Raw genomic sequence first — 104,729 nt, forward strand, 5'->3', positions numbered from 1 at the left:
TTGATAGAGAAGTCAGCCTGTGAGGGCTGGTGGAGTGAATAGAAGTGAGAATGCCGGTATGAGTATGCGAAAAGACAAGTGAGAATCTTGTCCGCCGAAAATCTAAGGGTTCCTGGGGAAGGCTCGTCCGCCCAGGGTAAGTCGGGACCTAAGCCGAGGCCGAAAGGCGTAGGTGATGGACAACTGGTTGAAATTCCAGTACCACCGAGAAGCGTTATCAGCAATGGGGAGACACAGAAGGATAGGTTAAGCGTGCCGTTGGTTGAGCACGCCCAAGCGAGTAGGAGGTAGGGCAGGTAAATCCGCCCTGCGATAACTCTGAGACGTGACGGGGAGCGAAAATTAGTAGCGAAGTAACCGACTCCAGGCTGTCAAGAAAAGCCTCTAGCGAGCTGGCTTGGTGCCCGTACCGCAAACCGACACAGGTAGATGGGGTGAGAAACCTAAGGCGCGCGAGAAAACCCTCGTTAAGGAACTCGGCAAAATGGCCCCGTAACTTCGGGAGAAGGGGCGCTCATTGCAAGATGAGCCGCAGAGAAAAGGTCCAGGCGACTGTTTAACAAAAACACAGGTCCCTGCTAATCCGCAAGGAGATGTATAGGGGCTGACACCTGCCCGGTGCTGGAAGGTTAAGAGGAGAGGTTAGCCGTAAGGCGAAGCTTTGAATTGAAGCCCCAGTAAACGGCGGCCGTAACTATAACGGTCCTAAGGTAGCGAAATTCCTTGTCAGGTAAGTTCTGACCCGCACGAAAGGTGTAACGATCTGGACACTGTCTCAACGAGGGACTCGGCGAAATTGTAATACCCGTGAAGATGCGGGTTACCTGCGACAGGACAGAAAGACCCCATGGAGCTTTACTGCAGCTTGACATTGGATTTTGGTATAAAATGTACAGGATAGGTGGGAGACAGAGAAGCTAGGGCGCCAGCCTTGGTGGAGTCGACGGTGGGATACCACTCTTTTTGTACTGAAGTTCTAACTAGGTCCCCTGAATCGGGGATTAGGACAGTATCAGGCGGGCAGTTTGACTGGGGCGGTCGCCTCCTAAAGAGTAACGGAGGCGCCCAAAGGTTCCCTCAGCGCGGTTGGAAATCGCGCGCAGAGTGTAAAGGCAAAAGGGAGCTTGACTGCGAGACCCACAAGTCGAGCAGGGACGAAAGTCGGGCTTAGTGATCCGGTGGTACCGAGTGGAAGGGCCATCGCTCAACGGATAAAAGCTACCCTGGGGATAACAGGCTTATCTCCCCCAAGAGTCCATATCGACGGGGAGGTTTGGCACCTCGATGTCGGCTCATCGCATCCTGGGGCTGTAGTAGGTCCCAAGGGTTGGGCTGTTCGCCCATTAAAGCGGTACGTGAGCTGGGTTCAGAACGTCGTGAGACAGTTCGGTCCCTATCCGTCGCAGGCGCAGGAAATTTGAGAGGATCTGTCCCTAGTACGAGAGGACCGGGATGGACGAATCACTGGTGTACCAGTTGTCTCGCCAGAGGCACAGCTGGGTGGCTATATTCGGATCGGATAAGCGCTGAAAGCATCTAAGCGCGAAACCGGCCTCAAGATGAGATTTCCCACGAGTGAAAGCTCGGTAAGACCCCTGAAGGAAGATCAGGTTGATAGGCCGGATGTGGAAGCACCGTGAGGTGTGGAGCTGACCGGTACTAATCGGTCGAGGGCTTGACCTAATATGATACGTTAGCAAAGGGAATGTGGCTCAAATGTTTCCGAGGAGACGAAGCTAGAAAGAGACTCTATGTAGTTTTGAGAGAACAGAGTTCGAAAAGGACAACTGAATCTCAAAGATCTGGTGATCATGCCGGAGGGGTTCCACCCGTTCCCATCTCGAACACGGAAGTTAAGACCTCCAGGGCCGATAATACTTGGGGCGCAGGCCCCTGGGAAAGTAGGTCATCGCCAGGTGAACAAGCGATAGACTGCCAATTTGGCAGTCTATCTATGTTTCATGAAAGAAATGAAATAAATGAAAGATAGCTACCGGGTCTCCACCCGTTCGGGTCCACATTGCAGGAGAATGTGTCACAAGTCGCAATGTGGCGAAAACCTCGTCCGGTTTTCGTCACGCTGCAGGAGAATGCGTATGGGGACGCAGCGTGGCGAAAAGCTCGTCCGCTTTTCGTATACACGAACACGGAAGTTAAGGATCCACACTGCAGGAGTATGCGTATGGGGACGCAGTGTGGCGAAAGGCTCATCCGCCTTTCGTTCCAGGGCCGATAATACTTGGGGCGCAGGCCCCTGGGAAAGTAGGTCATCGCCAGGTAAAACAAGCAACAGACTGCCATAAAGGTAGTCTGTTGCTTGTTTTATGAAAGAAGCTAAAAAATTGAGTCCCACACTGCAGGAGAAGGCGTCACTGGACGCAGCGTGGCGAAAAGCTCGTACTTCGCCACGAAGTGAATCTCTGGGGTTGGTGGCTCGGCGAAACCCTCCACCGGAGGCTTTCGTGCTTATCGTGTTCGGATCCACATTACAGGAGAATGCAATGGAGTATCTTTAACATGAGGAATATTCAACGATGCTTAAAATTAATTAGTTATGTTACAAAATTCGATCGCATCTTGATTGAATTCTAGGCCCGATGAAAACCTTCCCGCTTAATACTCCTCTAACGGTATTACTGAAGGTATACACCCAAAGAAGGATTAAGAGGATGGTTAGGAATTCAGAATAGCCAACCGTAAGAGGGGATATAAATATCCTTGCAACTTTTTGACTTGCGATTGTATAAGAAGCTAAGGGAAAGATGAAGGCCCACCATCCCATAGTAAAGGGAATTCCTCCATGTCTAATTTGATAAATACTAATCATCACAATGATACCAACAATCCAGATTCCGAATCCCCAGACAGCGACAGAGATCAGATTTGAAAAATCTGTTGATGCTAATAATCCTAATGAATGTGCATTTTTCGTAATATCGATAATTGCACTTACGGCTAGTCCGATTGCACTGATGAAAATACCGAAGGATGGGATTTTATCTGCTGGGGGGAGTGGATGATGAGCTAGTCGGACAAAAACTATGGCGCTAATAAATATGAAAAGGAAAAAGCCAATACCAAATAGGGCTGTATTAATGATCAGGAAGGATAGACTCCATGTCGGCTGAATTTTAATTGTCAGTTCGAGAACCGGGTTCCCGATCAATAAAACAGCCATATTAGCAATAGGTGCCATAATCCAAGAAAAGTTAATGACGTCCGGACTTGGAGTTTCTTTAAGTCGTATAATCAAAAACGTCGAATAAAAGGTAAAAAAACTTACGCCAATCATCGAAATAATCCACAGGCCGAGAATAAGATGATAAACTATAGATTGATTAAGATAATGGCTCCAGATAAGATAAATATTAGTTCCCAGAATGGTTGTCGCCACAGGCATGGTCACGAAGAAATTGCCGGTGTGAAGGTGATTTAGGTCGCGGTAAGCATAATCAAAAAAACATAGCCAACGAATAACCCACGGGACTAAAACTACGAAATAGAGAAGGTCTGCAACAATAGCAAAGAGTATACCTAGAAGGTTTCCCACAGGAAAAGCGTTTTGCCATTGAAAGAGAATGTTAGCTAATCCACCGGTACCCATAATTACGGCAAACCAGGATGGGGCTAGATGCTTGATGGGATGATGTTCTTGCACATTAAAAACTCCTTATTTTAGATTTAACCTCAGGATCTTTATTATTTAGTTATAAAATGCATTGGCCCATTCGTAAAATACCCATTTGGCATAGAGTGTATCGAATTTTAGAATAAATGTTAGGTGTAACGATGGAAATAAGACATTTAGAATATTTTCTTGAGGTTTCCAGGCATAAGAGTTTCAGTAAAGCCGCTGAAGTAACTCATATTTCTCAGCCCACAATCAGTAAGGCAATAAAGGATTTAGAAACTGAGCTGGGAAAAACGTTGTTTTATCGAAGTACGAAATATGTTGAACTGACCGATGCTGGGAAGGCGATTCTTGATCAAGCGCAACAAATTGTGGCCTCATTTAGAAATATACATGTTCAGCTTGAAGGCCTTGAAAAACAGGACATAGGAAAAGTTCACATTGGTTTGCCTCATATCACTGCTGTGACAACGTTTTCTCACGTTTTGGGTGCATTTAAACATCATTACCCTAGAATTGAAATCCAACTTTATGAATATGGACCCAAAAAGATTGAAGCATCGCTGCAAGAAGGTTTACTGGACTTCGGTATTTTCACACCTGAAGACAGTGATCTCTTTGAATGGATTTGGTTTGAGCGAGATCCTCACAGTGTGGTTATGAACCCGACTCATTGGTTAGCGTGTCATAATATGATTGACTATGAAAATCTCCAAGGGGAGCAACTCATTATTTACAATAGCGACTATAAGCTTCATGATATCATTCTGGACAGGTGTAAACTGTCCGGTTTTATACCTCAAGTAGCTTTTGAAACTTCGCAGCGTGAACTCATGATCCAAATGGTGACTGCTGGGCTGGGTGTCGCCTTGTTACCCAGTAAAATATGTCAAGATCTTGATCCAGAGATTGTTATATCCCGGCCGCTAACAGATTCACAACTGTATCTTGAATTGGCTTTAACATGGAAAAAAGGACGGTATTTATCCCATGCTGCTTCGAGGTTTCTGAATTTCTTTAGGATGAATCTTACTGAAAATAATAATCTACTCTAATAGAATTTTATTCACTCAATCGTAAGACTCCCACTTGTAGAGGTGGTAGTGGTTCTCATACCTTGCTTTGGTAGGGCGAGAGTCCATCCTTCAGCGCGATAGAATTTGTTATGGGCTAGGCACTTTCGGCGAAAGTGTCCACAGGAATGGCTATGCTAAAATTGATATAAGTTCAGCCCTCCTCATTCACACAATCAATGAGGAGGGCTGCCGTTTTGAAAGAGTCGATATTAGAAAATAACTATGGAGGTAAACCGCTGTACGCCAAAAGCTGCTAAAGGCAGCGCACAAGTAGGTAAATCGGTTTGAAAAATTATTATAACTATTAATCAGGGCCGAATTATCAACATTCTAATTATCTAAACCTTTAGATAACCTACATTTGTATTATTTATGCCCGAATCTTCCATACTAAAAGAGAACCTGTTAACGATTGATTAATTTGATGTTTCTGCAGTGAGTTGAGGTTTTCGAAAGTAAGGGGGTAAAACAATCAGTGTTTTCTAATAAACTATCTTTATCTGAATCAGAAGAAGAAGACATTAAGCTTGAGGAGCCAACAAACTCTATTAAAGAGTTAGGACAGGTTGAAATTCCTGAGGTTTCCGAAAGAATATTTTGTTTGACAATTATTGGTCAAATTGAAGGTCATCAAATATTGCCAGCACAATCTAAGACGACAAAATATGAACATATTATTCCTCAGCTTCTGGCAGTTGAGCAAAACCCTAAAATCGAAGGTATATTAGTTATTCTCAATACGGCCGGCGGTGATGTGGAGGCTGGGCTGGCAATTGCCGAAATGCTCACTAGTTTAAGTAAGCCGTCTGTTTCTTTAGTCCTTGGCGGTGGTCACAGTATTGGTATTCCTATCGCTGTAAGTTGTACCAAAAGCCTTATCGCACCGACAGGCACAATGACCGTTCATCCTATTCGCTATACAGGTTTAGTAATAAATGGTCACCAGCAGTTTGACTATTTGAAAAAAATGCAAGAGAGAATAGATCAGTTCATATATTCACATTCAAATATTAGTAAAGAAAAATTGGAGCGGCTTATGTTTCAAACAGGAGAGTTAGCACAGGATATCGGAACAATATTAATTGGTGAAGAAGCTGTCAAAGCGGGGTTGATTCAAGCGGTCGGAGGGGTTCGGGAGGCTTTCAAAGAACTGAATGACTTGATAGGTTCCTCAGACTAGCCGCTATAGTATCAAAGCTGCACTAAACTTTAGTAATTTAGATTTAGACTGGGCCAGTGATACTCATCGAATTAACGTGATGATGAGAATGTTACTGGCTTTTGCTTTGGTGTGGGTAGAGTCCATACTTCAGCGCGATAGAACTTGTTATCGGTTTGGCGCTTTCGTCACCGAGGCTCTGATAGAGAGTAAGTCGAGTAAGCTTGAAAATTGTCAATTGATTCAAAAAAGGAAAACGCCTTAAGTATGTGGAATTTAATGTGGATTAAAAAGATTAGATTAAAATGTTTGGGGGATTGGTGTGTGGCGAAAAAAAGAGGACGCCGCAAATTAAATAAAAAGGTCGATATGAGGGCTGCTACGATAGCTGAGACGATTCGCAGAGAAGTCATTGGAGTTATTGTGGTTGGCATGGCTTGTTTAGGGCTTGTAGCTCTCTATTCGAGGAGAAGCGGTGTTGTTGGCGGTGAAATTAGTTATTTTTTGACTATGTTAGCTGGAGGAGGACGAATCGGCATTCCGGTCATGCTAGGAATTTGGGGTATTTCTTACATGAACAAACAAACGCCGCGGTTAGGCACAAAAATCGAAGGAATGATTATTCTCTGGCTTGTCTTTATCGGGATTCTTCACCTTCAGCTGCCGGGAATTGAAGCTTTTTCCCGATCTGATATTTTTCATGAGGGCCAGCTTGGACATGGCGGAGGACTTATTGGTGCGGTAATAGCCTTTATATTAAAGGAGACAGTCGGAATTCCCGGAAGTTACGTTGTTTTAATTATGTTTGCAATTATTGGAGCTTTGCTGATTACAAATCGCTCTCTTATAAAAGGAGTGCAAGAAATAGGTCAGATGGGGAAAGAATCCGGAGTATGGATGAAACAACACATGGAGGATTTTAAGGAAGTATTGAAAAATCCTGACGTTGACAAAGAGGCTGAAACAAGTGAAGAAAAGAATCCCGGTGTTCATAAGGCACCTAAAAATCTCAAGAAATCTTCATCTTCACGGCCGCCTGTCCTTGACCCGGATATTGTTGAACGGCCATTGGTTATCAAAACTCTTGATGATCCTAATGAAAATACGAGTCAAAATCTCCGAGAAGGGATAACTGAGAGTTCTTCCGGATCTCTTCCCAAAGGGCAATTAGGTTTTGAGAAAACACTAAGCGGAGTAACTTCCGAACCGCCAGCGCCGGGCAAAGTGACCAGTACGCCTATCTCTCGGCAGACTCATGAAGACGGAAATTTTCAACTTCCGCAAGTTTCCTTGCTGCATAAATCCTTGAAAGTTAAAAACCCTAGGTTAAATAAAGATTTAACGGATAATGTTCGAATACTTGAGGAAACTCTTGCTAATTTTGGGGTAAAGGTCAAAGTGACCCAAGTGACTCAAGGCCCTGCTATTACGCGTTATGAAGCTCAGCCTGCTCCAGGGGTGAAAGTCAGCAAAATAACAAACTTGGCGGATGATATTGCTTTAAGTTTGGCTTCGGCTGACGTTCGTATTGAGGCTCCTATCCCCGGCAAATCAGTGGTAGGAATAGAAGTGCCCAATAAAGAAATTGCCATGGTACATTTTCGTGAAGTTTTAGAAACTCCTGAATTTCAGGGGTCAAGCAATAAGCTGATCTTATGCTTGGGTAAAGATATTACTGGAGCACCGGTAATAGCAGATTTAACTAAGATGCCGCATCTCTTGATTGCCGGAGCAACGGGATCCGGTAAGTCCGTGTGTATCAATACTTTGATTCACAGCATTCTTTTTAAAGCTCGTCCGGATGAAGTGAAGTTTTTACTCGTTGATCCCAAAATGGTCGAACTAGCCAACTATAACGGCATTCCTCATTTAATTGCCCCCGTTGTCACAGATTCTCGCAAAGCTGCAGGAGCATTGAAATGGATTGTGACCGAAATGGAAACTCGCTATGAATTGTTTGCTGCGTCGGGTGTGAGAGACATTGTTCGGTATAATTTTTTGCGAGCACAGGAAAAAAATGATGAGCATCCGCCTTTACCTTATGTCGTCGTCATTATTGACGAACTGGCAGATTTAATGATGGTTGCACCGGGAGATGTCGAGGACGCTATTTGCCGTCTGGCTCAAATGGCTCGTGCGGCTGGAATTCATTTGGTTGTGGCAACTCAGAGACCTTCTGTTGATGTTATTACGGGACTCATCAAAGCAAATATCCCTTCGCGAATTGCCTTTTCGGTTTCTTCTCAAACAGATTCGAGAACAATCTTGGATTTGAATGGGGCGGAGAAACTTATGGGGCGCGGTGATATGTTATACTATCCAATGGGTGCGAGTAAACCCATACGTGTCCAGGGCTGTTATTTAGGTGACAAAGATGTGGAAAATGTTGTGGAGTTTCTGCAAAATCAAGCAAAACCAGAATATCAGGAGATCCCTAATGTGGATATTGGGAGCACAGCAAAGGATGAGATGGAAGACGAGTTATTTTATCAGGCAGCTCAACTTTTTATCGAAAGCGGAACTGCTTCAGTTTCCCTATTGCAGCGACGTTTACGAATTGGCTATACTCGTGCGGCACGCCTTATGGATCTCTTGGAGGAAAAAGGGGTTGTTGGAGGCTATGAGGGTTCTAAACCCCGCGAAGTATTGATGACCAGAGGACAATTTGAGTTAAAATACGGTTCATTGAACAATGAAATTGTGTAAGAAGCGAAACTGTATATTAGTTGCATAAAATTTTATTAAGCTTTATGATAAGATGTAAAATGATATTTGATAAGATAGTAAAGGAATACTTATGCTAAAAGAGATACATGTTAGTGAATTGAAATCTTTAAATCACCCTGTTTTAATTGATGTACGCTCGGAAGGTGAATTTGAAGAAGCAACGATCCCGGGTTCTGTAAATCTCCCACTTTTTAATAATCAGGAACGTGCTGAAATTGGGACAATTTATACTCAGTCATCACCAGCTATAGCTCGTGAGCTTGGTTTAAATATCGCTAGTCCGAAGTTGCCGGAACTTGTCAAAAAAGTTGAGGAACTGTCTAAGTCAGGTCCCGTGGTGCTTTTTTGCTGGCGTGGAGGCATGCGAAGTAAGGCGGTTGCTACCGTTTCTGAATTAATGGGTATTCCGATTTACCGATTGCAAGGGGGTTTTAAAGCTTACCGTAATCTAGTGGTTGAATACTTTAATAATCCGCTTCCTGTTAAGGTTGTTGTGCTCCGTGGTAATACGGGCGTTGGTAAAACAGAGCTTCTGGGAAAGTTGCGTTCGGAAGGATATCCAGCGATTGACCTCGAGAAATTAGCGAATAACCGAGGTTCTGTTTTTGGTGCCTTGGGTTTAGGAAAGTCGCCCTCTCAGAAAAAATTTGAAGGGCTGCTTTACGAAGAATTAAATTTATTGAGGAGTTTCCCTTATGTCATTGTAGAATGTGAAAGTAAACGTATTGGGAGGGTAACTATACCGACCACGTTTTTTTCGGCAATGCAGCAGGGGACTCAATTATTGCAGTGTGACAGTTTGCCAAATCGTGTTCAACGATTAATACGGGAGTACACATCAGTGCCGAATGCCCTTGAAGAGATCGGTGCCGCTTTAGAGAGATTGGTAAAAACTCTTGGGCATGTTAAAGTGCGGGAATTGCGTTCCCTTTTAGAAGCAAACCATTTAGAAATCTTCACTGAACGTCTTTTGGTTGAGTATTATGACAAACTTTATGCGTATCCCAATCAACCAAACGCAGAGTATAATTATTTTATAGATTATAGTGAGCCTGCTAAAGCGTTAAGGGAGTTGGAACGGTATCTTGATGAAAAGGTGGCCGACACAGATCGAGAGTCTACTTTATCTGGAATACGACATTCAGCAAAATAAGCCGGGTTTATTAGGAGCTGTGACCACCTTGATTGGTATGCTGGATCTTAATATTCTGGCGGTCACAAGCATTGGTCAAACCCGACGAGGACTTCTTTTGGAAGCTCATTCGGATACTAAAATAAGGACTTTGCAGGAAGCCTTGCTGCAAGTTGCAGCTATCAAAGTGACAGCATTTCGAAAACCTACCTTATTGGACCGGATAGCTTTACGCCATGGCAAGAGGTTAGACATGGCTGAAATTAATCCTCCGACATATCGGTTTGTTCGTGAAGAATTAGGAGTGCTGGTTGACTTTTTAGGAGATACTTTACTTGAGGGCGGAAATCGAATCATTGGTATTCGGGGAATGCCGAGGGTAGGGAAAACTGAAGCAGCCATAGCTGCCTGTGTTTATGCCAACAAACGATGGATTTTATTATCCTCAACAATCATTCGGCAAACCATACGCACAGAGTTATTACTTGGAGAGTCAACAAACAGCATATTTCTCATAGATGGGATTACGAGCACCACTCGAGGAAACGATGCTCATTGGTCCTTACTTAAAAATGTTTTGGAAATGCCGACAGTGAAAATTATCGAACACCCGGATGTTCTGCTGAGAGATGGCCGTTTGAAGATCGATTTTGATTTTATCATTGAAATACGTCATCATGAGGATGACGACATTCGATGCGAGGATATAGCAATGAGCTTTTCTGCCTTCGATTTAAGCTAACATAATAAGGGGGGGTCTCAATGGCAGGAGAAGGACAAATGCTCCGAGCCGCACGTGAGGAGAAACAATGGAGTCTAAGATTTACCGAAGACACCACTAAAATTCGAGTTCGTTATATCCAGGCGCTTGAAGAAGAAAATTATGGGATACTTCCAGGAACGACTTATGTTAAAGGATATTTACGTACTTATGCAAAGCACTTAGGTTTAAACCCGGATGAGATTATACAACTCTATAATAATAGTCCTGAGGTAAAAGAAACGGTAAAGATTCTTGAAACTCCCGATCATATCCCTCTAAAGAAAAGTCCTAACTGGGTCAGGCCTTTAGCAGCAGGGATTATGGCTGTTCTAGCTATCGGCATCGTAGTCGGAGTTGCTGAATGGAGTCATAATACACCTGAAAAGCCTTCGAATTCTGCTTATTCTCCGTCGGTGCTTCCAAGCGCACCTTCCCAGGCTGAGGCAGCATCGCCTAAACAGAATAACAATCAAAGTAATAGTAAAAATAATACCCCAAATAATACCCAAAATGACCAGAATAATTCTCAGGCCTCAAGTACTTCCCCTTCTGTTTTAGCAGCAACCCAGGATGGCTTAACCGCGCAATTGGAGTTTAAACAGTCTTGTTGGGTCGTTGTGCAAGCTGATGGTCAACCTGTGTTTCAGGGAACTTTTCCTGCAGGGACTACGAAGGTTGTCAAAGGTAGTAATAAAATCGAACTTGTTACAGTCGGAAATGCCGGAGGATTAAATGTGACCTTAAATGGAAAAGCGTTGCCGAGTTTAGGGAGTTCCGGTCAAGTTATTCGTAATGTGATCTTTACTCCAGAAACTTTGAAAACGCTTTAAAGGATTGAGAGGAGACGTCAGGTTGGCTAAAGATTCTTCATTCGATATTGTTTCAAAGGTGAATTTACCCGAAGTGTCCAATGCTGTTCAACAAGCTCAGAGGGAACTTTCTCAAAGGTTTGACTTTAAGAACAGTAAATCATCCATAACGCTGGAAGACGAAAAAATCATTTTAGTGTCCGATGATGATTTCAAATTAAAAAATGTTGTGGACATTTTGGAAAGTAAGCTTGTTAAACGGGGAATTTCATTAAAAGCTTTAGATTACGGAAAACCTCAACCAGCTGCTGGGAATACCCTTCGGCAAGAAGTTAAAATGGTACAGGGGATTGCTCAGGATAAGGCTAAGCTGATCAATAAAGTTCTTAAAGATAGTAAGATTAAGGTGGTAAGTTCTATTCAAGGTGATGAAATCAGAATATCGGGAAAAAATAAAGACGATTTGCAAGCAGCCATTGCTCTTCTTAAAAAGGAGGACTTTGGCATCGAGCTGCAATTTGTCAATTACAGATAGATAGAGGGGGTGGCCCGGTGGCCCCTCTTTTCTTTTTTCAAGAAAGGTGAGAATATGCGTTTGAGAAATTTTTTGCCCATAAATCGATCAGATATGGAAGCTCGTGGTTGGACCGAACTTGATTTCCTATTTATTACCGGAGATGCCTATGTGGATCATCCGAGTTTTGGAATTGCCGTTATTGCTCGTGTTTTGGAAAATCATGGTTTCCATATAGGGATCTTGGCCCAGCCCGATTGGAAAGATCTTCAAGCCTTTCGGGTTATGGGGAAACCCCGTTTAGCTTGTCTGGTTACAGGCGGAAACCTTGATTCTATGGTTAACCACTATACAGCCGCTAAGAAGAAACGGCATAAGGATGTCTATTCTCCTGGGGGGGAGGAGGGGCTGCGGCCGGATCACGCCACGATTGTATATTCGAATAGAGTGCGGGAAGCGCTTCCGGGTGTCCCGGTGATCATTGGGGGAATCGAAGCTTCACTGAGGCGTTTTGCTCATTACGATTATTGGAGCAATGAAGTTCGACGTTCGATTCTTATTGATAGTCAAGCTGATCTATTGGTCTTCGGAATGGGAGAGAAACCTATAGTTGAGGTTGCTGAACGACTTAAGGGTGGAGAGCTGATCACGCAAATCACAGATGTCAGGGGCACCATGGTGCCTTACAGTCTTGAGAATACCAGCAACGATGTTTTGGTGCTTCCAAGCTATGAAGAGGTACTTGCTGACAAGAAAAAATATGCAGAGGCATTTTGGGTTCAGTATAATCAACATGATCCTTTTCGAGGCAAACCGATGCTGCAAGTTCATAATCGTAAAGCTGTGCTGCAAAATCAGCCCTCACTGCCTTTAAGCCAAGCTGAAATGGATGCTGTTTATGCTCTGCCTTTTATGGGAACCTTTCATCCGTCTTATGAAGACAAAGGCGGAGTTCCGGCCATTGAAGAAGTAGAATTTAGCCTGACCAGTGTACGCGGATGTTACGGGGCCTGTTCCTTTTGCGCTTTGACTTTCCATCAAGGACGAATCATTCAAAGCAGAAGTCCTGAATCTATTCTGCGCGAGGCCGAGCAGATGACTTGGAGCAGCCGCTTTAAAGGATATATTCATGATGTGGGCGGGCCAACGGCTAATTTTCGGCGTCCATCCTGTCAAAAGCAACTGACTAAGGGTACATGTTCTCATAAACAATGTCTATTTCCTTCGCCTTGTAAGAATCTCGAAATAGATCATGCAGAATATTTAGGCCTATTGCGGCGTTTACGAAATCTCCCCAGAGTTAAAAAAGTGTTTGTTCGATCAGGCATTCGTTATGATGCGGTCTTAGCGGATAAAAATACCGAATTTATACGCGAGCTTTGTGAACATCATGTTTCCGGTCAATTGAAGGTTGCCCCCGAGCATGTTAGTGACGAAGTTCTGCGTTATATGGGAAAACCGGGTAAAAAGGTTTTTGAGAAATTCGTTCAGCGATTTAAAGAAGAAAACAAACTTCTAGGAAAAAAGCAATACCTTGTTCCTTACTTAATGTCTTCTCATCCGGGCAGTACTTTGAAAGAGGCTATAGAATTAGCGGAATATGTAAGAGATATGGGCGTCAATCCTGAACAAGTCCAGGACTTTATTCCGACGCCTGGAACACTTTCAACGTGTATGTATTATACGGGAATAGATCCTCGTACGATGGAAATGGTGTATGTACCTCGCAGTATGCATGAGAAAGCGATGCAAAGGGCTTTAATTCAGTATAGGAATCCGAAAAATTATGACTTAGTAGAAGAGGCTCTACGGCGAGCTCACCGTGAAGATCTCATTGGATACGGTCCGCAATGCCTAATTAAGCCCCATAAGGAATCGCGTACGGGCTCTGGGAAATCGGAAAGGTCTGGCAGGAAACCAACAAGGCGATCCGGTATGAAGCCCAAGCAAAGTAAAGAGCTTAGTCATAAAAGTCTGACGAAGTCAAAAGCAGGTAAGAGTTCGCTAAAGGAGAAAGGTCAAAGAAAGTGATTTGAGGATTAATTGAAAATTCCAGGAAGACCTCTAAAAAGCGGTGTGAGCAAGTTGCTCACACCGCTTTTTAGGTTAATTCTCCAAATTCATCCTGAAGAGTATCCTCCACTTCGTCAAAAGTGATACTGCCCAGTTCTTTTAAATATCCCTCTTCAGACCAGGCCGAAAATGCTTCATAAGTGAGGTTCGGTTGTTCATCATAATAAAATTTCAAAAAGTCAAACCATATACCTTCGGAAGATGGTTTGGCGTCGTAGCGTAAAAGGAAATATTCAGAGTCTTCGAGCGTGCTTTGAAAAAATACGGCCTGGCCAGGTACGACAAAAGCAACTCGAGCGTCTGTATACTCCCGCCCTATAAATTGCAGGGTAAATGACTCCACTTGGGTTTGCTGATAGGCTTTTTGAAGAGGTGGAGCGCTTTCTTCTTGAGTGGTTCTCCATGTATAAACCACTTGAGTGGAATGGTCTGCTTCCATTTGTTCGGCAATATCTTCGAGACGTCTGGAAACTTCAGGGGGGAGGGCAAACTCAGAACAAGAGTTGGAACGACAATGATAGACAGGAACATTTTCTATGTATCCGACACCATGGGCTAAGTCAATCGGGATTTTTCGGGTGGTTAAATATCCCGTATCCCCACAACCGCAAGTGTCGATTGGATTAATGGTTTGCTCAAACACACTGTACACCTCTTCTTGGATTAAATGGAGTTAATCATTATCATATATTACCATATTATTGGCAAAAGGTTAACAAGAACCTATAACCTCATCGTGTTAACCCTGATTTTTCCTTATCTCGGTTTAGATGCTGGGTAGACCAAAACTGGATAAACATTACCAAGGGTTTGCGTGAATGATATTCCATTAAAAAGTTAACATTAACTTAACGTTCTATTCGTTTTAACATTACAATCGTTTGTTATAATCAAACCAGTTCGGAGGGATAAATCAAGTTTTTGGATATATTAAGCTATATTCAAAGAATTAAAAGGAGGAAAAGTTAGTGATTCGTAAGACAGGTAGAATTCTAACCGCAGTTTTGACAGGAGTTCTGGCAATTTCTTTAGTGGGGTGCGGCAGCCAAAATCAAACGCAATCCTCATCAGGAACCCAACAAACATCTGACGCAGCAGTTACATTAACAGGTGCCGGAAGTACTTTCGTACAGCCACTTTTAATGCAACAAGTCGCTGAATATCAAAAAAACCATTCTAATGTGACCATCAACTATCAAGGCGGTGGAAGCGGCTTCGGAATCCAACATCTGTCGGATCAAACAATTGACTTTGGAGCAACAGATGCCTTCATGACAGACGATCAACTGAGTAAAGCTCAAGGTGGTAAAGTTCTTCAATTACCCGTCGCTTTAGGTGCTGTTACACTTTCCTATAATGTTCCGGGGATACCTGAACATATTAAAATTAGTCCTGAAAATTTAGCCAATATCTATTTTGGTAAAATTAAAAACTGGAATGATCCTGCCCTTGCTAAGGACAACCCGGATGTGAAATTCCCCGACTTAGCCATCATACCGATCCACCGTTCTGAAGGCAGCGGAACAACTTCAATTTTTACACATTATTTAAGTGCTATCAGCCCGGATTGGAATAGTCAAGTTGGCAGCGGGACATCCGTTAACTGGCCAAATCCAACAGGGAAAGCTCTTGGCGCCAAAGGAAATCCCGGTGTTGCCGGAGCAGTAAAAAGCACTTCGGGTGCTATTGGGTACATTGAATTAGCCTATGCGCTGCAAAACAAAATTCCCTACGCTTATATGTTTAACAAGGACGGGAAATGGGTATTGCCTTCGCTAGAAGGTGCCTCTGCAGATGCTGCTTCTTTCCAAGTTCCGGATGATATGCGCGTGAATATTGTCAATGGACCTGGCGCTGCAGCTTATCCGATCTCCGGATTCTCATGGGCCCTTATTTATCAAAATCAAACGGATAAAGCAAAAGGAACCGCCATGGTTAATTTCCTTAACTGGGCGTTGCACGATGGCCAAAAACTTGCACCCAGCCTTTCTTATGTACCATTGCCGGACAACTTGACAGCACGTGAAACTGCAATGCTGAAGACAGTTACTTCTGGCGGACAACCGCTCTTGAAATAATTTCAAGTAGAGATGAAAGCAATGAGAACTTTAAAGAAATCATTAAAAACAGGATACCAAACCACTATATAGTAAGAGGGAAAGCTCAGCAAGACGCTGGGCTATTTCCTCTGTTAGATAAAATGATGGAAGGATGCGGGCAGTGAGTACAGATAATAATCGCTTATATGAATCGATGGGAGACAAAGTCCTACGTTATGTCACCTTGCTGATGGCTATCCTGGTCGTGATTTTGATGATATGGATAGGATGGCAAATGTTTTCCTCTTCGCAAGAAAGCATTCAGCATTTCGGTTGGGCCTTTATTACAAGCAGAGTATGGGACCCTGTTCATCATATTTTCGGCGCCTTGCCTTTTATCTATGGAACTATCGTAACTTCGGTTGTTGCTTTAATTATCGCCGCCCCTATTGGTATCAGCGTGGCGATTTTCTTAAATGAAATGGCTCCTTCAACTATTCGCAAAGTCGTTGCTTTTTTGGTTGAACTCTTGGCGGCAATTCCAAGCGTTGTCTATGGGTTATGGGGTATCTTTGTACTTGCGCCGGTGCTGAGACAATCCGTGGAACCCTGGTTGACGAAATGGTTTGGCTTTATACCGTGGTTTAAAGGCGCTCCGGTAGGCTTTGACATGTTTGGTGGAGGAATAATTCTGGCAATCATGATTTTGCCAACAATTACTTCCATTTCACGAGAAGTTATGGCGGCGGTGCCTACCGCCCATAGAGAAGCCGCCCTGGCCTTAGGTGCTACGAAATGGGAAATGATTCGCCTATCGGTGCTGTCCTATTCTAAGTCGGGAATTTTGGGAAGCATAATGTTAGGGTTGGGACGTGCCCTTGGGGAGACCATGGCTGTAACTATGGTTATAGGAAATATGCCTAAAATATCGTCATCATTGTTCTCTTCGGCCTATTCCATGGCTGCCGTAATTGCTAATGAATTTACGGAAGCTACTTATAGCTTATATTTAAGCTCTTGCATCGAGATTGGACTTATTCTCTTCGGTATAACACTGCTCCTTAATATTTTTGCTCGTCTCTTAGTATGGTCAGTTGCCCGTGGACCGAAGGGAGGACATTTAGTATGATCAATACCAGACGGAATTTTGTTAATAAATTGATGTTAGGGCTCTTTTCGGTTGCAACGTTTGTGGCACTCGTCCCCTTATTTGCCTTGCTCGGCTATGTCATTAAAAATGGAATTACTTCCTTAAATCTTGATTTCTTTACCAAACTGCCTGCGGTCATGGGGATGAGTGGCGGAGGAATGGCCAATGCCATAGCAGGGACCTTAATTTTAATTGCTATAGCAAGTATTATTGGGATTCCGATAGGAATTTTAGTTGCCATATATTTGACCGAATATGATCGCTATAGTTGGCTGAGCACGACAGTGCGTTTTACCACCGATGTTTTAACCGGTATACCTTCAATTATTATAGGGATTGTTGTCAGTATGGCAATAGTCGCTAAAACAAAGCATTTTTCGGCTTTTGCGGGGGGAGTCTCCTTAGCAGTTATTATGATTCCCTTGGTCATCCGATCAACGGAAGAAATGCTGAAATTAGTGCCGCATGCTATACGTGAAGCTGGTTATGCCTTGGGTATTTCTCAGCGGCGGATTATCCTGAATATTGTTTTACCGACAGCGGCTAAGGGCATCATAACAGGTGCCATGCTGGCAGTTGCTCGTGTTTCTGGAGAGACAGCACCGCTGCTTTTTACAGCTCTAGGCAATCAATATTGGACTCATTCTCTCTTTAAGGATCCTATTGCTTCATTACCTGTTCAAATTTATACCTATGCCACATCACCTTATGATGAATGGCACAGACAAGCTTGGGCTGGGTCTCTGGTTTTAATTGCCATTATACTTTGTCTAAATTTGATTGCGCGTTTTGCCTTTCGATCGAGGAGTAACTAGGAGGGGTTAGAAATGGGTCAGAGTTTAAGTATTCGTCAGCTTGAAGCATGGTATGGGACTAATCAGACTCTTAAAGGAATTAACATGGAAATTGCAGCTAATCAGGTTACCGCAATTATCGGGCCATCCGGCTGCGGTAAATCAACCTTTGTTCGATGTATTAACCGCATGCATGAGACGCTGCCCGGTTCAAAAGTTAAAGGGGAAATCATTCTCAACGGAGAAAGCATCTATGGTCAAGATCCTGTTTCCTTGCGGAAAACGGTAGGGATGGTTTTTCAAAAGCCAAACCCTTTTCCTTCTATGACTATCTTTGAAAATGTTGTAGCAGGTGTAAAACTGAATGGAATGAGAAATAGGCAGAATTTGCAAACCATCGCCGAGAAAAGTTTGCGTATGGCTGCTTTATGGGATGAAGTAAAAGATCGTCTTAATTATTCAGGCATGAGTTTGTCCGGCGGTCAACAGCAGCGTCTTTGTATTGCACGGGCTTTAGCTGTCGAGCCATCAGTATTGCTTATGGACGAACCTGCTTCTGCCCTTGATCCTATTGCCACCATGCGTATCGAAGAATTAGTTGGTCAGCTCAAATCAGAGTATACCATCGTCATAGTAACGCATAATATGCAACAGGCCGCACGGATTGCAGATACAACAGCCTTCTTTCTAAACGGAGAACTCGTAGAGCATGGACCAACTTCAGAAATATTCACCAATCCGCGTGACAAAAGGACAGAAGATTATATTACTGGGCGTTTCGGATGATGAGGGAGGAAAACTAATGCGTCAGACACTTAACGAAGGTCAGCAGGTTCTGACCACCTTACTTAAAGAAATGGGTGCGGAAGTTACAAGAATCTTGCAAGGAAGTATGAAGGCCCTATATTCTCTTGATCGAACACAGGCGGAATATTGGATCTCAGAGGACCAAAAAGTCAATGACTATGAGCGTCAGGTGGATGACGAGTGCGTACTCTTGATTGCTACGCAGCAGCCTGTGGCCAAGGATTTACGGAAAATCATTTCAGCGATGAAAATATCGACGGATCTAGAACGAATGGCCGACTTAGCTATTGATATTGCTAAAATCGTACGCAGAATCGAAGGACCTTTATGTAAACCTCTTATTGACATACCCTGTATGGCTGAAGAAGCACTGAAAATGATGAACCAAGGTTTAGAGGCTTATAGTCGTGAAGATATGGTATTAGCTCAAAATCTTGCTGAACTTGATGATGCAGTTGATCATCTCTATAACCAAGTAGTCCGGGATTTATTAATTATCATGACTCAGGAACCCAATAACCTGGATCAGGGAATGCACTTAACGTTTGTCGCTCGATATTTGGAGAGAATCGCCGATCATGCTACAAACATTGGAGAAAATGTCATTTATATAGCGACTGCTGAACGCAAAGATTTAAATAGCTAAATGATTCCATATTAAATAATTAAATATACTAAAGGGGCATTAGTTTAGATTTGACTAGGCCCTTTTTTTCTTAGGAAATTGGTAGAAGTTATTATGGATAATAATTTTTGACCTTGTCGAGGTGTTGGTTTATACTAAGAAAGGTAAAACAGTGATATGAGGTGTAACCTTGACAAAGAAAGTTGCAGTTGTTACTTTGGGCTGTCCGAAAAATCAAGTTGACAGTGAAATCATGACAGGCTTTTTAGCCCAAAATTATACACTGACAGATGATCCCCAAACAGCGGATATCATAGTCGTTAATACATGTACATTTATCGAATCGGCGAAAGAAGAATCGATTGAAACAATATTTGAAATGGCAAATTATAAGGATACCGCTCAATGTCATACCTTAATAGCAGCCGGTTGCTTGGCTCAACGATACGGTTCCGAATTAATGCAGGAAATTCCAGAACTTGATGGCGTATTGGGAACTGGAAATGTTGATGAAATCGCGGCGATAGTACAGGCGGCTGAAGAAAAGCGAATCAATCTCGTAAAACAAGGGACGCCTGACTTCTTGTATAATGACTTAATGCCAAGAAAACGCTCCACTCCCGATTATTTAGCCTATGTTAAAGTTGCCGAAGGCTGTGATAATTACTGTACGTATTGTGTTATTCCTCATGTACGCGGCCGCTTTCGCAGCCGATCAGAGGAATCGATAATTCGTGAAGTTCGCGAGATGGCTGCTCAAGGTGTTAAGGAAATAATGGTCATGGCTCAGGATACAACTCGTTTTGGACAGGACTTAGAGGGGAAATTAACCCTTCCGCGACTGCTTCGCCAACTCGCTCAAATTGAGGGCATAGAATGGATTCGGCTCATGTATTGTTACCCGGAACGCTTTACTGATGAACTCATTGAAACCATGTGTCAGGAGGCGAAAGTATGTAAATACATTGATTTGCCCTTGCAGCATGCCAATAATAAAATTCTAAAAGAAATGAATCGGCAAGGTACCATTGAACAGGCCGAAGCCCTAATTAAGAAACTACGGTCGGCTATGCCGGATCTTACGCTTCGGACAACGATGATTACTGGATTCCCGGGAGAAACTGAAGAAGAATTTACAGCTCTGGCAGAATTTATTCAACGTGTACAGTTTGATCGATTAGGTGTATTTGCTTATTCTCAGGAAGAAAATACGCCTGCCGGCCAAAGAGAGGATCAAATTCCTCCTGAAGTCCGCGAGCAGCGCCGTGATCATCTGATGCAGATTCAGCAAAGGATATCCTGGCAGAGGCAACAGCGATGGGTTAACAAGATTGTGACTGTATTGCTGGAGCAGAAACTTGCTGATGGGCGTTGGCTGGGCAGAACTGAAGGCGATGCTCCGGAAATTGACGGCCAGGTCTATATTAACAGAACGACTAAAGGAACTTCACTTCAGGTAGGGGACATGATTAAAGTTCGCATTCTTGAGGCAGATAGTTACGATTTAATAGGAGAGGTTGCTTCATGAATTTACCCAATCGATTAACATTAGCACGCATTATTTTAATACCGGTGTTCATGGCCTTTCTGCTTCTTCAAGTACCTAAAGGTCAGACTCTTTTTCCTCATCAAGAAGTGGTGGCAGCGATTATTTTTATTTTAGCTTCTGCCACGGATGGTTTAGATGGCTATATTGCGCGTAAACGTCACCAAGTTACGAATCTGGGGAAATTTATGGACCCGCTGGCTGATAAACTCCTCGTATCTGCTGCTTTGGTGTCTTTGGTGGAACTTGGTCAAGTTAATGCTTGGGTGGCTTGGATTGTTTTAGCCAGGGAATTTGCTGTAACAGGTCTGCGTGCTATCGCCGCAGTGGATCGAGTAGTTATCAGTGCCAGTAAACTTGGTAAAATTAAAACAATCACTCAAGTTGTTGCTATTTCTGCTATTTTGCTCCATGATTGGCCCTTTTCAATAATAGGTTTTCACATCGGTCAGCCTTTGCTCTATATCGCCGTGTTTTTTACGGTGATTTCGGGCCTCGATTATTTATTAAAATCTCGTAAGTTGTTACATAAATAATTATATCTGGTTTTAAGATTTAATTAAAAATTGCTAAGGGAGAGCTTTCGGTATAAGAAAGCTCTCCCTTAGCAATTGGGAATTTTAACACAAATTACCTTGACAGGATAAATCTTTAATTTCTATATGATATACTGCATGCTATAATGATGATATAGCAAATAGTATTGCATATGGAGGACGATGCGTGTATGACAAAACAGCGAGTATTAGTTATTAGCCTTGTTGGAATTATAATATTCGGCTTGCTCTTAGGTGGGAAGGTTCTTTACCAAAAGCAGTGGGTAGATTCATCGGTCTTAGCTCAAAGTCAAAAAATATCCGGAATTACGTCAGTTAAAACTGTCCAGGTCAATGGCCAAGCGGAGTTAGACGTTGAGACTAAACATATATCAAATTTGCGTCAAGTGAGCTTGTCTTTAGAAAATATTGTCGGTAAAGAACCTATTCGTTTTATAGATCATAGAAATGCTTCCTTGACAACGTTATTTGAGCAAATGCAATTTGCAATTCAAGAAGGAATTACCCGTGGAAATTTTACCGAGATGGAACAAAGGATTCAAACATTGGCTCAAAAAGCGGGCGTTCAAGTCCAATTGCAAATGGACAGTGATGCGATTTATATTGTGTTAGATCAAGGAAATGCCCAACTGATTCAAGTGATTGAACGAAATGGTCAAGGGCAGTTTCTGCCAAGCAAGGAGTTAAGCTAACTGTATTAATGGCCTTAGATGTCAATTAGTGAATTGTTAAAGCAAGCATTATCTTCATGAGGAGGGGACTATGTGAAACGAGATATCCTTATTGGTTTAGGAGTGGGCATTTTTGCCTTTTTACTGGTTATGGGTTATAACGTCTTGCCTATTGCCATGTTATGTCTGGCGGCGTATTTTTTATGGACTTTTGTAATTTCGCGTCAAGTTTTGAAAACCGGCAATGGGGAGACTATTACTTCCACTACGGTTAACTTTGAGGATATTGGCGGACAAGCAATTGCTAAAAAGGAACTTCAGGAGGCGCTGGATTTTCTTCGTTACTCCGACCGGATGAAAGCTTTGGGAATTCGTCCTTTGAAAGGAATCTTATTATCAGGGCCGACGGGGACAGGAAAAACCTTATTAGCGAAAGCCGCAGCTAAATATACAGATTCTTCATTTCTATCGGTTTCCGGCAGCGAGTTTGTGGAAATGTACGCAGGTGTCGGTGCGGAAAGGGTACGAAGTCTATTTCGACGGGCGAGAGAAATGGTAAAGCGTGAGAAAAAGTCCAGCGCTATTATTTTCATCGATGAAATGGATATTTTAGGTGCCAAGCGGGGAAGTAATGTTTCTCATCATGAATATGATCAAACGTTAAATCAGCTGCTTATTGAAATGGATGGTTTAAAGACCGATCAAGGGCCAAATATTTTGGTGATGGCGGCAACGAATCGCCCGGAAGCATTGGATCCGGCAATACTTCGTCCAGGACGGTTTGATCGTCAAGTAAAAGTCGATCTTCCGGACAAAGAAGGAAGAGTGGCAATCTTGGAAATTCACACCAAAAACAAACCCCTGGCCCTTGATGTCGATTTGGAAGCGATTGCCCATGAAACCTTTGGCTTTTCGGGGGCACATTTGGAGAGCGTAACCAATGAAGCTGCAATTTTTGCTTTGCGGGATCAGGCGAAGGAAATTACAGTTCGACATTTTCATGAGGCTGTTGAAAAGGTCATGCTCGGTGAGAAGCTGGACCGGAAACCAACGGCTGAGGAACTGCACCGCATTGCAATTCATGAAAGCGGTCATGCCATGCTGGCTGAAACAGTTCGGCCAAACTCAGTTTCTCAAGTATCAATACGTTCAAGAGGAAACGCTTTGGGGTATGTTCGTCATTATCCTAAGGATGATCTCTATCTCTATACACAGGCTATGCTGGAAGAACAGATTATGGTCGCTTTGGCAGGTGCTTTGGCTGAAGAGGAATGTCTGGGGAATCGGAGTACGGGAGCTGCCGGGGATTATGAACAAGCTTTGAATCTTGTGGAAAAAATGCTCCAAGCCGGTATGTCTCCATTAGGAGTAACGGATGTTTCTTTATTAAGCGCTGAACAACGACAACCTGTAACCAAAGATATTCTTGCTGAACTAGAAAATCGTACCAAACAAATCATTCTCCAAAAAAAGGATATTTTAATCCAGCTTTCTGATATTTTGCAGGAAGAAGAAAGTCTAACCGGGGATACTTTGAGAACGTATTTGCAAAACGCTGCCTAGTTAATTGAACCTCATTTGAGGTTCTTTTTTTTTGCTTGAGGAAGGATAAGCAAATGCAAGGTGAGAAATAACTAAGCAAGCATGAGATAGCGCTTATATTTGCGTTGATAATAGGAGAGTGATAGAATAGTATGAAAGCTGAAATTGTAGCTACTGGGACGGAGTTGTTACTTGGAGAGACTCTTAATACAAGTGCTCACTACTTAACAGGAAAACTTTCCTCGTTAGGCATCGAGGTAGACTATCATACGACGGTTGGAGATAATTCAGAACGATTAGAGCAAGTTTTGCGTCAGGCAATTAACCGTACAGACCTTCTTGTTACCACCGGCGGTCTAGGACCGACAGCGGATGATTTGACGAAGGAGCTTGTTGCTAAGGTCTTGAATTTAGAAATGGAGTTCGACCAAAATAGTTTAAACAACATTAAGGAGTTCTTTGGCCGACGAAAAGCTCCAATGCCTTCTAGTAATGAGAAACAAGCCTATTTCCCCAAAGGCTCAAAGATATTGCCCAATCCTATCGGAACAGCACCTGGAGCAATCATTGAAAAAGACGGAAAGACGGTTATTATATTACCTGGACCTCCTTTTGAAATGCAGCCAATGTTCGAACATTATGCTTTACCTGAATTACAGCGAATTATCGGGCCAGATTCTGAACGGATGAATGAACGTGTTTTAAAAGTTTTTGGTATTGGAGAATCTGCCATAGAGGAAGTGTTGAGTGATCTCATGCATCTTCCAAAACTGTCGATGGCTTTACTGGCTAAGCGAGCGGAGATGCATATCCGTTTAGTTGCCAGAGGTACGGAAGCAACATCACAGGAGGCGCTGGACTCTTTAAATCAAGCCGAGGATGAAATTAAAAAGCGTCTTGGTGACAAGGTATTTGGCTGCGATCAGGAAACCATGATAGGGATTGTAGGGCAAACTTTAAAAAAGAATCATTTGACCATTTCTACTGCCGAGTCTTGCACCGGCGGCTTAATTGGTGCGGCCTTAACTCAAGAATCAGGTAGTTCTGAGTTCTACCTGGGAGGGGCTGTAAGCTATTCGAATTCCTTAAAACAACAATTACTGGGAGTCAATGAAATGACTCTTCAGGAATTCGGAGCAGTAAGCGATGAAGCTGCTAGAGAAATGGCCGAAGGAATTCGGCAAAAATCGGGATCAGACCTCGCCATCTCAGCCACCGGTATTGCCGGCCCGGATGGCGGCAGTGACCTGAAACCCGTGGGGTTGGTTTATATTGGATTTGCTTCAGCGGAGAAAGTTTATGCTAAAAAGTTTCAGTTTTATGGAGAACGGGAGTCTGTACGCCAATTGACTGTTCAGGCAGCCCTAAATGAGATAAGGCAACAGATGTTGAATAAGGAAAGGGGATTACACATAGGTGATGGTTGAACGTTTACAATCGTTTGGGGATATTCAGTTAAGCAAGCAAATATTACAAGGTTTGTCTGAAATGGGATTTGAGGAGCCTTCGCCAATCCAACAACAGGCTATTCCTGTAGCTTTAGAAGATGCCGATATTATTGGGCAGGCTCAGACAGGAACAGGTAAAACCGCTGCCTTCGGGATTCCGATTACTGAAAAAGTCAATGCTAAATTTCAAGCCGTACAAGCCCTAATCGTAACTCCGACTCGTGAACTCGCTATTCAGGTGGCTCAGGAAATGGCGAAAATCGGCAAATATAAACATGTTAAACCTTTGCCAATCTATGGTGGTCAGCCAATTGACCGTCAAATTCGCGCTTTGCGTATGGGATACCAAGTAGTTGTCGGAACCCCAGGAAGGTTGTTGGACCATTTAAACCGAGGTACTTTGCGGTTACAGTATGTTAAGATGGTCGTTTTAGATGAAGCGGATGAAATGCTCGACATGGGGTTCGTTGAGGATATCGAGGGACTTTTAAAAGCTGTGCCCGAAGAAGGCCGCCAGGTTATGCTTTTTTCCGCGACGATGCCTCAGGCGATTCGCAAGTTAGCACAGACGTATATGAGGAATCCTCGCTCAGTGACGGTTAGCAGAGATGAATTAACAGTTCCCCTCATTGAACAGGTTTTTTATGAGACGAGAGAAAGTAAAAAAGTCGATGCTTTATGTCGGATTATCGATATGGAGGATATAGGACAAGGGATTACCTTTTGCCGAACAAAACGAGGAGTTGATGAACTTGTCGTAGCTCTTGAAGCAAGGGGATATTTTGCGGATGCTCTCCATGGGGATCTAAGCCAGCAGCAACGGGATCGGGTCATGAAGCGTTTTCGCGACGGCAAAACGGAAATGTTAGTTGCTACTGATGTTGCGGCCAGAGGCATTGATATTAGCAATTTGACCCATGTTATAAACTTCGATATTCCTCAAGATCCTGTGTCCTATGTGCACAGAATTGGGCGTACAGGACGTGTCGGTCGACGCGGACAGGCTATAACCTTGATCTCCCCCAAGGAATATCGTCAGCTGCGCCTTATTGAAAATTTAATTAAAACCAGAATACGTCGCCGGGAACTTCCTTCCTTAGCCGATATTAGCGAACGACAAGCGGAAAATCTGAAGAATCAATTGGTTAAATTGATTCAAAGCGATCGCTTAGGAAATTATCGAGCCATTGTCGGAGATCTGCTTGAGGAATATGATTCTACGGACGTTGCCGCAGCAGCTTTAAAGTTTGCCGTCGAGGGAGCTAATTCTGAAGACCGCATAGACGATAATGATCCAGACGTTAATCACTTTGGAAACACTGGAGCGGCGTCGGGTATGGTGCGTTTCTTTATGAATATAGGCAGAGTCCAGCAAATTCGTCCTCAGGACATCATACGCTGGATTGCTGAAGAAAGCGGAATCCCGGGAAATATTATTGGAATGATTAATATTTACGACAAATTCACCTTCGTTGAAGTTCCTGAAGAATATGCCTCAAGAGTTTTGAGCTGCATGCATCAGGCCATGATTAAAGGACGGAGAGTTAGTGTTGAACCGGCTAAGGCACGTGAAAACACCTGATTTTAGTTGAGCATCAATACTATAAGGAAAACCCGGCTTCGCCGAGCCATATCGTAAGGGAAGCCGTTGGCAGCACTTACGCTGGAAAGTATGCAATTGAAGGTTATTCTTTCAGACAGTATGAAAAAAGCTAGTCTTTAGGGGCTCAGCTTTTTTATATTATTATCATCGCTTTTGTTATATAATGGTGTCGATAGTTGTCCTGCTGCATTGAAGCATAAACATTGACAGTTACGATGTCCGCCCCTATAATGATAAGCGAACAGGTGTTTTATTAATACGAAAATTTGTTTTTAACCACGTTGAGGAGGATGGAAGATGGCCGAAACAAATAAGCTAAAGGCTCTGGATGTTGCCTTAGCCCAAATTGAAAAGCAGTTTGGTAAGGGTTCCATTATGAAGCTGGGAGAATCTGCGACAATGTCGGTTGACGTTATCCCTACAGGTTCATTGGCCTTAGATTTGGCTCTGGGTGTTGGTGGAGTACCGCGTGGGCGGATCATTGAAATATATGGGCCTGAGTCTTCCGGCAAAACTACTGTGGCCCTGCATATCATAGCCGAGGCGCAAAAACTCGGAGGAGTAGCGGCATTTATTGATGCTGAGCATGCCTTAGATCCGGTATATGCCAAGGCTTTAGGTGTTAATCTTGAAGATTTGCTGGTTTCTCAGCCAGATACGGGGGAACAAGGTTTAGAAATATGTGAAGCCTTAGTGCGCAGTGCTGCAGTTGATGTTATTGTGCTTGATTCAGTGGCCGCTTTAGTACCTCGAGCGGAGATTGAGGGAGAAATGGGTGACAATCATGTCGGGCTGCATGCCCGCTTAATGTCTCAAGCCTTGCGTAAATTAACGGGTTCAATCAGTAAAAGCAACACATGTGTTGTTTTTATCAATCAAATTCGTGAAAAGATTGGTGTTATGTTTGGCAGCCCGGAAACGACAACTGGAGGGCGGGCTTTGAAATTTTATGCCACCATCCGTATCGATATTCGCCGTCAAGAAGCTCTTAAGCAAGGCCAAGAGATTATTGGCAACAAAACCCGCGTGAAAGTCGTTAAGAATAAAGTGGCTCCTCCTTTTAAATCTGCTGATTTTGATATTATGTACGGAGAAGGAATTTCTAAAGAAGGAAGTATTGTCGATATAGGAACGGATATGGAAATAATATCAAAATCAGGTGCCTGGTACTCTTACAATGGAGAACGATTGGGGCAAGGACGAGAGAATGTCAAGGAATACTTGAAACAGCACCCGGACATGGCCCAGAAACTTGAACAGCTGATTCGTTCAAATATGAGCTCAGCGCCTTCTACGCCAATGGAAGATGATTCCTTTGAAGAAGAATAATTCCCCTAAAAGTGCATGGGAAGCTGCTTTAGACTGCTTATCCCGAAGAGCCCTGACGAAGCGTGAACTGGAAACTCGTCTTAACAATAAAGGGTATGAGAACAGTGAAATTCAGAGTGCTGTCGACAAATTGCTGGGTTATGGCTATCTTAATGATCATGAACTCGCTTTAACCTATGCAAAGAGTCGCCTTCAACGATATTCACGCCGAAGAGTCACCATGGATATGCGAAATCGCGGAATTGCTTCCGATTTAATTGAGCAGGTCTTGGAGGAAGTTTATTCGTGGGATGAAGAAGCAAAACTCTGCTTAGCCTTGGCGCAAAAGTGGCGGGTTCAAGAAGAACAACGCTGGGAAGAAAAGGCTCTAAAGGATTCAGACAAAAAGACAGTGCCTCAAGAATTATGGGTACAGCAAAGGGTTGTCCGCAAACTTATCCAACGAGGATACCCATCAGATATAGTGCAAAATGTTCTGGCAAAAATGCGAATAGAATAGCCTCATTTAGGACAAGCTTGACAATAATTACAAATGATATTAGAATCTTAACAGAGACCTGTCTCTGTTAAGATCTAACCTTTATGGTTTTCTTATAGATTTCGAGGTAGTCATTTTTAATATTGTTTTTGACTAACGAGAGTTGTAGGAAGGGGAGAAGGCTGGAAGAACTCCCGTATTAAAGGTTGCTTAAGAGACTGGTTTTGAACCAGTTTTTTTATTTATTTGTTAAATTTTGAATTTTTACAAACAAGGAGGTGTAAATGTGATTGGAATATTTTTGACCGGTTTAATTGCCATCTTAGTTGGATTAGCTCTAGGAGCCTTGGTAGGTTGGCATATTCGTAGAAATACTGCCGAAAAAGTTATGGGTACTGCCGAAGAAGAGGCAAAACGGATTGTTGAAAATGCACTTTCTGCTGCAGAAAGCAAAAAACGTGAAGCAATTGTTGCTGCAAAAGAAGAGGCCATGCATATTCACAATGAGGTTGAAAAAGAAACACGCGAACGTCGAAATGAACTCCAACGCTTAGAACGGAGATTGTTACAAAAGGAAGAGAGCTTAGACCGTAAAATTGAGTCAATTGAACGGAAAGAGGAAAATTTGCATCGTAAGGAAGGCGAGGTAGATTCCCTCAAAGAAGAATTGAATCAGCTTGTAGATAAAGAACAAGCCGAATTAGAACGTTTATCCGGTATGACCTCGGAAGAAGCAAAACAGCTCCTTCTGAAAAGAGTTGAAGAAGAGGTTCGCTATGAGTCAGCGATAATGATTAAAGAAATTGAGACTCGCGCCAAAGAAGAAGCCGAAAAGCGGGCGAAAAACGTTATTTCACTAGCCATTCAACGTTGTGCTGCGGATCACGTGGCTGAAACTACCGTATCTGTTGTGGCACTGCCGAGTGATGAAATGAAAGGGCGAATCATAGGCCGCGAGGGACGCAATATTCGAACATTGGAAACGTTAACTGGAATCGATCTTATTATTGATGATACACCTGAAGCAGTAATTTTATCTGGTTTTGACCCTATACGCCGAGAGGTAGCGCGTATTGCTTTAGAGAAACTGATTGCTGATGGCCGTATTCATCCTGCTCGCATTGAAGAGATGGTTGAAAAGGCTCAAAAAGAAGTGGATCAAAAGATTCGCGAAGAGGGAGAGCAAGCTACTTTCGAGACAGGAGTTCATGGATTGCATCCGGAATTGGTTCGGCTGCTTGGCCGACTAAAATTCCGAACCAGCTATGGTCAAAATGTGTTAAAACATTCCACAGAGGTTTCTCATCTTGCGGGATTAATGGCTGCCGAATTAGGAGTGGATGTTCAATTAGCAAAACGAGCCGGACTTTTGCATGATATTGGCAAAGCGGTGGATCATGATCTAGAAGGAACTCATGTTCAAATTGGTGTAGATCTGGCCAGAAAATACAAAGAGTCCGTTGATGTTATACATGCTATTGAAGCTCACCACAATGATGTAGAACCTAAAAGCCTTGTTGCCGTACTAGTAGCGGCAGCTGACGCGGTTTCGGCTGCTCGCCCGGGTGCACGACGTGAGACTTTGGAAACTTATATTAAGCGGCTGCAAAAACTTGAGGAAATCGCAGAGAGCTTTGAGGGAGTTGAAAAATGCTTTGCTATTCAAGCGGGGCGTGAGGTACGCATTATTGTTAAGCCGGACAAGATCGATGATGTACTCGCACCACGAGTAGCGCGTGAGATTAGTAAGCGCATTGAAGAAGAACTTGAATATCCTGGGCAGATTAAAGTTGTTGTTATCCGTGAAACGAGAGCAGTTGACTTTGCAAAATAAACAAGTTATTTATGATCAGGCGACGTTGAGTCGCCTGATTTTTTATCCTCTGAGAAAGTATAACAACTTTCCGCGAAATCCTTTCCTTCAGCATAAGTGTAAATTAAGAATAATGCAGGAGATTAGATTCTTATGACGAATAATTTCTATGATAGCTCAAAGCAATAGAGAGGATTGACAAAGGTGTTAAGCAAAATACATAAGGATTTAAAGGAAGATTCAGAGGGAGCGGATCTATTAACTTCTATTTTAACAAGATATCCTGAATTAGGAGCGGTTCATTATTGGTGTGAGGAACATGCCCTTAAGTTTACATTTATGCTCAGGCAGTCTTTAGAGCTTGAAACAGTACAGAACGTGCTTCGACCTGCTTTGGAGCTCTATCATCATCTTGAACGTCAATCGATACGTGTTTTTCAAATAAGTTGTCACAGTGAGGAAGATGTTTCTGTTTTAAAAGTAGTCCGAGATTTAGAAAGCATTAGTCAAGAGGAAGTAGGATTATTAGTTGAATTATTGAAGGGTGCGTTTGCCAAACAGCTGGTTTATGATGAGACAAGCCTTCCTGAAGAAGAGTTGGAAATTCATGAAGAAGTCATTAATCAAATACTTTCTTCAATTAAACATATGGATATTTCTAAAAATGTTATAGCTTTGAGAGATGAGGGACGTGTTTTGGTTTTTAATAACTAGACGCTATATTGTCTAGTGCCCTGCAAGGAATAATTTTTGTGTTAGTTTTATTGTGAAGAAAAAGGGTAAGAATATGTGAAAAGTCCCATGGATTGTAGCGGGAGGTGTAATGTTGCGTATACTTTTTGTCGGAGATATTGTAGGTAAGCCTGGGCGGGAAGCCATTAAGAGATTTTTAAAGCCGCTTCAGCAGGAATATACTATTGATGTTACAATAGCAAATGCAGAGAATGCTGCAGCAGGAAAAGGATTAACAAAGGAAATTGCCGCAGAACTTTTTGATTACGGAATACAATTTTTTACGATGGGGAATCATGTATGGGACAATCGAGATATTATGAATTTTATAGATCAAGAGACTAGAATGATCCGACCTGCTAATTATCCCGTTGGAGCACCTGGCCGGGGATCGGGGCTTATACGAGTTAATGGCTGTAAAATTGGCGTGTTAAACTTATCAGGGCGGGTGTATATGACACCTTTAGACGATCCTTTTAGTGGAGCCATCCGTTGGATTAACCAGCTTAAGCAGGAGACTCCTATTGTTCTCGTTGATTTTCATGCTGAGGCAACTTCGGAAAAGGTTGCCTTAGGATGGTTTCTTGATGGAAAAGTCAGTGCGGTTGTTGGAACTCATACCCATATTCAAACCACGGATTTCAGAGTCCTTCCTCATGGTACCGCTTATATTACGGATGTTGGAATGACGGGTCCAAGAGATTCGGTATTAGGTATTAAAAAGGAGATTATTATTAATCGATTTTTAACTCAGCTTCCGGCCAAGTTTGAATTAGCAACAGGGCCAATCCAAATTAATGCGGTAGTGATTGATATCGATGAGAAATCTGGAAAGGCTGTAAAAATCGAAGCTATTCAACGAGACTTTGAACATTAAGGAATTTAATATAAAAATCTGAAAACTTAGTTAAAAAAAGAGGATTTCCTTCGATCCTTCTCGAATAGATATTCAAAGTAGTGGTAATACCTGTAAAAAGAATTCGAGCAGGAGGATGAATTATGGATGTATTAAAAGTTTCAGCAAAATCAAGTCCCAATGCTGTAGCTGGAGCACTTGCTGGGGTTTTGCGCGAAAGTGGCGGAGCTGAGCTGCAAGCCATTGGGGCAGGGGCTTTGAATCAAGCGGTAAAGGCTGTGGCCATTGCACGTGGTTTTGTAGCGCCTGGTGGAGTCGATCTTGTTTGTATTCCAGCTTTTACAGATGTTGTTATCGATGGAGAAGAAAGAACAGCCATTAAATTGATTGTTCAGCCACGCTAGGTTAATAAAAAGCACCTGTTTGTGAGTACAAGCAAACAGGTGTTTATTTGTGTAAATTTTTAATCTGAGAGGGTGTGTTGTGATTGGATAAATGTTTTATTGTTGACGGGCATTGTGACAGTATTGGCCACTTGAGTAACCAAGGGAGGTCGGTGTCTGTTCCTAATGAGGGCGGCCACTGGGATATTCCAAGAGCAAAAAGCGCTGACATCTCTCTTCAGTTCATGGCAGCCTTTATTGAAACTAAGTTTAAACCATTAATGGCAACGATACGGGGATTTGAACTTATTGAAACCATTCGCGATTTTGTGGAGGATAATTCTGATCAGCTGTTTTTAGTTGAAAAAAAATCGGACTTAAGCCGAATTCCTGATCCGACAAAGATAGGAGTTTTGTTAAGTGTTGAAGGCGGGGAAATAGTTGGTGAAAATTTATTTTTGTTAGATATAATTTATCGTCTTGGGGTCAGGTCACTTGGTCTAACCTGGAACCATCGCAACGCTCTTGGGGACGGAGTCTGGGAACATGAGACTAAAAGCAGGCTGACGAAGCTGGGGCAGGAAGCTGTTCAGCGAATGAATCAATTAGGAATGCTGATTGATGTTTCTCATTTGAATGAGAACGGGTTTTGGCATGTTTTAGAACTATCAAAATACCCTATAGCGGCAACGCATTCTTGTGCCTATTCCCTTTGTCCCAATCCACGCAATTTAACAGATGATCAGTTACGAGCTTTGGCAAAGAATAAAGGCATTGTGGGAGTTAATTTTTATCCTGGATTTCTAAAAGAGAGCGGCCCTGTCACTCGCAAAGATGTTGTTCGACATATATCCTATATTGCCGATATTGCCGGTGTTGAAACAGTAGGGTTTGGATCAGATTTCGATGGCATTGATGAAACTCCAGACGGACTGGAGAATGTAAGTGACTTTTCTTATCTCTTGGATGATTTAACAAAAGCCGGTTTCACGTCAAAAGAAATCAAACAGATTTCAGGCCGAAACTTTATGCGAGTATTATCAGACGTGCTAAAATAATTAAAGACATTTAGGGAAAGGGGTAGTAGAAGTATTGGACCTAGCAAGGGGACTCTGCGAAGTTGATTTACATTGCCATACAACGGCGTCGGATGGGCTGTTAACACCTACTGAGCTTGTTCGTTCTGCCGCAATTCTAGGATTAAAAGGGATTGGTCTCACCGACCATGATACCATTCAGGGCTGGAGAGAGGCAGAACAAGCAGCAAACGTCCATCAAATTCAACTTTTAAAAGGAATTGAATTGAATACCGATTGGAATGGGAAGGAAGTGCATATTTTAGGATATGAGCTTGATGGTTCATCGAATGATTTAAAGCATCAGTTGAAAAAATTGAGAGATGCACGTAAACTAAGAATGTTTGAAATTCTGGATCGATTGCAATATTTGGGGATTTCGATCGAAGCTAGGCAAATTCAAAAGTTCGCTAGAGGTGAATCAATTGGTCGGCCTCATATTGCCGAAGCACTTATGGAACAAGGTTATGTCAACACTATCAAGGAAGCATTTGAACGTTACATCGGAAAAGGTGCTCCAGCTTATGTCCCGCTTCATAAGATAACCCCTGAGGAGGGCATTGAACTAATCAGGAAATCTCATGGAGTTGCCGTTCTTGCTCATCCAGGGATCAATCGTCTTGAAGAAGGAATTCGGCCTTGGATTGAGGCTGGCCTTCAAGGAATTGAAGTATCTCATTCGGAACATAATCAAGAAGACGAACTTCGATATCGTTCGTTAGCCAAAAAATATCACTTAGTTATGACGGGTGGATCAGATTTTCATGGTGAGGAGCGGAAGCCTGGAGTAAAGCTCGGGCATTGGGGAGCGTCAGAGGAGGTAATTCAACAAATACTTGTCTTAGCGAAAGGTAATTAACGTCTCAAGTAAATATCAGGGTTAAAATTCTGCTCTCCGGCATAGAATAGTTAGAGAACAAGTCGGGGGGGGTGCCAGTGGATTCTACGGACGAAATACAATTATTGCGGGCTCGCGTGGGAGAGTTGGAACAGCGGGTTGAACATTTAAGAGTCAGCCGGCGTGTTCTAATGAACTTATTAGAGAAGGTTGAGCGCGAAAAGGTTGCACTTGTACATAATCTTGAGAAGGAGAATGTTCGTTTGCAAAGGGATAATAAGCGATTTGCCAAATGGATATTTTCCAAAAACAAAGAGATTGTTGAGCTTAAGGAAAAAGTTGAAACCTCAGTGCAAAAAGCATGAGTAAACTTACAATTACTCGTGCTTTTTAGTGTTCATTGTCGGTCTTGTATAATAACTGCCCAAGCTTGGTGGTTGGGGTATGGTGTTCATGAATCAGATTGCATATTATGGAATTTAGGCCAATGGTTTGAGCTAAGCTGCTCCCCCAGTGAGCGTGATGTTCAGCCATGTTCAAAGGAGCAGCGATTAAGGAAGGTCCTTTCTGCAGAAATGTCCAGATAGATCCGGGCATTTGCTGCATTAAAACAATGAATACTCGCTGCCATAAACGGACCTTGACGAGAGATTTACCACAATCATGAAGAAGTGCCGCAGTTATTAGATCCTGATACTCAGAAGAAGAAAGAGCAGTTTGATAAGGCAAAAGATTTTGGGCTACTGTGAGAGCGTGTCGTTGTTCGGCCTTTGATTGTTTTAGAAAAAGTGAGTTTGCCCGGGGAGGTAATATCTGCCTTGCCCAAAGCAGCTCGTCAGGATATATCAGAGGGAAAAATGCTTGAACAAATTGACGAATACGATAAAACATGCCTGTTTTCCTCCTTTCTTCATAATAAGGATCTGGAGTCGGTCTGACAAGTATTCAAGAGTATTTTCTAATAATTAGGGAAACCTATGCAGTAATTATGACATTGACAATTGACATCAAATAATTGTTACACTATTTTATCCCAGGAATATCTGATATACTAGTTAGAAAACTATTGGAGAAAGGAAGCTAAGCTAAGTATGCAGTCCAATCGTATTATTCAAGAAGCCCTAACTTTTGATGATGTCCTTGTTGTTCCTGCAAAATCCGACGTCCTTCCGCGGGATGTTGATGTTAGTACTTATCTTACAAAAAAGATCAAACTCAATATACCCTTAATGAGTGCAGGAATGGATACGGTGACCGATTCGCGGATGGCGATTTCTATAGCTCGAGAAGGTGGTATTGGGATTATTCATAAAAACATGAGCATCGAGCAGCAGGCCTTGGAAGTTGATAAAGTTAAACGCTCGGAGCATGGGGTTATTACAGATCCTATCCATTTGAAACCAAATGATAAAATAGCGGAAGCTCTTAAACTTATGGAACGCTATCGGATCTCAGGTGTTCCGGTTACCGTTGAGGGGAAATTAGTTGGGATACTGACAAATCGGGATCTGCGCTTTGAGAAAAATTATGATCGCCTTATAGGTGACGTTATGACAAAGATGAATTTGGTGACGGCGCCTGTTGGAACAACTCTGGAGCATGCGAAAGAAATTTTAGCTCAGCATAAGATAGAAAAGCTGCCGCTTGTGGACGCGGGAGGAACTCTTAAAGGACTAATAACTATTAAAGATATCGAAAAAGCGAGACAATATCCAAACTCGACGAAAGATGAAAGAGGCCGTTTGCGTGTAGGAGCTGCGGTAGGAGTTACCGCAGATACTATAGAACGAGCTGATGCTCTAGTTAAGGCAGGAGCGGATGTTCTTGTTCTCGATACAGCTCATGGACACTCCAAAGGGGTTATTGAAACAGTTCAACGTTTGAAAAGTCATTTCCCGGAAACTCAGTTGATCGCTGGAAACGTTGCTACTGCGGAGGCTATCCGAGAGTTAATTAAGGCTGGCGCCGATGCGGTTAAAGTTGGAATCGGACCAGGATCAATTTGTACAACTCGAGTCGTGGCAGGTATTGGTGTCCCCCAGATTACGGCTGTTATGAATTGCGCAGAAGAAGCAGATAAGTATGGGATTCCAATTATCGCCGATGGCGGAATCAAGTTCTCAGGCGATATCGTGAAAGCTTTAGCGGCCGGGGCTCGAATTGTGATGATTGGAAGTCTTTTCGCTGGGACCGAAGAAAGCCCGGGAGATATGGAAATCTATCAAGGCAGGAGCTTTAAAGTATATCGAGGGATGGGCTCTATTGGAGCCATGAAAGAGGGAAGCCGCGATCGGTATTTCCAAGAAAAAGATCAGAAACTGGTTCCGGAAGGGATTGAAGGTCGAGTTCCTTATAAAGGTCCTGTTTCCGAAACAATTTATCAAATGATCGGGGGGTTGCGTGCAGGGATGGGGTATTGCGGAACTGCTACAATTGAAGCCCTTAGGACACAGACTCAATTTGTTCGAATAACCGCCGCAGGTTTACGGGAAAGTCATCCTCACGATGTTACGATTACAAAAGAAGCACCAAATTATAGTTAGAAATGGGGGGAGGGGGAAAGTCCTTTCCTGTTGCAGCGGAGGTATATATGAATAATGCTTTCTGGAGATACATGCTCCTATTAGGCTTGCTCTACCTTTTTTGGAGCGAGTTTTTTGTTTCAGGAGGTATCCTTACTCAATTAGCCCTTAATTTTGCTATCTATTATCCCCTTGGTTTTTTGGTAGGGTATCGTCCGCGGCAAGAAAGCCTTGCTGCGGCATATATTGCCGCCTTTATTTTTAATTCCTTATCCTATGTAGTTGCTTATAGTTATGGAATTCCTTTGGGAAATTGGCCTGTGGTTATTCTAGACTTTGTCAGTCTTATCATGATTATTAAAGTTGGAGTGATTATTGGAAAACGCGCACAATCATAACTATAAGGAGTGAGAATAATGAGAATTGTTATTGCCCCGGATTCATTTAAAGGATGTTTGAATGCTATAAAGGTAGCCCTTGCAATGCAGAAAGGAGCCCGAAGGGTTTTTCCGGAAGCACAAATAGATCTGATTCCCATGGCGGATGGGGGAGAAGGAACAGTCGAAGCGGTTTTAAGTGCCGTTAAGGGCAGAAAAATAGAGGTTAAGGCTAAAGATCCCATAGGACGTCAAATATCAGCATCTTATGGTCTTATTGAAAATGATAAGACAGCAATTATCGAAATGGCCGCGGCTTCTGGATTGCCTCTATTGCGTGCAGAAGAAAGGAATCCCCGTATTACCTCAACTCGAGGAACAGGGGAATTAATTAGGGATGCTTTGGATCGAGGTGTTAAAAAAATATTGCTGGGAATTGGCGGCAGCGCCACAAATGACGGAGGCGCAGGGTTAGCTGCTGCTTTGGGTGTTAAATTGTTGAACAGTCAAGGCGAAGAACTGCCCCCAGGAGGAGCTGCCTTGGCAAACCTTCAGGACATAGACGTCTCAGAACTTGATTCGCGTCTGGCAGAGGTCCAATGTGAGGTCGCCTGTGATGTGCAAAATCCCCTTTGCGGACCAGAAGGAGCAAGCGCGGTTTATGGACCTCAAAAAGGAGCAATACCTGAAGATATTAGGATTTTGGATGCTGCATTATTGAATTTTGGTGAGAAGCTGAGCAAGCTCTCCGGTACAAACCTTTTGGAATTGCCGGGAGGCGGAGCTGCTGGAGGATTAGGTGCTGGGCTTGTTGGCTTTTTGGACGCCAAATTACGCCCAGGTTCACAAATGATTCTAGATGTGGCGAAGGCTGAGGAAAAAATTAAACATGCCGATCTGGTTTTAACAGGTGAAGGAATGACTGATTTCCAGACGGCTTATGGAAAAGTACCTGTAGGAGTTGCAGCTTTAGCCGCTAAATATCGGGTTCCTGTCTTGGTTATTTCAGGCTCGGTAGAAGGTCAGCCCGATCTTCTTGGGGACTATGGAGTAAATTGTTGCTTCAGCGTCTCAGAAGGCCCGGGGACTTTAGAAGAAGCATTTTCCAAGGGAGAAGTTCAAATAGAGAGAGCAGTTTGGAGGATCTTAACAGTTTGGAAGCTTGGAGCAGAATCAGCTTCCGGAAAAGAAAATTATTAATATTTCTCCGATACCCCACCTTTCACGAGAAGGAAAAATTTGGAATATGGCGAATAGATAAACGATCAGCTACTGTTCGCATCTGAATATAAGGGGGAAAGGGGGAATAATCGTGGCCGATTTATCTCGCAGAGAACGTAAGAAAAAGGAAACGCGAGAAAAAATTTATGCCAATGCCATGAAACTTTTTCGATCACAAGGCTTTGGAGCAACCTCTATTGAACAGATTACTCAACAGGCGGATGTTGGAAAAGGAACGTTTTACAACTATTTTCCAACTAAAGAAGCAGTTGTCCTGGAATTTTCCAGACGTACTTGTCAAAATCTGATCGATATTGGTCGTTACAATCCTGGCCTGAATATACGTCAACGCTTAGAGAGCCTTCTTCATGATTGGACTGATTTTATGGTGAGAGATCGTGAGATTGCTTGGGTTACGATTCGTAATCGTGACGGAGCAGAATATGACATGAGCTTGCATTATGCCTTACTGGCAATTCTTAATGTGGGGCAAATGAATGGAGAGATAAACCGCGATTTTGATCCGGCCTTCTTGGCAGAAAGTCTTGAAGGAATGGTAGTTCAGCATTTCATGCGCTGGTTCGTTTCAGGTTCGGGTAATTTACACGCCGAAGTCAATGCTGCTCTAAGTGTTTTTTTGGATGGACTCATAGAAAAAGAGCAAAAAGAAGCTTGAGATTCTTCATATCCCTCCGTTGTTTCACATAGTGTAACAGCGGAGGGATTTTTATGTGCAAACGATTTAGTCCCAGAAGTCTTGGCCTCTGGCTAGGGCAAATGCCGGTAGGGACATTTAATGACATTACCGACGTTCCGGGAGTAAAAGTAGGTAACGTTTCTCTTGTCAAAGGAGAAGGCCCGCTGCTTCCATCAGGCAAGGGTCCGGTAAGAACCGGTGTTACGGCGATTATTCCTCGTTCGGATAATCTATATCTTCATCCCTGTTGGGCTGGAATTGAAGTGATCAATGGGTATGGAAAATCAATGGGAGTTCCCTTTATTCAAGAGATGGGCTATCTAAATTGCCCTCTTATGCTGACAAACACCTTGAGTGTAAGTGATGTGGCTCATGGGGTAATCACATATATGCTGCAGCAAAATCCAGAGATCGGAAATGATGCCAGAACTTCAAATGTGGTTGTTATGGAGTGTGACGATTCGTTTTTGAATGACATACGCGGAAGACATGTTAGACCCTGGGACGGGCTATTAGCGCTTCAGCGTGCAGAAGGAGGGCCGATAGGTCAGGGGAATGTTGGAGCCGGTGTAGGGATGTCTTGCTTTCAACTTAAGGGAGGAATAGGGAGTTCTTCCCGTGTGGTCAAAAGCAGAGGCAGAATTTATACTCTTGGGATGTTGGCTTTGGCGAATTTTGGGCAATTAGAAGATTTGATTATTTCAGGTGTTCCAATAGGAGAACTGTTGACGATTCAAGCCAAGGGATATATACCCGGATCTTTAATTCTTATAGGTTTAACCAATGCCCCCTTAACGAGATGGCAATTGAGGCAGCTTGCACGTCGGGCGAGTCTGGGAATGGCCCGGACAGGGTCTATTTCTATGACGGGGAGCGGCGATTTCAGTCTTATGGTTTCCACTGCTCCCTTTGAAGATAGCGATTTCATATCGGATTGGGATCTCGATGAATTTTTTCGGGCTGTTGTTGAAGCAACGGCAGAAAGTATTTGGAATGCTTTATTTCTGGCGGAAACTATGGAAGGCAGAGATGGACATGTGCGACAAGCTCTTCCAATTGAGGAAACGATTGAACTTATCAAAGCTTGGAGAGGTGGTTACTATAACCGGAATCCTTTCCCCAAGAGTTAAGTATTGCCTTAAATTTGTCATGAATTTTGATTTTTGTGCGTAAATATGCTAAAGGAGAAAATCTAAGGGAGGTTCATTGTGAAAATCACCTGGGATACGATTTGGGAAGTTCATCCGGAAGTGTTTATTGCACAAAATTGGGTGGAATGTACAGAAGACAAAAAGAAAGCAAATCGTCTTCCAGCCCAATATTCCTATTTTATGGGCGGGGAGACGACGCTTAGAGTTGGAATTGTTGCCTGTTCTTCAATTTCACGTGAAGAAGAGTTTCTGCTTGCAGGTGTGTTATGGGGTAATAGATTGAGTAATGGGGCGAAGACGATTATATATTTTGTTGCTCCTGATTTTTCTATGGCCTTTTTAAAGAGTATTACTAAAATCGGCGGTAGTATTACTGCCCGGGCAGTTTATTGGCGTGAAAAACTCACTCCGAGTTTGTACTTAATTCCCGAGGAACGGCAGAATATCCGGTTACGGTACACAATTGGTGAAGAACGTCCGGATTGGAAACGATGGGCACAGGGATTAAATCCCGTTGCTCGACAACAATTAATGATTGTCAATAAGTTTTTTATAGATCTAAGCAGTCAAAGAATCCGTACAGAATTTAAGCAACAACATATTGCTTTCCTCTGGGGGAATTTTGAAATAGCCGAAGTTCGAAGAATCGGTAAAAAATTCGAACTAAGCAGTCGGGTTAAATGGCTAAAGGATCAAGATCTATGTTTAAAATGGCAAAAACAAGGCTGGGTGGACGCCTCCGGTTCTCTTAACAGTGAATTTAGCAGCTCGATTTATAGTATTCTAAATTACTTGGAAAATCTTGAAGCCGAGAGAAAACTACGATCACAGGATCTTCTTGCGCTCTGGCTTCACCAAGGTGACGGAGTTTTAAAATCTCTTTGGGGAAGTCCTTGGCCTTGGCCCTGGCTGCCGAAAGAACGCAGTGAGAATTCAGTCTCAGAATTAGAGCAGTGGTATTTCTTCCAAGGCAATGGTCAACTAAGTGTTGTTTGTCCAATCTTTGAAAAGCCGCTTATGAAAGCTTCGAAAAGTATTATTTTGTCCAGTGTACTTGATAACAGCAGTTTGCTCGAAAATGCTAAGGATGAACAGGGCAATTTGTTGGTATGGGATGGTCGTATACATTGGTTAACCACGCCTGGGATGGAAGATGAACTAAGACGCTGGTATTGCTGGATAAAAAATATTGATGACTTCCCCATCTGGACGCTGCCAGATAATTGGAAAGAAAAGGGGATCTATGAGCTGAATAACCGTGCGCCTCTGTTTAATGAATAAGTTAAGCTGTTAGAAAATTTGTACAGTTTTTCAAGAGAGGCAAATCAATCATTACTTCTGTTCCAGACTGTTGAGTAGAATCCTTAAAGTGGAGCTTACCGTGATGGGCAAGGACTATTCTCTGAGCAATTGTCAGGCCAAGGCCTGTTCCGCCTATTTGAGTTGTGAAAAAGGGATCAAGTACGCGCTGACGTAGATTTTCTGGAATACCATGGCCATAATCGATAAAACTTATCCGAACGTATTGATCATTAATAGTTAGCCGAACGATCACCTTTCCATCTTGGGGTGAAGCTTCAATGGCATTGTTCAACAACGAGAGGAAGGCTTCCGAGAGTTGTTCTTGGTCTCCTAACACATAGACAGGGTCTACATCGGAATCCAAAATGATTGAAATTCCTCTATTTTTACCGCAAGGTTCAATGGACTTTAATATGGCTCTGAGTGTTTCGCTAAGATTAAGTTGTTTCATGTGTGGAGCCGATGGGCATGTAACCAAAATAAATTTATTTAGAATCCGATCAATGGACTGGATTTCTTCAAGGAATAGCTCTCGATAAGGGCGGAAGGATTCAGGCCATTCTTCGGGTTTAATTAATTGCATAAATCCTTTGATCGTTGTCAGTGGATTGCGGATTTCGTGAGCTAATCCGGCGGATACCTGTGTGATTACGGAAAGCTTGGCGAATTGAACATATGCTTCCGAGCGTTTTTTTTCTTCGCTGATGTCGTAAAGTGTTAGAAGTACTCCGTAGGGCTTTTTATGATTATCGAGCAATGGTTGTGTTTGATAGCGTAAATGTTTAATACCCTCTTGTGAGGCCTTCCAGGTAAGTTCTCCGTAGTCAGAAGAATTTATTGACTTAATACTTAATGGAATTGCCAATATTTCGGAAACTTGACGGCCAACTAGTGATGATTCCGGCAGCATTAAAAGATGACAGGAAAGGTTATTCGATTCGAGAATTGTTCCTGAATTATCAAGAATCATAATCGCTTCTCGCGTATAGTCAATGGTTGGGATGATGGAGGTTTTTTGGTGAAGTAAAACACGAATTGCTTTAATATGCCGTTGGTGGAGAGTTTTGAGACGGATCTGACTTCGGTCAAATAAGAACATTGTTCCCAGTAATAGGATTAGAAACATTACATGAATGATATATATTTTAATTGACGGAAATTTGATATAGCTTAAGGAAAAAAACAAAAGCAAAGTTGTGGTCATAATCCAGCCTTTTCCCCAAGAACTGGCTAAAAGGTCAAACCAAATTATGATTACTGTATAGGGGAGAAGAACAATGATTAAATCAAAGACAATGTTGAGGTGAGTAAACGAAATAACTAAAACATTAAAAATAAGCAAAAGTGACAATATTAACAAGGCGCCTTGGCGATGGAGTGTACGGAATTTGCGGGAAAACACAGACATTACTCCTTCCGGGATTAACAATAAACCCTGAAATAGTGTATCATAAAGCTCAGGTAGAAAATTGTAAAAAAAAGGAGAGCTTGGGGTAAAGAATTTTAAGGTGAAAATATATAAACAATGTTGTATAATTATGCAATAAGAAAGGAGATAGGATCATGAAATTGCGAAAAGCGAAAATAGCCGATGTGGAAGAGATGATGTCGTTAATTAATAATAATGCTGAGCAGGGACTAATGCTTCCACGATCGAGGAATATGCTCTTTGAGAATATTCGAGAATTTATGTTAGCAGAAGAAGATGGGCAAATAGTAGGAGTTTCCTCACTTCATATTTTATGGAGTGATTTAGCCGAAATACGTGCCTTGGCGGTTGACGATAATCACAGAAGACAGGGAATAGGCACGAAAATTGTTAAGGCAATTGAGGAAGAAGCCCTCGACCTAGGATGTTCCAGGCTATTTGCCCTGACATATCAACCCGAATTCTTCAAATCTTGTGGTTATGAAGAGGTAAGTAAAGATCAGATGCCACAAAAAGTTTGGAGAGAATGTATAAATTGTATAAAATTTCCTAATTGTGATGAGATAGCTGTTAGCCGAATAATTTAGTCGTAACGAATTATCCATTAAATTAAATTGATATAATTATCTTTTATGTAAAAAATCCATCGCGTCAGTTTCAACTGAACGATGGATTTTTGTATACTCATTATTCCTTGATAACAATATGCAAATTATTACGATTGGGATCGTCCTCTTGATCGTTGTTGGAGAATAGTATGCAGAAAATCCCACTGAAGATCTAGGTAAGCGTTGGTCATTTCATATTCACTTAAGCCTTTAGATTGGAGATATTCGCGTGAAGATAATTCAAATTCTCGTATAAATCCTAGAATCTCGTCCCAGTGAGTTGACAGCATTTTTCACCCTCCATTTCGAAAACAGTTTAGTATTGTCTCAATTTGCATAATCCTTTTATACAAATTTATTATAAACAACTATCAATAAAAATTATGTTGTAATTGGGAGTTAGCTAAATGAATTAAAATAGAAAGAATGAAGAACTAACAAGAAATATTGCGGTTTTGCGTAGAATAAACAGATTGTGACGGGTAATAACGCCAAAGGGAAATATCAAATAATAAAAGATTACCTGCTTTATAATGATAATTTGCCTGTTTAAGATTTTTTAGAGTAAAATAGCAATCCCCCAAATTATGATGAATACCGGCAATATAGCCTAAGGATAGGAGTTTTCGTGTCAGCCAAGGGGATCCGTTATTGGGAAATCCTTTTGTCTTGGCAGCGTGTAAACTGCGTTCGAAGAGTTTAATTGCTTCGGGAATCTTACCTATTTTGAGCAGGGCAACGCCCTGAGTAGCTAGCATGAGTGGGTCGAAAAGTGCATTAGGGTTATCTCGAATTATATAGAGGACGGGAATAGGTCTTCCTTCTTTAAGGAGAATATCGCACAAAGTGGTACATAATAGTGGGTCCTGAGACCCAAGAAATTTTTCTAAAAGTGAGATTGCCTGAGTTGGCTCATGAAAATAATAATAAAGCTGACTGGCAAAACGAGATAAGGACAGCGGACTAGTATCTTGGGCAATAGAATGTGCCATACGCTGAGCTGTGACTTTTCTCTTGGGGGGAGAAAAGTGTTTTTTTTGAACCATTGCCATGTAAGATATAATCAGGCCGCTTGACAACACTATTAGGCCAATGTTAATTCCAAAAATCCCTATCGCAGCAGTAAAAACAAATAAGGTTATCGTTGCAAGAAACATAAAGAAATGGATCTTTTGTACATATAGTATTTCTCTATCAATTTGAACTTCCTGCATTCCATCCTCCCATAACATACTACGAGGGATTGTGGACAAATAGACCCTCGATTTTTAAAAAATATGCAAAAAAAGATTCCGAGGACATAACCTCGGAATCCTAATGCTTAAATTTATGGTGGAGGTAAGCGGGATCGAACCGCTGGCCTCTAAAATGCGAATCTAGCGCTCTCCCAGCTGAGCTATACCCCCAACAACACCTAATTATATGCCAAAAAAATAAAATTGCAAGTAGTTTGACGATGCAATTTATGTAAATAGTCAACATCGATTGAAATGGCTCAGAGGATTTCCGCGTCCGGAAACCCTCAGATGCGCAAGGTCTAGAGAGTGAAGCCTACTAGACTTACTTATCTTAACATAACGCATATTTTGTCGAAAATCAATGTGTAATTTATTGTGGATTTTGTTATTTGAGGATCATTGTAGGCGAATTTCTCCATTAAGGTGCAAAATACCAACAGTATGTAATCCATACTCGGTCTTTATTAATTTAATGAGGAAATACATACACTAACTCAAAAGAAGTTAATCATAATTATTTGAAATTTTCGAACTAGGTATTGTTTTTTAGCGAAAACTATTTTAAAATAAATTAAATGGTATGATGGTCTGACCAGCATATGCTGATACTCTTGGAAGCTAGCCAGAATATCGTATGAGAATATTACTTTGAGGAGGATGCCTCTATGGCAAATGCTCGTTCTGCTGAATTATATGATGGATTTAAAGCAAAACTGGAAGCCGTATCAGGGGAATGTTATCGAGTTGAGACTGAAGAGGAAGCCGGGAAATTGATAGGAACTATTCTCAAGGACAAAGGTGTTCAGAATGTCGCACTTTTAGAAGGAGAAGTATCAAAGAAAGGCAATTTTGCTCAACAGTTAAAATCCATGAACATAGACGTTATGAGTGATAACTTCCGAAAAGTTACCCCTGACGCTCAAGCCGGGATTACTCAAGTTTCTTATGCTATTGCCGAATTAGGTACTTTAGTCCAGGCTGATGATGATGCCAATGTCGACCAACGGTTATGTTCTACTCTCGTTCCGATTCACGTTGCTGTGGTAAGGACCGAAAAGCTCTTACCAAGTCTGGCAGAAACAATGTCAACAATTCATCGTCTTCCTCGAATACCTGGATTTGTGGGTTTTATCACAGGACCTAGCCGAACCTCCGATATTGAACGTGTTTTAACAATCGGAGTACATGGTCCACAGCAACTTATTGTTGTTTTTGTTGATTAACAGGGAGAGGAAGTGGCCAAAATGGCAGATAAACAATTTAAAAAGAAGATTTCAGATGCACTGGATAATAATGTTTTACGTGGTGCGCTAGGACGCTTTGGAGATACTTATATTACGGCACGGGAAAAAGCCTATGAAGGCTATGATTTCCCTTCGATTCGTGAAAATATTGTTAAGGTCAAGTCTTATGCAGCGAGTCATTTGGATGAGATGATTGATCAATTTGAAAAAGCGGCCACTGCCAGAGGAGCAAAAGTTTTCCGGGCAGCTACAGGAGAGGACGCCAAAAAATATATTAGTGAGTTAGCGAAACGACAAGGCGTAAAGCATATTGTTAAATCAAAATCAATGGCCTCAGAAGAAATTTTGTTAAACAAAGCTTTAATGGCTGAAGGGATAGATGTTCAAGAAACTGACTTGGGCGAATGGATACTTCAGCTTGCCGGGCAGCATCCATCTCATATGGTTATGCCAGCAATCCATATGACTAAGGAAGAAGTGGCTGATATTTTTTCGGGGCATTTGCAAAGATTAAGTCAACCTGTTATTACGGAGTTGGTTAAAACAGCTCGTGTTGAACTGCGCAAAAAGTTCTTGGAAGCAGATATGGGAATTTCGGGAGCGAACATGGCCATCGCGGAAACAGGCACTTTGATGATGGTTACCAATGAAGGGAACGCCCGACTTACCTCTACCTTGCCTCGAGTTCATGTTTTTCTCGTAGGAATCGAAAAACTTGTTCCTAAGTTTGAAGATGCTACACATATTTTGCAAGCTTTACCCAGAAGTGCAACTGCCCAGCAGATAACTAGCTATGTAACAATGGTTACCGGACCAACTCCTGCCTATTATGAAGATGGTTCCGTAAAGGATAAGGAGTTTCATATTATTCTCATGGATAATGGGCGGCGTAAAATGTATAATGATCCCAAGTTTAAAAAGACGTTCCAATGTATTCGCTGCGCATCTTGCCTTAATGTTTGTCCTGCCTTCCAACTTGTAGGCGGACATGTTTATGGTCATATTTATACAGGTGGAATAGGAACAATTTTAACGAATTTCTTAAACTCGGAAAATGATGCTAAAAATCCTCAGAATCTATGTCTTCAATGCGGGAAATGCGCAGAAGTGTGTCCTGGAAATTTAGATATTCCGGAGATGATTCTGGAATTACGCAATCGGATGGGGGAAAAGCAAGGCCTTCCTTTTACGCAAAAGTTTGCCTTAGACGTTGTTTCCAATAGAAGACTATTCCATTCCCTATTACGTGTTGCCTCTAAAGCCCAAAAACCCTTTACGAAAGGACAGCCGGTTATCCGCCACTTACCGCTCTTTTTATCGGGAATGACTGAGAAGAAGAGCTTGCCGGCAGTTGCAGACATTCCATTTCGCGATGTGTTTAAAACAATCAAACAAGATGTTAAGAAACCCAAAGGAAAGATTGCCTTTTACTCAGGTTGTTTGATTGACTTTGTCTATCCGCGAATCGGCGAAGGTGTTATCAGCGCTCTCAATGAAAAAGGATATGAAGTCGTGTTTCCTGAGGGACAATCTTGCTGCGGTGCCCCGGCGACTTATATGGGTGACCGCACTAACGCTCGGAAATTGGCCATCATGAATATTGAAGCTTTGAATGCGGAAAGCGTTGATTACGTGGTCAGTGCTTGCCCAACTTGCACTCATGCCCTTAAAGACAGTTTCCAAGAACTTGTCGAGGATGATCCGGCGCTAGCTGCTCGTGCTGCAGAATTAAGCCGTAAATCCTTTGATTTTTCCAAATTGCTCTCAGATCTTGGCGGTTTAGAGCCGGGGGGAGATGGGGTGCCCCTTAAAGTAACTTATCACGATTCCTGTCATTTGAAACGAAAAATGGGAGTTTATGCTGAGCAGAGAAAACTTCTTAGTGATACAGCCGGAGTAGAACTTATAGAAATGAAAGAGTCTGATCGCTGCTGTGGATTTGCAGGTTCCTATTCAATCAAATTCCCAGAGCTATCTGAACCGATTTTGGAACGTAAGCTCAATAATATTGAAGCAACTGGAGCGAAGGTTGTTGCTGTGGACTGTCCGGGATGTTTGATGCAAATTTCGGGGGGCTTAGATAAAAGAAACCCCAATATTAAAGTTGTTCATACAGCTGAATTGTTATTTGAGAAGCGCAAAAAAAATTCAAAGAAGAACTAAGATGCTGTTCGCTATAACAAAATTGGTGAAAAGATGATTTTTTTCGTGCAAGGACTTTCTTACCATCAGTTCGAATAGTTATATAGGGAAGTGAATTCTTTGTCCGGTATGGTGCAGGCTGGATATTAAGCCTCAAAGAGAAATAAAATTGTAAGGACAAAGGAGACGAAAGTTCCTGATATCTTAGTTTAAAGAATGTTCCTTTTCTAAAATGTGCTGCAGCACCAAGAAGGGATGTCTCAGTCAATGCACCTCTGTAAAGCAGAGTGGTTCGTTGCAAGAGCTGAGAAATGGCAAAGCCTCTGGGAAACAACTCAGAGGCTTTTTTTATCCATTATGCATGAGCTAACAGGTTCTTCTTCAATAGATTTAGTTAACTTCATGATAGGAAGTGAAGTTAACTAAATCTATTTCCTGAAGGAATTTCTTTGGAAAGGATAGAATATTAAGGGTTATAATAAGGTTAGTGAAGCGATTTTTCTACAGATAAGCAGATTAGAGGGGTGATAATCTTGGGTATATATAACCTTTTCATATTACCCAAAACAACGGTCCCGATAGATCTTCCGGTAACATCTGCACGCATTGCTGAATTATTTTCTGAGTTTTTAAGGCGTTATTATGAATGGAAAAGTGCAAAACTCAAGGAAATGATTCTTATGTTTTTGATGTTGATTGTGGGAGGAAGTATCTTAAGTATTCCGTGGTTATTGCCTAATATCGGAATGAGCTTAAGCTTAAGCTTAAGCTTATGCTTGCTGTTCTTATTTTATATAGCTGTTAAGCGTTATATTGCCGTTAATCGAAAGGTAAGTCATTTATATGTAAACGTACATGTTCTGCAGCATCACTTAGTTGGCAAACTTGAGGTGGGGTTTTGTAATCATCGTGAACCCTGTCATTGTGCTGAGGAATTTATGGATTACGTGTTAAAAACTTATAATATCTCTCTAAACAAGATCCTAATCTAATAATTTATAGAATGTCCACTTGCGGTGTGGCGAAAAAGGGGCTGTCTACAGCCCCTTTTAATTGTGCGATTTTATCGTTAAGTTTGCTTGACTGTCGCTGATCTATAGTTCCATAACTGCGGCCTCATCTCGATCAAGTTTATCCATGCAAACTTTAAAGCGAGATCTTAAATTGGCATCATTTACGGCATCACGCATTTGACGCAATAAATCAATAGTCCGACGAAAAACACTGATGATATCCCCTTCATCGAGATTACACATGGTTTGTACTTCACTAAAGGATTGTCCTTGACTCCAAGCATAAGTTATGACAGCTACACGAGGGTCATAACGCACAGATTCTTGCCCGCAAATGCTCTGAATGTAAGTGATGATATCCTTAACGGGTGTTGAATCAAAGACAATACCCCGCTGAAAAACATCATTTTTTCGAGCTTCAAAATCAATACTAGAAAGTAAAGCATTAATTTGGTCATCATCGAGCTGGTGAAAAATATCGGAATAAATTAATTCGGTGACTAGGAGTTCTTGGACATAAATTCGACTTGCACAAATTCCTCGAGGCAACAGCTCATCACCGCGTAAATATCCGATTTGACGAAGATGATTTTTTTTATACTCATATTCCCTTAGAAAGGCGTTCTCTTCGGGAAGAGTTTCGAGTGCATTTAGAAGCTCTTTTTGTTTTTGTTTTAACATCAGGAAGGATTTACTGTAATTTTCGCAACTGTCTCGTTGTTCAGAAGGACAATTTAGGGGAGGGTGTGCTAATATTTTTTCCCAGGAGCGAATCTTGCGGGCCATTTCCCGTCCATAGGCACGGTTTTGTTTGCGGGGGCCAAGTGCCTTATAGGCTTTGCGCAGCCTTTCTAACTCTTTCTGTTTCGGGCGATGTTTTATCGGGCACTTGAAGGATCCAACCTCTTCACATAAGTTTTTCTTGGATTCTTCAAGTTCTTTTTCTATTTTGGTCAACTCTGAATGAAAGTGGTCTGAGTTCAAGCGATAACTAAAGGCTGCGAAACTCTTTTGGAAATAGGTTTCAATTTGCTCAGGGGTAAGAGTTGCCGTGAGATTCAGAACAGTATTATAGCTTAAGCGGAATTGACTTGTTAAAGGTTCCAGTTTGTTTAATTGAAACTTGGGAGGAGGACTTTTTTCCATATAGGCTAAATCAACAATGGCGAAAGAATACCCTTGTTTATCAATTCCTCTCCGACCGGCACGACCTGACATTTGAAAAAATTCGTGATTAGCCAGAGGTCGGAAATTGCGGCCATCATATTTATTAAGGGAATCGAAACAGACCGACTTTACGGGATAGTTAATGCCAACGCTAAATGTTTCCGTGCAATAAAGTACCTTAATAAGTCGTTCTAAGAAGAGTTCTTCAACAACTACCTTCTGGGAAGGGAGCAGTCCCGCATGATGATAGGCAATCCCTTTAGAACATAAGCGTTTTAACTGTCGTGTCGACGACGACCAATTGTTTTCAGGGCCAAAGTACTGAAGAAATTTTTCTTCGACAACTCTGCGTTCCGGTGATTTAAGATAATTAGCAATGGCAGCTAATTCCATAGCTTTAAGTGCACATTGTTTGCGGCTAAAGACAAAAAAAAGGGCTGGGAGGTGGTCACGCTGTATCGTGCGGATTAGGTCTAAATGAGTCGTTGGGCTGAAAGGATTTTCCTCGCTATTGTTTTGTTTGAGTTTTTGACGATAGAATTTCCAAAGGTGATTATAATCGACGAGTCCTGTATCCTTCGTGAAATAAAAATATTCAAGAGGAACAATGCGTTTGTGTTCTTCGATTAAGGCGACTTCCTCGTGGCGGATTGATTCGATCCAGTTTACAAGGTGCTGAGCATTGGCAATCGTTGCGCTAAGCCCCAGAAGTTTCATCTTAGCCGGAGCCAGAATGATTGACTCTTCCCAGACTGTCCCTCGTTCCTCATCGTTGAGCCAGTGAATTTCATCAAAGACAATGTGGGAAACAAATTCAAGATTTGGATCTTCGGTGATAACTTGGTTGCGGAAAACTTCCGTCGTCATAATAAGAAGAGGTGCCGTTGGGTTCAAGACCACATCACCAGTCATAATCCCAACAGCATCTTCACCAAATTGTTCTTTAAAATCCCGATATTTTTGATTACTTAAGGCTTTAATTGGCGCTGTGTAGATAACTCGCAAATGTTCATTCATGGCCTTTTCGATCAAATAATCAGCTACCAGCGTTTTACCGGTGCCTGTCGGAGCGGCCACAATGACTGATTTTCCGGCGTCAATTGCTTCTAAGGCCTGTTCCTGAAACGGGTCAAGGTTGTATTCGTGATATTTACGCTCAGACATATATGTCAGCTCGTTTCTGATGTAAATTTGTTTACTTATTTTAACAAAAGGGCTAATGATGGTCAACTTTAGCAACGATTGGTCTGAATCAGCGTTTGTATCCATATGATGAAACAAGAGACAAGGCTAAGGAGGGATTTGGTAGTGTCTTCGCTGAGATTAGAGATAGAGCAGTCTATGGGGCTCAAATTTCCTGAAAAAAACGGAGCAGCGTTGGTTAAGTTTGAGGAATCTTTGGAAATTCCCCGTGCAGCCGAAACTTTGATGCGAGGGTTGTACCGAGATCCTGAGCGTGTTCGGCAAGGGTTCAAACGATTGCATCAAGAAACAGGTTCGATGATCGAACTCTTAATGCCCAGACGTTCGCGGTTAAGGGAATGGTCGGATGCTCTTCCGGAACGGCCGAAAGATGCTGAGGCCTTTCTAAAAGAAACCACTGATCAGTTGCGGGTTAAAGAACAACGCTTGGTGCAAGCCGGCCAGGATTTATTAGGGCAATTGCAAGAGAGCGGATTAGAAGATATCTTTCCGGTTTCGTTGTCAGCCTTTGGAGTCTGTTCCCATCGAGATCCAAGTGTTAAACTTTATCTCAAACCTTTGGGAAGATTTGCCGAAATTAATCAGATTAATCCAGAGTCATTGCGCCAGGCAGTTCGGGTTCACTTTCTTTGTATGCTCCTAATTATTACCGGTGAGGACCTTGATGGACAAGTCTTTGCTAGAGGAGTTGAAGAGGAAGCTACCCACTGGCTGACGACTCTTTATACCACTCGCTATTTGAAACTCCAATCAGCCGAACTGGTTCATGGTTATCTTGAATGGGTTAAGGCCTGGGGTGGAAAAATACCCAATCAGACGATGCTGAATGATCGCGTCTGCGAAAAGACAAGGACAGCTATGATATTTTGGCGTCGTCATTTAAATATCAATTGGGCAGAATGTTGGCATATTGTTAATCAATTTGAGTCTGAGAGTGCTCAGGATTTGGAAATTAATTAGGGCCATTCTGCTAATTCATGAGGCTTAATAATTTCCAAACGATCATCAACCAGTTTAAGTATTCCGGCCTTTTTCCAGCCGTTAATAGCTCGGTTAACACATTCTCGACTAGTCCCAATCATGTTGGCAAAATCACGATGAGTGATAGAAGCATCAACAAAAATGGGATTTCCCGGACTTGTTGCAGGCTGTGCCAGTCGCAAAAAAAGGGCTGCTAAAATTCCTGAGGTAGATCGATTGGTTAAGATGCGAATAAATTCTTGAGCTAATCTTAATCTGCGGCTTAAAGTGCGAATCAGGGCTAAGGAAAGAGAAGGACTAATCTCGAGAATCTGAGGCATTATTTCATTATTTAGGACAAAGAGGACACTATCTTGAAGAACTTCAGCAGTTGCAGGATATGGACCGGACTCCAAAAGTAAAATCTCGGCAAAACTATCATATGGGCCATACCAGTCAAGAATCTGTTCATCGCCTTCCGGTGTTCTCTTGGTCAGTTTAACTTGTCCCGAAAGTACAAAATACACGCAGCTGCCAATTTCTCCTTCAACAAATAGCAGCTGCCCTCGCCGGTAATGACGTTCTTGAAGATGGGGAAGAAGTGGGAAAACGTCTTCGGCTGTTAAGGATGAGAACAGAGAAAAACGAAGAAGTTCATTTGCTGTTAGCACAATAAGACCTCCTTTCTCCCTTGAAATAATTTTATTTAAGTCCAGTTTAATGTTATAATTACTCGTAGATTTGAAATAAGCTGCTTCAAGGTGACACTTGTAAATTTGCTAAGAGAAGGAACTGTTGAAAAACACCGAAAACTGATAAGAGCATACACTATATAAAAGGGGGTAAGGGGTATGCTCGGAATTGAATTAGTTCGTATTCAATCAGTGGTTAATTCCCCTTTTAGAGTTGTCGCCGTATTTATGGTTTTCTTCATTGCCGTAATCATTATCATCAATTCTGTCTGATCATAATTAATGTAATTTTGCCTAGTTATAATTCGTGTGATGGGGATGCACTTACTTGTTGGGCTGCTCGGACTATCTCGGACATGATACGCGCTTGGCCTGGAAGGGTGTGGGATTCGAATTCTGTTAATATTTGCCCGCGCAGCGATACACAATAGCGTGCCGGAAGTTGGTTTAAAGCTAAGGCCATAATATCTGCTTGACACTTTTCGCATGAGCAATCGATTGGGTTATCGCGCAGATAATCTTCAAGCATTTGTCGGACGACGACTTCAAGGTGATTTTTTACTGCGTACATTACTGTTATCTCCTTATTATTGATTAATTATTTCAATAATAAGTCCAATTCGACAAAAGAACAAGCAGAAAAAGTGCATCCCTTCGAGGATGCCTATTCTATTGGATAAAATTCTTTATTTTTTAAGTTTAGTGGTTACTCCTTGCCAGAATCGACTGGTCTCATACCCGAGGCGCCAGATGGCAATACCTCTTAAACGATAACTTTTAACAAATCCAAGTCGGATTTTTGCAGAAATTTCATTTTCAAACCAAACACTATGCCGTGCTCTGCCCAGCCAATAATAGAAATATGGTTCTACAGCTGTATCAGACCAAAGCATGCGAGCATTGGTCTTAGCCGCCAAATTTGGAATGTCGCGCATCGGTACCATCTGAGTGGCTTCATTGGACCAATCGTAACCATAAACTGGTATCCCTAATAATATTTTTTCCTGAGGAAGGTAACGAATCGCGTAATCGAGAGCTTCGTTCATCCATGGTAAACTGGCAACAGGGCCGGGAGATCCTCCTGCGTAGTGCTCGTCATAGGTCATCAGGGTAATTGCATCGCATAGTTTCCCTATTCCGGCAAAGTCATACCCAGGGGCTTCCCACTCTGAACGTTTGGCTGGAATAGCAATCGTTAATAATAAGCCCCTGTCATGTAACGCCGCTCTAAGAGAGTCCAGGAAAGTTACAAAGGGAATGCGATAGGAAGCTTCGACTCCCTCAAAATCAACATGTACACCTGCTGCGGAGGACGGAAGTAAATTGAGCATCTGCTGAATACAGTTCTTTTGCGAAGTCGCTGACGAAAGAATAGTACGGATAGGTATTGGATCAAAAATGGTTCCATTAAAATTATGAAAAAGTATAAGGGGAGCAATGTTGCGTGCCAAACTTTCCTGTAAGGCGAGATTATTGATCTGGCCTGTGAAATAACCGCTTGGTTGAAGCTGAAAGGCAAAATCAGCATATACATCAATGTGCGATCCTTGTTGGCGTATGGAATCAATCGCTCGTAAATCCCCCGGATAATCTTCAGAAACATAGCCAAGGACCCACATTCGATTATCCATGAGCCGCTGTGCAGTTGGTGTCCAATTCAAAGATACCCTCCTCCTTTATAGCACACTCCTAGGATAAGATATGAGAAATTAGAAAATTAATCTTACTTTTTCATCTGTAAATTTAAGGAAGGTGAAGACCGCCGTGAATATTGAATTCATTAAAGCATTGCAAGAAATTTATAATCTCTTAGATCAGATAGAGCTTAAAAAAATGGAGAGAGATTATCCAATCATTTGGGAGAGGATTCATTCCACAAGTTGTGCTCAGATTGGCAGGATGTTAGCTCAGAAACGAGACGTTGACAGTGAACAAGCTGCTTTAGCATGTGCTTTACATGATTGCGGGCGCTGGGTTACCGGGCGTCAAGAAAACCATGCTCCCCAAGGGGAAGAGCTAGCTCGTCGTTTCCTTCGGGAAGGAAATCTTTCCTCAGTAACTCAGGAGTCTATTGTTCAAGCAATTATTAATCATTCGAAAAAGGAAGACATCGGATCACCTCTGGAGGAACTTGTAAAAGATGCGGATATTTTGGATTGCTATTGGTATGGAGATGATATTTCCAAGAAATATCATGTTGCCAGACTTCAACGAACTCTCTGTGAGTTAAATATTGGGTCATCATCTAAGGAGGGATAGTCTTGGATAAAGTTCTTCTTATTGCCACGGGCGGGACTATTGCCATGCGCAAAGATAAGGCAGGAAAAGCAGTGCCTGCTGTCAGCGGATATGAATTATTGGAAAGTATCCCGGAATTGACGAAGCATGCCCAATGGGACGTCTTAGACTTCAGCAATATGGCAAGCTGCAATATGGATTTAAAGCAAATGCGAAATCTAGCCGCTGCTATTGAACAACACTTTTCAACTGATCCTGCCTTAAAAGGAATCGTGGTTACTCATGGAACAGATACTCTCGAAGAGACGGCTTATTTTTTGGATATTACGATCAGAGATCCTCGTCCAGTGATCTTAACGGCTTCCCAGAGAGATGCTTCGGAAACTGATTCGGACGGTCCTCGGAATCTGACCAATGCTATGCGTATTGCGCTGGATTCTCGGTCCATGGGCCGTGGAGTCTTGATTGCACTTAACGAAGAAATTCACGCTGCCCGAGATGTCAGAAAACTTCATACGAATCATGTTGATGCTTTTAATTCCGGGGAAAAGGGAGACTTAGGGACCATCGATACCGGAGATGTTCTCTGGCACCGTAAGCCGGAACAAACCATAAAACTCGGTGTCCCTGAAAAATTGGCGAAAGTTGCTATTTGTAAAATTTATACAGGAATGCCTAACAATATTTTACGCTTAATGACTCATGATGAAACAGATGCCTTGGTTATTGAAGCTTTTGGACGAGGTAATTTACCGCCCCATCTTGTTCCGGAAATCTCGGAGGTTATCAACAATGGCATTCCTGTCGTGATAACTTCACGTTGTTTGTTTGGCAGGACTTCTCCCGTTTACGGGTATTCTGGCGGCGGAGCAGATCTGGAACGCATCGGGGCTTGGTTTGCTGACGATTTATCGACAGAAAAAGTACGTTTGTTCGTAAGCATTGCCTTAGGGCAAGGCGTGGCTCCGAATACTTTAAAACAAATGTTGGCAGTCGGAGCTATCAATTTTACAAATAAGTGATATAGTTTAGATGAATAGACTAGGACAGTTATCCATATTGACAAGGCTGTAAAAGAAGAGTATGCTATTAACAAATGAGATATGTTCTCAATTAGATGACGCATTTTTGATGAGAATGATTATCAATTGCGGAGGAGGGATCAACAATGGAACGCAGTCTTGGGGAATTAAAACCCGGTGAACGGGCTTGTGTTGAGCGTATCAATGGTGGAGGTGCTTTACGTCGCCGGATGATGGATATGGGAATTGTACCTGGAGTCGAACTGGAAGTTGTTCGTTGTGCTCCAATGGGGGGTCCCTTACAGATACGCCTTAAGGGCTATTATCTGGCAATGCGTCGCGGAGAATGTGCTAAAATAGTCGTCTCTGGGGAGCAGCATAAAGCTATTGAACATACCTTAGCTAGTCGCTAGTGGATTTTGCCGCTTTGACATAGTAATCAATGCTTTTTAAAGGAGGGCGGCTATGCCATGAAAATTGCTCTTGTTGGCAATCCCAATGTTGGGAAAAGTACAGTTTTTAATGCCCTGACAGGCTCCAATCAACAGGTTGGAAATTGGGCAGGGAAGACCGTTGAACGTAAGGCAGGTACTATTCACAGAGATAATCTGGAAATTGAATTGGTTGACCTGCCTGGGACGTATAGTTTAACCGCCTATACTCAAGAAGAGATCGTTACACGGCAATACATTCTTCGTGAAAAACCTGATGTAGTGATGGCGATGGTGGATGCTTCCAATATTGAAAGGAATCTCTATCTCGTTCTCCAGATTCTTGAGTTAGCACCTCGTGTAGTTATTGGACTTAATATGATGGACTTGGCAAAGTCTTCAGGAATTATTTTAAATGCTGCTGAGTTGACAAAAGCCTTAAATGTATCAGTGGTTGAGATCGTAGCTGCAAAAGGTGTAGGCATCGACAAGTTTTTAGCTGAGGCTGTTAGAGTCGGACTTCTGAAGAAGGACCCCTTGGTTCGCCAAGTACCCTATCCTTCTGAACTCGAAGAAAAAATTCAGGCCATGGAAAATCTACTAAGAGATATTTCTTGGGCTTCTCAATATCCCTTACGATGGTTAGCTCTTAAACGCCTGGAAAGAGATCCTGAGATTGGGCAAGAATGGCAGTCAGTCTCTGCCCCGGAATCTTCAAAAGATAAGAAACGCGAAACATGCTGTGATTCGGGTGATGCTTTAAACTATAAACTCAAGAATATCATTGAGCTCCCGGGGAATGATTTGCTGCAATCTTACGAGGAAGAAGGGTGGACTAAAGACCATTTTGAAATGGCTTTTGCTGATGCTAAATATAACTATATATCTCAAATTTTGCCTCGGTTTTTAATTCAAGAAGATCTGAGAAAACCTTCTCTTACTGATTCCTTAGATCGCTGGATCCTCTCTCCGATTTGGGGTTACCCCGTCATGATCCTAGTGCTTGCCCTTGTATTCTGGGCTTCTTTCATCGCCAGTGCACCTTTAGGAGAGGCCGTTTCTCAGGGCATGGCCTGGGCAGCTGATTTTTTAGTGAGCCTCTTACAATGGATCCAGGCACCTGCTTTCCTAATAAGCTTGGTAAGAGATGGAATCTTTGCGGGAGTTGGCGCAGTGTTGGCTTTTGTGCCGCAAATTGCAATCTTTTTTGCTTTCTTTTCCTTTTTGCAAGATAGTGGATATTTAGCGAGGGCAGCTTTTTTAGGTGACCGTCTCATGCAATTAATGGGATTACATGGTAAGTCATTCTTCTCTTTAGTGTCCAGTTTCGGATGTAATGTACCTGGAATTATGGCTACAAGAACTCTCGAAGATCCTAAGGATCGATTGATTACGATGCTGCTCAACCCTTTGATACCATGTGTTCCGCGCTTAGGGGTTATGAGCGCTGTAGTTGCGGCGTTTTTTCCGGGAACCCGCGGGGCGATGATTATGTTAAGCCTCTTGCTGATAAGTATGCTCCTTGTTATGATTTCTGCTTTATTTATGAGAAAAGTCGTAGATCAGAAGGAACGTTCGGCCTTCGTTATGGAATTGCCTTTATATCATCTTCCTACCTTACGGAATGTTCTATGGCCGACTTGGCATAAAACTTATACTTTTCTTAAGAGGGCGTGGACGTTTATTTTAGCTGCTTCTATTGTAGTTTGGCTGTTAAGCTCTTTCCCTCAAGGAGTGCCAATGAACTCAACCTGGGCTGGTAAAATGGGAGAATGGCTGGAATTTATCGGAAAGCCTTTGGGGTTTGACTGGAAGATTATGGTGGCTATTATTTTTGGCTTTACAGCCAAAGAAACGACCCTATCGACTCTCGGGATTTTGTATGGCGTGGCAGCTGATGCCTCACAATCAATTGCTCAGGCAATGACAGGGGCTATGTCTCCTTTAAGGGCTTATACTTTTTTAGTTGTCTATATGCTTTATATTCCCTGTTTAGCCTCGGTAGTGACTACCTATAAAGAATCAGGCAGTCTGCGCTGGACAGCTTTTGGAATTGCTTATAATTTGATATTGAGTTTCATTATAGGGTGGATTATCTTTCACGGAGGTCAAGCGATGGGCTTTCAATAACTGATTATTTCTCCCTGGAGGTGGTCTCGATGCTAACCGGAATTTTAAATGTCTTAGCACGTCAAGAATCGTTATCAATGACGCAGCTGGCTCAAGAATTAAATTCTTCGCCGAGAGAACTTGAAAGTGCCCTAGAACAAATGGAACATATGGGCTATATTCGCAAGCAAATCTATGGACAGACTTGCGGTGCGGGCTGTAGTTCCAACGAGTGCAGTAGTCATTGCGAAGGATGCGGATTTGCTTCTCCTGAAACTTACTCCTTCTGGGTACTTACTGAACGGGGTAAATCTCTAAGCCGTAGTTAAGTTACCATGAAGTATTTATGAATATTGAGAAATATGGTATGATCTAACTATTGGCTGGTGAGTTTACTACTGATTGAAGGGAGCTTAGTTCCTGATGAGTAGACCCCGAGAAGAAAAGTATCAAGCCATTCTTGATGCGGCAACTGAGGCATTTGCAGAATATGGTTTTTTCAATAGTCAGATATCTAAAATTGCTAAACTGGCCGGAGTTGCCGATGGAACAATCTACCTCTATTTTAAGAATAAAGAGGATATTCTTATTAGTCTATTTACAGAACGAATGGGGAAGTTTATAATCGAGGTCCTTCAAGAAATTGAAAAATGTCAAACCGCAAAGGAACGACTATTACGTATTATTAAGACCCATTTGCGATATATGCAGGAAAATCGATCCTTAGCTATGTTTACTCAAATTGAGTTGAGGCAATCAAATCCAAAGATTAGAGAAGCAATTTCCGGCCCCGTGCGCGAATATTTTCATTGCATCGAGCAAGTTTTGACTGAAGGAGTTAATAGTGGCGAATTTACGTTGCCTGACATCGTGGTTGGACGTCAAATGCTTTTTGGGACTCTCGATGCTATGGTCAGTGATTGGGTTATCTCTAAAAAGCCAAGAGCTCTGGAAGATTTGGAAGATACTGCCTTCGATCTTATGTGCGGGGCTTTCAGAATCCGAGATGGCAATTAAGGCGGATATTTTGGTTAAAAATGCATTAGAAGTTTCAAGAAGGAAATGCCTAAGCAAATCCTTCTTTTTTTTACGAAAACGGATTTTGATCCACTTGGATCCACTTGTAAGATTGCCACTTCTTCAAGTGGAAGCGGTTCCCGCGATCACATTAGTTATGGGCTTCAGCAGTAGCTGGATGAGTTCACTTTGTTCCCCAATTGCACTGCTAATACCTGGACAGCTAGACAACACCTATTCCATCGCGTATTATTTATAGGAATATCTAATACTATGGAGAGTATGAAGTTAAGAATGGGAGTAAGTATATGAATTTTTCAGGTAAAGATAAAGCTGCTTATGTTCAAGAAACATTTAATTCGATTGCTGGGCATTATGATTTGATGAATAGCTTAATGAGCTTGGGAATGGACAAACGTTGGCGGCGGATTGCAGTTCAGCAAGTCGGCGCCAAACCAGGTATGACTATTCTTGATGTTTGTTGCGGGACTGGACAATTTTCCTTGGAATTGGGTAAAACGGTCGGAAAAGAAGGTAAGGTGATTGGCTTAGATTTCTCGCAAAAAATGCTTGATGTAGCCCAACAGACACTTGCTCAATCTGAAAAAAAAGGGCGAATTCAATTTATTCAGGGAGATGCCATGGAACTTCCTTTTCCAGAGAGTACTTTCGATGGGGTTACGGTAGGATGGGGATTGCGAAATTTACCAAATCTAAGAAAAGGCATCCAGGAAATGATCCGAGTCGTTAAGCCTGGCGGGAAGGTTGTTTCCTTAGATATGGCTAAGCCAACATGCCCCGGTTTTAAGCAAGCTTATTGGTTATATTTTGATAAGTTAGTTCCGTTGATGGGGCAAATTTGGGCCAAGAAGGCAAGTGCTTATCAATATTTACATGACTCAGCAGTAGAATTTCCTGCACAGCAACAACTTACTAGAATTTTCTCCGAATGTGGTTTGAGAGATACTAAGTACATCAATTTGGCTGGCGGTGTGGTGGCTATTATAGCTGGAACAAAACCACGCTTGTAGACTGTGCTTTGGAAGTTTCAAAAATTTGATAGTTAAAATCTGCTTCCTTGATTGAACAATATGGGGAGCTAACAGAGCTGTGTTTTGCGGCTCTTTTTATTTTTTGTAAAAAATAAGTAATGATTATTCTTGATAATCGGGCATGGTTTTAATGAGAATGAACATACTAATCTCGTTCAAATAATAATTTTTAGGAGGGGCATAACTATGAAGGTTTGTGACGTTATGACAAGAACTGTTGATTGGGTAGGACCAAAAACTACGATTTCAGAAGTTTCACGGTTAATGAAAAAAGATGATGTTGGATCAATTCCAATTTGTGATAACAATAAAGTAATTGGTATGATCACAGACCGAGATATCGTTTTGAATGTAATAGCAGTCGGCAAAGATTATAACACAGCTGTAGTACAAGATGTTATGAGTAAGAATGTTGTTAGTGTTTCCTCCAATCAGGACGTTCATGAGGCAGCCGATTTAATGTCTCAATATCAAATTAGAAGACTTCCAGTCGTGGATCAAGATAGATTAGTAGGTATTGTAGCTATTGGAGACTTGGCTATTGAAAGAATTCATGTTAATGAAGCAGGGGATGCTCTAAGCGATATTTCTCAAGGCGCCCATCAGAACTTGAACTAAACGGAAAGGATGAAGCGTAAATGGCCGATTTGCGTGATCGAATGGATTTAGGGACATGGGGGGCGTTTCGTACAGGTTGGTGGGTTTTGCATGTGGTTGGAATTGTAGTCGTAGGATACATTGGCTATTGGTTAGCTAAAATGTAAATAAGAGATCACTGCTAAAGTAGTGTTGTGACAATTTCACACACTACTTTATTTTATGATAAAATAAACGTAAAGCGCCGAGGAAAGGATGTTTTGACGAGTGACAATTAATATCGGTTCACGAGGACAAGCAGAAACAACTGTAACCTTAGCAAATACTGCGAAGACTATGGGCAGCGGGGGATTGGAAGTATTCGCCACACCCGCCATGGTAGCCCTTATGGAGCAGGCTGCAATGAATGCTTTTGAATTGTCTGAAGGGCAATCAAGTGTAGGGACGTCCTTAATGATTACCCATTCTGCTGCCACTCCTATAGGCTGTAAAATAACCGCGACTGCTGAGTTGATTGAAATTGATCGCAGACGGTTAGTTTTTAGGGTGGAAGCCAGTGATGAAGCTGGACAGATTGGTTCTGGCAAACATGAACGTTTTATCATTGAAGCAGAACCCTTTTTGAGTAAGGCACAAAAACGAAACCAGAGGATATAATAATGGAAGGTTTTTATACACTTTCCCAAAAGACAATATCTGAGCAAACTATTGATAAATCACGTTTCATCGGTATCGGAACCGCTGTTCATTCCCTAGAGCAAATTAATCAGGCTATGGAAGGAATTCGCCAAGACTATCCAAATGCCCGACACTATGTTTATGCTTATCGTTTACACGAGGGTAATTTAGAGAAAGCGTCTGATGACGGAGAGCCGCAGGGTACTGGTGGGCGTCCAGTATTAGACATTCTTAAACATCAGAACCTCTGGAACGTTTTACTGGTTGTTGTTAGGTATTTTGGGGGAGTACTTCTCGGTACGGGAGGCCTGACAAGAGCATACGGCAGCACTGCCAAACAGGTATTTGAGGGGGGTCAATTAGTTCAATTGACCCTTTTTCATCAATACCAATTATCTCTATCTTACGAATGGTATTCTTCATTGAAGTATCAATTTGAGCAACGGAATTGGCGTATCCGCGATGAAGAATTCCTGGAGCTCATTCATTTCATAATTTCTGTTCCGGAAAATCAAACGGATTTATTCTTGAAATGGTTAGCTGATTTCACTAGAAATCAAGTTAAATATGAAGATAAAGGACTTGTGTGGGAATAGATCAAGAGTAATATTAAATTTAAAAATATAAAAATAATTTCAAAAAGTTAAATTTTAGGAAATATTTAAAAGAGTTAAACTTTGAGAAAGTGAATACAATCACTTTCCTTTTTGGAGGTAATCTGTTATTATTAAAGTGAAACATGGAACTATTGAATATATTTATAGGAGCGTGTGTATATGTTAACTTGGGTAGGAACAATAATGATCGGTTCTTTTCTTTTAAGCTGTACTGCAGTAGTTGTAACATCTGGTGTACAAATTTTAAGATCTATCCGTAAAGTTCCTATTGATGGCGGTTTTGTTTCACGGACTCAAGAAGCCTGATACAGGTAATTATGGCAATTTAAAGTAGAATATAAGAGAATGAATGAATCCAAAACTCCGCATTCTTAAAGCAGCGGGGTTTTTTTCTTTCTAAATCATAAATTATGACATTAATTCGCTATTATCTTGGAATGCCTGCAAACTATAGCTGAAAGAAGAAGGAGAAAGTAATTTTCTGTCGAATCTAATTAAAGATTGTACAGATGGAGGGGGGACCCGTATTCTGGCATATGAAGTTATTGTTTTTTTGGGAAGTGTTCCATTTATAGCCTTTATCACTTTGCGAGCAAATACTTGGGGATTGACCAAAAGAAGTGCTATTCTAATAGCCTTCTTATTGTGTGGAGATGTTATGGTTTTCCCTTTTGCCCTTCAGTCTGGACGAATAGGGCTATGGTTGATTTTAACCACGATTCTCATATTCGCGGGCGCTGCTTGGCCGAGTATTATGAAAACCGTGAGAAAGCAGAATACGAATTCCCAGAAAGACGCCTATGCTGAAACAGAGAATAGAGACCTCAGAAATGAACAAATTAATCTTAATCCTATGAATTTACTAGACCAAAGTATTTGTTTAAAAGGACTTAAAATCAATGATAACGATGGGCCTCATGATGATAAAGAACCTTTTAATGACTATCAAAGTTTTAGTGAATCAGAAGGTAATAGGAAGGAAAGCAGTTCTCAACAAACTCAAAAGCCTTCTGAATTCATCACCTTTGAAAGTACCGATAGTATAGAGAGTTCTAGGATAGAATTGATCAACGTGCTGAAAGAAAGAAAACCGGTAGAGGAAGTCGAGGCCCTCGAAGAACCGATAATGGAAACCGAGGTGCCAGAAGAACCGGTAGAGGAAGTCGAGGCCCTCGAAGAACCGATAATGGAAACCGAGGTGCCAGAAGAACCGGTAGAGGAAGTCGAGGCCCTCGAAGAACCGATAATGGAAACCGAGGTGTCAGAAGAACCGGTAGAGGAAGTCGAGGCCCTCGAAGAACCGATAATGGAAACCGAGGTGCCAGAAGAACCGGTAGAGGAAGTCGAGGCCCTCGAAGAACCGATAATGGAAACCGAGGTGCCGGAAGAACCGGTAGAGGAAGTCGAGGCCCTCGAAGAGCTGATAATGGAAACCGAGGTATCTGAAAAATCCGTTATGGAAGAAGAGATACCTAAAGAAGCAAATTCAGATGAGCATTTAGATCAATTAACTTTAGATGAGCTTCTTAACTTAGGCTTTAACGAAAAATTTGCAGGGAATTTTGCTCAGGCAGCTGTTTATTTTCTTCAAGCGTTATGTCTAGAACCTAAGCCAGATATAGCATTTTATTTAATCCTTGATTGCTATTGGCTCTGGAAAAATATTGGGGAATCTTATTACGCAATTTCTAGGATCATGGGTTACGCCCAGAAATATAGACCGCAATTTAGTTCGGATTTACAATTTCAATTTGAGGTCTGGTTAAAGAAAGAAGATCTCGAGAAATATTTATATTAATAGGGGGCTGGTTTTTAAAATGAAACCTACGAAAGAAATTATTGGATTAAGGATTATTAGTATTGCTGATGGTACTCAAGCAGGAGCTGTAAAAGATATCGTTCTTAATCCCCAAGAAAAAACATTAGACTTTGTGATTGTTGATCAGCCTACAGATTTTTTGGGAGCGAAAATTATCGCCTTTAAAGATATTCTGGGTATAGGTGAATTTGCAATGACAATTCCCAACCCTGGTGTTATTCAAGATGTTGCTCAAAATACGGAGGCTCAAAAATTATTAAATCTTGATACAAGAGTTATAGGCACAAAAGTATTAACCAAAAAAGGACAGTTGATTGGAGAAGTAACGGAAATACTCCTCGATGAAGAAACAGGACGGATTTCTGCTTGTATCTTCGAGTCTAATGGACAGGTCCATGAGATCGGAGCTGAGAAAGTTATAACTTTAGGAAAAGAGTTACTCATTATTGAAGGATTTTCTGCAGAAGGGGAGAAAGAGAAGCAACAACTTAGCAACGTTGATCCTGTAGTCAACAGCATTACTGAACCTACAGGTGTACAAGAGGTAACTCCCGCTACAGCTGTACAAGAGGTAACTTCAGCTAAAGTTGAAGAAGGGGATAAAGGGTTTAACCTTTTTGAACAACGCCAACTGCAATATTTTATCGGCAAAATGGTAGAGAAAGATATTGCTTTGGATAACGGAAATATTTTGCGAGCGGGTGAACGGATTACTCCGGAGATGATATCGTTTATCACTTCACGCAGCACCCTTATGGAAATCACATCTCATTTACAGAAAAACTAAGGAACTGAAAAACAATGAAAAGGGCTGGGTTCATTCTGACTGTGTTACTCGTTCAATTATGTGTAACTTTAAGTTTGGGGAGCGTTGCAACTTATGCGAGTACACACGATCGCGCACCTTCAGGTTTAATAATTTGGGGCCGGAATTTTTCTGGTTTGAATCGAGCTGAAATAGCTTCCGAATTGAAAAAGGAAATTCCCGATGTTATTGTCTATCAAGGGAAGAGTTTTCCTTTAAAATTAGAACGGTCTTACGCTAAAATTGATAACTGGTTAAACCAGATATTTCCACCAGTTTCCGGGGTATGGTACTTGGATGTATTACAAAGTTTAATGCATAAACCTGTATTGAATCCAGTTCTCGAATTAGATCGAGATGATATCGTTTCTCAATTAAAAGCTATAGGGGCTCAAATTGATAAACCCATGATTCCTGCAACAATTTCTTATTTGAATCGGCATTTCGAAAAAACTTCAGGCCAAAATGGTCAAGCTCTAAATATTGATGCGACTTTTCATAAAATTACCAATGATCATGTAAACAAACAAGTTGAAGCAGTAGTTCAAAAAATCTCGGTCCAGCCTACTCCAGTCGAAATCGACAAGATAAAAGATGTTTTAGGAGATTATACTACCTATTTCAACCCTCAAGATGCTCCTCGAACTCAAAATGTAAGATTAGCGGCTAATGCCATCAATAATTACTTAATTGCTCCTGGAAAGGTTTTTTCCTATAATAAAGTAGTTGGGGAACGTACCGAGGCGGCAGGATATCGACCAGCATATATTTTTGTGGGTCAGGAAGAGATAAAGGGCGACGGAGGAGGCGTATGTCAAGACTCCAGTACCTTATTTCAAGCGGTTTGCGAGGCAAATCTGAAAGTAGTGGAAAGGCACATGCATTCTTTGCCGGTATCCTATGTTGCTAAGGGTCAAGATGCAACGGTTGCCTATGGCTTGCTTGACTTCCGTTTTCAAAATGATACGAAGGGTTATCTTCTCGTCAGCGCACTTACAGGTGAAAATTGGTTGAGAATAAGACTATTTGGAGTGGCTGATGCTAATCACCCTGCTCAACAACCGGATGGCTATCCGGTTCGTCCCAATATCTTCAATGAAGATTTTAAATAGTCTCTATAATCCTTCAAGATAATTGAGGGATTATAGAAAGCTCCCTAGTTAGAAGGTTAAGACCTTGACTAGGGAGCATCTATTTTCACCTGCGGACAATGTATGGTTGAGAAAATTCAGATCTTTATCCAATCTTAAGACTTGAGTACACTATCTCAGAGATATTGCGCTATTAATTTAACAGCAACTAAAAGTGACATTGTGATAAAAATGGGTTTTACAAGAGCCGCACCGCGACGAATTGCAAGTTTTGTTCCTAAGAGTGAACCAAGAATCATAGAAATTGCCATTGGAATTCCGTACAGGAAAAGAATTTTTCCATTCCATGCAAAAAGTATCAACGAGGCAAAATTACTAACAAAATTCAATACCTTCGAGTTTGCTGATGCGGCAACAAAATCGAAACCGAAGAGGGATATGAAGGAGAAGATTAAGAAGGATCCGGTTCCTGGCCCGAAGAAACCATCATAAAAACCTAAAACTAAAGCAAAGAAGCAGCCGGCTATAAGTTTTGCAGGTATCAATTGTTGAAATTTGTTCTCCATGCCTAAGTTTTTATGTAGTATCGTATAAATACCGACAATCAGGACTAAGACTAAAACAGCTTTATTAAGAAATTGAGAGCTGACGCTGAGAACGGCCCAAACTCCCAGTAAAGCACCGATAAAGGTAAAAGGAATCTGCCATTTAACTAAAGGAAAATGTACTTTTCCTGAACGTGCGAAGGTTATGGAACTGTTTAGGGAAGCAGTGCAGGCAGCAAATTTATTAGTTCCAAGGGCAAGATGAGGAGGGACTCCAATTACTAATAATGCGGGAAGGCTAATGAGTCCTCCGCCCCCAGCAATTGCATCAACTGCTGCAGCAAAAAAACCCAGAGCGCTGATAATTAGAAGATTAAGCCACATATAAATACCTCTCTTTAACCAATTTGCCGAAGGCTTCTTTAGTATACCGCTAGAGAGACTATTCGTCATCATATTTTATCCTTTGGCAAGTAGCCTGGCACATTGTAGGCCTACTGATGGGAGTAAGCGAAGTGTTGTAAAGCTAATATGGAAGTTAACTCTGCGGATTATGGAATTGATTCATGACGTCGGGTGGAGGTAAGAAAGGGAAAAATAATGGATAAGATAATGGATAAGATAATGGATAAGATAATGGAAGCTTCTGATTTAGAGTTTATTTTTACTGCCTTGCAAAAAACGTTCCCTGATGCTCACTGCGAGCTTGAATTTCATACACCTTATGAACTGCTGATCGCAACGATTTTATCGGCTCAATGTACAGATGAGAGGGTGAATCAAGTTACGGCAGCGCTATTCCAAAGCGCCAATACCCCTGAAAGCATTCTTGCTTTAGGTTTAAATAATCTTGAACGTGAAATTCGGTCTTTGGGTTTATATCATAACAAGGCCAAAAGCATTCTTGCTGCTTCACAACTATTGGTCGAAAAATACTCAGGAGTAGTTCCCGATACTATTGATTTATTGAGAAAGCTCCCTGGTGTAGGACGTAAAACGGCAAATGTTGTTGCAAGTAATGCCTATGGAGTTCCGGCCTTAGCGGTAGATACTCATGTGTTTAGAGTAGCTCATCGGTTAGGTTTAGCGGAAGGCAATACCCCAGAAAAAGTGGAAAAAGAATTAATGAATGTATTTCCGCGCGAACGTTGGTCGGATCTTCATCATTTATTTATTTTCTTAGGCAGACGCATCTGTTTTGCTCGAAAACCAAATTGCCCGGAGTGTCCTCTCCCATCGGTTTGTAAAATGTTCAAGAGTACTGAACTCTAAACGACAATATTCTTTAATCTTCTTTTTAAAGGTCTTTCATGTTAGAATATATTTCTAAACACATAGATGGTGTTTTGAAGGGAAACTTCCTATTAGTTAGATAAAAGTAAATCTATCTGAGAATCGAAAGGGTTGGAACTATGAAATTTATACGCTTTTTGGATCAGAAGAACGATATTAAATTTGGAGTTCTAGAAGGCACAAGAATTCAATTACTTGATCGAACATTTCTGGATTCTCAAAGACAATTGACTAATCAATGGGCGGAACTTAAAGAAGTTCGTATCTTAGCGCCGGTTGAACCTAGTAAAGTAGTATGTGTCGGCTTAAATTATTCATTACATGTCGAAGAAATAAAGCAATCATTACATCTTAAAGAAAAGGATTCTTCGGCACCTAACGATCCCGTTATTTTTTTGAAACCTCAAACCAGTGTCATAGGTCCCGAAGACAATATTATTTATCCCAAAATTAGTCAAAGAGTCGATTTTGAAGCCGAGCTTGCTATAGTAATTGGGAAAACCATTAAAGGAGTAACTGAGGAGGAAGCCTTTGACGCCATCTTGGGCTATACTTGCGCCAACGATGTAACGGCAAGGGATTTACAGCAAAAGGATGGTCAATGGACTCGCGGAAAATCCTTTGATACGTTTTGCCCGCTTGGTCCCTGGGTTGTGACGGATGTTGACCCAAGCAATCTGGAAATTCAACTTTCCCTGAATGGAGAAATCAAGCAATCTTCAAATACAAAGTATTTTATGGCCTCTGTACCTAAGCTTGTAAGTTTTATATCCCAAGTTATGACCCTGTTCCCAGGTGATGTTGTACTTACTGGCACCCCAGAAGGTGTTGGCCCGATGCAGCCTGGGGATGAGGTTGTCGTTAAAATTCCGGCGATCGGTGAATTACACAATAGAATAATTGCTGAACGAGTTTCCTAAGAACGTTTAACTTGCTAAGGTAGAACCTATATGGGGGTGATGACATGATCCGAATTGGGCATAACCCAAATACAAACATGTTGCCGATGTTTCATTTTTTGCCTAAAGAACATCCACTTCTGACCTCGGTTACAGCAGAACCTACTGGGCATAATGCTATGTTGGCTGAGGGTCAGATAGATATGGCGCCAATCAGTGCATTTTCCTATGGCGAGCATTGGCAAGATTATTTTATTCTGCCTAACCTTTCGGTTTCCACGAAGGGACGAGTTGGGTCAATTCTTTTGTTTTCTAAAGTACCTTTAGAGAATTTAGATGGCCTGACCGTTGCGCTAACAGATATGTCAGCAACCTCGGTTAATCTGACGAAGATCCTACTCCATCGCTTTTATGGAGCCTTTCCCAAGTATGTAACCTTGCCTTCAAATTTAAGCGATATGTTCCTGCAGGCAGACGCGGCTCTCTTGATAGCCGATTCTGCTATTCGGGCAGCACAAGCGAAGCCGGATTGTTTGATTTACGACTTGGGAGCTGAATGGTTAAAACAAACAGGTCATTCTATGACTTATGCTGTCTGGGCCTTTCCGAAAAAGTTGTTGACTCAGCAGGCTGAAGAAATTAAGAATGTTTATCATCTGCTGTTGGAGGCAAAATCTAAAGCTTTGAATCGAATGGAGGATATCGTTCAGTCTTGCCAGGTGATGCTCGGCGGATCCAGTGATTTTTGGAAGGATTACTTTACGCAGTTTCATTATGATTTAGGCCCTGCATTATTGTCCGGGCTGCAAAAATATTTAGATCTCTGTTATGAGGAAAAATTACTGCCTAGCCGTCCAATGATTGAGCGTTGGCCGGAGGAATAAGGTATGAGGTATTGGGTGTATCTTGCTCGATGTGGAGATGATACAATCTATACTGGTGCAACTACGGATCTCGAACGAAGAGTGCGTGAACATAACGGGGAGGGTTCCGGAAGGCAAGGAGCAAAATACACTGCGTCTCATGGCCCTGTATCCTTGGTTCAGGCTTGGGAGGTCAACTCTTGGGGGAATGCTCTGCGTTTGGAGTATGCTATTAAACGGTGTAATCGAGCGGAAAAACTTCGTCTAATAAAAGAACCTTGGAAAATTTGCCGTGTTGCTGAAAGACGACAGTTGACCTTCTGCATTTCAGTCGCGACAAAAGAACTACGTTCAGGTAAAGCTGAACATCACGCTGATTAAAGTATAAGGGTTAAAACCTATTTGCCAAGAATGAGGTGGATATTTTGAGAATTGCCTTAATCGCCCATGATGAAAAGAAAGCAGAAATGATAGAATTTACTAAAACGTATAAGGATCTTTTAGCTCAATGTCAATTAACAGGCACCGGAACAACGGGTAAATTAATTCAACAGCATGTAGGTTTGCCTGTGCAAGCGCTGTTGTCAGGTCCGATCGGAGGAGATCAGCAGATTGGCAGTCTCGTTGCGACCCAAAATCTGGATATGATTATTTTCTTGCGTGATCCTTTGACGGCTCAAGCTCACGAACCGGACATTGCGGCTTTGTTAAGAGTATGTGATGTACACAATGTTCCCTTGGCGACGAATCGAAAAAGTGCGGAAATTTTAATGGCTTATGTAAAACTTTGCTTAGAAGAGCTGTAGGTTAAATCAAGTCAAACGCTTTGAAGAAACGAATTAGGATTGTGTCATTAAGAAACTCCGCCAGAATGTGTGCGGAGTTTTCTTGCCAGGATGTCTAAGTGCTTATTTATGATTTAATTGAGCGTCGACCTTTATTTTAGAATAGGGGTTAAACGTTATATATACTTCCACCTAAAAATTCTCGGAGAATCGAGATAAAAGGAATTGAAGTAACATCCAGGGGACTAAAAAACGAAAGCAAGGTTAAGAGATGAGCTGCTGTTTGATAGTGAGGGGAATTGGGAGCTATCAACTGCAGAAGCTGTTCAGCATAGGGTCGAAGGGCATTCAATTCATAGAGAAGGCTCGAGTTAAACATAACATCTGCCTCCTCCTGATAGGGGAAAATATTATGGTTTTCCCCGCGTCGAACACTCTCCCATTGTGCCAGTGTTCGCTCAGGATTAATACCGCGAAACTGATTGTCGCGAACGATACGGCGAATAAGTCTGACTTCTGTTGTTGGGACTCTGGTATAGTCATCAATATTTAACTGGAATAAGGCACTGACATAGATCTTAAACATTTGGTTTCTGTCCAGCGAGGGTATTAAACTTGGATTGAGAGCGTGAATTCCTTCGATAACGAGGATTTCGTCAGGGCTAAGGTGTAAGGGCTTGCCAACCGGAGACCTATGACCGCTGACAAAATCAAAGATGGGGGTTTCGACATGTTCGCCGTGAATCAGAGCATTAATATGGGCTGCAAGGAGAGGTAAATCTAGAGCTCTTAACGATTCGAAATCATATTGCCCATTAGCGTCACGCGGAGTTTCTTCCCGCGAAAGAAAGTAATTATCTAAAGAGAGAGCGATTGGCCGTAAGCCGCTGACACGCAGCTGTGTTGACAATCGTTGAGCAAAGGTTGTTTTTCCGGAAGAAGAAGGACCTGATATGAGAATGATACGGACATTACGCCGATGTTCATAAATTCGGTCGGCGATAGAAGATATCTTCTTTTCGTGTAGGGCTTCTGCTAAGCATATAAGGTCATTTGAACCATCCGCAGATATGATCGAGTTGACATCGTCTACTTTAGTGAGATGTAAATTTTCCAGCCAGCGCTGACTTTCTGAAAAGGTTGACGATAGTTTTTCCGGGGGCACAAAGGGAGCTAGGGTTTCTGGATGGTTAGCATTGGGAAAGAGTAAAATAAAACCCGGAGGGAAATGAATCAATTGGAAGTACTTTAAGGAACCTGAACGATTAAGAGGAGGATAAAGTGTTTTAAATTCTAGATTGTCCAAGCGGCAATGGTATGAGTTATCTCGATTTGACTCAAAAGAGATGGGCTGATCCGCTAATACCCAGCTTTTTAAAGTTTCCTCAAGTTTCATGACTTCCCTTGATGACATTAAAGAATCTTCAAGTTCACAATAGACTCCATCAAGGATAGAGTGAGAGATTTTAAGCTGTTCATCCGGAAAGAGCTTTTTTGCAGCTCCGATTAGGCCAAGGATCAAACTCTGACGATATCTGCGAATTGAGTAATCAGACATTCTGGCACCGCCTTTCAAGTGATGAAGTTGTCATTATGATATTCCACATAATATTCCACATAATATCTCAACTTTCCTTTAAGAAATAAGCAGAGAATTGCCTTTAATAATAGTAACTCAGCTAGGTTTGTCAATTTAGAAGGAATTTGGCCACTTACCGCGAATATACTGCGAATAAGATGGTACATAAAAAATAAAATTAAAGTCAAGGAGGGAAATGAAATGTATGAAAGCACTCGGGGTAATTTATCGGGGCAAAGTGCTTCCCAAGCAATAGCATTAGGTATGGTACCCAAAGGAGGTCTATTTGTCCCATCGACGTTTCCCGCCTTAAAATGGCAAGAACTTCAAGGGTTGTCCTATCGTGAAGTGGCCAAACGAGTTATGGCGGATTATTTACCGGATTTTCCTGAAGAAACTCTTGATAAAATTGTGAATGTTTACAATGATGGAACCTTTGACGGGCAAAATCCAGCGCCTCTCGCTTCAGTGGGCAATTTTGGAGTGCTTGAACTTTGGCATGGTCCAACTTCGGCTTTCAAGGATATGGCTTTACAAGTATTACCTGACTTATTGAACGTTAGTCTAAAACATATAGGCCTTGATGCGGAAGTTTTAATATTAGTTGCAACGTCGGGAGACACAGGAAAAGCTGCCTTGGAGGGTTTTAAAAACCGTGAAGGTATGCATATCGCCGTATTTTATCCTCAAGGAGGAGTAAGTCCTGTGCAGGAGCGGCAGATGACCACTACTGAAGGATCTAATACCCATGTTATTGCTGTCAAAGGTAATTTCGATCAATGCCAGACCGCGGTTAAACAAATGTTCGCCTCGGAAGCTTTGAAAGCCAAGCTGTGGGAAAACAAGTTAGTGTTCTCTTCGGCTAACTCCATTAACTGGGGGAGGCTCTTGCCGCAGATTGTTTATTATTTTTGGGCCTATTTACAGGCGGTTGAACAGCAAAAGGTCGTTCCCGGCGGAGTAATCAATGTAGTTGTGCCAACCGGGAATTTTGGAAACCTCTTGGCAGCATACTATGCTCGGCGCATGGGTGTACCTATTGCCAAAATTATTTGTGCATCCAATAAAAACAACGTTTTAACTAATTTTTTTGCAACGGGCGAATACCAAAGCCAACGTCAATTTTATCAAACAATTTCTCCATCTATGGATATTTTAATTTCCAGTAATTTTGAACGTTTCTTGTATGAGATGAACGGACGAAACGCTGACCTCATTAACAGCTGGTATGATCAGAAAAACCTGGGATCCTTTAAGGTTGATTCCCAAACTCTCAAAAATTGCCAGGAGATTGTGTTTGCCGGCTGGGCAGATGAAGATGAAACCTTAGCCACGATTTCCCATAGTTTTAAAGCATATCAATATGTTTTTGATCCTCATACTGCTGTGGGTATGAAAGTCTATGAAGACTATTGTGCTTCGAGTCATGACACGACCTTCACTGTCATCGCATCAACGGCCAGTCCATTTAAATTTGCATCTAATGTTTTAATTGCCTTAGAGGGAACTCAAGGGAAGCAGAGAGATGAATGGCAGGCCCTGAAAGGTTTGAGTCAATTAACAAACTGGGAAATTCCTCAAGGATTACAGGGTTTAGATAAAAAGAAAGCAAAGATCGTTGATTCCTGTCAACCGGAGAAGATTGAAGAAATGTTACAAGGATTATTTATCAAGTAAATTTTTTCCGGGAACTAAGTTTAAGAAGGATGACTGTGAAGATATAAAAAGAGCCTTTTAGTATCATTAGCATACTAAAAGGCTCTTTGCTGCTTAAGACTCCTAAAAAATAGTTTCATCAGGAAGAGCTTTGGGGTAGGAACCCAGCAATTTAACGGAGATATTTTCTTCCCGTAGGGCCCAGAGAACTTCTTGGATGGGGGGAGCAAAAACATAGCCATCCACATCAATGAAGAAGACATACTCCCCAAGTTTTCGTTTAGAGGGACGAGACTCAATTCTAGTAAGGTTAATAAGGCGTTTGGAAAATTCGCCTAGGATCGAATATAAGGATCCCGGAGTATTATTGGCAACGATGAGCAATGAAGTTTTGTCGTTTCCATCAGACATATCTGCCAGACGATGGCCTACGAGGACGAATCTGGTAGGATTAAGAACGACGTCTTGAATACGTTCCGCGAGAATGTGGAGGTTATAGAGGCTGGCAGCTCGCCGCGGACCGATAGCAGCCCAATTTTCTCGAATTGAAGAGATTCTTTGTGCAGCTTCTGCCGTGCTAAGACAAGTAATTTGTTCAATCTGAGGAAGATGCGTTTCCAAGAAATCTCGACATTGGCCAAGTGCCTGTTCGTGAGAGTAAATGCGTTCAATTTGCTGCAAAGGCATCGGCTCGTGAGTTAGGAGGCATTGGTCAATGGGTTGGACAAATTCATAGCTGATAAAGAGATGTTCTGTTTGGCCAAGGATATCCATGGTTACGCCAACTTGTCCTTCTGTTGAATTTTCTAAAGGAATAAAAGCCCAGTCAATCTTCTTTTCTTCACAAGCAAGAAGCAGGCGCGGAATGGTGGGAAAGGGGATCAACTGCGGTGGGGATAGGCTAAATTCAGAATGGTCTGTTAGAAAAAGATGGATTGCCTCTTCAGAAAAACTTCCTTTTGGGCCCAGATAACCCATCGTAGACATGATGTTGTCTCCTTCCTCTATAAAAAATCATCTGTCCCCTCTTTCTAAAAGATGAAACAGACTTCGAGAATATCCTCATTATCTCTTATCATAATACAGATAAACCATGCCAGCAAGTCGTACAATAAAAGTATTTTAATAGTCACTTTGTTTAATAAGATACTTGCGCAGAGAGAAAGAATTTAGTAAAATTGAATCAGAAGGTTGGGGAACCTTCTAGGGGATCAGTGGACAAGGTGAAGAAGCAGGCAGTGGAACGTACGCTGCCTGCTTCACTTTTATCCTGTTAATGAGTGCTGACTATAAGAAAATGCTGAATATGGAGAGATGTAACGTTGGCATTGGAAATTGAACGGAAATTTTTGGTAATGCAAGAGAACTTACCGGAATTGCACGGAGGTCAATACATAATTCAAGGATATTTATCAGAACTGCCGTCAATACGCTACCGTTTTCTTGAGAATTCTATTACGATAACCGTTAAAGAATTACGGTCTGATGGCAGCCGTCAGGAGATTGAAACATCCAATCCATCTTCAACTCAAGAAGAGCGGGATGCTCTAAAGAGGATATCTCTTGCCCCTCCAATCGAAAAAATCAGGTATAGGCTGCCTTATGGAAGCCTGATCTGGGAAGTTGATGTATATCAAATGGAAAATCAGGGCTTAATAACGGTTGACGTCGAAATACCTGAGGTGGGTTATCCCTTAACGTTTCCAAAGTGGGTTAACTGGGAACGGGAAATCACCAATGATTCAAAATACTTTAACGTAAACTTAGCTAGAAAGCCATATATGACGTGGCCGATTACCTAATTTAAGAAGTGGTTAAGACCTTTCACATAAACTTAATTAGGAAAATGGTATTTTTGTTGGGTATGTATATAATAAGTGTGACGAACATCAAGGAGGGAATTTTGTGGAACAGCGACGACTTAAGCTCAGAGATGAACTTCCTGAGACCTCAAAATGGCGACTGGAAGATATATTCAGGACGAATGACTTATGGGAACAGGAGTATGCCAATATCGAAAGGCTTTTAGATGAAGGTAAAAAATTCGAAGGTCACCTCGGAGATTCTTCGAGTGTTTTAGTTTCTTGTTTTGATTGGATGGATGACCTCAGTTTACGAATTGAAGAAGTTTACTCATATGCCCGAATGCGCAGGGATGAGGATAATCGTCAGGCAAATTATCAAGCAATGACGGACCGTGCAGGAGCTCTTGCAGTAAAGGTAAGCAGTGCAGCTGCTTTTGTTGTTCCTGAATTGTTAGCAATGCCCGAGGGAAGACTGAATGAATTTCGGGCCGAATCTGAAACGTTAAAACTCTATCATCATGCTCTTGAAGATATTCTGCGTAAGAAAGACCATATTCTTAGTTCAAGTGAAGAGAAATTATTGGCTGGAGTCGGCGAATTAGCCGAAGCGCCGGGTGCAATTTTTACAATGGCTAATAATGCAGATCTGAAATTTCCGGCAATTGAAGATGAAGCAAGTCAAATGGTCGAGTTGACGAAAGGAAATTTCATTCATTTTATGGAGAGTTCAAAGAGAAACGTGCGTAAAGCTGCTTTTGAAACTCTCTATAAAACCTACGGCAAGCAGCGTAATACTTGGGCAGCAACTCTAAATTCCAACATCAAGTCTGATGTATTTTTTGCCAAAGCGCGCAATTATCATTCAGCAATAGAGGCATCTTTAGACGATGATCGTGTTCCCTTAAAGGTCTATGATTCTCTAATTGATACTGTTCATGATTTTCTTCCCCAAATGCATAAATATATTCGACTGCGTAAGAAAGCCTTGAATCTCACAGAATTACATATGTACGATATTTATGTTCCTATTGTACCTGAAACAACGATGAAGATTTCCTATGATGAGGCTAAATCAATGGTTCTTAAAGGTTTAAAACCTTTGGGAGCAGATTATCTCAAGGTTTTGCAAGAGGGATTTGACAATCGGTGGATTGATGTATATGAGAATGAAGGTAAGACGAGTGGGGCCTATTCTTGGGGCACTTATCGTTCTCATCCCTATGTTTTATTGAATCATCAGGATACTCTTGATTCTATGTTTACCATAGCTCACGAAATGGGTCATTCGCTGCATACCTATTTATCTAATCATACTCAACCTCATCTTTATGCAGGTTATAAAATATTTGTTGCTGAAGTGGCCTCAACGTTGAATGAGGCTCTCGTGATGGAGCATCTTCTGGATGAAACTAAAGATACCAAAACTCTTGCCTATTTAGTAAACCATTATCTTGAGCAATTCAGAGGTACAATTTTCCGACAAACAATGTTCGCCGAATTTGAAAAGAAGACCCATGCAATTGTCGAAGAAGGTGGAGCTTTGACTGCAGATCAGTTTTCTGAAATTTATCGCGACTTAAATGCGGCTTATTATGGAGAAGATATAATATTAGACGAGGAAATTGCCCTTGAGTGGGCTCGCATTCCCCATTTCTATAATTCCTTTTACGTCTATAAATACGCTACTGGTTTTTCGGCAGCTATAGCCTTCGCACGAGCAATTTTAAAGGAAGGCGAACCAGCTGTAGCTAAGTATCTTAAGTTTTTAAGCAGCGGCAGTTCAGACTATCCCATAGAATTGCTGCGAAAAGCCGGTGTTGATATGGAGACGCCGCAACCGGTTCGCGAAGCCCTTTTAGTTTTTGAAGAACTCATTGGTCGTTTAGAGGGTCTCCTTACTTGACAACGCAAGATTTTGAGGAGTAATATTAATGGCAATAGTACACGCTAGGGGTATTGAACGCTGAATGGGGGTGGACAACATGGATTTTCTAACAAGTCAAGGAAATTTTGAACAGGTTGTCCAAATTGCCAAAGGTTTCTATGCGCGCAAAGATCGGGCCCATGACTTAGACCATGCTTTAAGGGTCAGAGAGTGGGGGAAAAAGTTGGCTCTAGCAGAAGGCGCAGATGTAATAGTTATAGAACTTGCGGCTCTATTACATGATATTGGAAGATCAGGTGCTGTAGAAAAAACCCACGCCCAAAGCAGCGCAGGACTTGCAGATAACATTCTTCACAAAGCAGGATATCCTGAGACTGTTATTATAAGGGTAAAAGAAGCAATTATTGCACATTCTCGCGAAGAGGGGTATGAGCCCAAAACCCTTGAGGCAAAAATATTATATGATGCGGATAAATTGGATTTTGTAGGTGCCATTGGTTTGGGCCGCCTATTTACTTTAGGTGGAGTACAAGGTTGGCCCCTTGTGGGGGAAAATTCCTGTGAATCCTTCTATCAAGAGAAAATTCGAAGTTACCATGAGCATTTGTTTACCAAGTCGGCTCTAAATTATTTCAAGCCGTTATTTTCCTATATGGAAGAATTCTGGCATAAATTACATGAAGAAATGATTTAAATTATTCCTTTTGGGTAAGCTATGTATATTAGCTTATTTGGAAGGATTGGTTTGAATGCGTTGGTTTTGGCGTGTTTTACTTCTCATAGGGTTTATAGCTGTTCTAAAAACTTACACGTTGTCAGAACAAAAAACGTTTATTTCTTGGCCTGAAGGAGATTGGGCCCAGAAATTAAACTTTGAAGTAAAACATTGGCAAGCTATTACGCAGGACCTTCCAGAAAGCTTGGAAGTCGAAGTACGACAATTTTTAAAGGATTTTCGTGCGTCCGGAAGCGGGGAAGAAGTCTAGGTTTTCGATTGTATCTTATGCCTTTCGGTTTTATTTTAATTTCCCTTGGTCAAACGCTAAAAATATGGTATATTTAGGACTAGCGAGAAAAAAAGGAGTGAGATTTATGGTAGAGATTACAGAACTCGCAGCTCAAAAAGTTAAAGAAGTGCTTAAAAGTCAAAATAAAGAAAATGCATTTCTTAGACTTTATTTAGCAGGTGTTGGTTGAGGTGGGCCGAATTTCGGCATGACTCTGGATGAGTCAAAGACAACAGATGACATACTTGATGAAGGTTACGGCGTATCAATACTCACCGACAAGAAACTTTCCTCTTATTTAGAGGGTGCTACAATTGATTTCATTGATTCTAAGCAAGGCGGAGGATTCGAAATCCGCACAGCCAACCCTAGCAGTGACGGTTGTGGAAGCTGCGGCGGCGGTTGTTCCTGATATGTGTTTTTCAAAGAGAGCTCTCGGGGGCTCTCTTTTAGCATAATCGGTTCTCGGCATTTATCTTGGAAATTGATGAACGATTGTTACGCTAAAATAATTATGTAAGTCTGTCCGGAAAGCCTATTAAAGTAATAGAGGGAGGAAAACACTTATGACAATGATTCGCGAAGAGTCTGGACGTGCCATAATTACGGTTATCGGCAGGGATCAGATTGGTATCATCGCTTGGGTTGCAACGAAACTTGCTGAATATAACGTGAATATTTTAGATATTAGTCAGACAATCCTTAAGGAATTTTTTACAATGATCATGGTAGTCGATTTAAAATCGGCAACGTTGGAATTAGTTGAATTAGCCAATAGTCTTGAACAAGAGGGACTCAATAAAGGGTTACAAGTAAAAGTTCAGCACGAGGATATATTTACCTATATGCATCGCATTTAGCACAAAAGAATTTTAAAGAAGGTAATTGTGGAGGGAAATCGTTTATGACGATTACATTTGCTCGTGAAGAAATTCAACAAACTATCAAGATGATTCATGAAGAAAATCTTGATATTAGAACTATTACGATGGGAATTAGTTTGTTGGATTGTGTGACAGAGGATATAAATAGTTTAGAACGAAAAATATATGATAAGGTTACTAAAAAAGCAAGTCGCTTAGTGACGGTGGGAGAACAAATTTCATCTCGTTATGGAATTCCCATAATCAACAAACGTGTTTCAGTTACACCCATAGCTATCGCGGCAGCTCATTTATCCTCGGAAGGAATGGTGAGAATTGCCAAGGCCTTGGATCGAGCTGCCAAGACGTTGGGAATAAATTTCATTGGTGGGTTTTCTGCTCTAGTGCAGAAGGGATTTACAGAGGGAGACTTAGCTTTAATTGATGCTATTCCTCAGGCTTTGAGTGAAACAAATTTTGTATGTTCTTCGGTTAATATCGGAACGACTAAAGCCGGAATAAATATGGATGCAGTCAAACGAATGGGAGAAGTTATCTTAAATTGCGCTCAAAAAACTTCTGCTCAAGATGGAATTGGTGCAGCCAAACTTGTTGTCTTCTGTAATGCTCCGGAAGATAATCCTTTCATGGCAGGGGCATTTCACGGTGTTGGCGAACCAGATTGCGTGATCAATGTTGGGGTAAGCGGTCCGGGCGTTGTGGCAAAAGTTGTTAAGGAATTTCCTGATGCAGATTTTGGGGAACTCTCCAATCTTATTAAACAGACTGCTTTTAAAATTACACGAATGGGCGAACTGATTGGTCGAGCAGCATCGAAAGCTTTACAAGTTCCCTTTGGAATTGTTGATTTGTCCTTGGCTCCAACACCAGCTATTGGGGATAGTGTGGCAGAGATTTTGGAAAATATGGGCCTTGAACGTTGTGGAACGCATGGAACGACGGCTGCTTTAGCCATGTTAAATGATGCGGTTAAAAAAGGCGGCGCTATGGCTTCATCTCATGTGGGAGGCTTAAGCGGCGCATTTATCCCTGTCTCAGAGGACGCTGGAATGGTTAAAGCTGTGGAGGTTGGGGCTCTGGATCTGGATAAACTAGAAGCCATGACCTGTGTCTGTTCTGTTGGATTAGATATGATTGCCGTGCCAGGGGATGTGAGTTCTGAAACTATCTCGGCAATTATCGCTGATGAAGCTGCCATTGGGATGATTAATAAAAAAACAACTGCTGTCAGAATTATTCCTGCCATTGGTAAAAAAGCTGGGGAACGTGTGGAATTTGGAGGGCTATTGGGTGGAGCTCCGGTCATGAATGTTCATCCATTTTCCTCAAAAACCTTTATTAATCGCGGCGGCAGAATACCTGCCCCAATTACAAGTTTATCCAACTGATAGTTTTGCCTTTTTGGTGTGTAAATAACTGATTTTGTCAGAAAAACTTAGATTAGATGACAAAAGAATCTTTAATTATCTTTTTACTTTATCAAGCGACGGTATAAATGGCAAAAAGGTTTTTTACAAAGTTATGATAATCAGGTAAAATAGGCAATGTAATCACAACAATTAATTTTGCTTTGGGCTATGGAGCGTTATTCTAGTGCACGATTGGCAATCGAAGGCGGGCCTAATAATCCGCCGAGGGCATACCGATGAAGTTCCTGGTGGTGGCTTTCGACGCCCAGTCGAGGGCTGTTGCTGGGAGTTAAGGAATGAGGGGGATCCGCAATGGCATGCGGGCGCTACCCTTTTCCGTGGAGGCCTAAGTGCGTGGCTTTTATAGCTATGGCTTAGGGTAGAACCTGCATTAGGAAGGAACTTAGTGCAGTGTAGCCTGCCTTGAGGTGGAAAAGTTGGGAAGGCTTTAAGAGGTTTGGAGGGTGTTGGCCGATGCTTTTCAAACTGCCGGAAATGCTTTTCTGCAAAAGAGGCTAGATTGTCTAGGAGTGTTAAGGAAACTTCTAGAACGTTAACTAAAGAGGATTGAAGTGAGGACTAAGTGGTGATCAAGTTCTGGTGATGGCGACATCCCAGGCTGGGGAAAAGGAGAAATCGCCTTTAGGGAAACCGAAGGAACTTAGTGGGAAAACCTACTTGACCTAAGCCTCAATATTGACTCTTTAGCCTCCTATTGTCCAAATAAAGTCCGTCTCTCAAATTGAGAGGCGGTTTTTATTTGTCCTACTATCTCGACCTGTCTTCGCCAGTCATAGAAACAGTATGGACACAATTTTTATCCATCAGTGGTGCTGCCTAGCGGCATGGAGTCTGATAGTGGATAATAATTCCATGAATTATTGCAGGGATTTTTAGACATACTGGCGAATAGCCTAATATAGGCAAATAGACTAATATAAAATGCTGAATCCGAACTTATGTTAGGAGCGGGGGATTTTCTTGGGGTGAATCACGATTTCTCGTGTAGGGCTTACACCTTTAGCCCGAATCCGTCAACTAACCTCGTAAGCAAATGAAAGGTGGACTCTCATTGCTAATTTCCTCATCTGGACGGATGTGGTTAGGAAGCACAGTCCTGGCAGGTTTAATGTTGGCTGGCAGTTTGTCAGTTCCGGCGGCGGGTAAAATTGCAGCCAAGACAACTTTGATTTCCATTCCGACTGGACCCTATACTAACATCGTTCGCACACAGTTGCAGTGGCGCACTGCTTCCCTGACCTCATCTCAGGATAGTAACGATTCAACACCCGTTTTATCGGCTTCAAGTACACCAAATAACGTAACAAAATCGGCTGATAAACTGCAATCAAGAGTTGTCCCGGTGCCAGCGGAACGATCAAAAGCTATTCAAGTCGCTGCTGCGTCCCAAAAACAAGTATCGCGTTCGGTTACCTCTCAATTAATCAATAATGCTCTAAGCCTGCAGGGTGTTCCCTATCGTTTTGGGGGGACAAGTCGAAACGGCTTTGATTGTTCAGGGTTTACTCAATATGTCTATCGAGCCTCGAACACTTCATTGCCGAGAACTGCCGCAGAGCAATTTAGAACTGGAACCGGTATCAGTCGAGGGCAGCTACAGGCAGGTGACTTAGTATTTTTCTCCACCTACGCTTCAGGAGCATCTCACGTGGGTATTTATATTGGAGGAGGACGCTTTGTTCATGCTTCGAATAAAGGGATTCGGGTTACAAGTCTGAGTGATAACTATTACGCAAGCCGTTATTTGGGTGCCCGTCGAATCAATTAGACACGTTATTAAGGATTCATAAAAACAACAGCGAGAGATCGCTGTTGTTTTTATGCCCAATCTAACAACGGGGAATCCACGGGACGGGCCTATATTGAAGACATTCGCCGCTTGATTTTGTTCTTGATTCTGTTAAAGATGAATTAGTATTGCTTATATAGTTATCAGATATGTTACATTGATGTGTGCGCTTGTAGTAACATTTTCGGCATAATTCTACTCTGTAATTTAAAATCATGGAATAGATTTCTCCTCCTGTAAAGGGTTGTGTTCATCTGCTGGGTGGAAGTAATCAAAAATAGAGAGGGCAATACTTTCGGGGAGTCCTGTAGACTGAAGTTCTTCCACGGATGCCTGTTGAATTTCAGCAAGGGAAGAAAAATGCTGCAAAAGATGCTGTTTGCGTTTAGGGCCTATTCCTGTTATTCCGTCAAGAGCAGACAATGTCATATTCTTTGTGCGCTGTTGACGATGAAACGTAATCGCAAATCGATGAACTTCATTTTGAATTCGCCCCAATAATAAAAACGTTGGATGATTTCTCGCTAAAGCGATGGGGTTTCCCTCCCAATCCATAAGTTCATTCGTTTGATGGCGATCATTTTTTACCATACCTGCCACAGGAATCGTGAGTCCAAGGTCCTCTAATTCTTTTAAGGCTGCATTAATTTGGCCTTTGCCTCCGTCAACAAGTATTAAGTCAGGCAAAGGTTCATTTTCGGAAACAAGACGATGGTAGCGGCGGCGTATAACCTGACTCATAGAGGCTGTATCATCTGATATCTCCATAGGTTGTATTTTATATTTGCGATACCCCTTACGTTGAGGTTTACCGTCAATAAATTGAACCATACCGGCAACAGAATGGGTTCCAGCTGTATTGGATATATCAAATGCCTCAATTCTGTGCGGAGAGGGTATCTTTAGAAGTTCTCCAAGAGTTGTTAGAGCTTGGGTATTGTCCGACTGTTGGCGTATTTCAAGAGTAATTTGATCGTGGAGCGTTGTTTGAGCATTTGACATGGCCATCAGAACTAAATCTCTTTTTTTCCCTTTTTGGGGAATAGTAATAGGAAACAAACTCAATAAGGCCTGCGATTCTAAAGAAGGAATTAAAATTTCCTTAGGCCAGATTTTACGCTCCAGGTAGAATTGAGCAATAAAAGAAATAAATGCTTCTTCAGGATCATCATAATAAGGGAAAATAAAATTATCCCTTGCCAGCAATTTGCCTTGTCGCAGATAAAAGACCTGAATACATAATTGATCTGTGGTTTTGGCATAGCCGATAACATCTCTGTCAACAAAATCATTGAGGGTTATATTTTGTTTTTCTCCAAGTCGCTTTAAATCCTCGATGAGATCTCGATATTCTTTTGCCCTTTCGAATTGGAGAGATTCTGCTGCTGTTTGCATTTTAGCGCCTAGGAGATTCAAAACTTCACTTTGGTCGCCATTAAGAAATGTTGATGCATTCTTGGAAATTTCTTCATAGTCATTAGGCGAAACATCGCGAATACAAGGTGCCAGGCATTGATCCAGGTGAAAGTATAGACAAGAACGGGTTGGGATTTGCCGGCATTTTCGAAACGGAAAAAGCCGGTTTAGCAGTCGGGCGGCTTCTTGTGCCGCTGTGGCATTAGGATAAGGTCCAAAATATTTCCCAGTGCCCTTTTTAATTTGACGTGTGACCATAATACGCGGGTGTCTTTCATGGGTGATCATTAAATAAGGGTAAGTTTTATCGTCACGTAAAAGGATATTATACTTGGGATTATATTTTTTTATCAAATTGCATTCCAACACGAGGGCTTCGACTTCTGAATCCGTTAATATATATTCGAAATCTATGATATGGCTCACTAGACGAGCTGTTTTCCCATCATGAGACCCAGTAAAGTAAGATTTAACTCTATTTTTTAATTGCTTTGCTTTACCGACATAAATAATTTGTCCCCGATCGTCTTTCATAAGGTAGACACCCGGTTTGGGAGGCAACAAGCTCAGTTTTTGTCGAAGCAGATCCACTTTTACCACCTCTGCTCCTATTTTAGGACTCGGGTAAGCAAGATGCAAGTGCTCCGTTCATATCTGCACATTTTCAAACGTATATATGCTGTAAGTATATACAATTATGATAAATGGGGGAGAGGTTATGCCAAATACCTGGGGAAGACCGCCGCGTAGTGAGTTATGGCAGGATTTACAGGCCTTGGCCCTTTGGGTTCTTATCATAGGAGTAGTAGGGTATGTACTCTTTCCTAATTTTTTCAAAGATATTTATACTCGTTTATCAGACCCCGTCACTCAAACCAGTACTCTTAATGACAATTACACCTTAAATAGCACTGCAAATAAAAGTTATAGTTCTGCTGCGAATTCGCAAAACGTATTAGGTCAAGATTTTTCTAATCTCGCGAATGACCTTCATAATGGCAGAAGTGAGATTACCTCGGGGTATTGGATAATATTTGTTGCTGATGGAGAATTTAATCAACTTCCTGTAAGCAGTGATGCCTATGCTTTTTTGTCTAGACTAATTGAAAGTGATCAAAAAACAACGGGAAAAACCTCGGTTATTCTTGCTTCCAACGGGCAAATTCGGAAATTTGTCATAAGCGATGAAATCTATTCCATAATCAAGAACTTGGGTATCATTGGTGCACGTACTAATACTTAAGCTGATCATCTGAAAAGAAGTTTTGCACCTGCCGCAAATAAAACAATGCCTAGAAACTGCCATGGATTCCAGGGAAATCGCTGAATGCCAAACCATCCAAAATGATCGATCAGAACTGCTGTGCTCACCTGTCCAATAATAATAGCTGTCGTAGCATTGCAGACACCGATTTTAGGAATGCTGACCGCAACAAGTCCAACTATAAGGACACTTAATAAGCCTCCAAGGTAAAGAAACCAAGGAATTGATCCCCAATTATGATTATAAATTGGTATTTTGCAGACCAAAAGAGCTAACAGCGCAATAACTGTTCCAATAATATGAACGATAAAGGTCGCAGATAATAAAGAGGTTTTTTCGCTTAATAACGAATTTAATGTGCCTTGGACAGCCATAGTAATTCCTGAAATTCCGGCTATAACAAAAGGCAATGATAGAAATTTTAACATTGTTACCTCCTTAATATGACTGTAAGATATCGCCAGATTCGTAAACATCTAATCAGTATTCATTACATGGGTTAAGGGAAAAATGAAGATATCAAAATAAAGTGGAGGTGCGTCATGGATATCGATTATAATTTGATTCAACGCGCCCAGATGTTATTGACCCTTGACCATCCTCTAACTCAAGTACGGGATATTCTCTTACGAGAAGGATACCCACAAGATCAAGTTGTCGAGTTAATGGATGCAACTGAAGAGGTTTTGAATTATCTTGTTCCTCCTCAATATGATGAACATAAAATAGGAATTGATATTTTGCACCCAGGAGAGAAAGAACAAGGACGAAAACCAACTGTTGATATTTTAATAGACAAACGATCCGGAAAATTAGAGTTAATCACGCCTCATCTGCCAGAGACCTGGCGCGTTGCCAATGAAGTTAGGAAAGCCATTAAAAGACAACGTCATTCTTTAAACTATTTTCATTGATTCCTGAAGGGTTGCAGGGAAAACCTTGCAATCCTTTCTTACTCTTAGCTTTTCTCCAAATTCGAGAATTATGTTATAATGTATCAACATAAAGAAAGATTTATCTCTTATAAAGTGAATTCAAGGTTTATATATAAATGTGAAAATAGTGAGGGACCCACCCCCACTTAAAGAGGTGGGAATCTTAAAAATTGGATAAATGAGGTAAATTCGATGAAAATCGCTGTTTTATCTGATACCCATTTAAGATTAGGGAAAACATTACCACGTTTTGTTTGGGAGCATTTAGAGGAGGCGGATCTTATTATTCATGCCGGAGATTTAGTTCACAAGGAAGTCCTTAACGAACTCTCTCTCCTAGCTCCTGTTAAAGCAGTATGCGGGAATTGTGATGATTGGGATGTAAATCTTCCTAGTCAAGAATGGGTTGAGTGTGGTTCTTTGAAAATTGGCATAATACATGGACACCAAGGTAAAGGCCAAACAACCATGGAACGTGCTTATAATGCTTTTGTGTCAAATCCCGTTGATATTGTCGTTTTTGGGCATAGCCATACACCTGCTCTGAAGTGGCATCAGGGGGTACTTATGTTTAATCCCGGTTCACCAACGGATAAACGGCGTGAACCTCAATATTCTTTTGGCTGGATGGTATTACAAGAGGGCAGTATTAATGCGAAACATATTTATTTTTAAAATCAAGTATCTTAGTCCTTTAAAAATCAACGATTTTTAAGATCGTGGTCTAAGCGTTTCTAAACTTAAGATGCTGCAAGACGTTAGAAAGAGACTATATGTTTGGGAATTAACAAACAGCTTAGGAATTATCCTAAGCTGTTTTAACAAGTAGAAAAAGGAAACCATATTGACCTTAAGGGGTGGAGAAGATGGAGATAAATCCTTTGTCTGCCATACAGTCGATGGAGAAACAGAAATTAAAGGTAGGGCAGCCTGGGGAACGCATTTTGGTGGAAGTTCTTCAGAAAGATGAAGAGAATTATGGAATTATCCGTGTTAAAGGGCAAGCCCTGCGGGCAATACTTGAGACTTCTGCTGAAGTAGGGGATAAATTTTGGGTGAATGTCGGAGATGAGGAAGATGGAGTCTGCCTTTTACTAAGAGAGCCTTACCTGGAAAATCCTCAGGACATTCCTGTCAATTCCCAGGAATTTATGGAGTTGACAGAAAGGGGAATGCCGTTGAGGCAAGATCTTGTTAACCTTATAAGAAATTTCACGACTTTTAACAGCGGAGTTCCTTTATTGGATAACCTGCAGGGGCTTTTTTCCCAAGAATTTCTGGATATAATTAAAAAATCTTTCCCTAAATGGGAAACTCTCATAGAAAATAATGGCGCAGAGAAAATTATTGATTGCCTGCGAAAGTTGGGAATCGATTATGAACAACGATTTTGGCAAATGCTTAAACTCGATCCCAGAGCTAGAGAGCAGGAAAAAGAACAGTTAAAAAATACTTTGAAGTATGCCCTTCTTAAGGAGATTAATGACCAAACGGAGGAAGACCATTCCGAGAAGTCCCTTACTGACCTTTTAGATGCAATAACCGGACAGCAATTATGGCTTAAAACGGGTACGTTGAATAATGGGTATGTATTGCTTCATCTTCCTCTAATGAACCAGGAGCGCTGTATACCCGTAAAAATTGGAATCGAAAGTGCTCGAAAAGGAACGAAAATGGATGAAAATCATTGCCGTATCGCAATTCAAATGGAAACTGAAACGTTGGGTCTTATAGGTGTCGATGCCTATTTTAGTCAAGATTCTTTGACTCTCGATATTCTATCAAGTGATCCGGAACTCCCAGAATTAGTTGCAGAGGTTTTGCCGGAAACAAAAGCCCAGTTTACAAAGCTGGGATTTCTGCTTTCGAAGGTTGACATAGAGGATTTGGAACATAATTCGGAGTTTAAAGACTTTCTTCTCGGACATAGAAGACATGGAGTTGATGTTGCAGGATGACTATTAAGAATAAAAAATCCGAAATCGCTGCTGCCTTACGGTACGATCAGACGGGAGCACCGCGTGTCGTGGCCAAGGGACGAGGTGAGCTAGCACGTAAAATGATTGAAGTCGCTGAGGCAGAAGGAATATTAATCCAGAAAAACGAAGCCCTAGTCGAGGCATTAATTCAAATTGAACTAACTAAAGAAATACCGCCGCAGCTTTATCGTGCTGTTGCTGAGTTATTGGCCTTAGTTTATCGCTTGGAAAAGGCTAAACAGTCGAGGATTTCATCCTGATATCACATATTTTGAAGGCTATGAAACAAACTATTGTAAAGATAGGAGGTTTGAATTATGGATAGATCCTTCGAAGTATTAAATTCAATTTTGGCAGGCGAACATATGGCAATCGAAGAATATCAATCATGTGTTGATGTGCTTTCTGATGGACCGCTCAGAAACCATCTAACAAGTATTCTTACGGATCATAAAAATCACGCTACAAGGCTGGCCTATTATATTCAAATGAACGGAGGAAAAGTCCGAGAAGGTGTTGGACTGGCAGGGAATATCGAAACCTGGAAAAATCGAATACGTAACTTGGGAAAGGTAAAGTCTGAACAAATGCTGGACCACCTTTATTCCGGTGAGGACAAAGGGCTAGCCCGAGCAGTTCAATATTCAGAACGAAATTTATGCGGCGCCGATAAAGAATTACTAGAACCAATATTTGCTGACGAGCATGATCATTTAAAACAATTGCAAAAGCTTAAAGAAGGCTTTTTCTATCAGTAAAACAGAGCAATAAAAAAAGCGGTTGCAACCGCTTTTTAGATTTTTTAGGCGTCTTTTTCCCGACTTTTTTTAGTTAATAGCTGTTTACGAGCTAACATATCCGCGACCCTGCCATTGTCGCCAAGTTTAATTCCCTGTAATCTCCATTCGCGGAAAGTTTGCCAAAACTGCTGTTCCGAAATTCTTCGGGTAAATCCTTCAGATTCTTCATCATAAGGCCAGAAAACATCGACCCATACAGTACCTTTGTTACTTAGAACAAGCAAAAAATGTACAAGTTCAGGATTTGGCGATTCGGAATCACGCATTAATATGTGTGAACGGCCATTAGGGAAATCTGTACGTACATAAGTAAGCTTCATCTATTTAATCCCCCTTTGTGCACTTCCAGTTGAGCCTTTTACTAAATTAAGTATAGCATGAAATTCGAAATATTTACACGTCAAAGCTCAAAACTAAGAAATTCTTCTCGTTGATTTAAGACTATGCATTACAAAGTATGCTAATGCCGGCTTGAAGGTTCATGGAATTAAGTATGCAGGACGTTAGTTCCGGGTAAGCTAATCCGGGAAATAGAAGTTTAATGTTGGAGGTATAGTAAATGCTTACTGTAATTCATACCTTTGATGGTCCAGATCTTGATCGTTTGTTAGGACAAGTTAGAACCGGAATACGTACTTGCGAAAACGTCGATGGTTTCAAATTTGCTTCAGTAAATCAACAGCAAGACACCTCGGAAATTATGCTCTTCTCTAAATGGGAAGACCGCCGCGCCTTCGAAAATTGGGCCGGCACAGTTGGAGAAAACAATGCTTTTAAGTCCTCAACGCCACAAATATTTGAAGTTATCGAAGAGAAATATTAAAAAAAGATGTCAGGGATAACCTGACATCTTTTTGTTATAAGCTAATTCCAGTCGTCGTAGAAGGGAATTTGCAGCAGCTGGCGGTGATACAGTAAATGATACATCATTCACGCAGCAGACAGGCATCAGCCCCATCAGAGCATTTGTTACGAATATTTCGTCAGACGCTAAGAGTTCTTCAACTGTAAATAAACCTTCTTCTGTTGGGATATTGAGGATTTCAGCCAACTTTAAAATTATATGACGCCGTGTACCAGGTAAACATCCGCTTGCCAGCGATGGGGTGAAAAGTTTATTCTTTTTGATAAAGAATAAATTGCTCATGGTTCCTTCAGTAAGGTATCCCTTGGTGTTGAGCCATATGCCCTCATCAGCACCACAGCGCAAAGCGGTTTCTTTAGCCAACAAGTTTTCTAAATAGTTCGTAGATTTTATGGCTGTTAAAGGAGAATGTTCGTTACGCGGAGCAGATAAAAGGTGGAGCTTTATTCCTCTAAGATATTGTTCTGGTCTATAGGGCAGGGGTCTTACATTAAAGAAAAGTTGTGCTGGAAGATCAGTCCCGGGTGATCCGCCGCTAAGGGTTATGCGCAGGGCAAAAGGGAAAGAGGCGGGATTATGACGGATAAATTCCTGTATTGATTTTGTCCATTCTCCTTGATCAAGAAACTTAAGGTTAAGAAATGAAGCCCCTTCTTGCATACGATTCCAGTGCAGGTCTGAAAAAAGGGGGCCTGATTCCGTGATGAGAAGGGTTTCGAATAGCCCATAACCAAATAAGAATAACCGATCTTGACAAGAAATAACATTAGTGGGAATCATGTAGTTGTCCTTTCAAAACCCTGAACAGGGCTTTTGCTTTATCAAGGGTCTCTTGGTATTCATCGGCAGGTATAGAATCGGCAACAATCCCGCCGCCGGCATGAATATAGGCCTTGCCGTTTTTCAAAAGGATTGTGCGAATAACGATATTAAGGTCCCAAGCGCCATCAAAACCAATATATCCAATACTTCCAGTGTAAATCCCTCGCTGATTGGGTTCCAATTCATCGATAATTTCCATAGCTCGTATTTTCGGAGCTCCAGTAATCGAGCCTCCGGGGAAAATTGCTTGAAGAATCTCACTAGGCTGGAGGCCTTTTTTGAGTTGTCCTGTTATGGCCGAAACGAGATGCCAAACGGTCGGATATTTTTCCAGAGTTATCAGGTTAGTTACTTTCACACTGCCGAATTGGCAGATTCGTCCCAAGTCGTTACGTTCCAGATCAATGATCATGGTCAATTCGGCACGGTCTTTCTGACTTGACAGCAGGGATTGGGCCTGAGCTTCATCCTCAAGAGGTGATTCGCTTCGCGGCCGTGTTCCCTTAATGGGGCGAGTTTCGATTTGGCCGTTCTTTGTAATGCGTATAAAGCGCTCAGGGGAACTGCAAAGGATTTGAAAGTCAGAGTAGTATAGAAAAGCCGCAAATGGTGCAGGGTTTTGCAGATGTAGTTCGGAATATAATGACCAAGGATCCCCGGACCAAGACAGAGAAAAACGCTGGGTCAGGTTGGCTTGGTAGATATCTCCAGCATAAATATATTCAATAACGTGTTTCAAATCCCGGAGATAGTTTTCTTTAGTGACTGTTGGCTTTATTTTAGATAAATTTTTGGGGTTCATCGCTGGAGATTCCAGAGGCCCCGATATTGAAGGGGTATAAGAATTTAAAAGGTGTTCTAAATACCGAATACGAGCCTCTGCTAAGTCATGCCGGCAAATTCCATCCTTATCAATCCCGCAGGCGACCAACCAATAGTTTTTTTGGGAATGATCGTAGACGATAACTCCATCGTACCAGGCGAATCGCCAAAGGGGCAGCTCCAAGTCATTGATCGAGAGATGCGGAAGATGTTCGATTTCGTCTTTCAGATCATAGCTGATAAAGCCTACTGCGCCTCCGGAAAAGGGAAAGGGTGAATTTGAAACATGATATTTACGGATGGTATTGTCGAGAAAGTCAAAACTGCCAGGCGATAATGCCGGGGTTACTGTTTTTGTTTTTGGCAATCCGTTGGGCCAGGTAATTTCGAGTTTTTCAGGATAGGCAGTTGCTTCTAAAAAAGGGGCTGCACCCAGAAAAGAATGGCAGCCAAGTTTTTGGTAATCGTCACCGCTGTCAAGAAAAAAGGGAGAGGGCTCGTTTCTGAGTGCTTGAAACATGATATGAGGAGGGAACTGACAGGCAAAAGGTTTAATTGTCCATTCGGAAGGTTGATGTAAGGGTTTCCACCTCAAAGCGTTTTCCAGGGCATTTCGCAAAAGTTGGCGGCCTGCTTGGGTAAGGATCGCTTCAGGATGAAATTGAATTCCTTCGATAGGAAAAGATATATGACGGAGTCCCATAATTTCCCCATCTTTAGTTTCCGCACTAATGGTCAATTCTTCCGGAAGTGAAGATCGTTCAATAATCAAGGAATGGTAACGGGTTACCTCTAAAGGATTAGGCAAGCCAGAAAATAAGCCTCTGCCGTCATGATGAATATAATCTGTTTTACCATGAATTGGCTGTTTAGCCCTTACTACTTTCCCGCCAAAAAACTGCCCAATAGCTTGATGCCCAAGGCACACACCTAAAATGGGGATTTTTTCTTTGAAATAATCAATAAGGGTTAAGGAAAATGGGGATTCAGAGGGAGTACAAGGACCGGGAGAGATCACAATAAGGTCGGGATTTAATACTTCAATTTCTGCTAAAGTGCAGGTATCTTGGCGCTTAACTACAATCTTTTCTCCTAGCTCACCAAAGTATTGATAAAGGTTGTAGGTGAAAGAATCGAAGTTGTCCAGCATAAATATCATGGCATATTCCCCTTAAAGATTTGCCTTAGCGTGGTTCCGGAATATCTATGAATATACTTAACTGTTCTGATTATGGAGCATTTTTTCTAGGTCTTCAAAGGCCGGCTGGAGGTTAGGATTATTAATTCCTTGGAGGACAAGTGTACGATTAATGGTTACACGGCCTACATTAGCTCCCTCAACCTCAATCTGGAGAGATTCGACATCTAAGCTAACAGGGTGCTTATCCACGACAAAAGACATTCGCTTTGGTTTGGGATAAGTGGCTTGTAAACTAATTGTTGTCGTTGGATCGGATTTTGCCAATTCTTGGGGGCTGGGGGTATGTAAATCACTTAAAACAAAAGAGCATTCTTCAAGTAATTTTTGCATAACTGCCATATTTGCGTTCCAAGGTAATTGAATGACTTCTGATTGGGTCATTCCAGAGGGAGAAACTGTCAGAATAACGTAGGAGCCGTCTTGGGTCAAATAAGGTTTTTCAGAGCAACCGCTCAGGAATAGTATTGAGAATAAAACAATTATGCTCAGTGCCAATGCCGAAAATTTTCGTCTCCACAACAATGGATTAGCCTTCTTCCTTAAACAAGATTGTTTACATTCATCGTCTTTTTCAATTTTCAATAGTGTATATTCGATGCCTAAACTTCAAATCCTGCTTTTTCATTGCTTCCTAAGGAAAGATTGGGTACAATGGCTCAAGAGAGGAGTCAAGAATGGTGCATTACGACATCGTTGTTTTTCATATAGAGACGGCGTTTCAGGAGGACATAACCGAAGAAATTCATGAGTTTGCGGCTCTTCGAATTCATGATGGACGTGTTCAGAAATCGTTGTTATTTGGACAATCGGTTGAAGAAGGTCCCTTTGGTATAGCTTCATTGTCTAAGCGCCGCCAAGAAATTATAGAATTTTTTGCAGATACGGTTTTAGTGGGTCATCAGGGAACGCTTGGCTTGCGGAATTTAGAAAGGACCTTAAACGTATATTTTGAACAAGTTTACTGGGACACCCTCGATTTGGCCCGGATTTTTTTTCCGACCCTGCAGGATTATCGGTTGCTCTATTTGGCGGAAATACTTCGGCTTGCCCAAGAAGAGGAACTGAACTCTTTTTCGGCTGAGAGGAAGGCTTTTTTAACGTGGAAACTTTTCGAGGCTTGCAGGGAAAAAGGTCGGGAATATGATCTGAGTTTCTTTGATCAAGCACAATATTTTATAGAAGGATGGCCAGGGAAGGGCTTTTTCGATGATTTAAGGCGAGAGATTACAACTCGATTCTCTGATCGCCGGATTCAGACTGATCTGGTTCTGGCTCCCATATCTGAAGGATTATTTTCCCAAAATCAAGGTCATAATCAGAAGATACCGGATTCAATGAATTGGGTTATAGAGTGCTTCTCCCAGAATGGAATACTTGAACAATCCTTGCCCGGTTATGAATGTCGCCTTGGGCAAATGAAAATGGCAAGACTTATTGCGGAAGGGTTCTCTTCAGTTCATCATGTCGTTGTTGAAGCTGGTACCGGAACGGGAAAGTCCTTCGCTTATTTGCTTCCCAGTTTATGGTTTGCAAGAAAAACAGGTCGTAAAGTTGTCATAGCGACTCATACAATACCTCTGCAGGAACAGCTTCAGAAAAAGGATATTCCCGTGTTAGAAAAAGTTCTGCCTTTTTCCTTTCGAAGCTCAGTATTAAAAGGAAAAGGAAATTATTGCTGCCTTAAGAAATGGCTCAGTTGTCTGAGCAATCCAAGTGAAATCAAAGGGCGGGATCAAAAATTAGCAATATTGAGTACGCTGGTATGGCTGCGAGAAACGCTGACAGGGGATATTCAGGAACTTGCTAAGGTACCGGGGCTGATTGCCCTCTGGCCGACTCTAAATGCGGATCATGAAATGTGCAACCCAAGCAAATGTTCTAAAGCGGGAGTTTGTTTTTTGCTTCGGGCACGAAAAAAGGCCGAAGAAGCTGATGTGTTGATCGTCAATCATTCTTTGTTATTTTCCGATCTAAAGACTGACTATAATGTTTTACCGGAATATCATCAATTAGTTATTGACGAGGCTCATCAAATTTATCAAACTGCCCTGCAAAACTTGGGTTCTGAGCTAAGTCAGGAGTCGATTTTTCGGACGACGGAGGCTATCTTCCGTAAGTCAGGTCCAAGTTTTTACGGATCTATGAAACAACGTTGGTTGTCACTTACCGAAAGAGTACCTATTGTGGCTTGGGACAGCTTTGAAAAACATTTGGATAATATCCCCGAGTTAAGCCTTAGAATTACAGAACAAGCCCAAGAATTATTCCAATTGTTTGAAGATATTTTAGGACCCAACCGCACTTTCCGGTTTGTCCCTAACCATACAAACCTTTCGTGGTGGAAACTGCTTTTAATTCAAATTGAAAATTTGTCAGGACGAATTAAATCCTTGGCGACCGTATTTCAAAATCTTACGAGTATCTTAAGCGGTGAAGAGTCCGATGAAATTGAAGAATTGAAATACGTAATCGCCACTCATTTAAGGGAGCTGCAAGAAATTCAAGAAACCCTGGCTTTGGCAATAAATGTCCATAATCCGGAACAAGTGACCTGGCTAGAACGCAGTTCAAGGCTTTATTTAAAAACCTCCCCTATTAGAGTGGATGAAATTCTCAAGGAAAAAATATTTGATCGTCTTGAGACAGTCATTTTAACATCAGCTACCTTAAGCATTGCCAATTCTTTTACTCATTTTTTACAAGATATTGGCTTATCATTAAGGACAAAAACCGCTGCCGTCGATTCCCCTTTCGATTTCGATAAACAAATGAATTTTTATATACTCAAAAATTCTTCGACGTCCCAGGTTTCTGATCAAGAAAAACTTGCAAATCTCTCGGAGATAATTCTTGAAGTTGTTAAACGAATGCAGGGCCGTACCTTAGTCTTGTTCACAGCTCATAAATTGCTCCAAGAAACGTATAAAGTGCTACAACCGCGATTAAAAAGAATTGAAATTGACACTTTAGCACAGGGAGTTCACGGTGAACGGACAACTTTACTGGAAACGTTTAAAAGAAACTCTAAAAGTGTCTTATTGGGTGCTAATAGTTTCTGGGAGGGAATTGATATTCCGGGAGAGACTTTATCCTGCGTAATTTTAGTTAAATTGCCTTTCTGGCCTCCTTCGCTGCCCTTAATCGAAGCACGGTCGGAATTCTTAAAAGCCCAGGGCCGGGATCCTTTTCGCGAACTACTTCTCCCAGAGGCAGTGATCCGCTTCAAGCAAGGGTTTGGGCGTTTAATACGGTCCAAAGAAGATCGAGGGTTCGTAATATTGCTAGATGATCGTGTGATAAATAAATATTATGGTAAATATTTTTTGAACTCTTTACCCGTTAAGACTCATTTTAGAGGAGATGGCAATCTGCTTTACGAGAAAATTGACGAATGGCTTTTGGGTATTTAACCGAGAGGAGCTTTAATAATCATCACAAAAATGGTAAACTAGAGAAAATCGAGAGGAGGTTACTTTTTAGGTGAAACAATATCCCCTATCGTGTAATGATTGGGTTCATCTTGCAGGAGAAGAACTCTTTTTGCCCGTAAATTTCCATGTACTCGTTCGTAAAGAAGATATGGTGAGTCGGAATCAATGGAATAGGGAGAGTGAATAAAGAATGAGTGGAAGACCAATCCCGGCTCGAATGATTCCGAGCATATTTACTCTTGCAAATCTTCTATTTGGTTTCCTTGCCTTGGTGTGGGTATTAGAAGCGAATTTTGATTTAGCATCGACAATGATTTTGCTCTCAGTGCTTATGGATAGTTTGGACGGCAAAGTGGCTCGCCGACTTTCGGTTAGTTCGGATTTTGGGAAAGAGCTTGATTCACTGAGTGACTTAGTGTCCTTTGGTGTTGCACCTGCTATATTGACCTATCAAGGTATTCTCCAACCCCTTCAATCTGGCTATATTAGGTATATTGGATTAGGGATCGCTGTGGTTTTTGCCTTGTGTGGTGCAGTACGTTTGGCACGTTTTAATATGCTCAATATCAAAACTTATTTTGTAGGAGTTCCCATTACTTTCGCTGGTGGTCTTATGGCTTTACTAATGTTTATTCGACACATGCTGCCTTGGTATGTTTATCCCTTCAGTATGGTTATCCTCGCATTTTTGATGGTTTCAACCTTTAAGGTTCCGAAGCTTGGAAAATAATAAAATGCTGATCGGAATTATTTTATGATTTATCTTAATTTGTCTTTTATAACGAGCAGGAATAATAGATTCCTGCTCGTTTTTTCACCCTTGAAGGAGTTCCGGCATATAGTATGGCACAAGACTGTGAACACTAAGGAGGAAGCATTTTATGGATAATCAGCAAGTTAGTTGGAATAGCGTAGGATTAAGGATGGTTCAAGGTCTGACGACAACGATTGATGTCGTACGCCAACTTGATGTTCAAGAAGCTTCTCTGGTTATGAGATTGTTAGGAAAAAGCTGTACACGTATGGTTAAAGAGGGAGTAGGTCATCAGTTTGGGATTGCCCTTATCGAAACAAGTGCTCAATTAGCGATGAAAGAGTCCTTGGTTTTGGAAGACGTTATTAAAATAATTACAGGCATTATCGGTCGTCTATATTTTACCGCCAATACAGAAGAGGAACGTCAGCTTGTTGCCCAGCTTGAAGAAGCAGTTAAAAATTACCAAGCTGTTTAATTTGGAATTCAGAACCTTGCAAGCATACATTACCTCTAGGTGGTTAATTAATCCGAGGCAAAGGAGGAATTTTGATGCGTATCTACTATGTACGATTACCTGAGTTCGTACTTAATGTTTTAAGAAAAGTTTTTGGCTAGTGGAATAAAATCACATTTCCCTCCTAAAATGGTAATAGAGACAAGCAAGGGGGGAAAACAATGCGGCAGAGTCGTTATGTATGGATTTTAGGTTTATCAATCGTTTGTTTAGTAACTATTATTATGATTCAGACACCTCAAACAGTAATTTCAACAATGGCAGATCCTCAGTATCAAAGTGATCCCAAAACAACTGTTCAACATTTTTGGTCTCTTATGGATAAACGCCAAACCGATTTGGCCCAAGAACTTTTACTTTTGCCGGAAGGATCTATGGATGAACAGGACTTTAAAACATGGGTGGCATTACTCAATAAAGATCCACTATTATCGCTGCAAAAGATTGAGTTTTTAAATTCTGAGCCCAACAATACTCAGGGAGTCGTTGTTCGAGTTTTCTGGTTATCACCTATTCAAAACGTTGAAAGTGCTACCTTTTCAATGGGCTTACGACAAACTGCAAGTGGTTGGCGAATCCAACAATTTAAGCGGATGAAAGCTCTTGCACAATAGACCTTATTTTTGGGAATCGCTCCCACTTGAAGTGGGAGTCTTACGATTGGATCAAAATTAAATTTTAGAATGCAGCTTATGAAACCACAAAAACTGCGTTCTTTTTTTTACATACTGTTAAATTTAAACATATGCTTTACAAATGTATCGTCATTGAGCATAACCAAGGGGGGCAATGAAACGTGAAGAGAAATAAACGTCTTTTGGCAGTCATTGCCGTTACTCTTATCTTTGGATTCTTTCTAATAGTCTGTAGTACTTCAATGGAAATGAAAATACGTTTTGCCCCGGGCGGTGAACCAGAGACTCTTGATCCACAGCTGTATAGCGGTATTCCCGAAGCTATAATTGAGATGGCTTTGTTTGAAGGTATTACGCGTCTAGACAAGAACAACGTCCCGCAGCTGGCAGTTGCTAACAACGTTGAAGTTTCTCCTGACGGGTTGATCTATAGGATTACATTAAAAAATACTAAATTTAGCAATGGAGACCCACTGACTGCATACGATTTTAAAGCATCCTGGATGCATGCCCTTAAACCCGAGGCCAAAGCAGCGTATGCTTACCAATTATTCTATATTAAGAATGCTGAAGCCTACTACTCACGTGGTGTTAAAGCAGAGGATGTCGGCATTAAGGTGGTGAACATCAGAACTCTGGAAGTAACCTTAGAAACTCCTTGCCCATTCTTCAAATCTCTCTTAGCTCTACCCACGTATTTCCCCGTGGATCAACAGAACGCTCGAGCACATAATGATTGGTATGCAGATGGTACAGTATTTGTTGGCAACGGTCCCTTTATGATTAAGAAATGGAGTCATAAAGATAAAATGATCCTCGTAAAAAACCCTAATTATTATGATGCTGTGAATGTTAAATTGGAAGAACTCGACTTTTATCTTGCGCAAGATGGAAATAAAGCGACTGCAGCCTTTGAAGCAGGAAAATTAGATGGACTGAATAACCTCGTACCAGAAGATATCTTTCGTTTAAAAAAAGATGGCAATTTGAAGACGGCTCCGATGTTGGGGACAGATTTTTATCGCTTTAATACGACAAAAAAACCTCTCAACGATCTAAGGGTGCGTCAAGCTTTATCCATTGCCTTAAATCGCCAAGATCTAATGGGGAATGTATTAGGGGGTGAAATTCCAGCCTATGCTTTCGTTCCCGGAACAATTCCGGATGCCGTTCCAGACAAGGACTTCCGCAAAATGGGCGGGAATTTAATCACTGAAGATATTGCTAAAGCTAAACAACTTCTGGCTGAGGCCGGTTATCCTGATGGCAGAAATTTTCCAGTTTTAACGATACTCTATAATACCAATGGTAAACAACGACTGCCTGCTCAAGCAATTCAAAATTGCTGGAAAAGAAACTTGGGTATCAATGTGAATCTGCAAGGCCAGGTATGGGATAATTATCAACAAAATCAACAAGGATTGAGCTATGACATTGCTCGAGCTTGTTGGATTGGTGATTATGTTGATCCTATGACCTTTTTGGCTATATTTCTTTCAAGCGGCGGTAATAACGAAACTGGTTGGTCGAACGGAGCATATGACAAGAATATTGAAACGGCTCAAAAAAACCCCGACCAAAGGGTCCGTATGGAAGCAATGCATGAAGCCGAAAAAATACTTATGCAAGAGATGCCGATTATTCCTGTTTATTATTATGTTCAGAACTATATCCTCAAAGATAACATTAAAGGAGTTATAGTTTCCCCCTTGGACTTCTTTGACTTTAAGTACGCTGCAGTGCAATAATCTGCGTTGTATAGTTTCTTTATGAATCGTTTAAACTTAGATTGACAATCTAAGCAGGGTGCGTAAAAGCACACAAAAACGTGTGTTAAGTCACACTTTGCCAAAAGTTAACGTGCTAGACTAACGAATATAAAGAAGGAGGTAAACTACTATGGCAAATGTTAAAAAAGAAGCTCCAGAACTTGAGTGTGACCAATGTGGAACAACTAGCGAATTGACACCTATCTTGACATATGTTCACCAAGGTGAAGAAAAACATGTTTGTACGCATTGTCTGCCAATGCTTATTCATGGATAGGAGACGGATATGCACTTTACACTTGATATGAAGTTAAAAGATATTATGGCGGCAAACCCGAAGACAGCGGAGGCAATGCAGGAATTAGGATTACATTGTCTTGGGTGCGCCTTTTCGGTAAATGAAACCTTAGCCAATGCGGCTCAAATGCACCATTTAGACCCCAATCTCTTACTGGAAAAAGTAAATGCGGTTGAACAGGGTGAACTCTCTCCCGAAGCAGCGGCAAAGGCACAGCCTTCAGGTTCTATACTCCAAATGGATAAGAAAACCTATTCTATTGCCCCCCATATTCCGGCTGGCGTCGTGACCCCGGAGATCTTACGCAAGATTGCTGATGTTGCGGAGAAGTATAAGGCCCAAGCTCTAAAAGTAACTTCGGCCCAACGTATTGCTATTGTTGGTTTACAACCGGAAGATGTGCCTAAAATATGGGATGAGTTAGGAATGGATCCAGGGCATGCCGTTGGTTTGTGCGTACGAAGCGTCAAGGTCTGTCCGGGCGATACCTTCTGTAAACGCGGACTTCAAGAAACGTTGGCGTTAGGTATGGAGATTGACAAACGGTATCACGGCTTAGAATTACCTTCAAAATTTAAAATTGGTGTTGCCGGCTGCCCAAATAAATGCACTGATGCTGCTTCGGTGGATCTTGGCTTAATGGGAACCAGTAAAGGGTATCATCTTTATGTTGGAGGGAATGGCGGAGTTAAGCCCAGACAAGGCAACATTCTTTTTGAAAACCTCCAGAGGGATCAGGTATTGCCTGTTGTGGATGCGGTCATTACCTACTATAAAGAAAATGCAAAACCTCAGGAACGAATAGGTCGGCTTATTGATCGTATAGGTCTTGAAGGTATTTATGATTATGCGGAAAAGCAAATCCAGTGAATAAATTAAGGTAGCAGGCGCGGATGTTTATATCCGCGCCTGCTACCTTTTCCAGGGTTGAAGCTGCTAAAAGGCTTCAGTTGTTCAGCTTCTAAAGAGGTCCATTAAATATAAGGGTTATTCAGTATTAGTTTACAGTAATAGCATCAACGGGGCAGCCTTCTTCTGCTTCTTTGGCAGTGTCTTCTACATCGCTGGGAACAGGGTTGGTATAAGCTGTTGCTAAGCCATCGTCGTCCATCTTAAAGACCTCAGGGCAAAATTCAGGGCAAGCTCCACACCCTATACACGTATCTTTGTCAACTTCGGCAATCATTATGTACCCTCCTTCACCAAATCTAATGATATTCTTCCCTTGTCAAAGTAGTCTATTCATATTACTGTTATATAAATAGAATTTTTTTGAGCTAAAAAACAAGTTTTTGGTAAGTGAGGCGGATAAGGCTATGAACGTTGTTATACGTAAAGCAGAAAAGGACGATATGGAACGAATGCGGGAAATTTATAACTGGGCAGTACTGAACTCAGTTGCGACCTTTGACCTTGAGGAACGTTCAATTGAACAGAATGAACACTGGTTTAAAGAACATCAGGGAAGGTATCCATTATATGCTGCTGTAGATCAAAATAGAGTCATTGGCTGGGGGAGTATATCTCCCTTTCATCCCAGAGCAGCTTATCGGCCGACTGGAGAATTCTCGATTTATATTGCTCCAGAGTATCAGGGAAAAAGTGTGGGGGATATGCTTCTTAAACATCTTTGTGACTGTGCTGAATCCTTAGATTATCACTCGTTAATTGGTCTAATAACAGGATCGAATACAGCCAGTTTAAGGTTGGCAGAAAAAAACGGTTTTTGCCAGGTCGGTCATTATCGGGAAGTTGGCATAAAATTTGGTCAATGGCTCGACGTTATCGCGGTTCAAAAGATGATTTGTAATATTGACGAGATTTCGGATAATTCTTTTTGATTAATCTCGATTATGTTCTCATTATTTCATTCTCAATAGAAAGTTATCTCACTCTAATGGAAAATACAGGAAGATTTTGCGTCAAAAATTATTTCCAGTATTATCCAAAAACCTTAACCCATCAGCCTTACAGCTCTTTAAACAGCTTTGCCTAGTTTCCTTATTATTTGCGATTTCGACATTGCCCTTAACGTATAATAAGGGCACCGGAGTTTCGAAGTGAGAAATAGTCTACCGGAATACGATTAAGGCGGGATGATGGTCGAATGGGTAAGAAAATCAAAATAATTGTGGCGGATGACAATCGTAATTTATGTCAAATGCTACAGAACTACCTCCAAGGACAAGAAGATGTAATCGTTGTTGGCATAGCTAATAATGGTTTGGAAGCTTGGGAACTCATTCAAACTCAAGAACCGGATTTAATTATTCTTGACTTGGTTATGCCTAATTTAGATGGATTAGGGGTCTTAGAACGTGTAAATAGCCGTACTACAATGCCGCGTCCTAAGGTAATAATGCTTACTGCTTTTGGACAGGAGTCCCTCACTCATCAGGCAATGTTACTGGGAGTAGATTATTTCATTCTTAAACCGTTTGATTTGGAAATATTAAATAAGCGAATTCGTTCCTTAACGCAAGATTTGCCGGCAACTGCCCCAACTCAGTTTACAACATCCGCTCCATCGGTCACAACAGTTGGTAATGGAGTAAATTTAAGTGTGGAAGTAACCACAATGATGCATCAAATTGGTATTCCTGCCCATGTCAAAGGATATCAATATATACGTGATGCAATTCTTATGGTGGTTGAAGATGTTTCTCTGTTAGGGGCAGTTACTAAAGAGCTTTACCCAGGAATTGCCAAAAAGTTCGATACGGCACCGAGCAGAGTGGAACGCGGAATTCGGCATGCGATTGAATTAGCTTGGGAACGAGGACATACGGATACCCTAAAACGAATATTTGGTTATTCGATGAACATAGAACGTCAGAAACCAACAAACTCAGAGTTCATTGCTCTTTTAGCTGACAAATTAAGAGTAATGAGTAAGGTTAGTTAGCTGCTGCAAATGTAGATGTATTAAGGGTTTCAGAGTATGGATAAAAAAGGGAAATGACAACAAACTATTTTTATTCTGTATATTTTGAGCTTAAATACCTATAAACTAGTTTGCCTCATATCTACTAATTTTTTATCCGCAAACACACTCCTATTTGGGAAAATGAGGGGTGTATCTCTTGAAATTGTCAAATTTCGAATTAAGTATTGAGGATTTTTTACTCTTTTGTTTAAGCAAAAATCTCTCTAAAAAAACTATTCGCTCGTATGAGCAAACCCTAAAACTATTCGCTCAATATTTAAAACAAGAATTTCAGATTGAAAAAGTAGAAGACGTTTCAAAAAGTCACATTAGATTTTATATTAAAAATTTACAAGAGAGGGGAAAGTATTCTGTCAATACCCCTTATGCACGTAAAGACCAAGGTAAATCTATTAGCGTAAATACTATCAATAATTATGTGCGAAATATTAAGGTGTTTTTCAACTGGATGTCTGATGAAGATGAAATAAGTAAAAATCCAGTTGAAAAGATCAGGTTATTAAAGGGTTCCGAACGATTAAAACCACTTCTTACAAATCAGGAAATTAATCAAATTTTATCTGCTTTTGACAAAACAAGATTCAATGGGTATAGGAATTATATTATCACTCTACTTATCCTAGACACAGGATGTCGTATAAACGAGTGTTTAAATATCGAAGTTAATGACATTGATCTGAGAAGTAAAGCGATAGCCCTAAAAAATACCAAAAATAAAAAAGAACGATTGGTATTCTTTTCGCCGAAAATGAAACAAGAACTTAAACGATGGTTACAATATAAGGATAGATACTTGACTCATGATTTATTATTTCCTACTAATAGAGGAACAAAAATGTTAATCACGACGTATGAACATGCCTTACGTAAAATCGGAAATAGGCATAATATAGAATTATTTCCTCATCGGCTTCGAGCTTGTTTCGCTCAATATTATTTGCTTAATGGTGGTGATCTGGCAACTCTTCAACGAATTTTAGGTCATTCATCCTTAGAAGTTACAAAAGTCTATTTACAATTGGACGATGAAAGCGTTGGTAGACAATACCAAAGATTTAGTCCCTTAAGTAATTTTGATTTGGAATAAAATAGTCATACACAGCCAAATAAATAAGTAAGCGGTGGAACAAACACCGTCGTGTAGCTCAACCTCCCATCTGATACACTCTAGACAAGTGATCAGATGGGAGGTTTTTAGGTTGAAATCCACAGCTGAAACTCTGCAGCTCTGGGAACAGCGA

General features: G+C 41.5%; 106 protein-coding genes, 1 tRNA gene, 2 rRNA genes and 1 riboswitch. Of the genes, 88 read left to right on the forward strand and 21 right to left on the reverse strand.

What is annotated here, in order from left to right; all coding sequences use genetic code 11:
- Together B5771_RS24515 and rrf are read left to right on the forward strand one after the other, a co-directional pair.
- A 23S ribosomal RNA gene (locus tag B5771_RS24515) occupies positions 1 to 1,683 on the forward strand; the annotation flags it as partial.
- A gap of 118 nt (positions 1,684 to 1,801) precedes the next feature.
- Positions 1,802 to 1,918, forward strand: a 5S ribosomal RNA gene (gene rrf, locus B5771_RS02980).
- Positions 1,919 to 2,557: 639 nt separating this feature from the next.
- Here the strand turns inward: rrf and B5771_RS02985 are convergent.
- A complete protein-coding gene (locus B5771_RS02985) occupies positions 2,558 to 3,658 on the reverse strand; it encodes a C4-dicarboxylate ABC transporter (protein ID WP_088186211.1) in 1,101 nt (366 codons plus the stop codon).
- Positions 3,659 to 3,789: 131 nt separating this feature from the next.
- On the opposite strand from B5771_RS02985, the gene B5771_RS02990 reads away from it, so the two are divergent.
- The 8 genes from B5771_RS02990 to B5771_RS03025 all read left to right on the forward strand — a co-directional run bounded on the left by B5771_RS02990 (position 3,790) and on the right by B5771_RS03025 (position 13,842).
- On the forward strand, positions 3,790 to 4,686 hold the full coding sequence (locus B5771_RS02990) for a LysR family transcriptional regulator (RefSeq protein WP_088186212.1): 897 nt from the start codon (positions 3,790 to 3,792) through the stop codon (positions 4,684 to 4,686).
- A 541-nt stretch (positions 4,687 to 5,227) separates the two neighbouring features.
- Positions 5,228 to 5,887, forward strand: coding sequence for an ATP-dependent Clp protease proteolytic subunit (locus B5771_RS02995; RefSeq protein WP_242966719.1), 660 nt, complete (start codon positions 5,228 to 5,230; stop codon positions 5,885 to 5,887).
- Between the two features lie 303 nt (positions 5,888 to 6,190).
- Positions 6,191 to 8,572 carry a DNA translocase FtsK gene (locus B5771_RS03000; protein ID WP_242966713.1) on the forward strand — a complete coding sequence of 794 codons (2,382 nt, stop codon included), beginning with the start codon at positions 6,191 to 6,193 and terminating at the stop codon, positions 8,570 to 8,572.
- Between the two features lie 91 nt (positions 8,573 to 8,663).
- Complete coding sequence (gene mnmH, locus B5771_RS03005; RefSeq protein WP_088186214.1) at positions 8,664 to 9,746, forward strand: tRNA 2-selenouridine(34) synthase MnmH; 1,083 nt, start codon at positions 8,664 to 8,666, stop codon at positions 9,744 to 9,746.
- Positions 9,682 to 10,467: a DUF3388 domain-containing protein gene (locus B5771_RS03010; protein ID WP_088186215.1), complete on the forward strand. Its 786-nt coding sequence runs from the start codon at positions 9,682 to 9,684 to the stop codon at positions 10,465 to 10,467. The genes mnmH and B5771_RS03010 overlap by 65 nt, the downstream gene beginning before the upstream one ends.
- A 20-nt stretch (positions 10,468 to 10,487) precedes the next feature.
- Positions 10,488 to 11,318 (forward strand): RodZ domain-containing protein, encoded by an 831-nt coding sequence (locus tag B5771_RS03015; RefSeq protein WP_088186216.1) that lies wholly within the window; start codon positions 10,488 to 10,490, stop codon positions 11,316 to 11,318.
- Between the two features lie 22 nt (positions 11,319 to 11,340).
- Positions 11,341 to 11,832 (forward strand): YajQ family cyclic di-GMP-binding protein, encoded by a 492-nt coding sequence (locus tag B5771_RS03020; RefSeq protein WP_047808332.1) that lies wholly within the window; start codon positions 11,341 to 11,343, stop codon positions 11,830 to 11,832.
- A gap of 54 nt (positions 11,833 to 11,886) precedes the next feature.
- Positions 11,887 to 13,842, forward strand: coding sequence for a YgiQ family radical SAM protein (locus B5771_RS03025; protein WP_088186217.1), 1,956 nt, complete (start codon positions 11,887 to 11,889; stop codon positions 13,840 to 13,842).
- 70 nt (positions 13,843 to 13,912) lie between these two features.
- Here the strand turns inward: B5771_RS03025 and B5771_RS03030 are convergent, their stop codons facing one another.
- Positions 13,913 to 14,527 (reverse strand): hypothetical protein, encoded by a 615-nt coding sequence (locus B5771_RS03030; RefSeq protein WP_088186218.1) that lies wholly within the window; start codon positions 14,525 to 14,527, stop codon positions 13,913 to 13,915.
- Positions 14,528 to 14,852: 325 nt separating this feature from the next.
- Between B5771_RS03030 and pstS the strand changes: the two genes are divergently transcribed.
- From pstS to B5771_RS03130, 20 genes are all read left to right on the forward strand, one after another.
- Complete coding sequence (gene pstS, locus B5771_RS03035; RefSeq protein ID WP_047808329.1) at positions 14,853 to 15,962, forward strand: phosphate ABC transporter substrate-binding protein PstS; 1,110 nt, start codon at positions 14,853 to 14,855, stop codon at positions 15,960 to 15,962.
- 133 nt (positions 15,963 to 16,095) lie between these two features.
- Entirely contained in the window at positions 16,096 to 17,052 is a 957-nt protein-coding gene (gene pstC, locus B5771_RS03040) for a phosphate ABC transporter permease subunit PstC (RefSeq protein WP_047808328.1), read from the forward strand.
- Positions 17,049 to 17,888: a phosphate ABC transporter permease PstA gene (pstA, locus tag B5771_RS03045; protein WP_047808327.1), complete on the forward strand. Its 840-nt coding sequence runs from the start codon at positions 17,049 to 17,051 to the stop codon at positions 17,886 to 17,888. The genes pstC and pstA overlap by 4 nt, the downstream gene beginning before the upstream one ends.
- A gap of 12 nt (positions 17,889 to 17,900) precedes the next feature.
- Positions 17,901 to 18,653 carry a phosphate ABC transporter ATP-binding protein PstB gene (pstB, locus tag B5771_RS03050; protein WP_047808326.1) on the forward strand — a complete coding sequence of 251 codons (753 nt, stop codon included), beginning with the start codon at positions 17,901 to 17,903 and terminating at the stop codon, positions 18,651 to 18,653.
- 16 nt (positions 18,654 to 18,669) lie between these two features.
- Complete coding sequence (phoU, locus tag B5771_RS03055; RefSeq protein WP_088186219.1) at positions 18,670 to 19,320, forward strand: phosphate signaling complex protein PhoU; 651 nt, start codon at positions 18,670 to 18,672, stop codon at positions 19,318 to 19,320.
- A gap of 169 nt (positions 19,321 to 19,489) precedes the next feature.
- Entirely contained in the window at positions 19,490 to 20,827 is a 1,338-nt protein-coding gene (gene rimO / locus B5771_RS03060) for a 30S ribosomal protein S12 methylthiotransferase RimO (RefSeq protein ID WP_047808324.1), read from the forward strand.
- A complete protein-coding gene (gene pgsA, locus B5771_RS03065; protein ID WP_047808323.1) occupies positions 20,824 to 21,381 on the forward strand; it encodes a CDP-diacylglycerol--glycerol-3-phosphate 3-phosphatidyltransferase in 558 nt (185 codons plus the stop codon). Before rimO ends, pgsA begins: the two co-directional genes overlap by 4 nt.
- A gap of 191 nt (positions 21,382 to 21,572) precedes the next feature.
- Positions 21,573 to 22,094 carry a hypothetical protein gene (locus B5771_RS03070; protein ID WP_088186220.1) on the forward strand — a complete coding sequence of 174 codons (522 nt, stop codon included), beginning with the start codon at positions 21,573 to 21,575 and terminating at the stop codon, positions 22,092 to 22,094.
- Positions 22,095 to 22,166: 72 nt separating this feature from the next.
- Positions 22,167 to 23,636, forward strand: coding sequence for an AAA family ATPase (locus B5771_RS03075; RefSeq protein WP_088186221.1), 1,470 nt, complete (start codon positions 22,167 to 22,169; stop codon positions 23,634 to 23,636).
- 131 nt (positions 23,637 to 23,767) lie between these two features.
- Entirely contained in the window at positions 23,768 to 25,042 is a 1,275-nt protein-coding gene (locus B5771_RS03080; RefSeq protein ID WP_088186222.1) for a competence/damage-inducible protein A, read from the forward strand.
- Positions 25,032 to 26,645, forward strand: a complete 1,614-nt coding sequence (locus tag B5771_RS03085) for a DEAD/DEAH box helicase (RefSeq protein ID WP_088186223.1) — start codon at positions 25,032 to 25,034, stop codon at positions 26,643 to 26,645. The genes B5771_RS03080 and B5771_RS03085 overlap by 11 nt, the downstream gene beginning before the upstream one ends.
- A gap of 318 nt (positions 26,646 to 26,963) precedes the next feature.
- Positions 26,964 to 27,995: a recombinase RecA gene (gene recA, locus B5771_RS03090; protein WP_088186224.1), complete on the forward strand. Its 1,032-nt coding sequence runs from the start codon at positions 26,964 to 26,966 to the stop codon at positions 27,993 to 27,995.
- Entirely contained in the window at positions 27,973 to 28,494 is a 522-nt protein-coding gene (locus B5771_RS03095; RefSeq protein ID WP_088186225.1) for a regulatory protein RecX, read from the forward strand. The genes recA and B5771_RS03095 overlap by 23 nt, the downstream gene beginning before the upstream one ends.
- Positions 28,495 to 28,759: 265 nt before the next feature.
- Complete coding sequence (rny, locus tag B5771_RS03100; RefSeq protein ID WP_088186226.1) at positions 28,760 to 30,307, forward strand: ribonuclease Y; 1,548 nt, start codon at positions 28,760 to 28,762, stop codon at positions 30,305 to 30,307.
- Positions 30,308 to 30,490: 183 nt separating this feature from the next.
- Positions 30,491 to 31,000 (forward strand): hypothetical protein, encoded by a 510-nt coding sequence (locus B5771_RS03105; RefSeq protein WP_242966714.1) that lies wholly within the window; start codon positions 30,491 to 30,493, stop codon positions 30,998 to 31,000.
- Positions 31,001 to 31,112: 112 nt separating this feature from the next.
- Positions 31,113 to 31,895, forward strand: a complete 783-nt coding sequence (locus B5771_RS03110) for a TIGR00282 family metallophosphoesterase (protein ID WP_088186227.1) — start codon at positions 31,113 to 31,115, stop codon at positions 31,893 to 31,895.
- 122 nt (positions 31,896 to 32,017) lie between these two features.
- Positions 32,018 to 32,278: a stage V sporulation protein S gene (locus B5771_RS03115; protein WP_047808313.1), complete on the forward strand. Its 261-nt coding sequence runs from the start codon at positions 32,018 to 32,020 to the stop codon at positions 32,276 to 32,278.
- A gap of 83 nt (positions 32,279 to 32,361) precedes the next feature.
- Positions 32,362 to 33,315, forward strand: coding sequence for a dipeptidase (locus B5771_RS03120; protein ID WP_047808312.1), 954 nt, complete (start codon positions 32,362 to 32,364; stop codon positions 33,313 to 33,315).
- Between the two features lie 34 nt (positions 33,316 to 33,349).
- Complete coding sequence (locus tag B5771_RS03125) at positions 33,350 to 34,192, forward strand: PHP domain-containing protein (RefSeq protein WP_088186228.1); 843 nt, start codon at positions 33,350 to 33,352, stop codon at positions 34,190 to 34,192.
- A gap of 77 nt (positions 34,193 to 34,269) precedes the next feature.
- Positions 34,270 to 34,536 (forward strand): translation initiation factor 2, encoded by a 267-nt coding sequence (locus B5771_RS03130; protein ID WP_088186229.1) that lies wholly within the window; start codon positions 34,270 to 34,272, stop codon positions 34,534 to 34,536.
- Between the two features lie 25 nt (positions 34,537 to 34,561).
- Here B5771_RS03130 and B5771_RS03135 read toward each other — a convergent pair whose 3' ends face one another.
- Entirely contained in the window at positions 34,562 to 35,062 is a 501-nt protein-coding gene (locus B5771_RS03135) for an HD domain-containing protein (RefSeq protein ID WP_088186230.1), read from the reverse strand.
- Between the two features lie 200 nt (positions 35,063 to 35,262).
- Here B5771_RS03135 and guaB point away from each other — a divergent pair, with 200 nt between their 5' ends.
- The 6 genes from guaB to B5771_RS03165 all read left to right on the forward strand — a co-directional run bounded on the left by guaB (position 35,263) and on the right by B5771_RS03165 (position 41,420).
- On the forward strand, positions 35,263 to 36,714 hold the full coding sequence (gene guaB, locus B5771_RS03140) for an IMP dehydrogenase (protein WP_088186231.1): 1,452 nt from the start codon (positions 35,263 to 35,265) through the stop codon (positions 36,712 to 36,714).
- 47 nt (positions 36,715 to 36,761) lie between these two features.
- Positions 36,762 to 37,091: a hypothetical protein gene (locus tag B5771_RS03145; protein ID WP_088186287.1), complete on the forward strand. Its 330-nt coding sequence runs from the start codon at positions 36,762 to 36,764 to the stop codon at positions 37,089 to 37,091.
- Positions 37,092 to 37,109: 18 nt separating this feature from the next.
- Positions 37,110 to 38,270 (forward strand): glycerate kinase, encoded by a 1,161-nt coding sequence (locus B5771_RS03150; RefSeq protein ID WP_088186232.1) that lies wholly within the window; start codon positions 37,110 to 37,112, stop codon positions 38,268 to 38,270.
- A gap of 112 nt (positions 38,271 to 38,382) precedes the next feature.
- Positions 38,383 to 38,967, forward strand: a complete 585-nt coding sequence (locus tag B5771_RS03155; protein WP_088186233.1) for a TetR/AcrR family transcriptional regulator — start codon at positions 38,383 to 38,385, stop codon at positions 38,965 to 38,967.
- A gap of 53 nt (positions 38,968 to 39,020) precedes the next feature.
- Positions 39,021 to 40,118, forward strand: a complete 1,098-nt coding sequence (locus B5771_RS03160) for a P1 family peptidase (RefSeq protein ID WP_088186234.1) — start codon at positions 39,021 to 39,023, stop codon at positions 40,116 to 40,118.
- A gap of 78 nt (positions 40,119 to 40,196) precedes the next feature.
- Positions 40,197 to 41,420 (forward strand): hypothetical protein, encoded by a 1,224-nt coding sequence (locus B5771_RS03165; protein WP_088186235.1) that lies wholly within the window; start codon positions 40,197 to 40,199, stop codon positions 41,418 to 41,420.
- A 1-nt stretch (position 41,421) separates the two neighbouring features.
- Here the strand turns inward: B5771_RS03165 and B5771_RS03170 are convergent, their stop codons facing one another.
- Positions 41,422 to 42,843, reverse strand: a complete 1,422-nt coding sequence (locus B5771_RS03170) for an ATP-binding protein (RefSeq protein WP_088186236.1) — start codon at positions 42,841 to 42,843, stop codon at positions 41,422 to 41,424.
- Between the two features lie 161 nt (positions 42,844 to 43,004).
- Between B5771_RS03170 and B5771_RS03175 the strand changes: the two genes are divergently transcribed.
- Positions 43,005 to 43,457, forward strand: a complete 453-nt coding sequence (locus B5771_RS03175) for an N-acetyltransferase (protein WP_088186237.1) — start codon at positions 43,005 to 43,007, stop codon at positions 43,455 to 43,457.
- A 128-nt stretch (positions 43,458 to 43,585) separates the two neighbouring features.
- Here B5771_RS03175 and B5771_RS03180 read toward each other — a convergent pair whose 3' ends face one another.
- The 3 genes from B5771_RS03180 to B5771_RS03190 form a co-directional block, all read right to left on the reverse strand.
- Complete coding sequence (locus B5771_RS03180) at positions 43,586 to 43,768, reverse strand: hypothetical protein (RefSeq protein ID WP_088186238.1); 183 nt, start codon at positions 43,766 to 43,768, stop codon at positions 43,586 to 43,588.
- A gap of 144 nt (positions 43,769 to 43,912) precedes the next feature.
- On the reverse strand, positions 43,913 to 44,692 hold the full coding sequence (locus B5771_RS03185; RefSeq protein WP_088186239.1) for a tetratricopeptide repeat protein: 780 nt from the start codon (positions 44,690 to 44,692) through the stop codon (positions 43,913 to 43,915).
- Positions 44,693 to 44,808: 116 nt separating this feature from the next.
- Positions 44,809 to 44,884: transfer RNA gene (locus B5771_RS03190), tRNA-Ala, on the reverse strand.
- A gap of 497 nt (positions 44,885 to 45,381) precedes the next feature.
- Here B5771_RS03190 and B5771_RS03195 point away from each other — a divergent pair.
- The 3 genes from B5771_RS03195 (at position 45,382) to B5771_RS03205 (ending at position 49,094) form a co-directional block, all read left to right on the forward strand.
- Entirely contained in the window at positions 45,382 to 45,939 is a 558-nt protein-coding gene (locus B5771_RS03195; protein WP_088186240.1) for a lactate utilization protein, read from the forward strand.
- Positions 45,940 to 45,960: 21 nt separating this feature from the next.
- Positions 45,961 to 48,123 carry an L-lactate dehydrogenase (quinone) large subunit LdhH gene (gene ldhH, locus B5771_RS03200; RefSeq protein ID WP_088186241.1) on the forward strand — a complete coding sequence of 721 codons (2,163 nt, stop codon included), beginning with the start codon at positions 45,961 to 45,963 and terminating at the stop codon, positions 48,121 to 48,123.
- A 503-nt stretch (positions 48,124 to 48,626) separates the two neighbouring features.
- Positions 48,627 to 49,094 (forward strand): hypothetical protein, encoded by a 468-nt coding sequence (locus tag B5771_RS03205; protein ID WP_242966715.1) that lies wholly within the window; start codon positions 48,627 to 48,629, stop codon positions 49,092 to 49,094.
- Positions 49,095 to 49,196: 102 nt separating this feature from the next.
- Here the strand turns inward: B5771_RS03205 and B5771_RS03210 are convergent, their stop codons facing one another.
- Positions 49,197 to 51,446: a DEAD/DEAH box helicase gene (locus B5771_RS03210; RefSeq protein WP_088186243.1), complete on the reverse strand. Its 2,250-nt coding sequence runs from the start codon at positions 51,444 to 51,446 to the stop codon at positions 49,197 to 49,199.
- 144 nt (positions 51,447 to 51,590) lie between these two features.
- Here B5771_RS03210 and B5771_RS03215 point away from each other — a divergent pair, with 144 nt between their 5' ends.
- A complete protein-coding gene (locus B5771_RS03215) occupies positions 51,591 to 52,445 on the forward strand; it encodes a hypothetical protein (protein ID WP_242966716.1) in 855 nt (284 codons plus the stop codon).
- On the opposite strand, the gene B5771_RS03220 is transcribed toward B5771_RS03215, so the two are convergent.
- The 3 genes from B5771_RS03220 to B5771_RS03230 all read right to left on the reverse strand — a co-directional run bounded on the left by B5771_RS03220 (position 52,442) and on the right by B5771_RS03230 (position 54,798).
- Positions 52,442 to 53,116: a Crp/Fnr family transcriptional regulator gene (locus tag B5771_RS03220; protein WP_088186244.1), complete on the reverse strand. Its 675-nt coding sequence runs from the start codon at positions 53,114 to 53,116 to the stop codon at positions 52,442 to 52,444. The two genes, B5771_RS03215 and B5771_RS03220, sit on opposite strands and share 4 nt — an antisense overlap.
- Positions 53,117 to 53,435: 319 nt before the next feature.
- Positions 53,436 to 53,708, reverse strand: a complete 273-nt coding sequence (locus B5771_RS03225; RefSeq protein WP_088186245.1) for a late competence development ComFB family protein — start codon at positions 53,706 to 53,708, stop codon at positions 53,436 to 53,438.
- A gap of 115 nt (positions 53,709 to 53,823) precedes the next feature.
- Positions 53,824 to 54,798 (reverse strand): glycosyl hydrolase family 18 protein, encoded by a 975-nt coding sequence (locus B5771_RS03230; RefSeq protein ID WP_088186246.1) that lies wholly within the window; start codon positions 54,796 to 54,798, stop codon positions 53,824 to 53,826.
- A 103-nt stretch (positions 54,799 to 54,901) separates the two neighbouring features.
- On the opposite strand from B5771_RS03230, the gene B5771_RS03235 reads away from it, so the two are divergent.
- From B5771_RS03235 to B5771_RS03295, 15 genes are all read left to right on the forward strand, one after another.
- Positions 54,902 to 55,396: an HD domain-containing protein gene (locus tag B5771_RS03235; RefSeq protein ID WP_047808292.1), complete on the forward strand. Its 495-nt coding sequence runs from the start codon at positions 54,902 to 54,904 to the stop codon at positions 55,394 to 55,396.
- 2 nt (positions 55,397 to 55,398) lie between these two features.
- Positions 55,399 to 56,397, forward strand: a complete 999-nt coding sequence (locus B5771_RS03240; RefSeq protein WP_088186247.1) for an asparaginase — start codon at positions 55,399 to 55,401, stop codon at positions 56,395 to 56,397.
- A gap of 146 nt (positions 56,398 to 56,543) precedes the next feature.
- Entirely contained in the window at positions 56,544 to 56,810 is a 267-nt protein-coding gene (locus B5771_RS03245) for a FeoA family protein (protein WP_047808290.1), read from the forward strand.
- 57 nt (positions 56,811 to 56,867) lie between these two features.
- The gene (gene feoB, locus B5771_RS03250; protein WP_088186248.1) at positions 56,868 to 58,958 is read left to right on the forward strand and encodes a ferrous iron transport protein B; all 2,091 of its coding nucleotides are present in this window, start codon (positions 56,868 to 56,870) and stop codon (positions 58,956 to 58,958) included.
- Between the two features lie 29 nt (positions 58,959 to 58,987).
- Complete coding sequence (locus B5771_RS03255; protein ID WP_047808288.1) at positions 58,988 to 59,266, forward strand: FeoC-like transcriptional regulator; 279 nt, start codon at positions 58,988 to 58,990, stop codon at positions 59,264 to 59,266.
- 94 nt (positions 59,267 to 59,360) lie between these two features.
- The gene (locus B5771_RS03260; protein ID WP_088186249.1) at positions 59,361 to 59,954 is read left to right on the forward strand and encodes a TetR/AcrR family transcriptional regulator; all 594 of its coding nucleotides are present in this window, start codon (positions 59,361 to 59,363) and stop codon (positions 59,952 to 59,954) included.
- Between the two features lie 308 nt (positions 59,955 to 60,262).
- The gene (ubiE, locus tag B5771_RS03265; protein ID WP_088186250.1) at positions 60,263 to 60,985 is read left to right on the forward strand and encodes a bifunctional demethylmenaquinone methyltransferase/2-methoxy-6-polyprenyl-1,4-benzoquinol methylase UbiE; all 723 of its coding nucleotides are present in this window, start codon (positions 60,263 to 60,265) and stop codon (positions 60,983 to 60,985) included.
- 207 nt (positions 60,986 to 61,192) lie between these two features.
- Positions 61,193 to 61,624: a CBS domain-containing protein gene (locus B5771_RS03270; RefSeq protein ID WP_088186251.1), complete on the forward strand. Its 432-nt coding sequence runs from the start codon at positions 61,193 to 61,195 to the stop codon at positions 61,622 to 61,624.
- Positions 61,625 to 61,644: 20 nt separating this feature from the next.
- On the forward strand, positions 61,645 to 61,770 hold the full coding sequence (locus B5771_RS25010) for a hypothetical protein (protein WP_282432753.1): 126 nt from the start codon (positions 61,645 to 61,647) through the stop codon (positions 61,768 to 61,770).
- Positions 61,771 to 61,870: 100 nt separating this feature from the next.
- Positions 61,871 to 62,260: a thioesterase family protein gene (locus B5771_RS03275; protein WP_047808284.1), complete on the forward strand. Its 390-nt coding sequence runs from the start codon at positions 61,871 to 61,873 to the stop codon at positions 62,258 to 62,260.
- A 2-nt stretch (positions 62,261 to 62,262) separates the two neighbouring features.
- Positions 62,263 to 62,877 (forward strand): YigZ family protein, encoded by a 615-nt coding sequence (locus B5771_RS03280; RefSeq protein ID WP_088186252.1) that lies wholly within the window; start codon positions 62,263 to 62,265, stop codon positions 62,875 to 62,877.
- Between the two features lie 180 nt (positions 62,878 to 63,057).
- On the forward strand, positions 63,058 to 63,204 hold the full coding sequence (locus B5771_RS24095; protein ID WP_172408134.1) for a hypothetical protein: 147 nt from the start codon (positions 63,058 to 63,060) through the stop codon (positions 63,202 to 63,204).
- 448 nt (positions 63,205 to 63,652) lie between these two features.
- Positions 63,653 to 64,696 carry a hypothetical protein gene (locus tag B5771_RS24100; RefSeq protein WP_172408135.1) on the forward strand — a complete coding sequence of 348 codons (1,044 nt, stop codon included), beginning with the start codon at positions 63,653 to 63,655 and terminating at the stop codon, positions 64,694 to 64,696.
- A gap of 19 nt (positions 64,697 to 64,715) precedes the next feature.
- Positions 64,716 to 65,504 carry a PRC-barrel domain-containing protein gene (locus B5771_RS03290; RefSeq protein WP_088186253.1) on the forward strand — a complete coding sequence of 263 codons (789 nt, stop codon included), beginning with the start codon at positions 64,716 to 64,718 and terminating at the stop codon, positions 65,502 to 65,504.
- A gap of 14 nt (positions 65,505 to 65,518) precedes the next feature.
- Positions 65,519 to 66,634: a VanW family protein gene (locus B5771_RS03295; RefSeq protein ID WP_088186254.1), complete on the forward strand. Its 1,116-nt coding sequence runs from the start codon at positions 65,519 to 65,521 to the stop codon at positions 66,632 to 66,634.
- Positions 66,635 to 66,789: 155 nt separating this feature from the next.
- Here the strand turns inward: B5771_RS03295 and B5771_RS03300 are convergent, their stop codons facing one another.
- Positions 66,790 to 67,542, reverse strand: coding sequence for a TSUP family transporter (locus tag B5771_RS03300; RefSeq protein ID WP_047808279.1), 753 nt, complete (start codon positions 67,540 to 67,542; stop codon positions 66,790 to 66,792).
- Positions 67,543 to 67,782: 240 nt separating this feature from the next.
- Between B5771_RS03300 and nth the strand changes: the two genes are divergently transcribed.
- From nth to B5771_RS03325, 5 genes are all read left to right on the forward strand, one after another.
- Positions 67,783 to 68,430 carry an endonuclease III gene (nth, locus tag B5771_RS03305; RefSeq protein WP_088186290.1) on the forward strand — a complete coding sequence of 216 codons (648 nt, stop codon included), beginning with the start codon at positions 67,783 to 67,785 and terminating at the stop codon, positions 68,428 to 68,430.
- 140 nt (positions 68,431 to 68,570) lie between these two features.
- Positions 68,571 to 69,371 (forward strand): fumarylacetoacetate hydrolase family protein, encoded by an 801-nt coding sequence (locus B5771_RS03310; RefSeq protein WP_088186255.1) that lies wholly within the window; start codon positions 68,571 to 68,573, stop codon positions 69,369 to 69,371.
- Positions 69,372 to 69,415: 44 nt separating this feature from the next.
- Complete coding sequence (locus B5771_RS03315) at positions 69,416 to 70,234, forward strand: menaquinone biosynthesis protein (RefSeq protein ID WP_088186256.1); 819 nt, start codon at positions 69,416 to 69,418, stop codon at positions 70,232 to 70,234.
- A 3-nt stretch (positions 70,235 to 70,237) separates the two neighbouring features.
- Complete coding sequence (locus tag B5771_RS03320; protein WP_088186257.1) at positions 70,238 to 70,594, forward strand: GIY-YIG nuclease family protein; 357 nt, start codon at positions 70,238 to 70,240, stop codon at positions 70,592 to 70,594.
- Positions 70,595 to 70,638: 44 nt separating this feature from the next.
- Positions 70,639 to 71,019 (forward strand): methylglyoxal synthase, encoded by a 381-nt coding sequence (locus B5771_RS03325; protein WP_088186258.1) that lies wholly within the window; start codon positions 70,639 to 70,641, stop codon positions 71,017 to 71,019.
- A gap of 148 nt (positions 71,020 to 71,167) precedes the next feature.
- Here B5771_RS03325 and B5771_RS03330 read toward each other — a convergent pair whose 3' ends face one another.
- Positions 71,168 to 72,556, reverse strand: a complete 1,389-nt coding sequence (locus tag B5771_RS03330; protein WP_088186259.1) for a nucleoside kinase — start codon at positions 72,554 to 72,556, stop codon at positions 71,168 to 71,170.
- A 222-nt stretch (positions 72,557 to 72,778) separates the two neighbouring features.
- Here B5771_RS03330 and thrC point away from each other — a divergent pair, with 222 nt between their 5' ends.
- Positions 72,779 to 74,254, forward strand: coding sequence for a threonine synthase (thrC, locus tag B5771_RS03335; protein WP_088186260.1), 1,476 nt, complete (start codon positions 72,779 to 72,781; stop codon positions 74,252 to 74,254).
- A gap of 102 nt (positions 74,255 to 74,356) precedes the next feature.
- On the opposite strand, the gene pheA is transcribed toward thrC, so the two are convergent.
- Positions 74,357 to 75,220 (reverse strand): prephenate dehydratase, encoded by an 864-nt coding sequence (gene pheA / locus B5771_RS03340; protein WP_088186261.1) that lies wholly within the window; start codon positions 75,218 to 75,220, stop codon positions 74,357 to 74,359.
- A gap of 335 nt (positions 75,221 to 75,555) precedes the next feature.
- Between pheA and B5771_RS03345 the strand changes: the two genes are divergently transcribed.
- The 8 genes from B5771_RS03345 to B5771_RS03380 all read left to right on the forward strand — a co-directional run bounded on the left by B5771_RS03345 (position 75,556) and on the right by B5771_RS03380 (position 83,012).
- Positions 75,556 to 76,035, forward strand: a complete 480-nt coding sequence (locus tag B5771_RS03345; RefSeq protein WP_172408136.1) for an adenylate cyclase — start codon at positions 75,556 to 75,558, stop codon at positions 76,033 to 76,035.
- Between the two features lie 103 nt (positions 76,036 to 76,138).
- The gene (pepF, locus tag B5771_RS03350) at positions 76,139 to 77,941 is read left to right on the forward strand and encodes an oligoendopeptidase F (RefSeq protein ID WP_088186262.1); all 1,803 of its coding nucleotides are present in this window, start codon (positions 76,139 to 76,141) and stop codon (positions 77,939 to 77,941) included.
- Between the two features lie 79 nt (positions 77,942 to 78,020).
- The gene (locus B5771_RS03355) at positions 78,021 to 78,617 is read left to right on the forward strand and encodes an HD domain-containing protein (RefSeq protein WP_088186263.1); all 597 of its coding nucleotides are present in this window, start codon (positions 78,021 to 78,023) and stop codon (positions 78,615 to 78,617) included.
- A 55-nt stretch (positions 78,618 to 78,672) separates the two neighbouring features.
- The gene (locus tag B5771_RS03360) at positions 78,673 to 78,909 is read left to right on the forward strand and encodes a hypothetical protein (protein ID WP_088186264.1); all 237 of its coding nucleotides are present in this window, start codon (positions 78,673 to 78,675) and stop codon (positions 78,907 to 78,909) included.
- Between the two features lie 106 nt (positions 78,910 to 79,015).
- The gene (locus tag B5771_RS03365) at positions 79,016 to 79,342 is read left to right on the forward strand and encodes an iron-sulfur cluster assembly accessory protein (RefSeq protein WP_083995806.1); all 327 of its coding nucleotides are present in this window, start codon (positions 79,016 to 79,018) and stop codon (positions 79,340 to 79,342) included.
- Positions 79,343 to 79,496: 154 nt separating this feature from the next.
- Positions 79,497 to 79,790 carry an ACT domain-containing protein gene (locus B5771_RS03370; RefSeq protein ID WP_088186265.1) on the forward strand — a complete coding sequence of 98 codons (294 nt, stop codon included), beginning with the start codon at positions 79,497 to 79,499 and terminating at the stop codon, positions 79,788 to 79,790.
- A gap of 44 nt (positions 79,791 to 79,834) precedes the next feature.
- Positions 79,835 to 81,202: a PFL family protein gene (locus B5771_RS03375; RefSeq protein ID WP_088186266.1), complete on the forward strand. Its 1,368-nt coding sequence runs from the start codon at positions 79,835 to 79,837 to the stop codon at positions 81,200 to 81,202.
- 954 nt (positions 81,203 to 82,156) lie between these two features.
- Positions 82,157 to 82,292, forward strand: a riboswitch (cyclic di-AMP (ydaO/yuaA leader).
- A gap of 3 nt (positions 82,293 to 82,295) precedes the next feature.
- Positions 82,296 to 83,012 carry a C40 family peptidase gene (locus tag B5771_RS03380; RefSeq protein WP_242966717.1) on the forward strand — a complete coding sequence of 239 codons (717 nt, stop codon included), beginning with the start codon at positions 82,296 to 82,298 and terminating at the stop codon, positions 83,010 to 83,012.
- A gap of 234 nt (positions 83,013 to 83,246) precedes the next feature.
- Here the strand turns inward: B5771_RS03380 and uvrC are convergent, their stop codons facing one another.
- On the reverse strand, positions 83,247 to 84,983 hold the full coding sequence (gene uvrC / locus B5771_RS03385) for an excinuclease ABC subunit UvrC (RefSeq protein ID WP_242966720.1): 1,737 nt from the start codon (positions 84,981 to 84,983) through the stop codon (positions 83,247 to 83,249).
- 184 nt (positions 84,984 to 85,167) lie between these two features.
- Here uvrC and B5771_RS03390 point away from each other — a divergent pair, with 184 nt between their 5' ends.
- Positions 85,168 to 85,692: a hypothetical protein gene (locus B5771_RS03390; RefSeq protein ID WP_088186269.1), complete on the forward strand. Its 525-nt coding sequence runs from the start codon at positions 85,168 to 85,170 to the stop codon at positions 85,690 to 85,692.
- 5 nt (positions 85,693 to 85,697) lie between these two features.
- Here the strand turns inward: B5771_RS03390 and B5771_RS03395 are convergent, their stop codons facing one another.
- Positions 85,698 to 86,141 (reverse strand): DMT family transporter, encoded by a 444-nt coding sequence (locus B5771_RS03395; protein ID WP_088186270.1) that lies wholly within the window; start codon positions 86,139 to 86,141, stop codon positions 85,698 to 85,700.
- Between the two features lie 114 nt (positions 86,142 to 86,255).
- On the opposite strand from B5771_RS03395, the gene B5771_RS03400 reads away from it, so the two are divergent.
- The 5 genes from B5771_RS03400 (at position 86,256) to B5771_RS03420 (ending at position 89,385) form a co-directional block, all read left to right on the forward strand.
- Positions 86,256 to 86,627 carry a hypothetical protein gene (locus B5771_RS03400; protein ID WP_047808261.1) on the forward strand — a complete coding sequence of 124 codons (372 nt, stop codon included), beginning with the start codon at positions 86,256 to 86,258 and terminating at the stop codon, positions 86,625 to 86,627.
- Positions 86,628 to 86,840: 213 nt separating this feature from the next.
- The gene (locus tag B5771_RS03405) at positions 86,841 to 87,323 is read left to right on the forward strand and encodes a metallophosphoesterase family protein (RefSeq protein WP_088186271.1); all 483 of its coding nucleotides are present in this window, start codon (positions 86,841 to 86,843) and stop codon (positions 87,321 to 87,323) included.
- A gap of 191 nt (positions 87,324 to 87,514) precedes the next feature.
- Entirely contained in the window at positions 87,515 to 88,606 is a 1,092-nt protein-coding gene (locus B5771_RS03410) for a hypothetical protein (protein ID WP_088186272.1), read from the forward strand.
- On the forward strand, positions 88,603 to 88,887 hold the full coding sequence (locus B5771_RS03415) for an EscU/YscU/HrcU family type III secretion system export apparatus switch protein (RefSeq protein WP_088186273.1): 285 nt from the start codon (positions 88,603 to 88,605) through the stop codon (positions 88,885 to 88,887). The genes B5771_RS03410 and B5771_RS03415 overlap by 4 nt, the downstream gene beginning before the upstream one ends.
- 57 nt (positions 88,888 to 88,944) lie before the next feature.
- Positions 88,945 to 89,385, forward strand: a complete 441-nt coding sequence (locus tag B5771_RS03420) for a DUF2383 domain-containing protein (RefSeq protein WP_088186274.1) — start codon at positions 88,945 to 88,947, stop codon at positions 89,383 to 89,385.
- A gap of 44 nt (positions 89,386 to 89,429) precedes the next feature.
- Here the strand turns inward: B5771_RS03420 and B5771_RS03425 are convergent, their stop codons facing one another.
- Positions 89,430 to 89,747, reverse strand: a complete 318-nt coding sequence (locus B5771_RS03425) for a hypothetical protein (RefSeq protein ID WP_088186275.1) — start codon at positions 89,745 to 89,747, stop codon at positions 89,430 to 89,432.
- A gap of 239 nt (positions 89,748 to 89,986) precedes the next feature.
- Between B5771_RS03425 and B5771_RS03430 the strand changes: the two genes are divergently transcribed.
- A complete protein-coding gene (locus tag B5771_RS03430; RefSeq protein WP_088186276.1) occupies positions 89,987 to 90,250 on the forward strand; it encodes an antibiotic biosynthesis monooxygenase in 264 nt (87 codons plus the stop codon).
- Between the two features lie 9 nt (positions 90,251 to 90,259).
- Here B5771_RS03430 and B5771_RS03435 read toward each other — a convergent pair whose 3' ends face one another.
- From B5771_RS03435 to B5771_RS03445, 3 genes are read right to left on the reverse strand one after another with little or no spacing between them, the layout of a single operon-like run.
- Positions 90,260 to 91,072, reverse strand: a complete 813-nt coding sequence (locus B5771_RS03435) for an aminotransferase class IV (protein ID WP_088186277.1) — start codon at positions 91,070 to 91,072, stop codon at positions 90,260 to 90,262.
- Complete coding sequence (gene pabB / locus B5771_RS03440) at positions 91,059 to 93,095, reverse strand: aminodeoxychorismate synthase component I (RefSeq protein ID WP_088186278.1); 2,037 nt, start codon at positions 93,093 to 93,095, stop codon at positions 91,059 to 91,061. The genes B5771_RS03435 and pabB overlap by 14 nt, the downstream gene beginning before the upstream one ends.
- Before the next feature lie 57 nt (positions 93,096 to 93,152).
- Positions 93,153 to 93,659, reverse strand: a complete 507-nt coding sequence (locus B5771_RS03445; RefSeq protein ID WP_088186279.1) for a hypothetical protein — start codon at positions 93,657 to 93,659, stop codon at positions 93,153 to 93,155.
- 152 nt (positions 93,660 to 93,811) lie between these two features.
- On the opposite strand from B5771_RS03445, the gene B5771_RS03450 reads away from it, so the two are divergent.
- The 8 genes from B5771_RS03450 to B5771_RS03475 all read left to right on the forward strand — a co-directional run bounded on the left by B5771_RS03450 (position 93,812) and on the right by B5771_RS03475 (position 101,411).
- Positions 93,812 to 96,547 carry a helicase C-terminal domain-containing protein gene (locus B5771_RS03450; protein ID WP_172408137.1) on the forward strand — a complete coding sequence of 912 codons (2,736 nt, stop codon included), beginning with the start codon at positions 93,812 to 93,814 and terminating at the stop codon, positions 96,545 to 96,547.
- 70 nt (positions 96,548 to 96,617) lie between these two features.
- Entirely contained in the window at positions 96,618 to 96,755 is a 138-nt protein-coding gene (locus B5771_RS24105) for a hypothetical protein (protein WP_161796405.1), read from the forward strand.
- Positions 96,756 to 96,758: 3 nt separating this feature from the next.
- Positions 96,759 to 97,298 (forward strand): CDP-diacylglycerol--serine O-phosphatidyltransferase, encoded by a 540-nt coding sequence (gene pssA / locus B5771_RS03455; RefSeq protein WP_047808251.1) that lies wholly within the window; start codon positions 96,759 to 96,761, stop codon positions 97,296 to 97,298.
- Positions 97,299 to 97,449: 151 nt separating this feature from the next.
- Positions 97,450 to 97,800, forward strand: coding sequence for a hypothetical protein (locus B5771_RS03460; RefSeq protein ID WP_047808250.1), 351 nt, complete (start codon positions 97,450 to 97,452; stop codon positions 97,798 to 97,800).
- Between the two features lie 200 nt (positions 97,801 to 98,000).
- Positions 98,001 to 98,453 (forward strand): hypothetical protein, encoded by a 453-nt coding sequence (locus tag B5771_RS03465; RefSeq protein WP_088186280.1) that lies wholly within the window; start codon positions 98,001 to 98,003, stop codon positions 98,451 to 98,453.
- Positions 98,454 to 98,635: 182 nt separating this feature from the next.
- Positions 98,636 to 100,222: a peptide ABC transporter substrate-binding protein gene (locus B5771_RS03470; RefSeq protein ID WP_088186281.1), complete on the forward strand. Its 1,587-nt coding sequence runs from the start codon at positions 98,636 to 98,638 to the stop codon at positions 100,220 to 100,222.
- Between the two features lie 151 nt (positions 100,223 to 100,373).
- Positions 100,374 to 100,520 carry a hypothetical protein gene (locus B5771_RS24110; protein WP_170932579.1) on the forward strand — a complete coding sequence of 49 codons (147 nt, stop codon included), beginning with the start codon at positions 100,374 to 100,376 and terminating at the stop codon, positions 100,518 to 100,520.
- A gap of 9 nt (positions 100,521 to 100,529) precedes the next feature.
- Complete coding sequence (locus B5771_RS03475; protein ID WP_088186282.1) at positions 100,530 to 101,411, forward strand: DUF1858 domain-containing protein; 882 nt, start codon at positions 100,530 to 100,532, stop codon at positions 101,409 to 101,411.
- A 127-nt stretch (positions 101,412 to 101,538) separates the two neighbouring features.
- On the opposite strand, the gene B5771_RS03480 is transcribed toward B5771_RS03475, so the two are convergent.
- A complete protein-coding gene (locus B5771_RS03480; protein ID WP_047808246.1) occupies positions 101,539 to 101,727 on the reverse strand; it encodes a ferredoxin in 189 nt (62 codons plus the stop codon).
- 130 nt (positions 101,728 to 101,857) lie between these two features.
- Between B5771_RS03480 and B5771_RS03485 the strand changes: the two genes are divergently transcribed.
- The 3 genes from B5771_RS03485 (at position 101,858) to B5771_RS03495 (ending at position 104,575) form a co-directional block, all read left to right on the forward strand.
- Entirely contained in the window at positions 101,858 to 102,382 is a 525-nt protein-coding gene (locus B5771_RS03485) for a GNAT family N-acetyltransferase (protein WP_088186283.1), read from the forward strand.
- Positions 102,383 to 102,648: 266 nt separating this feature from the next.
- Positions 102,649 to 103,446 carry a sporulation transcription factor Spo0A gene (gene spo0A / locus B5771_RS03490; protein WP_088186284.1) on the forward strand — a complete coding sequence of 266 codons (798 nt, stop codon included), beginning with the start codon at positions 102,649 to 102,651 and terminating at the stop codon, positions 103,444 to 103,446.
- A gap of 169 nt (positions 103,447 to 103,615) precedes the next feature.
- Positions 103,616 to 104,575 (forward strand): tyrosine-type recombinase/integrase, encoded by a 960-nt coding sequence (locus B5771_RS03495; protein WP_242966718.1) that lies wholly within the window; start codon positions 103,616 to 103,618, stop codon positions 104,573 to 104,575.
- The last annotated feature ends 154 nt before the right edge of the window (positions 104,576 to 104,729 follow it).

The sequence above is a fragment of the Desulfosporosinus sp. FKA genome (genome assembly GCF_002196785.1).
Taxonomy (GTDB): Bacteria; Bacillota; Desulfitobacteriia; order Desulfitobacteriales; family Desulfitobacteriaceae; genus Desulfosporosinus; species Desulfosporosinus acididurans.

Coding starts and splice junctions, on each gene's coding strand:
- B5771_RS03160 (WP_088186234.1), top strand. CDS start 39,021: ATGTGCAAACGATTTAGTCCCAGAAGTCTTGGCCTCTGGCTAGGGCAA.
- B5771_RS02990 (WP_088186212.1), top strand. CDS start 3,790: ATGGAAATAAGACATTTAGAATATTTTCTTGAGGTTTCCAGGCATAAG.
- ubiE (WP_088186250.1), top strand. CDS start 60,263: ATGAATTTTTCAGGTAAAGATAAAGCTGCTTATGTTCAAGAAACATTT.
- pstB (WP_047808326.1), top strand. CDS start 17,901: ATGGGTCAGAGTTTAAGTATTCGTCAGCTTGAAGCATGGTATGGGACT.
- B5771_RS03370 (WP_088186265.1), top strand. CDS start 79,497: ATGACAATGATTCGCGAAGAGTCTGGACGTGCCATAATTACGGTTATC.
- pgsA (WP_047808323.1), top strand. CDS start 20,824: ATGAATTTACCCAATCGATTAACATTAGCACGCATTATTTTAATACCG.
- B5771_RS24095 (WP_172408134.1), top strand. CDS start 63,058: ATGTTAACTTGGGTAGGAACAATAATGATCGGTTCTTTTCTTTTAAGC.
- nth (WP_088186290.1), top strand. CDS start 67,783: ATGGATAAGATAATGGAAGCTTCTGATTTAGAGTTTATTTTTACTGCC.
- B5771_RS03330 (WP_088186259.1), bottom strand. CDS start 72,556: ATGTCTGATTACTCAATTCGCAGATATCGTCAGAGTTTGATCCTTGGC.
- recA (WP_088186224.1), top strand. CDS start 26,964: ATGGCCGAAACAAATAAGCTAAAGGCTCTGGATGTTGCCTTAGCCCAA.
- B5771_RS24110 (WP_170932579.1), top strand. CDS start 100,374: ATGGCAAATGTTAAAAAAGAAGCTCCAGAACTTGAGTGTGACCAATGT.
- guaB (WP_088186231.1), top strand. CDS start 35,263: ATGCAGTCCAATCGTATTATTCAAGAAGCCCTAACTTTTGATGATGTC.
- pstC (WP_047808328.1), top strand. CDS start 16,096: ATGCGGGCAGTGAGTACAGATAATAATCGCTTATATGAATCGATGGGA.
- B5771_RS03390 (WP_088186269.1), top strand. CDS start 85,168: ATGCCAAATACCTGGGGAAGACCGCCGCGTAGTGAGTTATGGCAGGAT.
- B5771_RS03145 (WP_088186287.1), top strand. CDS start 36,762: ATGAATAATGCTTTCTGGAGATACATGCTCCTATTAGGCTTGCTCTAC.
- B5771_RS03070 (WP_088186220.1), top strand. CDS start 21,573: ATGACAAAACAGCGAGTATTAGTTATTAGCCTTGTTGGAATTATAATA.
- B5771_RS03355 (WP_088186263.1), top strand. CDS start 78,021: ATGGATTTTCTAACAAGTCAAGGAAATTTTGAACAGGTTGTCCAAATT.
- B5771_RS03410 (WP_088186272.1), top strand. CDS start 87,515: ATGGAGATAAATCCTTTGTCTGCCATACAGTCGATGGAGAAACAGAAA.
- B5771_RS03465 (WP_088186280.1), top strand. CDS start 98,001: ATGCGGCAGAGTCGTTATGTATGGATTTTAGGTTTATCAATCGTTTGT.
- B5771_RS03115 (WP_047808313.1), top strand. CDS start 32,018: ATGGATGTATTAAAAGTTTCAGCAAAATCAAGTCCCAATGCTGTAGCT.
- B5771_RS03485 (WP_088186283.1), top strand. CDS start 101,858: ATGAACGTTGTTATACGTAAAGCAGAAAAGGACGATATGGAACGAATG.
- B5771_RS03315 (WP_088186256.1), top strand. CDS start 69,416: ATGATCCGAATTGGGCATAACCCAAATACAAACATGTTGCCGATGTTT.
- B5771_RS03395 (WP_088186270.1), bottom strand. CDS start 86,141: ATGTTAAAATTTCTATCATTGCCTTTTGTTATAGCCGGAATTTCAGGA.
- B5771_RS03180 (WP_088186238.1), bottom strand. CDS start 43,768: ATGCTGTCAACTCACTGGGACGAGATTCTAGGATTTATACGAGAATTT.
- B5771_RS03435 (WP_088186277.1), bottom strand. CDS start 91,072: ATGATTCCCACTAATGTTATTTCTTGTCAAGATCGGTTATTCTTATTT.
- B5771_RS03475 (WP_088186282.1), top strand. CDS start 100,530: ATGCACTTTACACTTGATATGAAGTTAAAAGATATTATGGCGGCAAAC.
- pabB (WP_088186278.1), bottom strand. CDS start 93,095: ATGATATTTATGCTGGACAACTTCGATTCTTTCACCTACAACCTTTAT.
- B5771_RS03270 (WP_088186251.1), top strand. CDS start 61,193: ATGAAGGTTTGTGACGTTATGACAAGAACTGTTGATTGGGTAGGACCA.
- B5771_RS03430 (WP_088186276.1), top strand. CDS start 89,987: ATGCTTACTGTAATTCATACCTTTGATGGTCCAGATCTTGATCGTTTG.
- spo0A (WP_088186284.1), top strand. CDS start 102,649: ATGGGTAAGAAAATCAAAATAATTGTGGCGGATGACAATCGTAATTTA.
- mnmH (WP_088186214.1), top strand. CDS start 8,664: ATGCTAAAAGAGATACATGTTAGTGAATTGAAATCTTTAAATCACCCT.
- B5771_RS03255 (WP_047808288.1), top strand. CDS start 58,988: ATGCTAACCGGAATTTTAAATGTCTTAGCACGTCAAGAATCGTTATCA.
- B5771_RS03420 (WP_088186274.1), top strand. CDS start 88,945: ATGGATAGATCCTTCGAAGTATTAAATTCAATTTTGGCAGGCGAACAT.
- B5771_RS03375 (WP_088186266.1), top strand. CDS start 79,835: ATGACGATTACATTTGCTCGTGAAGAAATTCAACAAACTATCAAGATG.
- B5771_RS03150 (WP_088186232.1), top strand. CDS start 37,110: ATGAGAATTGTTATTGCCCCGGATTCATTTAAAGGATGTTTGAATGCT.
- B5771_RS03415 (WP_088186273.1), top strand. CDS start 88,603: ATGACTATTAAGAATAAAAAATCCGAAATCGCTGCTGCCTTACGGTAC.
- ldhH (WP_088186241.1), top strand. CDS start 45,961: ATGGCAGATAAACAATTTAAAAAGAAGATTTCAGATGCACTGGATAAT.
- B5771_RS03175 (WP_088186237.1), top strand. CDS start 43,005: ATGAAATTGCGAAAAGCGAAAATAGCCGATGTGGAAGAGATGATGTCG.
- B5771_RS03360 (WP_088186264.1), top strand. CDS start 78,673: ATGCGTTGGTTTTGGCGTGTTTTACTTCTCATAGGGTTTATAGCTGTT.
- B5771_RS03195 (WP_088186240.1), top strand. CDS start 45,382: ATGGCAAATGCTCGTTCTGCTGAATTATATGATGGATTTAAAGCAAAA.
- B5771_RS03095 (WP_088186225.1), top strand. CDS start 27,973: ATGATTCCTTTGAAGAAGAATAATTCCCCTAAAAGTGCATGGGAAGCT.
- B5771_RS03260 (WP_088186249.1), top strand. CDS start 59,361: ATGAGTAGACCCCGAGAAGAAAAGTATCAAGCCATTCTTGATGCGGCA.
- B5771_RS03460 (WP_047808250.1), top strand. CDS start 97,450: ATGGATAATCAGCAAGTTAGTTGGAATAGCGTAGGATTAAGGATGGTT.
- B5771_RS03080 (WP_088186222.1), top strand. CDS start 23,768: ATGAAAGCTGAAATTGTAGCTACTGGGACGGAGTTGTTACTTGGAGAG.
- B5771_RS03025 (WP_088186217.1), top strand. CDS start 11,887: ATGCGTTTGAGAAATTTTTTGCCCATAAATCGATCAGATATGGAAGCT.
- B5771_RS03320 (WP_088186257.1), top strand. CDS start 70,238: ATGAGGTATTGGGTGTATCTTGCTCGATGTGGAGATGATACAATCTAT.
- B5771_RS03290 (WP_088186253.1), top strand. CDS start 64,716: ATGAAACCTACGAAAGAAATTATTGGATTAAGGATTATTAGTATTGCT.
- B5771_RS03225 (WP_088186245.1), bottom strand. CDS start 53,708: ATGTACGCAGTAAAAAATCACCTTGAAGTCGTCGTCCGACAAATGCTT.
- B5771_RS03015 (WP_088186216.1), top strand. CDS start 10,488: ATGGCAGGAGAAGGACAAATGCTCCGAGCCGCACGTGAGGAGAAACAA.
- B5771_RS03245 (WP_047808290.1), top strand. CDS start 56,544: ATGGAACGCAGTCTTGGGGAATTAAAACCCGGTGAACGGGCTTGTGTT.
- pssA (WP_047808251.1), top strand. CDS start 96,759: ATGAGTGGAAGACCAATCCCGGCTCGAATGATTCCGAGCATATTTACT.
- B5771_RS03280 (WP_088186252.1), top strand. CDS start 62,263: ATGGAAGGTTTTTATACACTTTCCCAAAAGACAATATCTGAGCAAACT.
- B5771_RS03480 (WP_047808246.1), bottom strand. CDS start 101,727: ATGATTGCCGAAGTTGACAAAGATACGTGTATAGGGTGTGGAGCTTGC.
- B5771_RS03425 (WP_088186275.1), bottom strand. CDS start 89,747: ATGAAGCTTACTTATGTACGTACAGATTTCCCTAATGGCCGTTCACAC.
- B5771_RS03450 (WP_172408137.1), top strand. CDS start 93,812: ATGGTGCATTACGACATCGTTGTTTTTCATATAGAGACGGCGTTTCAG.
- B5771_RS03210 (WP_088186243.1), bottom strand. CDS start 51,446: ATGTCTGAGCGTAAATATCACGAATACAACCTTGACCCGTTTCAGGAA.
- B5771_RS24100 (WP_172408135.1), top strand. CDS start 63,653: ATGAAAACCGTGAGAAAGCAGAATACGAATTCCCAGAAAGACGCCTAT.
- B5771_RS03310 (WP_088186255.1), top strand. CDS start 68,571: ATGAAATTTATACGCTTTTTGGATCAGAAGAACGATATTAAATTTGGA.
- phoU (WP_088186219.1), top strand. CDS start 18,670: ATGCGTCAGACACTTAACGAAGGTCAGCAGGTTCTGACCACCTTACTT.
- B5771_RS03135 (WP_088186230.1), bottom strand. CDS start 35,062: ATGTTTTATCGTATTCGTCAATTTGTTCAAGCATTTTTCCCTCTGATA.
- B5771_RS03400 (WP_047808261.1), top strand. CDS start 86,256: ATGGATATCGATTATAATTTGATTCAACGCGCCCAGATGTTATTGACC.
- B5771_RS03010 (WP_088186215.1), top strand. CDS start 9,682: ATGAAAAGGTGGCCGACACAGATCGAGAGTCTACTTTATCTGGAATAC.
- B5771_RS03405 (WP_088186271.1), top strand. CDS start 86,841: ATGAAAATCGCTGTTTTATCTGATACCCATTTAAGATTAGGGAAAACA.
- B5771_RS03300 (WP_047808279.1), bottom strand. CDS start 67,542: ATGTGGCTTAATCTTCTAATTATCAGCGCTCTGGGTTTTTTTGCTGCA.
- pstA (WP_047808327.1), top strand. CDS start 17,049: ATGATCAATACCAGACGGAATTTTGTTAATAAATTGATGTTAGGGCTC.
- feoB (WP_088186248.1), top strand. CDS start 56,868: ATGAAAATTGCTCTTGTTGGCAATCCCAATGTTGGGAAAAGTACAGTT.
- B5771_RS03185 (WP_088186239.1), bottom strand. CDS start 44,692: ATGCAGGAAGTTCAAATTGATAGAGAAATACTATATGTACAAAAGATC.
- uvrC (WP_242966720.1), bottom strand. CDS start 84,983: ATGAAAGACGATCGGGGACAAATTATTTATGTCGGTAAAGCAAAGCAA.
- B5771_RS03295 (WP_088186254.1), top strand. CDS start 65,519: ATGAAAAGGGCTGGGTTCATTCTGACTGTGTTACTCGTTCAATTATGT.
- B5771_RS25010 (WP_282432753.1), top strand. CDS start 61,645: ATGGCCGATTTGCGTGATCGAATGGATTTAGGGACATGGGGGGCGTTT.
- thrC (WP_088186260.1), top strand. CDS start 72,779: ATGTATGAAAGCACTCGGGGTAATTTATCGGGGCAAAGTGCTTCCCAA.
- pheA (WP_088186261.1), bottom strand. CDS start 75,220: ATGTCTACGATGGGTTATCTGGGCCCAAAAGGAAGTTTTTCTGAAGAG.